The sequence below is a fragment of the Bordetella genomosp. 5 genome, from assembly GCF_002261475.1.
Lineage (GTDB): Bacteria > Pseudomonadota > Gammaproteobacteria > Burkholderiales > Burkholderiaceae_B > Bordetella.
This window is the reverse complement of record NZ_NEVN01000013.1, coordinates 114,272-225,196: the sequence shown is the minus strand read 5'-3', so window position 1 is coordinate 225,196 and position 110,925 is coordinate 114,272. Positions and strand designations below refer to the sequence as shown.

General features: G+C 68.2%; 111 protein-coding genes and 1 riboswitch (2 of these 112 only partly in view). Of the genes, 48 read left to right on the top strand and 63 right to left on the bottom strand.

Annotated elements, in window-relative coordinates; translation table 11 throughout:
• The 5 genes from hslU to CEK29_RS21990 form a co-directional block, all read right to left on the bottom strand.
• Positions 1–416, bottom strand: partial view of an ATP-dependent protease ATPase subunit HslU gene (gene hslU, locus CEK29_RS22010; protein WP_094859345.1) — the 5' end (the start) only. 919 nt of this gene lie to the left of the window's left edge; only the first 416 of its 1,335 coding nucleotides appear in the window; the start codon lies at positions 414–416; its stop codon lies off the left edge, out of view.
• A gap of 30 nt (positions 417–446) precedes the next feature.
• The gene (hslV, locus tag CEK29_RS22005; protein ID WP_094797924.1) at positions 447–986 is read right to left on the bottom strand and encodes an ATP-dependent protease subunit HslV; all 540 of its coding nucleotides are present in this window, start codon (positions 984–986) and stop codon (positions 447–449) included.
• Between the two features lie 188 nt (positions 987–1,174).
• Positions 1,175–1,639: an RNA polymerase-binding protein DksA gene (gene dksA, locus CEK29_RS22000; protein ID WP_094797923.1), complete on the bottom strand. Its 465-nt coding sequence runs from the start codon at positions 1,637–1,639 to the stop codon at positions 1,175–1,177.
• A 137-nt stretch (positions 1,640–1,776) separates the two neighbouring features.
• Positions 1,777–2,883 (bottom strand): CobW family GTP-binding protein, encoded by a 1,107-nt coding sequence (locus CEK29_RS21995; protein WP_094859344.1) that lies wholly within the window; start codon positions 2,881–2,883, stop codon positions 1,777–1,779.
• Between the two features lie 373 nt (positions 2,884–3,256).
• Positions 3,257–3,763 (bottom strand): Fur family transcriptional regulator, encoded by a 507-nt coding sequence (locus tag CEK29_RS21990; protein ID WP_094797921.1) that lies wholly within the window; start codon positions 3,761–3,763, stop codon positions 3,257–3,259.
• A gap of 260 nt (positions 3,764–4,023) precedes the next feature.
• Between CEK29_RS21990 and CEK29_RS23985 the strand changes: the two genes are divergently transcribed.
• The 7 genes from CEK29_RS23985 (at position 4,024) to CEK29_RS21955 (ending at position 10,993) form a co-directional block, all read left to right on the top strand.
• Positions 4,024–4,164: a hypothetical protein gene (locus CEK29_RS23985; protein WP_170948352.1), complete on the top strand. Its 141-nt coding sequence runs from the start codon at positions 4,024–4,026 to the stop codon at positions 4,162–4,164.
• Positions 4,161–4,862 (top strand): metal ABC transporter ATP-binding protein, encoded by a 702-nt coding sequence (locus CEK29_RS21980; protein WP_094859343.1) that lies wholly within the window; start codon positions 4,161–4,163, stop codon positions 4,860–4,862. Before CEK29_RS23985 ends, CEK29_RS21980 begins: the two co-directional genes overlap by 4 nt.
• The gene (locus CEK29_RS21975; protein WP_094797918.1) at positions 4,859–5,761 is read left to right on the top strand and encodes a metal ABC transporter permease; all 903 of its coding nucleotides are present in this window, start codon (positions 4,859–4,861) and stop codon (positions 5,759–5,761) included. Before CEK29_RS21980 ends, CEK29_RS21975 begins: the two co-directional genes overlap by 4 nt.
• The gene (locus CEK29_RS21970; RefSeq protein ID WP_094859342.1) at positions 5,758–6,867 is read left to right on the top strand and encodes a metal ABC transporter substrate-binding protein; all 1,110 of its coding nucleotides are present in this window, start codon (positions 5,758–5,760) and stop codon (positions 6,865–6,867) included. The genes CEK29_RS21975 and CEK29_RS21970 overlap by 4 nt, the downstream gene beginning before the upstream one ends.
• A 62-nt stretch (positions 6,868–6,929) precedes the next feature.
• Positions 6,930–7,514 (top strand): DUF1007 family protein, encoded by a 585-nt coding sequence (locus tag CEK29_RS21965; protein ID WP_249278939.1) that lies wholly within the window; start codon positions 6,930–6,932, stop codon positions 7,512–7,514.
• Positions 7,505–8,635 (top strand): nickel/cobalt transporter, encoded by a 1,131-nt coding sequence (locus CEK29_RS21960; protein WP_094859340.1) that lies wholly within the window; start codon positions 7,505–7,507, stop codon positions 8,633–8,635. Before CEK29_RS21965 ends, CEK29_RS21960 begins: the two co-directional genes overlap by 10 nt.
• 294 nt (positions 8,636–8,929) lie before the next feature.
• Positions 8,930–10,993 carry a TonB-dependent receptor domain-containing protein gene (locus tag CEK29_RS21955; protein WP_255176235.1) on the top strand — a complete coding sequence of 688 codons (2,064 nt, stop codon included), beginning with the start codon at positions 8,930–8,932 and terminating at the stop codon, positions 10,991–10,993.
• Positions 10,994–11,167: 174 nt separating this feature from the next.
• Here CEK29_RS21955 and xerC read toward each other — a convergent pair whose 3' ends face one another.
• The 5 genes from xerC to CEK29_RS21930 are packed head-to-tail and all read right to left on the bottom strand — an operon-like array spanning position 11,168 to position 15,683.
• On the bottom strand, positions 11,168–12,142 hold the full coding sequence (gene xerC / locus CEK29_RS21950; protein WP_094859338.1) for a tyrosine recombinase XerC: 975 nt from the start codon (positions 12,140–12,142) through the stop codon (positions 11,168–11,170).
• A gap of 20 nt (positions 12,143–12,162) precedes the next feature.
• On the bottom strand, positions 12,163–12,843 hold the full coding sequence (locus CEK29_RS21945; RefSeq protein WP_094797912.1) for a DUF484 family protein: 681 nt from the start codon (positions 12,841–12,843) through the stop codon (positions 12,163–12,165).
• Positions 12,844–12,876: 33 nt separating this feature from the next.
• The gene (gene dapF / locus CEK29_RS21940) at positions 12,877–13,806 is read right to left on the bottom strand and encodes a diaminopimelate epimerase (protein WP_094859337.1); all 930 of its coding nucleotides are present in this window, start codon (positions 13,804–13,806) and stop codon (positions 12,877–12,879) included.
• 21 nt (positions 13,807–13,827) lie between these two features.
• Entirely contained in the window at positions 13,828–14,718 is an 891-nt protein-coding gene (locus tag CEK29_RS21935) for a lysophospholipid acyltransferase family protein (RefSeq protein ID WP_094859336.1), read from the bottom strand.
• Positions 14,715–15,683: a lysophospholipid acyltransferase family protein gene (locus CEK29_RS21930; RefSeq protein ID WP_440588339.1), complete on the bottom strand. Its 969-nt coding sequence runs from the start codon at positions 15,681–15,683 to the stop codon at positions 14,715–14,717. Before CEK29_RS21930 ends, CEK29_RS21935 begins: the two co-directional genes overlap by 4 nt.
• Before the next feature lie 196 nt (positions 15,684–15,879).
• Between CEK29_RS21930 and metK the strand changes: the two genes are divergently transcribed.
• Both metK and CEK29_RS21920 read left to right on the top strand, forming a co-directional pair.
• On the top strand, positions 15,880–17,043 hold the full coding sequence (metK, locus tag CEK29_RS21925; RefSeq protein ID WP_094797908.1) for a methionine adenosyltransferase: 1,164 nt from the start codon (positions 15,880–15,882) through the stop codon (positions 17,041–17,043).
• A gap of 80 nt (positions 17,044–17,123) precedes the next feature.
• Complete coding sequence (locus CEK29_RS21920; RefSeq protein ID WP_094804745.1) at positions 17,124–17,795, top strand: FadR/GntR family transcriptional regulator; 672 nt, start codon at positions 17,124–17,126, stop codon at positions 17,793–17,795.
• A gap of 29 nt (positions 17,796–17,824) precedes the next feature.
• Here the strand turns inward: CEK29_RS21920 and CEK29_RS21915 are convergent, their stop codons facing one another.
• Positions 17,825–18,304: an OsmC family protein gene (locus CEK29_RS21915; RefSeq protein WP_094859335.1), complete on the bottom strand. Its 480-nt coding sequence runs from the start codon at positions 18,302–18,304 to the stop codon at positions 17,825–17,827.
• 112 nt (positions 18,305–18,416) lie between these two features.
• On the opposite strand from CEK29_RS21915, the gene CEK29_RS21910 reads away from it, so the two are divergent.
• The gene (locus CEK29_RS21910; RefSeq protein WP_094859334.1) at positions 18,417–19,085 is read left to right on the top strand and encodes a GntR family transcriptional regulator; all 669 of its coding nucleotides are present in this window, start codon (positions 18,417–18,419) and stop codon (positions 19,083–19,085) included.
• 6 nt (positions 19,086–19,091) lie between these two features.
• Here the strand turns inward: CEK29_RS21910 and CEK29_RS21905 are convergent, their stop codons facing one another.
• On the bottom strand, positions 19,092–20,015 hold the full coding sequence (locus tag CEK29_RS21905) for a LysR family transcriptional regulator (RefSeq protein ID WP_094859333.1): 924 nt from the start codon (positions 20,013–20,015) through the stop codon (positions 19,092–19,094).
• Between the two features lie 202 nt (positions 20,016–20,217).
• Here CEK29_RS21905 and CEK29_RS21900 point away from each other — a divergent pair, with 202 nt between their 5' ends.
• From CEK29_RS21900 to metF, 9 genes are all read left to right on the top strand, one after another.
• Positions 20,218–21,174, top strand: a complete 957-nt coding sequence (locus tag CEK29_RS21900) for a tripartite tricarboxylate transporter substrate binding protein (RefSeq protein ID WP_094859463.1) — start codon at positions 20,218–20,220, stop codon at positions 21,172–21,174.
• A gap of 57 nt (positions 21,175–21,231) precedes the next feature.
• Complete coding sequence (gene leuC / locus CEK29_RS21895) at positions 21,232–22,671, top strand: 3-isopropylmalate dehydratase large subunit (RefSeq protein WP_094859332.1); 1,440 nt, start codon at positions 21,232–21,234, stop codon at positions 22,669–22,671.
• A complete protein-coding gene (gene leuD / locus CEK29_RS21890) occupies positions 22,668–23,333 on the top strand; it encodes a 3-isopropylmalate dehydratase small subunit (protein ID WP_094804735.1) in 666 nt (221 codons plus the stop codon). Before leuC ends, leuD begins: the two co-directional genes overlap by 4 nt.
• Positions 23,330–24,235 (top strand): alpha/beta fold hydrolase, encoded by a 906-nt coding sequence (locus CEK29_RS21885; protein ID WP_094859331.1) that lies wholly within the window; start codon positions 23,330–23,332, stop codon positions 24,233–24,235. The genes leuD and CEK29_RS21885 overlap by 4 nt, the downstream gene beginning before the upstream one ends.
• Positions 24,236–24,390: 155 nt before the next feature.
• A complete protein-coding gene (locus CEK29_RS24155) occupies positions 24,391–24,609 on the top strand; it encodes a DUF1289 domain-containing protein (protein WP_249279218.1) in 219 nt (72 codons plus the stop codon).
• A 74-nt stretch (positions 24,610–24,683) separates the two neighbouring features.
• Entirely contained in the window at positions 24,684–25,724 is a 1,041-nt protein-coding gene (locus CEK29_RS21875; RefSeq protein ID WP_094804729.1) for a glycosyltransferase family 4 protein, read from the top strand.
• 50 nt (positions 25,725–25,774) lie between these two features.
• A riboswitch (S-adenosyl-L-homocysteine riboswitch) is annotated at positions 25,775–25,905 on the top strand.
• A gap of 114 nt (positions 25,906–26,019) precedes the next feature.
• The gene (gene ahcY, locus CEK29_RS21870) at positions 26,020–27,438 is read left to right on the top strand and encodes an adenosylhomocysteinase (protein ID WP_094804727.1); all 1,419 of its coding nucleotides are present in this window, start codon (positions 26,020–26,022) and stop codon (positions 27,436–27,438) included.
• A gap of 71 nt (positions 27,439–27,509) precedes the next feature.
• Positions 27,510–27,845, top strand: a complete 336-nt coding sequence (locus CEK29_RS21865; protein WP_094804725.1) for a phage holin family protein — start codon at positions 27,510–27,512, stop codon at positions 27,843–27,845.
• Positions 27,845–28,687: a methylenetetrahydrofolate reductase [NAD(P)H] gene (metF, locus tag CEK29_RS21860; protein ID WP_094804723.1), complete on the top strand. Its 843-nt coding sequence runs from the start codon at positions 27,845–27,847 to the stop codon at positions 28,685–28,687. Before CEK29_RS21865 ends, metF begins: the two co-directional genes overlap by 1 nt.
• Positions 28,688–28,755: 68 nt before the next feature.
• On the opposite strand, the gene CEK29_RS21855 is transcribed toward metF, so the two are convergent.
• From CEK29_RS21855 to CEK29_RS21830, 6 genes are all read right to left on the bottom strand, one after another.
• Complete coding sequence (locus CEK29_RS21855; protein ID WP_094859330.1) at positions 28,756–29,736, bottom strand: tripartite tricarboxylate transporter substrate-binding protein; 981 nt, start codon at positions 29,734–29,736, stop codon at positions 28,756–28,758.
• A 315-nt stretch (positions 29,737–30,051) separates the two neighbouring features.
• Positions 30,052–30,918: a proteasome-type protease gene (locus CEK29_RS21850; RefSeq protein ID WP_094859329.1), complete on the bottom strand. Its 867-nt coding sequence runs from the start codon at positions 30,916–30,918 to the stop codon at positions 30,052–30,054.
• A gap of 91 nt (positions 30,919–31,009) precedes the next feature.
• Entirely contained in the window at positions 31,010–31,813 is an 804-nt protein-coding gene (locus tag CEK29_RS21845; RefSeq protein WP_094859328.1) for a transglutaminase family protein, read from the bottom strand.
• A gap of 16 nt (positions 31,814–31,829) precedes the next feature.
• Entirely contained in the window at positions 31,830–32,774 is a 945-nt protein-coding gene (locus CEK29_RS21840; protein ID WP_094804715.1) for an alpha-E domain-containing protein, read from the bottom strand.
• Positions 32,775–32,790: 16 nt separating this feature from the next.
• The gene (locus tag CEK29_RS21835; protein WP_094804713.1) at positions 32,791–34,221 is read right to left on the bottom strand and encodes a circularly permuted type 2 ATP-grasp protein; all 1,431 of its coding nucleotides are present in this window, start codon (positions 34,219–34,221) and stop codon (positions 32,791–32,793) included.
• A 272-nt stretch (positions 34,222–34,493) separates the two neighbouring features.
• Entirely contained in the window at positions 34,494–35,171 is a 678-nt protein-coding gene (locus CEK29_RS21830; RefSeq protein WP_094859327.1) for a 5-formyltetrahydrofolate cyclo-ligase, read from the bottom strand.
• A gap of 23 nt (positions 35,172–35,194) precedes the next feature.
• Here CEK29_RS21830 and CEK29_RS21825 point away from each other — a divergent pair, with 23 nt between their 5' ends.
• Both CEK29_RS21825 and CEK29_RS21820 read left to right on the top strand, forming a co-directional pair.
• Positions 35,195–37,348, top strand: a complete 2,154-nt coding sequence (locus CEK29_RS21825; protein WP_094804709.1) for a transglycosylase SLT domain-containing protein — start codon at positions 35,195–35,197, stop codon at positions 37,346–37,348.
• Positions 37,345–38,454: a CCA tRNA nucleotidyltransferase gene (locus CEK29_RS21820; RefSeq protein ID WP_094859326.1), complete on the top strand. Its 1,110-nt coding sequence runs from the start codon at positions 37,345–37,347 to the stop codon at positions 38,452–38,454. The genes CEK29_RS21825 and CEK29_RS21820 overlap by 4 nt, the downstream gene beginning before the upstream one ends.
• 83 nt (positions 38,455–38,537) lie before the next feature.
• Here CEK29_RS21820 and CEK29_RS21815 read toward each other — a convergent pair whose 3' ends face one another.
• The 7 genes from CEK29_RS21815 to pap all read right to left on the bottom strand — a co-directional run bounded on the left by CEK29_RS21815 (position 38,538) and on the right by pap (position 46,027).
• Entirely contained in the window at positions 38,538–39,725 is a 1,188-nt protein-coding gene (locus CEK29_RS21815) for a class I SAM-dependent methyltransferase (RefSeq protein ID WP_094859325.1), read from the bottom strand.
• A 95-nt stretch (positions 39,726–39,820) separates the two neighbouring features.
• Entirely contained in the window at positions 39,821–41,641 is a 1,821-nt protein-coding gene (locus CEK29_RS21810; RefSeq protein WP_170948588.1) for a DEAD/DEAH box helicase, read from the bottom strand.
• A 281-nt stretch (positions 41,642–41,922) separates the two neighbouring features.
• Positions 41,923–42,696, bottom strand: a complete 774-nt coding sequence (locus CEK29_RS21805) for a uracil-DNA glycosylase (protein WP_094859324.1) — start codon at positions 42,694–42,696, stop codon at positions 41,923–41,925.
• A gap of 51 nt (positions 42,697–42,747) precedes the next feature.
• Positions 42,748–43,485, bottom strand: coding sequence for a 5'-methylthioadenosine/adenosylhomocysteine nucleosidase (locus CEK29_RS21800; RefSeq protein ID WP_094859323.1), 738 nt, complete (start codon positions 43,483–43,485; stop codon positions 42,748–42,750).
• A gap of 138 nt (positions 43,486–43,623) precedes the next feature.
• Positions 43,624–44,088, bottom strand: a complete 465-nt coding sequence (locus CEK29_RS21795) for an HIT family protein (RefSeq protein ID WP_094804697.1) — start codon at positions 44,086–44,088, stop codon at positions 43,624–43,626.
• Positions 44,085–44,537, bottom strand: coding sequence for a GNAT family N-acetyltransferase (locus tag CEK29_RS21790; RefSeq protein ID WP_094859322.1), 453 nt, complete (start codon positions 44,535–44,537; stop codon positions 44,085–44,087). Before CEK29_RS21790 ends, CEK29_RS21795 begins: the two co-directional genes overlap by 4 nt.
• Positions 44,538–44,557: 20 nt before the next feature.
• Positions 44,558–46,027 carry a polyphosphate:AMP phosphotransferase gene (pap, locus tag CEK29_RS21785; RefSeq protein WP_094804773.1) on the bottom strand — a complete coding sequence of 490 codons (1,470 nt, stop codon included), beginning with the start codon at positions 46,025–46,027 and terminating at the stop codon, positions 44,558–44,560.
• Between the two features lie 337 nt (positions 46,028–46,364).
• On the opposite strand from pap, the gene CEK29_RS21780 reads away from it, so the two are divergent.
• Both CEK29_RS21780 and CEK29_RS21775 read left to right on the top strand, forming a co-directional pair.
• Positions 46,365–46,661 (top strand): type II toxin-antitoxin system RelE/ParE family toxin, encoded by a 297-nt coding sequence (locus CEK29_RS21780; protein WP_094859321.1) that lies wholly within the window; start codon positions 46,365–46,367, stop codon positions 46,659–46,661.
• A 2-nt stretch (positions 46,662–46,663) separates the two neighbouring features.
• A complete protein-coding gene (locus tag CEK29_RS21775) occupies positions 46,664–46,978 on the top strand; it encodes an addiction module antidote protein (protein ID WP_094859320.1) in 315 nt (104 codons plus the stop codon).
• Here CEK29_RS21775 and CEK29_RS21770 read toward each other — a convergent pair.
• The 8 genes from CEK29_RS21770 to CEK29_RS21735 all read right to left on the bottom strand — a co-directional run bounded on the left by CEK29_RS21770 (position 46,953) and on the right by CEK29_RS21735 (position 56,412).
• Positions 46,953–47,813 carry an MBL fold metallo-hydrolase gene (locus CEK29_RS21770; protein WP_094859319.1) on the bottom strand — a complete coding sequence of 287 codons (861 nt, stop codon included), beginning with the start codon at positions 47,811–47,813 and terminating at the stop codon, positions 46,953–46,955. The genes CEK29_RS21775 and CEK29_RS21770 overlap by 26 nt on opposite strands.
• Positions 47,814–47,891: 78 nt before the next feature.
• Complete coding sequence (locus CEK29_RS21765) at positions 47,892–49,157, bottom strand: phenylacetate--CoA ligase family protein (protein ID WP_094859318.1); 1,266 nt, start codon at positions 49,155–49,157, stop codon at positions 47,892–47,894.
• Positions 49,158–49,205: 48 nt separating this feature from the next.
• Positions 49,206–50,048 (bottom strand): ABC transporter ATP-binding protein, encoded by an 843-nt coding sequence (locus CEK29_RS21760; protein WP_094804685.1) that lies wholly within the window; start codon positions 50,046–50,048, stop codon positions 49,206–49,208.
• 76 nt (positions 50,049–50,124) lie between these two features.
• Positions 50,125–51,462, bottom strand: a complete 1,338-nt coding sequence (locus tag CEK29_RS21755) for an ABC transporter substrate-binding protein (protein ID WP_094804683.1) — start codon at positions 51,460–51,462, stop codon at positions 50,125–50,127.
• 106 nt (positions 51,463–51,568) lie between these two features.
• Positions 51,569–52,633 (bottom strand): branched-chain amino acid ABC transporter permease, encoded by a 1,065-nt coding sequence (locus tag CEK29_RS21750; protein WP_094804681.1) that lies wholly within the window; start codon positions 52,631–52,633, stop codon positions 51,569–51,571.
• Between the two features lie 10 nt (positions 52,634–52,643).
• Positions 52,644–53,573, bottom strand: a complete 930-nt coding sequence (locus tag CEK29_RS21745) for a branched-chain amino acid ABC transporter permease (RefSeq protein ID WP_094859317.1) — start codon at positions 53,571–53,573, stop codon at positions 52,644–52,646.
• Positions 53,574–53,630: 57 nt separating this feature from the next.
• Positions 53,631–54,434: an ABC transporter ATP-binding protein gene (locus tag CEK29_RS21740; RefSeq protein ID WP_094804677.1), complete on the bottom strand. Its 804-nt coding sequence runs from the start codon at positions 54,432–54,434 to the stop codon at positions 53,631–53,633.
• Position 54,435: 1 nt separating this feature from the next.
• Positions 54,436–56,412, bottom strand: a complete 1,977-nt coding sequence (locus CEK29_RS21735; protein ID WP_094859316.1) for an AMP-dependent synthetase/ligase — start codon at positions 56,410–56,412, stop codon at positions 54,436–54,438.
• 166 nt (positions 56,413–56,578) lie between these two features.
• Between CEK29_RS21735 and CEK29_RS21730 the strand changes: the two genes are divergently transcribed.
• Positions 56,579–57,277: a Crp/Fnr family transcriptional regulator gene (locus CEK29_RS21730; protein ID WP_094859315.1), complete on the top strand. Its 699-nt coding sequence runs from the start codon at positions 56,579–56,581 to the stop codon at positions 57,275–57,277.
• 6 nt (positions 57,278–57,283) lie between these two features.
• On the opposite strand, the gene CEK29_RS21725 is transcribed toward CEK29_RS21730, so the two are convergent.
• The 5 genes from CEK29_RS21725 to CEK29_RS21705 all read right to left on the bottom strand — a co-directional run bounded on the left by CEK29_RS21725 (position 57,284) and on the right by CEK29_RS21705 (position 63,362).
• The gene (locus CEK29_RS21725; RefSeq protein ID WP_094804671.1) at positions 57,284–58,006 is read right to left on the bottom strand and encodes an ABC transporter ATP-binding protein; all 723 of its coding nucleotides are present in this window, start codon (positions 58,004–58,006) and stop codon (positions 57,284–57,286) included.
• A gap of 15 nt (positions 58,007–58,021) precedes the next feature.
• On the bottom strand, positions 58,022–59,944 hold the full coding sequence (locus tag CEK29_RS21720; RefSeq protein WP_094859314.1) for a branched-chain amino acid ABC transporter ATP-binding protein/permease: 1,923 nt from the start codon (positions 59,942–59,944) through the stop codon (positions 58,022–58,024).
• Between the two features lie 3 nt (positions 59,945–59,947).
• Positions 59,948–60,820, bottom strand: a complete 873-nt coding sequence (locus tag CEK29_RS21715) for a branched-chain amino acid ABC transporter permease (RefSeq protein ID WP_094804667.1) — start codon at positions 60,818–60,820, stop codon at positions 59,948–59,950.
• Between the two features lie 135 nt (positions 60,821–60,955).
• Positions 60,956–62,119, bottom strand: a complete 1,164-nt coding sequence (locus CEK29_RS21710; protein WP_094804665.1) for an ABC transporter substrate-binding protein — start codon at positions 62,117–62,119, stop codon at positions 60,956–60,958.
• A 319-nt stretch (positions 62,120–62,438) separates the two neighbouring features.
• Positions 62,439–63,362, bottom strand: a complete 924-nt coding sequence (locus CEK29_RS21705; RefSeq protein ID WP_094859313.1) for a LysR family transcriptional regulator — start codon at positions 63,360–63,362, stop codon at positions 62,439–62,441.
• A 160-nt stretch (positions 63,363–63,522) separates the two neighbouring features.
• Here CEK29_RS21705 and CEK29_RS21700 point away from each other — a divergent pair, with 160 nt between their 5' ends.
• Positions 63,523–64,272: an SDR family NAD(P)-dependent oxidoreductase gene (locus CEK29_RS21700; RefSeq protein ID WP_094859312.1), complete on the top strand. Its 750-nt coding sequence runs from the start codon at positions 63,523–63,525 to the stop codon at positions 64,270–64,272.
• Here CEK29_RS21700 and CEK29_RS21695 read toward each other — a convergent pair.
• Together CEK29_RS21695 and CEK29_RS21690 are read right to left on the bottom strand one after the other, a co-directional pair.
• The gene (locus CEK29_RS21695) at positions 64,269–65,177 is read right to left on the bottom strand and encodes a LysR substrate-binding domain-containing protein (protein WP_094859462.1); all 909 of its coding nucleotides are present in this window, start codon (positions 65,175–65,177) and stop codon (positions 64,269–64,271) included. The two genes, CEK29_RS21700 and CEK29_RS21695, sit on opposite strands and share 4 nt — an antisense overlap.
• Positions 65,178–65,402: 225 nt before the next feature.
• Positions 65,403–66,035 carry a LysE/ArgO family amino acid transporter gene (locus CEK29_RS21690; protein WP_094804769.1) on the bottom strand — a complete coding sequence of 211 codons (633 nt, stop codon included), beginning with the start codon at positions 66,033–66,035 and terminating at the stop codon, positions 65,403–65,405.
• Positions 66,036–66,224: 189 nt separating this feature from the next.
• On the opposite strand from CEK29_RS21690, the gene CEK29_RS21685 reads away from it, so the two are divergent.
• Positions 66,225–67,124 (top strand): LysR family transcriptional regulator ArgP, encoded by a 900-nt coding sequence (locus tag CEK29_RS21685; protein WP_094804660.1) that lies wholly within the window; start codon positions 66,225–66,227, stop codon positions 67,122–67,124.
• A 38-nt stretch (positions 67,125–67,162) separates the two neighbouring features.
• Positions 67,163–67,660, top strand: a complete 498-nt coding sequence (locus tag CEK29_RS21680; RefSeq protein WP_094804658.1) for a copper chaperone PCu(A)C — start codon at positions 67,163–67,165, stop codon at positions 67,658–67,660.
• A 36-nt stretch (positions 67,661–67,696) separates the two neighbouring features.
• On the opposite strand, the gene CEK29_RS21675 is transcribed toward CEK29_RS21680, so the two are convergent.
• Together CEK29_RS21675 and CEK29_RS21670 are read right to left on the bottom strand one after the other, a co-directional pair.
• Positions 67,697–68,683 carry a Bug family tripartite tricarboxylate transporter substrate binding protein gene (locus CEK29_RS21675; protein WP_094804656.1) on the bottom strand — a complete coding sequence of 329 codons (987 nt, stop codon included), beginning with the start codon at positions 68,681–68,683 and terminating at the stop codon, positions 67,697–67,699.
• Between the two features lie 108 nt (positions 68,684–68,791).
• Positions 68,792–69,496 carry a YggS family pyridoxal phosphate-dependent enzyme gene (locus CEK29_RS21670; RefSeq protein WP_094859311.1) on the bottom strand — a complete coding sequence of 235 codons (705 nt, stop codon included), beginning with the start codon at positions 69,494–69,496 and terminating at the stop codon, positions 68,792–68,794.
• Positions 69,497–69,847: 351 nt separating this feature from the next.
• Here CEK29_RS21670 and CEK29_RS21665 point away from each other — a divergent pair, with 351 nt between their 5' ends.
• Together CEK29_RS21665 and CEK29_RS21660 are read left to right on the top strand one after the other, a co-directional pair.
• Entirely contained in the window at positions 69,848–71,089 is a 1,242-nt protein-coding gene (locus CEK29_RS21665) for an aminotransferase-like domain-containing protein (RefSeq protein WP_094859310.1), read from the top strand.
• Positions 71,090–71,235: 146 nt separating this feature from the next.
• Positions 71,236–72,252 (top strand): amino acid ABC transporter substrate-binding protein, encoded by a 1,017-nt coding sequence (locus CEK29_RS21660; protein WP_094859309.1) that lies wholly within the window; start codon positions 71,236–71,238, stop codon positions 72,250–72,252.
• Positions 72,253–72,320: 68 nt separating this feature from the next.
• Here CEK29_RS21660 and CEK29_RS21655 read toward each other — a convergent pair whose 3' ends face one another.
• From CEK29_RS21655 to CEK29_RS21640, 4 genes are all read right to left on the bottom strand, one after another.
• Positions 72,321–72,800, bottom strand: a complete 480-nt coding sequence (locus CEK29_RS21655; RefSeq protein WP_094804648.1) for a hypothetical protein — start codon at positions 72,798–72,800, stop codon at positions 72,321–72,323.
• A 103-nt stretch (positions 72,801–72,903) separates the two neighbouring features.
• Complete coding sequence (locus tag CEK29_RS21650) at positions 72,904–73,812, bottom strand: hydroxymethylglutaryl-CoA lyase (protein ID WP_094859308.1); 909 nt, start codon at positions 73,810–73,812, stop codon at positions 72,904–72,906.
• A 214-nt stretch (positions 73,813–74,026) separates the two neighbouring features.
• On the bottom strand, positions 74,027–75,160 hold the full coding sequence (gene dprA / locus CEK29_RS21645; protein WP_094859307.1) for a DNA-processing protein DprA: 1,134 nt from the start codon (positions 75,158–75,160) through the stop codon (positions 74,027–74,029).
• A gap of 128 nt (positions 75,161–75,288) precedes the next feature.
• Positions 75,289–75,771, bottom strand: a complete 483-nt coding sequence (locus CEK29_RS21640; RefSeq protein ID WP_094859306.1) for an Lrp/AsnC family transcriptional regulator — start codon at positions 75,769–75,771, stop codon at positions 75,289–75,291.
• A 136-nt stretch (positions 75,772–75,907) separates the two neighbouring features.
• On the opposite strand from CEK29_RS21640, the gene kynU reads away from it, so the two are divergent.
• The 3 genes from kynU (at position 75,908) to CEK29_RS21625 (ending at position 78,278) form a co-directional block, all read left to right on the top strand.
• Positions 75,908–77,158 (top strand): kynureninase, encoded by a 1,251-nt coding sequence (kynU, locus tag CEK29_RS21635; RefSeq protein ID WP_094804642.1) that lies wholly within the window; start codon positions 75,908–75,910, stop codon positions 77,156–77,158.
• A 151-nt stretch (positions 77,159–77,309) separates the two neighbouring features.
• Positions 77,310–77,822, top strand: a complete 513-nt coding sequence (def, locus tag CEK29_RS21630) for a peptide deformylase (RefSeq protein WP_094804640.1) — start codon at positions 77,310–77,312, stop codon at positions 77,820–77,822.
• Between the two features lie 138 nt (positions 77,823–77,960).
• Entirely contained in the window at positions 77,961–78,278 is a 318-nt protein-coding gene (locus tag CEK29_RS21625; protein WP_094804765.1) for a helix-turn-helix domain-containing transcriptional regulator, read from the top strand.
• Positions 78,279–78,284: 6 nt separating this feature from the next.
• On the opposite strand, the gene CEK29_RS21620 is transcribed toward CEK29_RS21625, so the two are convergent.
• Genes CEK29_RS21620 through CEK29_RS21610 form a run of 3 tightly spaced genes read right to left on the bottom strand, consistent with a single transcriptional unit; the run spans position 78,285 to position 80,787 of the window.
• Entirely contained in the window at positions 78,285–79,007 is a 723-nt protein-coding gene (locus CEK29_RS21620) for an aspartate/glutamate racemase family protein (RefSeq protein WP_094859305.1), read from the bottom strand.
• A gap of 25 nt (positions 79,008–79,032) precedes the next feature.
• Positions 79,033–79,989, bottom strand: coding sequence for a Bug family tripartite tricarboxylate transporter substrate binding protein (locus tag CEK29_RS21615; protein ID WP_094859304.1), 957 nt, complete (start codon positions 79,987–79,989; stop codon positions 79,033–79,035).
• A 54-nt stretch (positions 79,990–80,043) separates the two neighbouring features.
• Complete coding sequence (locus tag CEK29_RS21610; protein WP_094859303.1) at positions 80,044–80,787, bottom strand: GntR family transcriptional regulator; 744 nt, start codon at positions 80,785–80,787, stop codon at positions 80,044–80,046.
• A gap of 296 nt (positions 80,788–81,083) precedes the next feature.
• Here CEK29_RS21610 and fmt point away from each other — a divergent pair, with 296 nt between their 5' ends.
• The gene (gene fmt, locus CEK29_RS21605) at positions 81,084–82,034 is read left to right on the top strand and encodes a methionyl-tRNA formyltransferase (RefSeq protein WP_094859302.1); all 951 of its coding nucleotides are present in this window, start codon (positions 81,084–81,086) and stop codon (positions 82,032–82,034) included.
• A gap of 9 nt (positions 82,035–82,043) precedes the next feature.
• Here fmt and CEK29_RS21600 read toward each other — a convergent pair whose 3' ends face one another.
• The 4 genes from CEK29_RS21600 to CEK29_RS21585 are packed head-to-tail and all read right to left on the bottom strand — an operon-like array spanning position 82,044 to position 84,492.
• A complete protein-coding gene (locus tag CEK29_RS21600) occupies positions 82,044–82,667 on the bottom strand; it encodes a pyridoxamine 5'-phosphate oxidase family protein (RefSeq protein ID WP_094804628.1) in 624 nt (207 codons plus the stop codon).
• 13 nt (positions 82,668–82,680) lie between these two features.
• Positions 82,681–83,307, bottom strand: a complete 627-nt coding sequence (locus tag CEK29_RS21595; protein ID WP_094859301.1) for an HAD hydrolase-like protein — start codon at positions 83,305–83,307, stop codon at positions 82,681–82,683.
• Entirely contained in the window at positions 83,304–83,888 is a 585-nt protein-coding gene (locus CEK29_RS21590) for a hypothetical protein (RefSeq protein ID WP_094804624.1), read from the bottom strand. Before CEK29_RS21590 ends, CEK29_RS21595 begins: the two co-directional genes overlap by 4 nt.
• 16 nt (positions 83,889–83,904) lie before the next feature.
• On the bottom strand, positions 83,905–84,492 hold the full coding sequence (locus tag CEK29_RS21585; RefSeq protein WP_094859300.1) for a TIGR00730 family Rossman fold protein: 588 nt from the start codon (positions 84,490–84,492) through the stop codon (positions 83,905–83,907).
• Positions 84,493–84,736: 244 nt separating this feature from the next.
• Between CEK29_RS21585 and CEK29_RS21580 the strand changes: the two genes are divergently transcribed.
• Positions 84,737–85,309, top strand: coding sequence for a ferritin-like domain-containing protein (locus tag CEK29_RS21580; RefSeq protein WP_094804620.1), 573 nt, complete (start codon positions 84,737–84,739; stop codon positions 85,307–85,309).
• A gap of 60 nt (positions 85,310–85,369) precedes the next feature.
• Here CEK29_RS21580 and rimO read toward each other — a convergent pair whose 3' ends face one another.
• From rimO to CEK29_RS21565, 3 genes are all read right to left on the bottom strand, one after another.
• Positions 85,370–86,797, bottom strand: coding sequence for a 30S ribosomal protein S12 methylthiotransferase RimO (gene rimO, locus CEK29_RS21575; RefSeq protein ID WP_094859299.1), 1,428 nt, complete (start codon positions 86,795–86,797; stop codon positions 85,370–85,372).
• Positions 86,798–86,886: 89 nt separating this feature from the next.
• Positions 86,887–87,138 carry a helix-turn-helix domain-containing protein gene (locus CEK29_RS21570; RefSeq protein ID WP_094804618.1) on the bottom strand — a complete coding sequence of 84 codons (252 nt, stop codon included), beginning with the start codon at positions 87,136–87,138 and terminating at the stop codon, positions 86,887–86,889.
• Positions 87,139–87,309: 171 nt separating this feature from the next.
• Positions 87,310–88,245, bottom strand: coding sequence for a LysR substrate-binding domain-containing protein (locus CEK29_RS21565; protein WP_094859298.1), 936 nt, complete (start codon positions 88,243–88,245; stop codon positions 87,310–87,312).
• A gap of 130 nt (positions 88,246–88,375) precedes the next feature.
• Between CEK29_RS21565 and argH the strand changes: the two genes are divergently transcribed.
• Both argH and CEK29_RS21555 read left to right on the top strand, forming a co-directional pair.
• Positions 88,376–89,899, top strand: coding sequence for an argininosuccinate lyase (argH, locus tag CEK29_RS21560; protein ID WP_094859297.1), 1,524 nt, complete (start codon positions 88,376–88,378; stop codon positions 89,897–89,899).
• A 70-nt stretch (positions 89,900–89,969) separates the two neighbouring features.
• A complete protein-coding gene (locus CEK29_RS21555) occupies positions 89,970–90,932 on the top strand; it encodes a Bug family tripartite tricarboxylate transporter substrate binding protein (RefSeq protein WP_094859296.1) in 963 nt (320 codons plus the stop codon).
• 12 nt (positions 90,933–90,944) lie between these two features.
• Here the strand turns inward: CEK29_RS21555 and CEK29_RS21550 are convergent, their stop codons facing one another.
• Positions 90,945–91,574 (bottom strand): LysE family translocator, encoded by a 630-nt coding sequence (locus CEK29_RS21550; protein ID WP_094859295.1) that lies wholly within the window; start codon positions 91,572–91,574, stop codon positions 90,945–90,947.
• A gap of 299 nt (positions 91,575–91,873) precedes the next feature.
• Here CEK29_RS21550 and rsmB point away from each other — a divergent pair, with 299 nt between their 5' ends.
• The 7 genes from rsmB to CEK29_RS21515 all read left to right on the top strand — a co-directional run bounded on the left by rsmB (position 91,874) and on the right by CEK29_RS21515 (position 101,383).
• On the top strand, positions 91,874–93,214 hold the full coding sequence (rsmB, locus tag CEK29_RS21545) for a 16S rRNA (cytosine(967)-C(5))-methyltransferase RsmB (RefSeq protein ID WP_094859294.1): 1,341 nt from the start codon (positions 91,874–91,876) through the stop codon (positions 93,212–93,214).
• Positions 93,215–93,242: 28 nt separating this feature from the next.
• The gene (locus CEK29_RS21540; protein WP_094804606.1) at positions 93,243–93,818 is read left to right on the top strand and encodes a DUF4390 domain-containing protein; all 576 of its coding nucleotides are present in this window, start codon (positions 93,243–93,245) and stop codon (positions 93,816–93,818) included.
• The gene (locus CEK29_RS21535; RefSeq protein WP_094859293.1) at positions 93,815–96,109 is read left to right on the top strand and encodes a sensor histidine kinase; all 2,295 of its coding nucleotides are present in this window, start codon (positions 93,815–93,817) and stop codon (positions 96,107–96,109) included. Before CEK29_RS21540 ends, CEK29_RS21535 begins: the two co-directional genes overlap by 4 nt.
• An 11-nt stretch (positions 96,110–96,120) precedes the next feature.
• Positions 96,121–96,813, top strand: coding sequence for a response regulator (locus CEK29_RS21530; protein ID WP_094804602.1), 693 nt, complete (start codon positions 96,121–96,123; stop codon positions 96,811–96,813).
• Positions 96,810–98,189 (top strand): Trk system potassium transporter TrkA, encoded by a 1,380-nt coding sequence (trkA, locus tag CEK29_RS21525; protein ID WP_094804600.1) that lies wholly within the window; start codon positions 96,810–96,812, stop codon positions 98,187–98,189. The genes CEK29_RS21530 and trkA overlap by 4 nt, the downstream gene beginning before the upstream one ends.
• A 19-nt stretch (positions 98,190–98,208) precedes the next feature.
• Positions 98,209–99,678, top strand: coding sequence for a TrkH family potassium uptake protein (locus CEK29_RS21520; RefSeq protein WP_094804599.1), 1,470 nt, complete (start codon positions 98,209–98,211; stop codon positions 99,676–99,678).
• Between the two features lie 451 nt (positions 99,679–100,129).
• The gene (locus CEK29_RS21515) at positions 100,130–101,383 is read left to right on the top strand and encodes a YbdK family carboxylate-amine ligase (RefSeq protein WP_094804597.1); all 1,254 of its coding nucleotides are present in this window, start codon (positions 100,130–100,132) and stop codon (positions 101,381–101,383) included.
• 87 nt (positions 101,384–101,470) lie between these two features.
• Here the strand turns inward: CEK29_RS21515 and CEK29_RS21510 are convergent, their stop codons facing one another.
• Positions 101,471–102,415 (bottom strand): methyltransferase domain-containing protein, encoded by a 945-nt coding sequence (locus CEK29_RS21510; protein ID WP_094859461.1) that lies wholly within the window; start codon positions 102,413–102,415, stop codon positions 101,471–101,473.
• A gap of 495 nt (positions 102,416–102,910) precedes the next feature.
• On the opposite strand from CEK29_RS21510, the gene CEK29_RS21505 reads away from it, so the two are divergent.
• Both CEK29_RS21505 and CEK29_RS21500 read left to right on the top strand, forming a co-directional pair.
• Entirely contained in the window at positions 102,911–103,441 is a 531-nt protein-coding gene (locus CEK29_RS21505) for a ComF family protein (protein WP_255176230.1), read from the top strand.
• A gap of 158 nt (positions 103,442–103,599) precedes the next feature.
• Entirely contained in the window at positions 103,600–104,070 is a 471-nt protein-coding gene (locus tag CEK29_RS21500) for a tRNA (cytidine(34)-2'-O)-methyltransferase (RefSeq protein ID WP_094859292.1), read from the top strand.
• Between the two features lie 72 nt (positions 104,071–104,142).
• Here the strand turns inward: CEK29_RS21500 and CEK29_RS21495 are convergent, their stop codons facing one another.
• The 5 genes from CEK29_RS21495 to CEK29_RS21475 form a co-directional block, all read right to left on the bottom strand.
• Positions 104,143–105,120: a Bug family tripartite tricarboxylate transporter substrate binding protein gene (locus CEK29_RS21495; RefSeq protein WP_094804593.1), complete on the bottom strand. Its 978-nt coding sequence runs from the start codon at positions 105,118–105,120 to the stop codon at positions 104,143–104,145.
• Between the two features lie 80 nt (positions 105,121–105,200).
• Entirely contained in the window at positions 105,201–106,256 is a 1,056-nt protein-coding gene (locus CEK29_RS21490) for an NAD(P)H-dependent glycerol-3-phosphate dehydrogenase (protein WP_094804591.1), read from the bottom strand.
• A gap of 4 nt (positions 106,257–106,260) precedes the next feature.
• Positions 106,261–106,785, bottom strand: a complete 525-nt coding sequence (secB, locus tag CEK29_RS21485) for a protein-export chaperone SecB (protein ID WP_094804589.1) — start codon at positions 106,783–106,785, stop codon at positions 106,261–106,263.
• Between the two features lie 52 nt (positions 106,786–106,837).
• Positions 106,838–107,095 (bottom strand): glutaredoxin 3, encoded by a 258-nt coding sequence (grxC, locus tag CEK29_RS21480; RefSeq protein WP_094804587.1) that lies wholly within the window; start codon positions 107,093–107,095, stop codon positions 106,838–106,840.
• A gap of 49 nt (positions 107,096–107,144) precedes the next feature.
• Positions 107,145–107,567: a rhodanese-like domain-containing protein gene (locus tag CEK29_RS21475; RefSeq protein WP_170948586.1), complete on the bottom strand. Its 423-nt coding sequence runs from the start codon at positions 107,565–107,567 to the stop codon at positions 107,145–107,147.
• Positions 107,568–107,773: 206 nt separating this feature from the next.
• Here CEK29_RS21475 and gpmA point away from each other — a divergent pair, with 206 nt between their 5' ends.
• The 3 genes in view from gpmA to CEK29_RS21460 are tightly spaced (at most 27 nt apart) and all read left to right on the top strand, a layout consistent with a single transcriptional unit that may run on beyond the window.
• Positions 107,774–108,526 (top strand): 2,3-diphosphoglycerate-dependent phosphoglycerate mutase, encoded by a 753-nt coding sequence (gene gpmA, locus CEK29_RS21470; RefSeq protein WP_094804585.1) that lies wholly within the window; start codon positions 107,774–107,776, stop codon positions 108,524–108,526.
• Between the two features lie 4 nt (positions 108,527–108,530).
• Complete coding sequence (locus CEK29_RS21465; RefSeq protein ID WP_094804583.1) at positions 108,531–110,117, top strand: murein hydrolase activator EnvC family protein; 1,587 nt, start codon at positions 108,531–108,533, stop codon at positions 110,115–110,117.
• Positions 110,118–110,144: 27 nt separating this feature from the next.
• Positions 110,145–110,925, top strand: partial view of a S41 family peptidase gene (locus tag CEK29_RS21460; protein WP_094804581.1) — the 5' portion only. The gene runs 671 nt beyond the window's last position; the window shows 781 of its 1,452 coding nt (coding positions 1–781); the start codon lies at positions 110,145–110,147; its stop codon lies beyond the right edge, outside the window.

Here is a 110,925-nt window from a genome sequence, read left to right as displayed (position 1 = left end):
GGCACGAGCACATCGATAATGCGGTCTTCGGCGGCGTCTTCGGCATGCGAGCGCACGCGGCGCATCTCGATCTCACGCGTCTGCTTGATCGAGTATTCGGTCAGGTCGCGGATGATGGTGTCGACGTCGCGGCCCACATAACCCACCTCGGTGAACTTGGTGGCTTCGATCTTGATGAAGGGCGCGTTGGCCAGCTTGGCCAGACGGCGCGCGATCTCGGTCTTGCCCACGCCGGTGGGGCCGATCATCAGGATGTTTTTGGGATGGATCTCGTGGCGCAGCGGCTCGGCGACCTGCTGGCGGCGCCAGCGGTTGCGCAGCGCCACGGCAACCGCACGCTTGGCGCGGTTCTGGCCGATGATGTATTTGTCGAGTTCGGAGACGATCTCTCCGGGGGTCATGTTCGATGCGGACATGGCGGTCGGGTCCTTCCGGGCGCGGGGGCGTCAGCCGCCCAGCGTCTCGATCACGTGATTCTGGTTGGTATAGATGCACAGGTCGCCGGCAATCTCCAGCGACTGTTTGACGATGACTTCCGGCGCGAGTTCGGTGTTGCGCAGCAGCGCGAGCGCGGCCGATTGCGCATAGGCGCCGCCGGATCCGATGGCGGCCAGACCGTGTTCGGGCTCGAGTACGTCGCCGTTGCCGGTGAGCACCAGCGTGTGCTCGACGTCGGCCACGATGAGCATGGCTTCGAGACGGCGCAGCACGCGGTCGGTGCGCCAGTCGCGCGTGAGCTCGACGGCGGCGCGCATCAGGTGGCCCTGGTGTTTTTCGAGCTTGGCCTCGAAGCGCTCCTGGAGCGTGAAGGCATCGGCGGTGGCACCGGCAAAACCGGCCAGCACTTTGTCGTGGTACAGGCGGCGGATCTTGCGCGCGGTGCCTTTGATGACGATGTTGCCCAGCGTGACCTGACCATCGCCGCCCAGCGCGACGTGATTGCCCCGGCGGACGCAGACGATGGTAGTGGCGTGAAATTGTTCCATGCGTTCCTTCCTTTGAAGGTCTTAGCTGGGGATGGTCGGCGCGATTTCAAGACAACTGTCGAGTGCCATCGCCCTGGCGAGGCCCGCCGCGATCCGCGGCCTGCGCGGGCGCTTCCCAAAAGACAAAGGGCCATGCTGGAGAACCAGCATAGCCCTGTGTGGCGTAAAAAACTGTGACGATCGGAGGATCAGTCGCCGTACAGCTTCTGGCGCATCTCGCGGCGTTCCTGGGCTTCGAGCGACAGGGTGGCCGTGGGGCGCGCGAGCAGACGCGGCACGCCGATCGGCTCGCCGGTTTCTTCGCACCAGCCGTATTCGCCGCTGTCGATGCGGGCGATGGCCTGCTGCACCTTCTTGAGCAGCTTGCGCTCGCGATCGCGGGTGCGCAGCTCGAGCGCGTGCTCTTCTTCGATCGTGGCGCGGTCGGCCGGATCGGGTACGAACTGCGTTTCGCGCAGGTGCTCGGTGGTCTCGCCGGCGTTGGCCAGGATGTCCTGTTCGAGTTGTTTGAGCCGCTCTTTGAAGAACGCCAGCTGGCGGTCGTTCATGTAGTCGGCTTCGGACATGGCCAGCAAATCCTGTTCGCTGGGCAGATCAGTCGTCGCCTCGTTCGTCGACTTGCTTGCTTTTTTGGTTGCTGCCTTCGTAGCCATGAAAACACTCCACTATGAATCGATCCAGATCCCGCCTTCCGGCGCATTCCGGCTGGCCGTATAACCTTGATGTACGTGCGCCAGGGATCCTCGCAGTACGGTTCTACTGGGTTGCTTTATTGTGCGGCGGGCTTGTTTCAGCCCACCAGGCACTGCTCAAGACCGCGGGTGAAAATCTCCTGCGGCAGTTTGCGGCCAATGAAGACCATTTTCGTCGAGGGCTTCTCCGAAGAGGTCCAGGGCTTGCCGGGCTCGGCGCCCATCATCATGTGCACACCCTGGAACAACATGCGGCGGTTGATGCCCTTCATGTACAGGATGCCCTTGTAGCGCATCAGGTCGGGGCCATACACCTGCACCACGCCGCCCAGGAATTCTTCGAGGCGGGCCGGATCGAACGGCTTGTTCGAGCGGAACACGAACGCGCCGATGTCGTCGTTGTGCTTGTGATGATGGTGATGATGGCCATGATCGCAGTGTGCGCCGCAGTCGTGGTCATGGTCGTGACCGTGATCGTGGCCATGGCCATGATCGTGGTCGTGCTCGTGTTTGGCGTCGGGGTGCTCGTCGGCCAGGAACTCCGGATCGATGTCGAGGATGGAGTTCAGGTTGAAACCGCTGATGTCGATGATCGACTTCAGGTCGGCTTCGCCGAAGTGCACCGGGGTGATCGGCGCGCGCGGGTTGATCTGCACCAGGCGGGCGCGCAGCGCTTCGTAGTCGACATCGTTGACCAGGTCTTTCTTGGAGACCAGGATGCGGTCGGCGAAACCGACCTGCTTCTGGGCCTCTTCCTGGGCGTCGAGGGTGGCCATGCCGTGCTTGGCATCGACCACGGTGATGACGGCGTCGAGACGGTAGTACTCGGCGATCTCGTCATCCATGAAGAACGTCTGGCACACCGGGCCGGGGTTGGCCATGCCGGTGGTCTCGATGATCACGCGCTCGAAGGTCAGCTCGCCGGCTTCGCGCTTGGTGCGCAGATCGGCCAGCGTGCGCATCAGGTCGCCCCGCACCGTGCAGCAGATGCAGCCGTTGGACAGCTCGATGATTTCTTCGTTGCTGTCCTGCACCAGCAGGTCGTTGTCGATGCTTTCCGGCCCGAATTCGTTTTCGATGACGGCCAGGCGCTTGCCGTGGTATTCGGTCAGGATGCGCTTGAGCAGGGTGGTCTTGCCTGCACCGAGGAAGCCGGTGAGGATGGTGACGGGAACCATTTTGTCCAAACTGCGCGGGGTGTTCATGGCGGTGCTAGAGGCTAGGTTCGGGCCGCGCATGGCCAGATCGTGGGGCGGGCCGGCGGGCGCCGCGGGTGTCTGAGAGCGGATCTCGGAGACTTGCGGGCCGGCGGGCTTGCCGTCACTTTGCTGTGTCCTTCGCAGGACGCGGCAGCGCGGCTCGATATTGGGGCTGCAAGGGGTCGCATACGCGACCGGACGCAGGATTACAGCACAGTCGGCAGTCACGGGCAAACCCGTGGCAACCCTGGGCCGGGATGGGTGCAGATGATGCCCCGTAAGCAGCCAGGTATCGGTTGATCCGGTCAAATGGGGGCAAATCTGGCCAATTCAAGAGCCAGAGGCAGCACGTTTCGTGCCTGGGCGCGCGCGGGGCGCCTCAGTGGTGGTGATGGGCGTGTGCCGCGCCGGCCTTGGCCGGGTCTTTCTGGCACTGCGGGCACAGCGCGCGGATCTCGGTTTCGTGCGTGGCCAGCGCGAAGCCGGTCTGGGCCACGCGCTCGGCCAGCTGGCGGCTCATGGCGGGGTCGCTGACCTCGGCCACGGCGCCACAGCCCGTGCAGACCACCAGCAGGTCGTGCGGCGCGCCGGCCGCGTCGTGACAGGCGGTCCAGGCATTGACGGCGTCGAGCCGGTGGATCAGGCCCTCTTCCATCAGGAAGTCCAGCGCGCGATACACGGTGGGGGGCGCCGCGCCGGGATGCACGGCGCGCATCGCCTCCAGCAGCTCATAGGCCTTCAGGCTGCGGCCTTCGCGCAGGAGCAACTCCAGCACTTTGCGGCGGATCGGGGTGAGCCGCCGTCCGCGCTCGGCGCACAGCGTGTCGGCCAGGCGCAGTTGCTCGCTGACGTGATCGGCGCGGGAGGTACGGGAAGTGGCGGACATGGCGTTCTGTGGTGAACCGGGCCGCGATTGAAAAGAGAGCGCAAGGGCGGACCGGAATGACGCGAAGGTAGCAGAAAACGCAGGGCTTCGCGCCAAAGACCCGTTTGGCAAGTCGTATTGTTATGATATAACATAATATTTGGTGCGCCGGTCCACCGGCACGGCGCGCACTTTTTGCGCGGCGCCCCGGCGCCGCGTTTTTCCTTGTTCCCGCGTGGCCCTTGCTGGCAGCGCCCATCTGTCCGCTGCGCCGGTCCGCCATGTCGTCTTCTCCCCCTCCCGTCCGTCCTGCCTTTTCCCTGCTGCGCCAACCGGCCTGGCGGCGCCTGCTCGGCGCCGCCGTCGCGGTGGCGCTGATCTGGCTGCTGATCGCCTGGGCGATGGGCCCGGGGGCGGCATGACGACGGCGGATGCGTTGCTCACGCTGGACCGCGCCGATTTCGGCTGGGCCGGCGAGGCCGTGGTGCGTGGCGTCAGTGGCGGCTTCACGCGCGGCTCGATGACGGCCGTGCTCGGCCCGAACGGCGTGGGCAAGTCCACGCTGATGAAGGGCCTGGCCGGCGCGCTCGCGCCGCTCTCGGGGTCGCTCGACCGGCCCGCGGCGCGCGCCGTGGCGCAGGCCTGGCTGCCGCAGCGCGCCGAACTGGATCTCGGTTTTCCGATCGACGTTCATGAGCTGGTCGCGATGGGCGCGTGGTGCCGCACGGGCGCCTGGCGCGGCATGGACGCGACCGAGCGGCGGCGCGTGGCCGAGGCGTTGCAGCGCACCGGCATCGAGAGCCTGGCGGGCCGCCGCCTCGATACGCTGTCGGGCGGGCAGCTGCAGCGCGCCCTGTTCGCGCGCCTGCTGGTGCAGGATGCGCAGTTGCTGCTGCTCGACGAACCGTTCGCCGCGGTCGACCGCGAGACCGTGCATTCGCTCTGCGGGCTGCTGCGCGAGCTGCATGCCGAGGGGCGCACGGTGATCGCCGTGCTGCACGACCGTGCGGTGGCCCGGCGCTATTTCGATCAGACGCTGCTGCTCGGGCGCGAGGAAGGGGTGGGGCGGGTGCAGGCCTGGGCGCCGACCGTCGTGGCCCTCGACGCGGAGGCGCCATGACGCTGTGGGCATCCGTCGTGCACGCGCTGGCCGATCCCTTCGTGCAGTTCGGCTTCATGCGCCGCGCCCTGGCCGGCGCGCTGGCCCTGGCGGCGGGCGCCGCGCCGGTGGGCGTGTTTCTGGTGCTGCGCCGCATGAGCCTCATGGGCGATGCGATGTCGCACGCGATCCTGCCGGGCGTCGCGGCGGGCTATCTGCTCGCCGGCCTGTCGGTGAGCGCGATGATGGCGGGCGGCATCCTTACCGGTCTTGCGGTGGCGCTGCTCTCGGGGCTGGTCACCCGGCTCACGCCGCTGCGTGAAGACGCCAGCTTCGCCGCCTTCTATCTCATTTCGCTGGCACTGGGCGTGATCCTGGTGTCGCTGCGCGGGTCCAGTACCGACCTGATGCACGTGCTGTTCGGCACGGTGCTGGGCATGAACGACGACGCGCTCTATATGGCGGCCGGCGTGGCGTCGGTCACGTTGCTGGCCCTGGCACTGGTCTATCGCCCGCTCGTCTACGAATGCTTCGACCCCGGCTTCCTGCGCATGCAGGGCCGTGCCGGCGCCTGGGCGCACGGCGTGTTTCTGACCTTGGTGGTGCTCAATCTCGTCGGCGGCTTTCAGGTGCTGGGCACGCTGATGGTGGTGGGGCTGATGATGCTGCCCGCCGCGAGCGCGCGGTTCTGGGCCCGCAGCGTGGGCGGCCAGATCGCGCTGGCCACGGCGCTGGCGATGGCCTCGTGCGTCGTCGGTCTGTTGCTGTCGTTTCACTTCGATCTACCGGCCTCGCCCGCCATCATCCTGGCCGCCGGGGTCATCTATCTGGGCTCGGTGGCCATCGGGCCGCTGGGTGGCATATGGCTGGGGCTGCGTCATCGCCGCCGCGGCACGCGAATCACGGGAGAGATGCAATGAACAAGAACGCACGCCGCGCAACGGGCGCGGCCTGGGCATGGGCAGGACGACGCAGTGCCGCGCTGGCGCTCGCCGCGGGCGCCGCGTTGTGGGGGGCGGGCGCCGCCGCCCAGACCGTGCCGGTGGTCGCCAGTTTTTCGATCCTGGGCGACATGGTGCGCGAAGTGGGCGGCGACAACGTGTCGGTGACCACGCTCGTCGGGCCCGATGGCGATGCGCACACCTATGAGCCGACGCCGGGCAATGCGCGCGAACTGGCGCGGGCCCGGCTGCTGGTGGTCAATGGCATCGACTTCGAAACCTGGCTGCCGCGCCTGACGCAGGCGGCGGGCTTCAAGGGCCAGACCGTGGTGGCCGCCGAGGGCGTGAAGGTGCGCCGCTTCGAGGGGGGCGACGAGCACGACGGCGATCACGATCACGATCATGACGACCACGACCACGACCACGATCATGATCACAAGCACGACCACGACCACGACCACGATCACAAGCACGACCACGATCATGGCGCCAAGGCCGGCGCCGACAAGCACGAGCACAAGCATGACGATGCGCACAAGCACGGCGCGCATCATCACGTGCTGGACCCGCATGCCTGGCAGGATCTGCGCAATGCGGTGATCTACGTGCGCAACATTGAGCGCGGCCTGGCGGCCGTGGATCCTGCCCATGCGCAGGCCTACCGTCAGCGTGCCGACGCCTACGTCGCGCGTATCGAAGCCCTCGACGCCAAGACGCGCGCAACACTCGGCGCCATCGATCCGGCGCGCCGCAAGATTGTTTCTTCGCACGACGCGTTCGGCTATTTTGGCGACGCTTATGGCGTGACCTTCATCCCGGTCGAAGGCCTGTCGACGCAGTCCGAACCCTCGGCCGCCGACGTCGCGCGCATCATCGCCCAAGTGCGCAAGGAACAGGTGCCCGCGCTGTTTGTCGAAAACATCTCCAGCCCGCGCCTGGTCGAGCAGATCGCGCGCGAAACGGGCGCCAAGGTGGGTGGTACGCTCTATTCCGATGCGTTGTCCCAGCCGGGGCAGCCGGGCGCTACCTATCTCGGGATGTTTGAATGGAACGTGGATCAACTCGCCGCGGCGTTGCGGCGCTGAGCGCTGCCGGGGCGGCGGCCCTCCTCATGATGACCGCCGCGCCGGCGCAGGCGCATCCGCACATGTGGATCGACGCCCGCGCCACCGTGGTGTTCGATGCGCAGGGCCGGCTGGCGGCCGTGCGCGAACACTGGCAGTTCGATGAAATGTTCGGCACCTACGCCACGCAGGGGCTCAAGAAGCAGGCCGATGGCAGCTTCTCGCCCGAGATCCTGCGTGGCATGGCCGACGACTGGATGAAGGCACTGGGCGAACCAATCTCGCACTACTTCACGCGCGTGACGGTGCGCGAGGCCATGCAGACCTACGGCCCGCCGCGCGATGCGCGGGTCACGTGGGAGAAGGGCCGTCTGGCGTTGTCGTTCGAGCTGCCGCTCGCGACGCCGGCCAAGGTCGGCCCCGACGGGGTGCAGATCGACATCTACGATCCGACCTACTTCGTGGCCTACGCCTTCGACGCGCCCGGCGCCATCACGATGGCGCAGGCGCCGGCCGGCTGCAAGCAGCGCTACCAGAAGCCGCGCGAACTCGACTGGCAGACCATGCAGCAACTGGCGGCGATCCCCGCCGACCCGGAGGCCTTGCCCGATGAGCTCTACGCCATCACCAAGGGCCTCACCCATCGTATCGAGGTGACATGCTCGTAAGGCAGGATTCCCGCGCGCGTCTCTGGCGCGCGGTGTTGTGGTTGTGCGGATCGGTACTGGCGCTGGGCCTGGCGCAGGCTGCGTGGGCTCAGTCCCATCCTTTCGGCGTTCCCGAGTCCGGCGGCGCCGGCCCGGGCTGGATGTCCGGGGTCTTCGGCCAGATCGCGGCGTGGCAATCCCACTTCTATCGGCAGCTGACCGGCGCGGTGCGCGCCTGGCAGGCCGACGGCACGGCAGCCTGGCTGCTGCTCGGCCTGTCCTTCGCCTATGGGGTCTTTCATGCGCTCGGGCCCGGGCACGGCAAGGCCGTGATCGCGGCCTATGTGGTGGCGAACCGGCAGACGGCGCGCAATGGCGCGATCCTCGCCCTGGTGTCGGCGCTGTTGCAGGCACTGGTCGCCATCGTCATGGTGGCGGTGCTGGGCTGGGTGCTGAGCGTGACCGCCGCCGGCATGAACCGCGCCACGGCCTGGCTCGAGATGGTCTCGTATGGCCTCATCGTGGCGCTGGGACTGTGGCTGGTGTGGCGCAAGGCGGTGCGCCCGCTGTTGCCGGCGCGCGCCGCGAGCCATGCGCATGGCGCTCATGGCGGTGATGTCCATCACGCCGGTCATGATCATGAGCATGCGCACGCACATGAGCATGGGCACCGGCACGGACATGCGGACCAGCCGATGCCTGTGCAGCCGCATGGTCACGCGCATGCACATGCGCACGAGCACGCCCACTCCCATCACGACGATTGTGGTTGCGGTCACGCGCATGTGGCGCCCGCCGACGCCGTTTCCGGCAAGCTGGATCTGCGCCGTGCGACGGCGGCGATCGCGGCGGTGGGCTTGCGCCCGTGCAGCGGCGCGCTGATCGTGCTGGTGTTCGCGCTGGCGCAGGGCTTTTTTATCGCCGGTGTGGCGGCCGCCCTGGCCATGGGCGTTGGCACCGGCCTGACCGTGGCCGTGCTCACGATGCTGGCGGCCTGGGCCCGCGCGGGCGCGGTGCGGTTGGGTGCCCGGCTCTCGTCGCCGGCCGCCGCAAGGCTGCGTTATCTGATCGACGCACTGGCCGCCGTCTTCGTGCTGGCCGTCGGCATCCTGCTGCTGGGCGGACAGCTTGCGCTGAATTGAGCGCCGCCCGCATTCGATTCTGAGTGTCTACCGGCCATGCGCGATCGCGCGTGAGGCCTTGAAAAGCGGTGCCGGGAGCGATCCCGCGCCGCTTTTTTGCTGCGCATGGCTTGCGTTGGAAAAAGAATGTTATATCATTCCGGCCTTGTTGAAACTATATAACATCCAGGGAGCAGGGCGATGCGAGGCCACAAGCCGGGCAAATCGAGAGGAATGGGGCAGGCGCGCAGCGTGAAGCGCGTGCCGGGTGCGACGGCATTGGCGGGCGGCGCGCTACGCCGGCCGCACGTGCCGATGCTGGCCATGGCGCTGTGGGCGGCCGCGCCGCTGGCCCAGGCCCAGGCCCAGGCACAGGCACAGGCACAGGCACAGGCACAGGCGCCTGTGCGCGAGCTCGCGCCGGTGACGGTCTCGGCCGATCCGCTCGGCGGCGAGGCCGACCGCGCCACCCGTCCCGTGACCGTGCTCCAGGGCGACGACCTGCTGCTGCGCCGAGGCGCCACGCTGGGCGAGACGCTGGCCAACGAGCCCGGCGTGCATGCCGATACGTTCGGCGCCGGCGCATCGCGACCCGTGATCCGGGGCCAGACCTCGCCGCGCGTGAAGGTCTTGAGCGATGGCTCCGAGCTGATGGACGCCTCGACCATTTCGCCCGACCACGCGGTCACCACCGAGCCGCTCCTGGCCGAACGCATCGAAGTGCTGCGTGGCCCGGCCGCGCTCTTGTATGGCGGCGGCGCGATCGGCGGCGTGGTCAACGTGATCGACCGCAAGATTCCCACGGCCGTGCCCGATCGCGGCGTCGAGGCCGAGCTCGAACTGCGCGGCTCGACCGGCACGCGTGAACGCGCGGGTGCCGTGGGCATCACCGCCGGCGCGGGCGAATTCGCCGTCCGCGTCGAGGGCCTGAAGCGCCGTTCCGACGACTACCGCGTGCCGAACTGGAGCAGCAACAAGCTCGAAGGCTCGTATGCGGAATCGGCACAGGGCTCGGTGGGCATGGCGTGGATCACGCCGCGCGGCTACGTGGGCGTTTCGTTCACGCACCTGGAGAGCGAGTACGGCCTGCCGGGGCACAACCACGAATACGAAGGTTGCCATCCGCACGGCACGCATCTGCATTGCGGCGGTCACGACGATCACGACCACGACGAGGACGGACACGATCACGACCATGACCATGACCACGATCATGGCGCCGCGCCGTACGTGAAACTGCGCAGCGACCGCGTCGACCTGCGCGCCGAGTATCGGGATCCGTTCGCCGGATTCGAACTGATCCGCCTGCGTGGCGGCCTGACCGACTATCGCCACGACGAGATCGAAGGCGGCGAGGTGGGCACCACCTTCAAGAACCGGGCGCACGACATGCGGCTCGAGCTCACGCACAAGCCGCTGTTCGGCTGGCGCGGGGTCTTCGGCGCGCAACACGCCTACAGCGATTTCCGCGCCGATGGCGAAGAAGCCTTCCTGCCGCGCAGCAAGACCAATACGCTGGGCCTGTTCCTGCTCGAGGAATACCGCCTGGGCGAAAGCTGGCGCTTCGAACTCGGTGCGCGCCAGGATTGGCAGCGCATCCGCCCGACCGGCGACGCGCCCCGCAACAGCCAGAGCGGCACCTCGTATTCCGCCGCCGCCGTGTGGGACTTCGCGCCGCAGTACTCGGCCACGCTGTCGTTCTCGCGTTCGCAGCGTCTGCCCAACGCGCAGGAGCTGTATGCCGATGGCGTGCACCTGGCAACCAACACCTACGAAATCGGTGATGCCGGCCTGGGCCGCGAAACCTCGCGCAATATCGACTTCACGTTGCGCAAGCATTCGGGCGACCTGACCGCGCGCGCCAGCGTGTTCCACAACCGCGTCAGCAACTACATCTACGCCAACACGCTGGATCAGTTCGAAGATTTCCGTCTGATCCAGTACACCCAGCGCGATGCGACGTTCGCGGGTATCGAAGGCGAGCTGCGCTATCAGTTCACGCCGGTGTACTCGGCCGGTGTGTTCGGCGATTACGTGCGCGGCAAGCTGACGGGCGGCGACGGCGACCTGCCGCGCATCCCGGCCGCGCGTCTGGGCGTGCGGGCCGATGCGCGCTGGCAGCGTTGGGGCGCGGGCGTGGAGTACGCGCACGTGTTCCGCCAGAACGATATCGCGGCCTATGAGAGCGAGACGCCGGGCTACGACCTGGTGAACGCCACGCTGAGCTATCGCGGTGCGATGGGCCCGACCAGCTACGAGGTGTACCTGCGCGGCAACAACCTGCTCAACAAGCTGGCGTACAACCACGCGTCGTTCATCTCGCGCGTGGCGCCCCTGCCGGGCCGCACGGTGATGCTCGGGGTGCGTCTGACGTATTGATGGAAGGAAGGCGGCGAGGCCTGGCCGGCCGCGCCTCGCCAGCCGCGCCTGGCCGGCCGCGCCTGGCCGGCTGCACCTGGCTGGCCGCACCTCGACGGCCGCGCCTAGCCGGCCGCACCTCGCCGGCCGCACCTGGCCGGCTGCACGTCGACGGGCGACCCGCCGGGGAAAGCTTCAGCGTTTGCGCGTGGCGCGCGGATGCGCCTGGTCGTAGGCGCGCGCCAGGTGCTGGAAGTCGAGCCGGGTGTAGACCTGGGTCGTGGAGATGTTGGCGTGGCCCAGCATCTCCTGCACCGCGCGCAGATCCTGTGCGGACTGCAGCACGTGGCTGGCGAAGCTGTGGCGCAGCACATGCGGATGCACGTGCGAGGGCAGGCCGGCGGCGAGCGCCTGCGCGGCCAGCTGCGCCTGCACCACGCGCGGCGAGATGCGTGCGCCGCGTGCGCCGACGAATAGCGCGGCGGCATCCGCTTCGGTGGGGTCGCGCGCGAGCTGATCGCGCACGGCCAGCCATTGCGCGAGCGCGGTGCGGGCCGAGGCGCCCACCGGCACGCTGCGGCGTTTGCCGCCTTTGCCCAGCACGATCACTTCGCCTTCGGCCAGATCGAGCCAGCCGCGTGACTCATGCTGCGCCGATTTGCGGTATTCGAAATCCAGGCCCACCAGCTCCGACAGCCGCAGCCCGCTCGAATAAAACAGCTCGAACATCGCGTGGTCGCGCTTGCCGGCGGGATCGGTGGCCAGGCGCGCGGGGGCGTGGTCTAGCAGCGCCTGGGCGTGTTCGACGGACAGGGCCTTGGGCAGGGCGCGGGGCGCCTTGGGCGCGCGCACGCCCGAGACCGGATTGCCGGCCAGACCCGCCGTTGGTGCCCACCACTGATAGAAGCCGCGCCAGGCGGCCAGCGTGCGTGCCAGGCTGCGCGGCCCCAGGCCCTGGGCATGCAGGCGGGCGACGAACTGGCGGATGTGGCCGTTCGCCACGCCTTCGGGCGTCACGCGTGCCGCGGCGAGCAGCTGCACCAGACGGCGCAGCTCGTGCCGGTAACCCGACAGCGTGTGGTCGGAATAACGGCGCTGGGTCTGCAGATGCGTCAGCCAGGCCTGCATCGGCTCGGTGAGCGCGATCGTGTCGTCGGCGGGCGCGGTCATGGGGGCGCCTGTGACGGGGCTCAGGCGCGCGGGGTGCGCGCGAGCCGCTGGGCGGCCGCCGAAGCGAGCCGGCCGATGGTTTCGAGAAAGGCCGTGCCCATCTCCGGCGTGAACCGGGCCGGATCGTCGGAGCCCAGCACCAGCAGACCGAAGGCGTCGGCATCGGGCGTGGCGCGCAGCGCCACCAGGGCCAGCGAGCGCGGTTTGCCGTCGAGCCACGAGGCCGCCTCGAACTCGGTGTCGTTGCCGCAATACGGCGTCTTGAGACTGTCGGCGAAGGCGCGCACGTCTTCGGAGACCGGCGCGCCGTAGCCGTCGGCCGGGATCGCGGTGAGGTTCCAGAGACGCAGGGCGGCGTGGTCGAGGTCGAACTGCTCGGCCAGGCCGAGGGCGATCTCGCCCGGCACGTGCGCGGCCTGGTCTTCGGCGAGCAGCCGCGCGCACCACGAGGTGATGCGCGCGCTGATGGATTCGTTGTCGCCGGCGTTGCCGATGAGTTCGTTCAGGCGCCATTCGAGCGTGCGCGTGCGTTCGCGCAGCGTCAGGATCTGGCGTTCGGCCAGCGAGATCGCGCGGTTGCCGTGCGGGCTCGGGATCTGCAGCGTGGAGAACACCTCGGCGTGCGCTTCGAAGAAGCCGGGGTTCTGTTGCAGGAAGTCGGCGATCTCTTGGGCGGAGTAGGCGGGAGCGGTAGTGGACATGACTCGGGGATTAGCGGACGCGACGGCGCGCCGTCAGCGGCTCAGGGCCATGGAGAAGACCAGCGCATCGATGTCGACCTGGCCGTTGAAGACCGACGTGGCCGGCCCGGTGAGGCGCAGGTGCTGGCCGTCGAAGTTGATGGTCAGCACGCCGCCGTGCGTCTGCACGCGCACGGGCGAATCCAGCAGGCCGCGGCGCACGCCGGCGGCGACCGCCGCGCAGGCGCCGGTGCCGCAGGCCAGGGTTTCGCCTGCGCCGCGCTCGTAGACGCGCAGCCGGATGTTGTGCGGGTCGATGATCTGCATGAAGCCGACGTTGACCCGGCGGGCAAAGCGCGGATGCGATTCGAGCATCGGGCCGATCACCTCGACCGGGGCCGTCTCGGTGTCTTCGACGATCTGGACCACATGCGGATTGGAAATCGCGATGGCCGAGAGCTCGACACTGCGCGGCAGGGCGGCTTGCGCCCAGCCCGGCGCCGCGTCGAGCGGGAATTCGTAGAGCGTGTCGTGGGCCTGCTGGCGCGACGCCAGACCGGTGGTGTCGAACGGCAGCGCTTCGGGCTCGAAGCGGGTGGTGCCCATGTCGACCGTGACCTGCTGATCGCTGGACTCGTCGAGCACCAGGATGGCGCCGCCCATGATCTCGGCGCGCAGCGGATTTTTGTCGGACAGACCCTGCTCGTGCACGAAGCGCACGAAGCAGCGCGCGCCGTTGCCGCAATGTTCGACTTCGCTGCCGTCGTTATTGAAGATGCGGTAGCGGAAGTCGGCGTCGGGGCGGGTCGAGCGCTCGACCAGCAGGATTTGGTCGGCGCCCACGCCGAAATGACGATCGCCGAGCGCGCGTGCGCGTTCGGGCGTCATGTCGATGGTTTGACGCACGCCGTCGAGCACGACGAAGTCGTTGCCGGCGCCGTGCATTTTGGTGAAGTTCCAGATCATCGGACGATTATCGCCCATTCCGACCGGCAAAAGCAGCGCTCAGTAGAACTTCGCCTCGCCCAGCGGCCGGGTCTTGAAACGGCGGTGCACCCAATAGTATTGGCTGGGGCAGCGGCGCACCCAGCCCTCGATCTCGCGGTTCAGCCGCGCGGTCGCGTCTTCGAGCGAGTCATCGCCGGGGAAATCGGCGAGCTCGGGCAGGACCTCGACGTGATACTTGCCGGTGGCCGGATCCCAGAAGTCCAGGATCGGCAGCACCGCGGCGTTCCATTTGCGCGCGAGCTGCGCGGTGGCGACCAGCGTGGCGGCCTGGACGCCGAAGAAGGGCACGAAGACCGAGCCGTTGCGGCCGAAATCCATGTCGGGCAGGTAATACACCGGCCGCGCTTCGCGGAAATGGCGAATCAGGTCGCGGATGCCGTCCTTGCGGGACACCAGAAACACCTCGTTGAAGCGGGCGCGGCCGGCGCGCACGATCGCGTCCACGTCGGGGTCGCTTTGCGGCGTGTACATGGTGGCGCCGCTGGGCACCTCCATGGTCAGGCGGGTGGCGGCGGCGTCGAGCCCGATGAAGTGGGGCGCCAGCAGGATCACCGGGCGGCCCGAGGCCGCCAGCGTGTTGATGCGATCGGCGCCGGTCTGCGTGACCATCTCGCGAATCGACTCGGGGCTGCCGTACCAGAGCACGCCGCGGTCGACGATGGACTGGCCGAGCGCGCGGAAGTGCTCGCGCACCCATTGCTCGCGCTGCTCGGAGGTGACATCGGGAAAGCAGAGATCGAGATTCTTGCGCACGATGCGAACGCGCGACTTGCCCAGCCGCAGCGCGAGCCAGCCCACGAACGCGCCGGCGCGCTGGCGGCTGGCCGGGCGCAGGCGCGCGAACCAGGTGAACAGCCCGGTGAGGGCGCGGGTCTTGAAGGTGCTCATTGCGTGGCGGTGGCCGGGGCGTCGGCCGGGGCCGGCGGCGCGCCGCGCGGCGTCTTGTAGCGGTTGTAGCCCCACAGATATTGCTGGGGGAAGCGGCGGATCAGCGTTTCCATGGACTGATTGAACAGCGCGGCCTGGGCGGCCGGATCCGCGGGCAGCGGCTCGGGCACGCGCACGTAGTGGATGCGCCAGCCGCGCCCGCCCGGCAGGCGCTCGCCGGCCGTGAGAATGACGGCCACGCCGGTCTGGCTCGCGAGCTTGCCCGGCAGCGTCATGGTGTACGCCATGCGGCCGAAGAATGGCGCCCAGACGCCGTCGCCCACGCCCGGCGCCTGGTCGGGCAGCATGCCGACCGACTCGCCGCGGCGCAGCGCGCGCACGAATTCGCGCACGCCTTGCATGGTGGCCGGGACGGCGTTGACGGCCGAGCTGTTGCGCGCGGTTTCGAGGAGCGGCGCCAGGATCTGCTTGCGCGGCGGGCGGAACATCACCGTCATGGGCATCTGGCGCGACAGATAACGCGCCGTGATCTCGAAGCAGCCCAGGTGCGGCGTGAGAAACAGAATGCCGCGGCCTTCGGCGCGCGCCTGGCTCACCACATCGTTGTCGTCCGAAATAACCTTGGCCAGGCTGTCTTCGTTGCGGAACCAGACCTTGGGCATTTCGACGATCATGGCGCCGATCTCGCCGGCGGCGCGGCGCGCGAAGGCGGGCGAGTCGTAGCCGGCCTGCGCGGCGTTGGCGCGCAGGCGCTGGCGGTATTTGCCGGGCCAGGCGTAGGCGAGGCGGCCCAGCACGCGGCCTCCCGCGTGCAGCACGGGCAGCGGCAGGGCGGCGATCAGGCGGAACAGGGCAATCAGCATGAGGAAAATACGGCGATAACGGACGGACGGCACGCGCGCGGGCGCCACGTCGCGGCGCCAGAACGAAGAACAGGGCCGGAACTCCCGCTGTCCTCTGAGCATAAACCCTGCATTTTCGCCTAAAATCGGCAGGTCGCCGAGTTAACCGACAACTTGCGGGGCGACGACATGGCTTGTGCCATGCCAAATCCGCTAAAGCGTCGCGCCCAGATGACCTCCCGCCAGGGAACCCGATCCGGGGCGCAACGCGCCTCGTTCAACCTGTGCACCGGCTTGGCCGGCTCTGAAGGACGCATCTGTGGCCAACAACGATTTTCTCTTCACTTCCGAATCCGTCTCCGAAGGTCACCCCGACAAGGTCGCTGACCAGATCTCCGACGCGATTCTGGACGCCATCTTCACCCAGGACCCCAACGCGCGTGTCGCCGCCGAAACGCTGTGCAACACCGGTCTCGTCGTCCTGGCCGGTGAAATCACCACGACCGCCAACGTCGACTACATCCAGGTCGCCCGCGACACGATCCGCCGCATCGGTTACGACAACACCGACTACGGCATCGACTACAAGGGTTGCGCGGTGCTGGTCGCCTACGACAAGCAATCGCCCGACATCGCCCAGGGCGTGGATCGCACCTCCGAGGACTACCTGAACCAGGGCGCTGGCGACCAGGGCCTGATGTTCGGCTACGCCTGCGACGAAACCCCCGACCTGATGCCCGCGCCGATCTGGTATTCGCACCGCCTGGTGCAGCGCCAGAGCGAGCTGCGCAAGGACGGCCGTCTGCCCTGGCTGCGCCCGGACGCCAAGTCGCAGGTCACGTTCCGCTATGTCGACGGCCGCCCGGTCGAAGTCGACACGGTCGTGCTCTCGACCCAGCACGCGCCCGAAATCACCCAGGAAGCCATCCGCGAAGCGGTGATCGAAGACATCATCAAGCCTTGCTTCCCCGAAGGCCTGATCACGCCGCAGACCAAGTTCCTGGTCAACCCGACCGGCCGCTTCGTCATCGGCGGCCCGCAAGGCGATTGCGGCCTGACCGGCCGCAAGATCATCGTCGACACCTACGGCGGCGCATGCCCCCACGGTGGTGGCGCCTTCTCGGGCAAGGATCCGTCCAAGGTCGACCGCTCGGCCGCCTACGCCGCCCGTTACGTGGCCAAGAACATCGTGGCCGCCGGCCTGGCGCGCCAGTGCCAGGTGCAGGTCAGCTACGCCATCGGCGTGGCCGAACCGATCAACATCACGGTCTACACCGAAGGCACGGGCGTCATCCCCGACGACCAGATCGCCAAGCTGGTGCGCGAGCACTTCGACCTGCGTCCGAAGGGCATCGTGAACATGCTGGATCTGCTGCGCCCGATCTACAGCAAGACCGCCGCCTACGGCCACTTCGGCCGCTCGGAGCCCGAGTTCACCTGGGAAGCCACCGACAAGGTGCAAGCCCTGAAGAAATCGGCCTGATTTCCGATTGGCGGAAAGCCCCGCGGCTCTTCGTGAGTCGCGGGGCTTTTTCGTTCTGATCGAGCGCGTAGCTGCTTCCGATGGACAAAGCCTCCGCCATGCGTGCGGCCATCCTGGATCATCTGCACACGGGCGCCTGGCCGGCAGGCCATCGCCTGCCCACCGAGCGCGCGCTGTGCGATCAATACGGCCTGAGCCGATCCACGGTGCGGCGCACCTTGCAGCAGTTGAAAGAGCAGGGGCTGATTTCGCAGCGGGTGGGCAGCGGCACGTACGTGAATGCCTCGGACCATCTCGTGCAGACGGCCCAGGCGCTGCGTACCGAAGCGCTGTCCACCAGCCCGGCCGAGTTGATGGCGGCGCGTCTCGTGCTCGAACCCGCCATCGCCGCCCTGGTCGTGCAGTACGCCACGCCGGCCGATTTCGCCCTGCTCGAGGAGGCCTGTGACCGTGCCGAGGCAGCCGAGAGTTTCGAAGCGTTCGAGGTGTGGGACGCGCGGCTGCATGAGCGTATGGCCACGGCCACGCACAATCAGTTCATCGAGAACGTGTTCGCACTCATGACCGCGGCGCGGTCGCAAGCCTCATGGGGCGCGCTCAAGCGCAAGAGCCTCACGCCTGAACGGCGGCAGGCCTATCAGGAGGAACACCGCGCCATCGTCGACGCCCTCAAAGATCGCGATGCCGAACGCGCGATGGCGCAGGTGCGGCGCCACCTGGTGCACGTACGCGAGAACTTGCTCGGGGTCTGAGCGCGCGTAGCCGCGTGCCGGCGCCGGCGCTATCGCGGCGCGGGCGTGATCGTGGGCTCGCACAGGACCGGGGTCTTGAGCGAGTTCGCCACGAAGCATTGCGCGTGGGCGGCCTCGTGCAGACGATGGGCGAGCGCGAGATCGTCGCCGGGGCGTACCGTGACGCGCGGACGCAGCACGAACTGCGTGAAGTGCCCGCCGGTCTGCGCGTCGCCCTCCACCATGGTCGACTCGGCCGCATCCTCGTAGGCCAGCACCGCGATGCCCGCGTCGGCGCACAGGTGCAGATACCAAAGCTGATGGCAGGCGCTCACCGAGGCGAGCAGCAGGTCTTCCGGGTTCCAGCGGGTGGGATCCCCGCGGAATGCCGGGTCCGACGAGCCGGCGATGTCGGGCCGGCGCGCCGCGCTCAGGCGGTAATCGCGCGCGTAGTCGCGGTAGCTCGAGGTGCCGGTGCCGGTATTGCCGGTCCAGATCGTGTCGACGCGATAACGATGTTCGTGAGCCATGGCTTTATAGGACAGAGCGCGCAGCGCGGTGCCTGAAATAGTACGCCATTTGGTATACCATTTGCCAGATGAACAAAGCGTCCGACATTTCCTTTCTCAGCGCGAGGCGATCATGAACCGGCTGCCCGCCAAGGCCGTCGGCACGGGGTCGGCCGCCGACGCACTGGCCGATGCGCTGCGCGACATGATCTGCCGCGGCGAGCTGGCCGACGGTGCGCGCCTGGTGGAGCGCGATCTGGCCGAGCGTTTCGCGGTCAGCCGCGTGCCCATGCGCGAGGCGATCCAGCGGCTCGAACACGAGGGGCTGGTGCAGACGCAGCGCCATCGCGGCGCGGTGGTGCGCACGCTGCACGCCGACGATGTGCGCGACATCTACGCGCTGCGCATGTTGCTCGAGGGCGATGCCATCGAGCGGGCGGTGAGCCGGATCGACGACGTGACGCTGGCGCGCGCCGAGCGCGTGCACCGTCAGCTGGGCGAGGCGGGTACGGCGGCGCGGCAGCACGCGCTGAACCGCGAGTTTCACGAGATTCTCTATGGCGCCTGCGGCAATGCGCGTCAGGTCCAGGCCATCCGCGACCAGCGTATCCAGATCGAACGCTACGAGCGGCTGCAACGCCGCGTGCTGGCCGAGACGCCCGCCTTCCAGCACGAACACGAGACGATCCTGCGCGCCTGCCGCGCCCGCGACGGGGCGCACGCGCGGGCCATGACCGAGGCGCATCTGGCCTCGGCGCGTGATCTGGTGCTGCGACTGGTGGCGCGCGGCACCGACGACTGAGCGCGCCTACCAGACCTCCGCCGGACCGCCCGGCGTGCGCACGCGGCTCGCGAAGCGCTCCGCCAGAAAATCGATCAGCACGCGGGTCTTGGCGGGCAGGTGCAGCCGTTCGGGATAGAGCGCGTGAATGTCGGCGGGCGGCGTGCGCCAGCCCGGCAGCACCTCGACCAGACGGCCGGCGCGCAGGTGCGCCATGACCTCCCATTCCGACCGCATGACCACGCCGTGGCCCGCCAGCGCCCACGCGAGCGCGCTCTCGCCGTCATTGGATGACAGGGCGCCGCGCACCTTGATGGTCTCGCTGCGCTGGCCCGACTGCAGGTGCCAGGTGCCGTAGGCGAGTTCGTCTTCGCGGATCACGATGCAGCGATGACGGGCGAGATCGGCCGGCGTGCGCGGCTCGCCATGGGCCCGCACGTATTGCGGTGACGCGCAAAGCAGCCGGCGGTTCGAGGCGAGCAGCCGCGCCACCAGCCGTGCATCGGGCAGCGTGCCGAAGCGGATCGCCACGTCGTAGCCTTCATCGAGCAGGTTCACGGGCCGATCCGACAGGTGCAGTTGCACCTCCACGTCGGGATAGTCGCGCGCGAAATCGGCGATGGCCGGCACGAGATGCGTGCGGCCGAACCCGAAGGTCGCGTTGATGCGCAGCAGCCCCTGCGGCCGCTCGCGGGTGTTGGTGACGCGGCGCTCGAGGGCATCGAGGTCGGCCAGGATGCGCGCGCCGTCGGCGAGGTAAAGCTCGCCTTCGGCGGTGACGCTGATGCGGCGCGTGGTGCGATTGAGCAGCCGCACGCCTAGCCGCCGCTCCAGATTGGCCAGCCGGGTGCTGACCGCGGGCGGCGTCAGGCCGAGCTCGCGCGCGGCGGCCGACAGATTGCCGTGCCGCACCAGCAAGGAGAAGAACGCCAGATCCGAGAGCCCGTCCATCGGTATTTATAAATCAAATTTAAGAAAGGTTTTTTCTCTTGTTAATTATAAGTTCTGAATAGGCTTATACACTGGTTCCACGAGCAGACCGGCCGCGGCATTCCGCCCGCAGGCCGGCGATTCCGGAGACAAGACCATGAACAAGAGCTGGATCCGTTGGACCTGTGCCTGGCCCCGCGCGCACCGCCTGGGCGCGCCGCTGATGCTGGCCGCCGCACTGCCTCTCGCCACCCTGAGCGCGCCGGCCGCGGCCGCCGACGCGTTTCCGGCGCGCGCCATCACGCTGGTCGCGCCGTTCGCGCCCGGTGGCAGCGTCGACATTGCCGCGCGCCTGGTGTCGGATGCCTGGGCCCGGGAGTTGGGCCAGAGCCTGGTGATCGAAAACCGCGCCGGCGCGTCCGGCAACATCGGCATGGCGGCCGTGGCGCGCGCCAAACCCGACGGCTACACGCTCGCCATCAACACCATGTCGCTGGCCATCAATCCGGCACTCTTCGCCGAGATGCCGTTCGACACGCGCAAGGACCTGCGCAGCGTGGGCACGATCGGCACGTCGCAACACGTGCTGACCGTGACGCGCGACTTGCCGGCGCAGGACCTGAAGTCGCTGCTGAGCCAGTTGCGCAGTCAGCCGCCCAACACCTGGAGCTTCGGCTCGGCGGGCACGGGCAGCACCTTCCACATGGCGGCCGAGCTGTTCAAGTCGGTCTCGAAGACGCAGATCCTGCACGTGCCCTACAAAGGCGGCGGTCCGGCCATGGTCGACACGATCAGCGGCCAGGTGCAGATGAGCTTTCCGGTGCTGTCGGCGGCGCGGCCGCAGGTCGAGGCCGGCAAGCTGCGCGCCCTCGGCGTGACCGGCACCAAGCGCTCGCCGCTGCTGCCCGACGTGCCGACGATCGCCGAGGCCGGTCTGCCCGATTACGCCTTCACCACCTGGTTCGTGGTGAGCGCGCCGGCCGGCACGCCCGACGCCGTGATCGAGAAGCTCAACGCCACGCTCGGCCGCGCCTTGGCGCAGCCGGCACTGGCCGAGCGCATGGCGCGCGAAGGCTTCGATCCGCTCGTTTCCACGCCGGCCGAGACCGACAAGTTGGTGGCCGACGAGATGCAGCGCTGGGCCGTCATCGTCAAGGAAGCGGGCATCACCGCCAACTGATCACCCGGATCCGGCGGGCGTGCCCGCCGATCCCTCATCACGCAGCAAGGAACGGCCATGACCGGCAGCACCCTCTACGACAAACTGGTGGCCTCGCACGAGGTGGCACGGCTCGACGACGAGCATGTGCTGCTCTATGTCGATCTGCACATCATGAACGAGTACACCAGCCCGCAGGCCTTTTCGGGGCTGGCCGCGCGGGGCCGCGAGGTGTTGCGGCCGCGCCAGCAGATGGCGGTGGTGGACCATGTGATTCCGACCCACCCCGTGGCGGCGCGCGATCGCGTGATCGTGCAGGACGACGCCGCGCTGCAGGCGCGCAACCTCAAGCGCAACTGCGATGCGCAGGGCATCGCGCTGTTCGACACCACCGATCCGCTGCAGGGCATCGAGCATGTCATCGCGCCCGAACACGGCATGATCCTGCCGGGCATGGTGGTGCTCTGCGGCGACAGCCACACCACCACCTACGGCGCGCTCGGCGCCCTGGGCTTCGGCATCGGCACCTCCGAGGTCGAGCACATCCTGGCCACGCAGACCCTCGTGTACCGCGTGGCCCGCAACATGCGGGTGCGCGTGGACGGGGCGCTGGGCCCGGGCGTGAGCGCCAAGGACCTGGTCATCTACATCGTGCATCGTATCGGCGCGCAGGGCGCGGTGGGCTACGCGGTGGAGCTGTGCGGCACGACCATCGCCGCGCTTTCGGCCGAGGCGCGCATGACGGTGTGCAATATGCTGGTGGAGGCCGGCGCGCGCGCGGCCCTGATCGCGCCCGACGCCATCACCGATGCCTACGTGAGTGCCCGCGCGCTGCACCTCACGCCCGAAGAGCTGCGGGACGCGCGCCACAGCTGGGCGTCGTTGCACAGCGACGCCGACGCCGTGTACGACCGCGAGTTCACGATCGATGCGGCCGGCATCGCCCCGTATGTGACCTGGGGCACCAGCCCCGATCAGGCCCTGCCGGTGGACGCCGTCGTGCCGGATCCCGAGGCCGCGGGAGATGCGCTGCAGGCGCTGGCCGCGCGCAAGGCGCTCGACTACGTTGGGCTGCAGGCGGGCCAGCCCATCGCGGGCGTGCCCATCGACCGCGTCTTCATCGGGTCCTGTACCAACGCGCGGATCGAAGACCTGCGCAGCGTGGCCGAGATCGTGCAGGGCCGCCATGTGGCGCCGGGCGTGCGCGCGATGGTGGTGCCCGGCTCGGGCGCGGTGCGCGATCAGGCGCACGACGAAGGCCTGGATCGCATCCTGATCGATGCCGGGTTCGAATGGCGCCAGCCCGGCTGCTCGATGTGCCTGGCCATGAACGACGACATGCTGGCGCCGGGTGAGCGCTGCGCGTCGACCACCAATCGCAATTTCGAGGGACGGCAGGGACGCGCCGGCCGGACCCACCTGATGAGCCCGGCCATGGCCGCGGCGGCGGCCCTCACCGGCCGCATCACCGACGTGCGCACGATCGATGCGCAGCTAGCCGCGGGAGCCGCGCGATGACCTCTTCCTCTACCGTGCTGCGTGGTGTGGCCGCGCCGCTGCCGTATTCGAATCTTGACACCGACCAGATCATGCCCAAGCAATTCTTGCGCATCATCGACAAGGCGGGTCTGGACCGCGGGCTCTTCTACGACCTGCGCTTCGACGCCAGCGGCGCGCCGCGCCCCGACTTCGTGCTCAATCAGGCGCCCTGGCGCCAGCCCGCGTTCCTCGTGGCCGGACCGAACTTCGGCTGCGGCTCCAGCCGCGAACACGCGGTGTGGGGCCTGCAGCAGTTCGGCGTGCGCGCCATCATCGCGCCGAGTTACGGCGAGATCTTTCATGCCAACGCGATGAACAACGGCCTGCTGCTGATCCGTCTGCCCGACGCGCAGGTGCAGGCGCTGCTCGGCCGGGTGGCGCGGCCGGACACCTGCGAACTCGAGATCGACGTGCTGGCGGGTCAGGTGCGGGCGGGCGACGACGTGCGCTACGATTTTGCGATGTCGGCGCGTCAGCGTGGCATGGTGGCCGAGGGGCTGGACATGATCGGCGCCACGCTGCGCCAACTGCCGGAGATCACGCGCTTCGAAGCTGCGCACCGGCAGCGCCAGCCCTGGTTGCAGGATGCCGCGGCGCGGGTTCGCGCGCGGCTGGACCAGACTGCCAAGGAAACCGCATGAGTGAATTGCTGGACGCGCCGCTACGCCATTATCAGGTCAACGGCATCGAGATCGCCGCCCGCACCGCGGGCCAGGGCCCGGCGCTGCTGTTGCTGCATGGTCATCCGCAAAATCATCTGATCTGGCAGCGCCTGTGGCCCGCGCTCACGGAGCGCTACACCTGCGTGGCCGCGGATCTGCGCGGCTATGGCGACAGCGCCAAGCCGCCCGCGTCGCCCGATCACTCGGCGCACGCCAAGCGCACCATGGCGGCCGACATGCACGCGCTCATGCAGGCGCTCGGCCTGCCGCGCTACAGCGTGCTGGCGCACGATCGCGGCGCCCGGGTCGCGCACCGTCTGGGGCTGGATCGGCCCGAGGCCGTTCAGGCCATGATGCTGCTCGACATCGCGCCCACCCTCGACATGTACGAAGGCACCACGCGGGCCTTCGCGCAGGCGTACTTTCATTGGTTCTGGCTGATCCAGCCGGCGCCGGGTCCCGAAACCTTCATCGGCCACGATCCCGCTTTCTATGTCCGGTCGGTGATGGGCGGACGGCCGGGCGGGCTGGCGCATTTCACGCCCGAGGCGCTCGCCGATTACGAGCGTTGCGCGCGTCTGCCCGGCTGGGCCACTGGCATCTGCGAAGACTACCGGGCCTCGGCCACCGTCGATCTGGAGCACGACCGGGCCGGCCGAGCGGCGGGCGAACGCCTGGCGATGCCGGTGCGGGTGCTGTGGGGCGAGCGCGGCGCGGTCGGCCGCAATTTCGCGGTGCTCGATCTCTGGCGGGCGGTCTGCCGCGAGGTCGACGGCCGGGCGCTGGACGCCGCGCACTACCTGCCCGAGGAGGCGGCCGACGCGGTGCGCGACGAGGCGCTGGCGTTCTTCGGCATACACGCTCCGGCGGCAGGGGTATGAAATAGGGGCCGGAGCGCGAATGGTAAGCTTCGCCGATGAATCGAGCCCCCCGGCGCAACGCCTCTTCCGACCCCGAATTTAGCGTGACCGAGATCCGCCGTGCCGACGTGAACGAGCCGGCGGGGGCGGGCAACGGCGCGGGCGGCGGCACTGCCGTGGGCGCAAGCGCCCCGGCCGGGCGCACCGGCGCCGACCGGGCGTTCACGGCCACCGATTCGCCCTGCGTTGCCATCTGCTCGACCCTGTTCGACGAGATCTGCCGTGGCTGCGGACGCAGCGCCATGGAAGTCGCCAACTGGGTCTTCATGACCGAAGAAGAGAAGCAGGCCGTCTGGACCCGCATCCTGGCGCAGGGCTATCCGCGCCGGCCCTGAGCCCGGCCCGCCTGTCTTTGGCATGTCATCTGCCGTAGGCCTAATCGTGCCATCGCTCACGACAGGTCCTACCCATGCGCATCGTTCTCGTCACGGATGCCTGGCATCCTCAAGTCAATGGCGTGGTCCGCACCTGGACCGCGATGTTGCGGCTCCTGCGTGAGTGGGGCCACGACGTTCTGGTGGTGAGCCCCGAGGGCGCCCGCACCATTCCCGCCCCGTCCGAACCCGAATTGCGCCTGTGCATCCAGCCTCGCCGCCAGCTGCGGCGCGTGCTGGGCGACACGGTGCCCGACGCGTTGCACATCGCGACCGAGGGCCCGCTGGGGCTGGCGGCGCGCCGCATGGCGCTGTCGCGCGGCTGGCGCTTCACCACGGGCTTTCACACGATGTTCCCAGAGTATCTCGAGGCCCGCATGGGCATCCCGGCGTCGCTGCCGTGGCGCTTCATGCGCTGGTTCCATCGGCCGTCGCAGCGCGTGCTGGTGCCCACGCCGACGGTGCGCGACATCGTCGCATCGCGCGGTCTCACGAATCTGCAGGTGTGGTCGCGCGGGGTCGACGGGCAGAAGTTTCAGCCGGTCGAGCGCGATGCGTTCGCCCACCTGCCGCGGCCGGTCTATCTGTCGGTCGGCCGCGTGGCCCGCGAGAAGAACCTCGACGCGTTTCTGTCGCTCGACATCCCGGGCAGCAAAGTGGTGGCGGGCGGCGGGCCCGACGAGGCGCGGCTGCGCAAGAAGTTTCCCAACGCGCACTTCCTGGGGCCGCAGGCCGACGCGCAACTGCCGTCGTTCTACAGCGCCGCGGACGTGTTCGTCTTTCCGAGCCTGACCGATACCTTCGGCCTGGTGATGCTGGAGGCCATGGCGTGCGGCACGCCGGTGGCCGCCTTCGATACCGAAGCGCCGCGCGCCGTGGTGCGCAACGGCGTCACCGGATACATCGACGCGGACCTCGCCCGCGCCTGCACGCAGGCCCTGACCCTGGATCGCGCCACGGTGCGCGCCCATGCGCTCACCCGCACCTGGGACGCCATCGCCCACGACCTGCTCGCCGCCCTCGTCCCGATCGACGGCCGCGCCGCCTGGAGCGAGCCGAGCATCCAGAGCGCATGACATGTTATTCGGGGTTTTCGCGCCCCTCGCCCAGACGCTACAATGGCGCAATCCCTGAGGAGCGCTGCGACGAACCGCCGGTGAGTGCCATGCACCCGCCGCGCCAGGATCGCCAGGCTCAGGAATCCTTGTTCAGTCGGATCGCATCGCGGTCTGGCAGCAGCAACGGCGCTCACCTTTGTCGCTTCGGGCGGGAAAGGCGATTGCGCGCCGAGGATTCCGGTGTGTGCTTCGCGTTGTCCGGCCGGTTGCGATGACCAATGCCGTTGACCTTATCCACGTGGAGTTTCACACCATGAATGCAGTGACCGACAAATCCGTTGCCGACTACATCGTCGCCGACATGGGCCTGGCCGGCTGGGGCCGCCGCGAGCTCGCGATCGCCGAAACCGAAATGCCCGGCCTGATGGCGATCCGCGAAGAATTCGCCGCCAGCCAGCCGCTCAAGGGTGCCCGCATCGCCGGCAGCCTGCACATGACCATCCAGACCGGCGTGCTGATCGAAACGCTGGTGGCCCTGGGCGCCGAAGTGCGCTGGGCCTCGTGCAACATCTTCTCGACCCAGGACCACGCCGCCGCCGCCATCGCCGCGACCGGCACCCCCGTGTTCGCCATCAAGGGCGAAACCCTCGAAGAGTACTGGCAGTACACCCACAAGATTTTCGAGTGGCCGCAAGACCGTCACGCCAACATGATCCTGGACGACGGCGGCGACGCGACCCTGCTGCTGCACCTGGGCGCCAAGGCCGAGAAGGACATCTCGGTGCTGGCCAAGCCGGGCAGCGAAGAAGAGCGCGTGCTGTTCGCCGCCATCAAGGAAACGCTGGCGCGTGATCCGAAGTGGTACTCGGCCCGTCTGGCCGAGGTCAAGGGCGTGACCGAAGAAACGACGACCGGCGTGCATCGTCTGTACCAGATGTCCCAGAAGGGCGATCTGGCCTTCGCCGCCATCAACGTCAACGATTCCGTCACCAAGTCGAAGTTCGACAACCTGTACGGCTGCCGTGAGTCGCTGGTCGACGGCATCAAGCGCGCCACCGACGTGATGGTCGCGGGCAAGGTCGCGGTCGTGGCCGGCTACGGCGACGTGGGCAAGGGCTGCGCCCAGGCGCTGGTCGCGCTGCGCGCCCAGGTGTGGGTCACCGAAATCGATCCGATCTGCGCCCTGCAGGCCGCGATGGAAGGCTTCAAGGTCGTGACCATGGAAGAAGCGGCCAAGCACGCCGACATCTTCGTGACCGCCACCGGCAACTACAACGTCATCACGCGCGCCCACATGGACGCCATGAAAGACCAGGCCATCGTCTGCAACATCGGCCACTTCGACAACGAAATCGACGTCGCCTCGATCGAAGACCTGCAATGGGAAGAGATCAAGCCGCAGGTCGATCACGTCATCTTCCCGGATGGCAAGCGCATCATCCTGCTGGCCAAGGGCCGTCTCGTGAACCTGGGCTGCGCCACCGGCCACCCCTCGTTCGTGATGTCCTCGTCGTTCGCCAACCAGACCATCGCGCAGATCGAGCTGTTCACGCGCAACGAAGCCTACACCTCGGGTCAGGTCTATGTGCTGCCCAAGCACCTCGACGAAAAGGTCGCGCGCCTGCATCTGAAGAAGCTGGGCGTGAACCTCTCCACGCTGTCGCAGGCCCAGGCCGACTACATCGGCGTGCCGGTCGAAGGCCCCTTCAAGCCGGGTCACTACCGCTATTGATCCTGTAGCACAATAAGGGGCAGAGCCCGCGCCGCAGTGGCGCGGGCCTCGCTACTCACAGGAGAACGATCATGGCATTGATACTCGTCTGGATCCTGAACGCCGTGGCCTTGCTGGCCGTGGCGTACCTCTTGCCCGGCATCGCGGTGGCAAGCTTCGGTTCCGCGCTCATCGCGGCGCTGGTGCTGGGCCTGCTCAACATGCTGGTCAAGCCGGTATTGGTGCTGCTCACGCTGCCCATCACGATCGTGACCCTCGGATTGTTCCTGCTCGTCCTCAACGCGCTGTTGTTCTGGTTCGCCGGCTCCGTGCTGCGCGGGTTCCAGGTCAATGGCTTCTGGTGGGCCGTGGCCGGGGCGATCCTGTATAGCCTCATCTCCGGTCTGCTGACCAAGTTGATTCCCTGATGACTCAGACCACCCCTCCCGCGCTCAGCCTGGAGTTCTTTCCGCCGCGAGACATCGCGGCGCAAGAGCGCCTGGTGCGCGCGGCCAAGCAGTTGCTGGCGATGCAGCCGAAGTACGTCAGCGTCACGTTCGGCGCGGGCGGCTCGACGCGCGAAGGCACGGCCGATACGGTTCGCACGCTCTCCAATCTGGGGTGCGACGCGGCGCCGCATCTGTCGTGCATCGGCGCCACGCGCGACCAGCTGCGCGAGATCCTGGCGCGTTACCGCGCCGAGGGTATCAAGCGTGTGGTGGCCCTGCGTGGCGACCTGCCTTCGGGCATGGGCGGCGACGCCGGCGAGCTGCGCTATGCCAGCGACCTGGTGCGCTTCATTCGCGAAGAAACCGGTGATTGGTTCCACATCGAAGTGGCGGCCTATCCCGAGATGCACCCGCAGGCGGTCAGCCCGACCGTGGACCTCGATCATTTCGTGACCAAGGTCCAGGCCGGCGCCAACGCCGCGATCACGCAGTATTTCTTCAACGCCGATGCGTACTTCGACTTCGTCGATCGTGCGCGCGCGCGTGGCGTGACCGTGCCGATCGTGCCGGGCATCATGCCCATCACCAACTACAGCCAGCTGTCGCGCTTCTCCGAGATGTGCGGCGCAGAGCTGCCGCGCTGGATCCGGCTGCGTCTGGCCGAGTTCGGCGACGACAAGGCCTCGATCCGCGCGTTCGGCGCCGAGGTGGTGACCGAGCTGTGCCAGACCCTGCTCGACAACGGCGCGCCGGGCCTGCATTTCTACACGCTCAACCAGGGCGACGCCACGCTGTCCATCTGGAAGAACCTCGATCTCTGAACGATCCCGGCCTTCCATGCAAAACGGCACCCTCGGGTGCCGTTTTGCATGCTGCGCGCCCAGCGGCTTCAGTCGGCGTAGACGCCCGCCTTGCGGATCATCGCACCCCACTTGTCCGTCTCGGCCTGCAGCCAGCTTTGCAGGCCTTGTGGCGTCCGCTTGGCGGGCGGCACGATCTCGGCGCCCAGCTCGGCCATGCGCTGCGTGAACGCGGGATCCTCGAGCGCCGCGCGCAGCGCCGCGTTGATCTTGTCGATGGCGGCGGGCGGCGTGCCCTTGGGCGCATAGATGCCGTGCCACACCTTCACCTCGAAGCCCTTGAGCCCGCCTTCCTGCAACGTGGGCGCGTCGGGCAGCGCCTTGATGCGGTCCAGCGTGGTGACGCCGTAGAACTTCACGTTGCCCGACTTGATCTGCGGAATGGTCTGCGTGGTCTGGTCGCACAGCACATCCACCTGCTGGCCCAGCAGCGCGCTCATCGCGGGCGCCGTGCCGGCGTAGGGGATGGTGGTGAACTGCGTGCCGATGGCCTCCTGCAGCAGCATGCCGCACAGCTGCGACACCGCGCCCGGCCCGGCGTTGGCGAGGTTGATCTTGCTGCCCTGTTCACGCGCATACTTGATGAAGCCGCCCAGATCGCTGGGCGGCAGATCCTTGCGCGCCAGCACGGTCATGGGCACATCCGCGACCTGGCCCACGTAGGCGAAGTCCTTGAGCGGATCGTAGGGCAGCTTGCGATACAGCGCCGGCGCGGTCGCCATGCCGTTGTGGTGGATCAGCAAGGTGTAGCCGTCGGCATTGGCGCGCGCCACGAAGTTCGGCGCCAGGGTGCCCCCCGCGCCGGTGCGGTTCTCGACGACGATACTCTGGCCCAGCGTCTTGGCCATGGAGGCGCCCAGCGCACGCGCGACCACATCGGTGGGCCCGCCCGCGGCGAAGGGCACCACCAGCGTGATGGCATGCGTGGGAAAGCCCGATTGGGCCAGGGCCGGGCCAGTCAGCGCCAGCGCGCCGGCCAGGACGGCCGTGCGGATACGGGGAAATTCCATGTCTCGCTCCTGTTCTTGTGACCCGCCGGACGTGGCGGCAGGGATCGGCTAGTGTCGGACAGGGACGGCGGCAGGGGAATTTGGCTTTACCGAAGCGCTGCTTAGCGAGCGCGAAATGCGGGTTGCCCCGTATGGGGATAACGTGGGGCGCCCGGCTAGGGGCGGCCGGCTAAGTGCGGCCGGCTAGGTGCGCCCGGCGAGGGGCGGCCGGCGAGGTGCGGCCGGCCAGCGAGGTGCGCCCGGCGAGGCGTGACCAACGAGGCGTGATCCGTGAGGCGGACTCGTCCAGACGCGCCCGCGAAGGGCGCGCGTCGCTCAGGTCGGCTGCTGGCCCGGGCTGCCCTGGGCCAGGGCCTGCGGCGTCGCGTAGTCGCCGCTCGTGTTGAGCCCGACGGGCGCGATGCGCACCGGCTGATGCTCGCGGTGGGCCGGCACCAGCGAGTCCGGGCCATCCGGGCGGGTCCAGAGCGGATCCGGGATCTCGGCGAACACCTGGCGCAGGCGTTCGCCCCAGGAGCTGCGGATCATCGAAAAATACTCGTTGTGATCATCGATGCTGGCGAAGTGCGTCACGCGCAGATTGTCGGCTTCGTAAACCAGCAGATCGAGCGGCAGGCCGACCGAGATGTTGGAGCGCAAGGTCGAATCCATCGAGATCAGGGCGCACTTGGCGGCCTCGTCGAGCGAGGTGTCGGGCTGCAGCACGCGGTCGAGGATGGGCTTGCCATACTTGGACTCGCCGATCTGGAAGTACGGGCATTCCGGCGTGGCTTCGATGAAGTTGCCGGCCGCGTAGATCTGGAACAGCCGGCAGCGCTCCTGGCCGATCTGGCCGCCGAAGATCAGGTTGACGTTGAACTCCACGCCCTGGTCATGCAGGGAGGCCGCGTCGCGCGCATGAACCTGACGTACCGCATCGCCGACCCGGCGCGCGGCCTCGAACATGTTCGGCACGCGCCAGATCGAATCGGCCCGATTGGCGTCTTCCTGGGCCAGCGTATTGACCACCGCCTGCGACACCGCCAGATTGCCCGAGGTCATGAGCACCATGACGCGCTCGCCCGGCAGCTCAAACACACTGAGCTTGCGGAAGATGCTGATCTGGTCCACGCCCGCATTGGTGCGCGAGTCGGACAGAAAGACCAGGCCTTGGTCGAGTTGGGCGGCGATGCAGTAGGTCATGGAAACAGGGAGGACGAAAATCGTGCCCCGATATTGTAGGGGAGGGGCGCGCCGGCGCGCACGGGGCGGCCAGTGTTGCGTCCCTCGAATCCTACTGCTGCGCGGCCTGCTGGACCTGCACCGTTACGCTCATGGATTCTTCGCCGCCGCCGCTGCGCACGCCGCGCACCGGCGAGGCGGAATCGTAGTCGCGCGCCACCGCCAGGCGGCAGTGGCAATCCGACGCGAACTGGCGGTTGGTGACGTCCACGCTGACCCAGCCCTGTCCCGCCAGCCAGACGTCGACCCAGGCATGGCTGGCCGCGTGCTCGGCCTCGGTGTAGAGATAGCCGCTCACATAGCGCGCGGGCAGGCCCATGCCGCGCACGCAGGCCAGATAGAGATGCGCGTGGTCCTGGCACACGCCGTGGCCCAGGGCGAGCACCTCTTCGGCCGCGGTGGTCACATCCGTGGTGCCGGGCTCGTAGGCCACGCGGCCGCAGATCGCCTCGGCCAGCGCCAGCGCATCGGCGGGGGTGTGCATGCCGCCGGGCAGCACGGCCCGGGTGAAGTCATGGATGGCCGCGACGCTCTGCGTGAGCGGCGTCTGCACGCAGAAAGCGTGCAGCGGCAGGCGGCTGTCGTCGTGGTGCAGGCGGCCCTCGGGCAGGTTGTCGATCTCGATATGGCCGGTCACGCGCAGCTCGATCTCATCGTGCGGCCGCGTGAGCGTGAGGGTGTGCGTGATATTGCCGTAGGCGTCGACCTGTTCGGCGAGCGGACCCGGCGCTTCGATGTGCCAGCGCAGCGCACGCTGGTGATCGTCGAGCCGGGGCGTGAGGCGCAACACCTGAATGCTGTAGCTCACCGGCGCTGTGTAGCGGTAGCGCGTCACGTGGCGGATCAAATGTTTCATGGGGGCTCCGGGGGCGTCAGACCGACAGTGGCAGCAGGAAGTCCTGGCTGACGCGATTGCCCAGATCGTTCACACGATCCAGGAAGCGTTCGAGAAAGCGGTGCAGACCGCCGCCGCGCAGAATGTCTTCGACGCGGGCATAGCGCAGCTCCGCACAAAGCATGCCGGCGCGGCGTTCCGTCTCGGCCGAGCGCTGGTTCGACACGCGCGCGAGATCGTCGGAGACCGCTCCGATCGATGCCACGAGCGAGCGCGGCATGTCGGCGCGCAGGATCAGCAGCTCGGCCACCCGGTCCGGCGTGATGACGTCGCGATAGACCTTGCGATACACCTCCAGGCCCGACACCGAGCTCAGAATGGCCGACCAGCGGTAAAACTCGCTGTTCACGCCCTGGTCGGCGTCTTCGCCTTCGTGAAACTTCACGTCCAGCAGCCGCGCCGTGTTGTCGGCGCGCTCCAGGTGCATGCCCAGCCGCAGGAACACCATGGCCTCGTCTTCGAGCATGGTGCCGACCGTGACGCCGCGCGCCAGATGCGAGCGGAACTTCACCCACTCGAAAAACTCGCCCGGGTTGCGCTCGAGCTGGTCGCCCTGCAACCGCTTCTGCAGATCGAGCCAGGTGGTGTTGTAGGTTTCCCAGACCTCGGTGGTGAGGCTGCCGCGCACGGCGCGGGCGTTTTCGCGCGCGGAACGCAGGCAGGCGTAGATCGACGATTGATTGTCGGGGTCGCGCACCATGTAATGCAGCACGCTTTCCGGCGTGACCTCGGGATACTTGTCGCGATACCCGTGTTGCAGCTCGGAGATGCGCAGCAGCGCGCGCCAGGAGTTGTCCCGCGTGAGCGGATCCTGCGGCAGCAGCGACATCTGCAGGTTCACGTCCAGCATGCGCGCGGTGTTCTCGGCGCGTTCGATGTAGCGGCACATCCAGAACAGATGGTCGGCGGTTCGGCTCAGCATGTCGGTTCTCCGCGAGTCAGTCTTCCAGCACCCAGGTGTCCTTGGTGCCGCCGCCCTGGCTGCTGTTGACCACCAGCGAGCCTTCGACGAGCGCCACGCGGCACAGGCCGCCCGGCACGGTACGGATGTCCTTGCCGCACAGCACGTACGGGCGCAGATCCACATGACGCGGCGCCACGCCTGCCTCGACATAAGTCGGCGTGGTCGAGAGGGCCAGCGTGGGCTGCGCGATGTAGTTGGCCGGGTTGGCGCGCACGCGATCCTTGAAGGCCTCGACCTGCGCCCGCGTGGCCGTCGGGCCCACGAGCATGCCGTAGCCGCCCGCGCCGTGCACTTCCTTGACCACCAGCTCGTGCATGTTGGCCAGCACGTGCGAGAGTTCGTCGGAGCGGGCGCATTGCCAGGTCGGCACGTTCGACAGGATGGGTTCTTCGCCGAGATAGAAGCGGATCATGTCCGGCACGTACAGATAGGTCGACTTGTCGTCGGCGATGCCGGTGCCGATGGCATTGGCCAGCGTGATGCGGCCGGCGCGGTACGCCGACAGCAGGCCGGGCACGCCCAGCACGGAGTCGGCGCGAAACGACAGCGGATCGAGGAAGTCGTCGTCGAGCCGGCGGTAGATCACGTCGACGCGGCGCGGGCCGCGCGTGGTGCGCATGTACACCGTGTTCTGGTCCACGAACAGATCCTGGCCCTCGACCAGCTCCACGCCCATCTGCTGCGCCAGAAACGCGTGCTCGAAGTAGGCGGAGTTGTACATGCCGGGGGTGAGCACCACCACGGTGGGCTCGTCGCTCACGTTCGGCGCCACCTCGCGCAGGTTGTCGAGCAGCAGGTCGGGATAGTGCGCCACCGGCTGGATCTTGATGCGCGAAAACGCCTCCGGCAGCAGCCGCATCGACATCTTGCGGTTTTCGAGCATGTACGACACGCCGGAGGGCACGCGCAGATTGTCCTCGAGCACGTAGAACTCGCCCGCGCCGGCCCGCACGATGTCCACGCCGGCCACGTGGCAATAGATGCCTTCGGCCACGTCGATGTCCTGCATCTCGGGACGGTACTGCGCATTCAGAAAGACCTGTTCGGCCGGAATGATGCCGGCGCGCACGATGTCGTGGTCGTGATAGATGTCGTGGATGAAGCGGTTGAGCGCGCGGACCCGCTGCTTCAGGCCGGCATCGAGCCGGCGCCATTCTTCGGCGGGAATGATGCGCGGCACCAGATCGAACGGGATCAGGCGTTCGGTGCCTGCGGCGTCGCCCGCGACCGAGAACGTGATGCCTACCTTGCGGAAGTTGAGATCGGCCTCGATCTGCCGCGCGCTCATCGCGTCCGGGGGTTCGCCGGCCAGCCATTGGGCGAAGGCGCGGTAATGCGGGCGCACCTTTCCCTGGGTGTCGTACATCTCGTCGAAGGCGACGGGCCGCGTGACGGCATCGAGCATGGCATCTCCTGCTGGGTATGGCGCCGCGGGGCGGCGCGGGCGTCATGCAGACGCCTTTATTCATGTCATGGGCACAAGCAACAGCCATGCCAGCTTTGCACGGCATGGAGCCAGGATCAGGCGCGCGGCGTACGCGCGGGCGGCCATGCGCCGCGATGGGGCGGCCGCGCGGCGCGCGTGGCGGCGCGCAGGCCGGCGCGGCACGGAATCGGGCACCGGCCCGGCCTCGATGTGGTGCGTCCCCGGCGCAGGCAGGCGCGCCGGAGCGGGGTTCAGTTCAGCAGGAAGCGCTGTACGCCGGCGCTGCCCTGGGCCGTCCCGCCCGTGCCCAGCGGGGCGTCCGGCATCCAGCCCTCGGGGGTCAGGATGGCGTCGAGCGGAAAATCATGCGCGGCGGGCGCGTAGTCGTCGGGCAGCAGGCCTTCGGTCCAGGCAACGCCGATCGTGATCGGGTCGATGCCCTGATCATGCAACGCCGCCAGGGTGCGGTCGTAGTAGCCGCCGCCGTAACCCAGACGATCGGCCGCCAGGGTGTACCCGAGCGTCGGCACCAGGATCACGTCCGGCTGCACCACGGCGCCATCGGCCGGTTCGGCGATGCCATGCACGCCCGCGCGCATGGCGGCGTCGGGGGTCCAGAGACGGAATTCGAGCGCAGCGTCGCGCTGCGCGATCACCGGCAGGCAGACCTCGTATCCGGCCAGCACCCATTGCTCGAGCAGGGGGCGCAGATCGGGCTCGTCGGCCAGGGGCCAGAACGCGGCGATGCGCTTGAGCGCTTGCCCGGCCTCGGCCAGGGCCTCGCGTGCCAGATTGGACCAGGTGAACAGCCGGGCGCGCATGAGCAGAGCGCCACGGGCGCGCGCCTCTTCGGGCAGCGCGGCGCGGGCCTGGCGCAATCGCGTACGTAACGCGACTGCGGTATTCTCTGCATAATTTTCGTTGTGCATGCGGTTCGGCAGGGGGGCTGGCTATGGATCAGGCAATCAGGCAACAGAAGCAGGTGCTTGAGTCGCAAAGGTATCAGAAATCCGCCGGCGGGGCGCAGCTCCCCGCGTGGCGTCGCGCCTTGCCGATTCTCACCCTGTTTACGGCCGCCTGTGCGCCCGTCGATGCGCAGCAGCGCGCCCAGGCGCCCGCCGCCGCGGAGCCCGCCGCGCTCACCCTGCAGTCCAGTCTGCCCGACGATCAGGCCCGCCGGCCCATCGCCGTCCCGGCCGCCGTGCTGGCCGGTCTGCCGCCGTCGCCCGACACCGCCGCCTCGCAGGCCGTGGTGGCGGCCCGCGAGGCCAACAACCGCAAACAATGGTCGGTGCTCGCGGCCATGGTGCCGCAGGCCAAGGGCGATGTGCTCGCCATCTACCCCGAATACTGGTTGCTGCGCTACCAGCTCTGGAGCCCGCCGGGCGGCAAACGCCCCGTGGCCGAGCTCAACCGCTTCCTGAACGCCAACGCGGGCAGCTATCTCGAAGACCGTTTGCGCGGCGATTGGATTCAGGCGGCCGCGCGCAGCGGCGACTTCGAAACCATCCGCAAGCTCGCGCCCGTGCAGGCCGGTAATTCGCAGGTGCAGTGCGCCACGCTGCTGGCGCGCCACATGACCGGCCAGCGCGCCACCGCCGCGCAGGCGCAGGCCGCATTCGGTTCGGGTTCGCAGTGCTGGTCGCTCTACGACCAGCTCGTGGCCGATGGCGTGCTGGGCTGGGACCAGATCCAGCCGCAGATGCGCGATGCGCTCGAGGTCAATCGCACCACCGATGCGCGCAAGCTCGCGACGTACATCTTCGAGCCGCAGGACATGAAGACCTACGACGCGATGATGAAAGACCCGATGAAGTGGCTGGTGCGCCAGGACAAGTCGCCGGTCGGCCGCAACGAAAAAGAGCTCGTCGGGCTGGCCCTGGCGCGTCTGGCGCGCGGCGACATCAGCGTGGCCGATTCGTATCTCACGCGCGAGTGGTCGCGCCATCTCGCCAAGCCCTATCAGGCCTGGGTGCGCGGCCAATACGCGCTGGTGGCGGCCATCAATCTCGATCCGCGCGCCGACGCGTGGTATCGCGAGGCGGGTCACATCGCCATGACGGACAACAACCACGCCTGGAAGGTGCGCTCGGCGCTGCGTCAGCCGCGCATCGACTGGCCGTGGGTCATCGCCTCGATCAACACCATGACGGCGGACCAGCAGGCCGAGCCGGTGTGGGTGTACTGGAAGGCGCGCGGCGAGCTCGCGCTCGGCCGCAAGGACGAGGCCCAGCGCGGCTTTGCCAGCATCGCCGACGGCTTCGACTTCTATGGTCAGCTGGCCACCGAGGAGCTCGGCCGCCGCATCACGGTGCCGGCACGCCCGGCCGCCGTCACCGACGCCGAGATGGCCGAGGCGCGCGCCAATCCGGGTCTGCAACGCGCCATCTATATGTTCCGCATGGGCTGGCGCGCCGAGGCCGTGCCCGAATGGAATTTCTCGATTCGCGGCATGACCGATCGCCAGCTGTTCGCCGCCGCCGAGCTGGCCCGCGCCGAGGGCATCTTCGACCGCGTGGTCAACACCTCCGAACGCACTCAGCGCGAGTTCGACTTCACGCAGCGCTTCATCGCGCCCTTCGAGGGCAAGGTCAGCGCCAAGGCGCGCGCCATCGAGCTCGATCCGGCCTGGGTCTATGGCCTGATCCGCCAGGAATCGCGCTTCATCATGGATGCCCGCTCGCACGCGGGCGCGTCGGGCCTGATGCAGCTCATGCCGGCCACCGCCAAGTGGGTGGCGGGCAAGATCGGCATGCAGGATTTCACGCCCGGCAGCGTGAATGATTTCGACGTCAACACCGAGCTCGGCACGCAGTATCTGAACATGGTGCTGCGCGATCTGGATGGATCGCAGGTGCTGGCCAGCGCGGGCTACAACGCCGGGCCGGGCCGGCCGCGCAACTGGCGCGCGACCTTCACGCATCCGGTCGAGGGCGCGGTGTTCGCCGAAACCATCCCGTTCCACGAAACCCGCATCTACGTAAAGAGCGTGATGTCCAACGCGGTTTATTACGCCGCGCTCTTCAGCGGTCAGCCGCAGTCGCTCAAGGAGCGCCTGGGCAAGATCGTGCCGCCTTCGGTGGTGGCCGCCAAGGCAGGGCAATGAGCGCGGGCGCTGCGCACGCCGATCCCGCCATCGATGGTCTGCAGGTGTACATCGTGGGCGGCGCGGTGCGCGACGAGTTGCTCGGCCAGCCCGCGGGCGACCACGATTGGGTGGTGGTGGGCGCATCGCCGGCCGACATGACCGCGCGCGGTTTCCTGCCGGTGGGCGGCGATTTTCCGGTGTTCCTGCATCCGCGCACCAAAGAGGAATACGCGCTTGCGCGCACCGAGCGCAAGTCGGGGGTGGGCTACAAGGGCTTCACCTTCCATACCGGCACCGACGTCACGCTCGAACAGGATCTGCAGCGGCGCGATCTCACCGTCAATGCGATCGCGCGCACGCCCGAGGGCGAGCTGGTCGATCCGCTCGACGGTCAGGCCGATATCCGCGCGCGCATCCTGCGCCATGTGGGCCCGGCGTTCGCCGAAGATCCGGTCCGGATCCTGCGCCTGGGCCGCTTCGCCGCGCGCTTCGGCGAGTTCGGCGTGGCCCCCGAAACGCTGCGGCTCTGCCGCGACATGGTCGAGGCGGGCGAGGCCGACGCGCTGGTGCCCGAACGGGTCTGGAAAGAACTCTCACGCGCGCTTATGTTGCCGCGCCCCGCACGCATGCTGGAGGTCCTGGCCGAGACCGGCGCGCTGCCGCGCGTCATGCCGCAGCTCGAAGCCTGGCGCGAGGCCGCGGCCGATCTGGATCGGGCCGCGGACGCCGGCCTGCCGCTCGCGGGCCGCTACGCCCTGATGAGCCGTCATGCCACCGATCGCGATGGCTTGTCGCAGCGACTGCGCGTGCCGACCGAATGCGCCGATCAGGCGCGTCTGCTGCCGGCGGTGTTGCAGGCGCTGCCACAGGCGGAGCAAGCCGCTGCGCGGCTCGCCCTCATCGAGCAGTGCGACGGGCTGCGCAAGCCGCAGCGATTCGTCGAGCTGCTGCAGGCGGCGGCGGTGGTCACGCCGGTGGATGTGCCGGCCTGGCAGGCCGCGCTCGACGCGGTCCGGGGGGTGGATGCCGGCGCCATCGCGCGCGCCTGCGCCGGAGATCCGGCGCGCATCAAGCCGGCGCTGCACGAAGCGCGGCTTCAGGCGCTGGACGCGCTTCAGCGTTGAGGTGAGCAGGCCGCGCGGGCCGATTTAGCAGGCCGCGCTTCGCCAGCCGCGCCTCGCCGGCCGCACCTGGCCGGCCGCACTTCTCACAGCGCGCCGCGGCGGTCGCCCCGGCGAAAGCCCATCAGGCCGCCGGGGATATCCCGGCCCACCGCCAGCACCTTGAACAGCTCGCCCATCTCGGCTTCCGACAGCAGCTTCTGCACCGGGGCGGCCAGCTGCGCATAGGCGCGGGTATCCGAGGGGTCGATGCGCGCGAGCGCTTCCAGCACACCGGCGTTCATCAAGAAGCGCGCCTGCGAGGTGTACCCCAGCACGTCAAGGCCGCCCTCGAGCGCCGCATCGGCCATGGCCGTGAAATCGACGTGGGCCGTGATGTCCTGCAGCCCGGGGGCGACGAACGGATCGGCGTGCGCGTGGTGGCGCAGGTGGCACATCAGCGTGCCGCCCGCGCGCTGCGGGTGGTAATACTCGTGGCGCGGAAAGCCGTAGTCGAACAGCAGCGCCGCGCCGCGCGCGAGCCATTGCCCGACGCCGCGCATCCAGGCCTCGGCCTGCAAGTTGATCTCGGACACGTATCCCGGCAGCGGCGGCATGCGCGGGGTCACGGCCTGGGTCAGCGCCGCTTCGGCGGGCCGGTCGGCCCACACGAAGTCGCCGTCGGCATCCAGCGCCACGCCGCGCGCCATGACCTCGGCCTGATCGCTCCAGGCGAAGAGCTGCACCGGCATGGCGTCGAGCACTTCGTTGCCGAGCACACAGCCCACGAACTGCTCGGGCAGGGTGTCGAGCCATTGCACCTGGGCGCCGAACGGCGCGAGCCGCGCCTGCTGGCGGGCCCGCAGGTCGGCCGAGACCTCGACGATGCGGTACTGCGCCTCGATGCCCTGCGCACGCAGCGCCGTGAGCACCGCCTCGGCCAGCGCGCCGGTGCCGGCGCCGAACTCGAGCACCGTGTCGCCCTCGCATTGGGCCAGGACTTCGGCGACCTGCCGGGCCACGGTGTGGCCGAACAAGGGCGTGAGTTCGGGGGCGGTGACGAAGTCGCCCGTGGGCAGACGGCGCGCCCGGGCTTCGGTCGCCGGCGCGAGTTTTTCGGCGCCCGCGGTGTAGTAACCCAGGCCGGGGGCGTACAGGGCCTGAGACATCCAGGCATCGAACGGCAGCCAGCCGTCGTGGGCGCGCACGAGGTCGCGCAGATGATCGCCCACGCGCTGGCTATGGGCCGCGCTGGCGGGATCGAGGTCGGGCAGGTTGGCAGGTGAGGATCGCATGAGCGCTATTTTCCCATGGGCGCACAAAGCAAAACACCCCGCCGGGGCGGGGTGTTCATCAGGCGTCGAGATGCGGCGCAAGCGCCGCGTCACGCTCAGCCGCGGCGATCGGCCGACTTGCCGAAGCGCTTGGGCGCGCCGCCGGGGCCGCTGCGCTTGGCGAAGCTGGGACGGTCACCGAAGTCACGCTGGGGACGATCACCGAAGCTGCGTTGCGGGCGGTCACCGAAGCTTTGCGGACGGTCGCCGTCGCGCTGCGGGCGGTCGCCGAAGCTGCGCTGCGGACGATCACCGAAGTCGCGCTGGGGGCGGTCGCCGTACGGACGCTGGGGACGGTCACCGAAGTCGCGCTGCGGACGATCGCCGAACGGACGCTGGGGACGGTCGCCGAAGCTGCGCTGGGGACGATCACCGAAGTCACGCTGCGGACGGTCGCCATACGGACGCTGGGGACGATCACCGAAGTCGCGTTGCGGACGATCGCCGTACGGACGCTGGGGACGGTCACCGGCATCGCGCTGGGGGCGGTCGCCGAAGCTGCGCTGGGGGCGATCACCGAAGTCACGTTGCGGACGGTCGCCGTACGGACGCTGGGGACGGTCGCCAAAATCACGCTGCGGGCGATCACCGAAGTCGCGCTGCGGGCGGTCGCCGAACTCACGCGGAGGACGGTCGCCGAATTCACGCGGCTTGCGGTCGAAACCACCGGGCTTGCCATGACGCGGGCCACCCTTGTTGAAGCGGCCACCGCCACCACCGGTGCTCGGACGCGGCGTGCGTTGCGGTTCCAGACCGGCGATCACTTCGGGCGTGATCGACTGGCCGATGTAGTGCTCGATACGGCGCACCTTGTGGCGCTCCGAGTGCGTGGCCAGCGTGAACGCCAGACCATCGCGGCCGGCACGGCCGGTACGGCCGATACGGTGCACGTAGTCTTCGGCTTGCAGCGGCAGGTCGAAGTTGACGGCGTGGGTGATGGCTTGCACGTCGATACCACGGGCGGCGACGTCGGTGGCCACCAGGATGCGAACCTGGCCGCGTTGCAGCTGGCTCAGGGTGCGCGAACGCTGGCGCTGGTTCATGTCGCCGTGCAGGGCAGCGGCGGCGAAACCTTCGTCGGCCAGGCGGTCGGCCAGATCATCGGCGCCGCGCTTGGTGGCGGTGAAGACGATGGCCTGATCCATGCGCACATCGCGCAGCACGTGGTCGAGCAGACGGCGCTTGTGGTCGGCGTCGTCGGCGTACAGCAGGCTTTGCGTGATGTTGGCGTGCTTGTCGCGGTGGCCGGCGATCTCGATGCGCTGGGGATCGCGCATCATCTTTTCGGCCAGGCGGGCAACGCTGCCGTCGAGCGTGGCCGAGAACAGCAGGGTCTGGCGCTCGTTGGGCAGGCGGCTGATGATGGTTTCGATGTCTTCGATGAAGCCCATGTCCAGCATGCGGTCGGCTTCGTCGAGCACCAGGGTGTGCACGGTGTTGAGCTTGACGCGACCGGCCTTGAGGTGGTCGATCAGGCGGCCCGGCGTGGCGACGAGCACGTCGACACGGCGCGACAGCGCCTTGAGCTGCGCGCCGTAGGGCATGCCGCCCACGACGGTGGCGGTACGCAGGCCCGGCAGATTGCGGCCGTAGGAGCCCGTGGCTTCGGTGACCTGGAGCGCGAGTTCGCGGGTCGGGGTCAGCACCAGCACCTGCACGCCGGTACCGGCGTTGGCCGGCATCGAGGCGATGCGGTTGAGGGCGGGCAGCATGAAGGCGGCGGTCTTGCCGCTACCGGTCTGCGACGAGACCATGAGATCCTGGCCGGCCATGGCTTGCGGGATGGCGGAGGCCTGGACGGGCGTGGGTTCGGTGAAACCGGCTTCCTGAAGGGCCGAGAGAATAGTGGGCGCCAAGCCCAAGTCTGCGAAAGACATAGCTTTTCCTTGCCGCGTGATGCGGCGCATTCCTGCATGGACGGGCTGGCCGATCTGACGGCGCCGGATACCAGGCAGCGGTTGATGGAGCATCGTGCCGACCGAATCAACCGTGCGCGTAGTGCGATCCATTGAGGCGATCGCGGGGCGAAAGGAAAGAGGTCAGGAAGCGATGAGCTTCGGCATGAGGCCGGGGACGTACTCTGTGTAGCCCGGGCTGACTGCGGATACGCGTATTGAGCGTGTGAAAAATGCCGAATCTGTTTGGTGCAGCGCAGCGATCATAACGCGAATTCGCGCTGTTGGGCAATTTTTTTACGAGTTGATGTCCAGTCAATTAGGGTTTTGCCTTGTGTCCCCAACCAGCTGTTCACCTGGGAGAAGTGTCCGTTGCCCAGGAAAGGCACCGGGGGACGGCTCGCCGACAGGGGCGAGGGGTGGTTGGATTGCAACACCAGATGATTGTGGCCCGGCGGCAACAGCGCCGCCTTGGTCTGGGCGTGCGCTCCCCACAAGAGAAACGCCTTGGGCTGCGGGTCGGCCGCCACCTGGGCCACGATCGCATCCGTCACGGTTTCCCAGCCGCGCTTGGCGTGCGAACCCGCCTGACCGTCCTCGACGGTGAGCGAGGTGTTCAGCAGCAGCACGCCCTGGCGCACCCACGCGCTCAGGTCGTGGCCCAGCGGCCCCGCCTCGGGCGCCTCGCGCAGGATTTCCTTGAAGATGTTGCGCAGGCTGGGCGGACACTTGCAGTCGTCGGGCACCGAGAACGCCAGGCCCTGGGCCTGGCCCGGGCCGTGATACGGATCCTGGCCCAGGATGACCACGCGCACGTCCTGCGGGGCGAGCTCGGCGAGCGCGCGCCACGGCGTGGCGGGATACACCGTCGCGCCCTCGGCCAGGCGCTGCTCGACGTGGGCCGTGATGGCCGTCAGCGCCGTGGCCGCCGGACCGCGCTGCAGGGTGTCGCGCCAGGGCGCGGGCAGGGCGGCGAGCTGGGTGCTCAGGGCGCCCGGCTGCAGGCGGTTGTCGTGCAGGGTGGCGGGCGAAGGCATACGGGGCGTGCGGGTCGAGGGCATGGCCGGAATTGTGGCATGCCCGCCGGCTCAGTTGGCCGGCCGCGGCAGGGCCTGCAAAAAGCGGCGCAGGATGCCGGCCGAGTAGACGCTCGCCACCTCCTGCAGAAAGCGGCGGAAATCCACCGTGGCGCTGTTGTCGGCGCGGTCCGACACCGTGCGCAGCACCGCGCAGGGCACGCCGAACTCATGACAGACCTGCGCCACCGCGGCGCCTTCCATTTCGACGCACAGGGCATCGGGCAGTTCGGCGCGCAGCCGCGTGAGCGTGGCGAGGTCGCCGACAAAGCAATCGCCGGTGGCGATCGGACCGCGCCGCACGGCGGGTGCGACGGCGCGGCCGTGGGCGTAGGCCGACAGAAAATCCTCGGCGCAGTGCGCCAGCAGCTCGGTCAGGGCCGCCTCGGTGCTGAAGTGCGTGCGGCCCAGCATCGGCACCTCGTAGCGCGCGAACAGCGGGCGCGCGTCGAGATCGTGCTGCAGCAGGGTGTCTCCGATGACCACGTCGCCCACCTGCACCTGCTCGTGAATGCCGCCCGCGACGCCGGTGAATACGACGGCGCGCACGCGGAACTCGTGCAGCAGCATGGCGGTGGTGGCGGCCGCGGCGACCTTGCCGATCCGGGTGAGTGCCAGCACACAGGGCTGGCCGCGCAGGACGCCCACGTGATAGTCGCGCATGCCGAGGCGCCGCACCGTGGCGGTCGGCCCCATTTCGGCCAGCAATTCCGTGATTTCTTCCGGCAGCGCGGCCAGGATTCCCAACATGACGTTCTTCCGTGGGCAGCGGCCCGGCTGATGACAGCTGCGCATTATGCCCTCGCCGGCGCGAAGCAGCCGGCCCGAAGGCGGGCGGCGCTTACCTCGAGGGGCGCGGCCCACGCATCCGGGCAAGGCCGCGACGGCTCACTGCCAGAGCAGGGCGTCGAGCGCTTCGACCAGGCGTTGCCGATAGCGCGGCAGCAGCGCGATCACGTCGTCGCGGCGGGTCTGCCAGGCCGCCTCGCCGGCGTCGGCCTCGGCACGCGGCTGGGCCCAGATGGGCGCCGGAAAGTGCCGGTCTTCGCGCCAGCGCGGGATCACGTGCCAGTGCAGATGGGGCACCATGTTGCCGAGCGACGCGAGATTGATCTTGTCCGGATGCAGCACGTCGCGCTGCACCTGTTCGACGGCCCAGACCGCGCGCATGAGCGCTTCGCGCCCATGGGTGGACAGGCTCGTCATTTCGGGGATGTGCCCCTGCCAGATCACACGCGCGAAGCCCGGGTAGTCGGGCTCGTCGACCTCGACCACGCGCAGATGCGCGCCCCGCCACAGCAGGGTGCCGCCGTCTTCGTTGCAGAGCGGGCAGGCGGGGTCGTGCGCGCTCATCCGAGCACCTTGCGGTATTGAATGAAGCCGGAGCGATCGGCGATGCGGTCGTAGAGCTGCATGGCGGTTTGGTTGCTCTCGTGCGTGAGCCAGTACACGCGCGCCGCGCTGTTGGCCTGGGCATCGGCATACACGCGCTCGATCAGCGCGCGGCCCACGCCGCGGCCGCGCACGTCGGGCGCGGCGAACAGATCCTGCAGGTAGACGTAATTGCCGGTGGTCCAGGTGGAGCGATGGTAGATCCAGTGCACCAGGCCGACGGCGCGTTCACCGTCGAAGGCGAGGGCGCAGTGCATGGGCTCGGCGGGATCCAGCAGGCGTTCCCAGGTGGTGCGGGTAACGTCGTCGGCGATGTCGACCTTGTAGAAGGCCTGGTAGCCCTTCCAGAGCGGCAGCCAGAGGTCGAAGTCGGCCTGCGTGATGGTGCGGATGTCGAGAGCGGAGGTCATGGGCGTGTCCTGGGAGGGGGTCAGAGCTTGTCTTCGAGTGCCTGGACGATATGGCGCAGCACCTGCAGGCGCGCATAGCGCTTGTCGTTGCTCGACACCAGATGCCAGGGCGCGTCGGGCATGTCGGTGCGCGCGAGCATTTCGTTGGCGGCCTGCGCGTAGTCGGGCCACTTTTTGCGGTTGCGCCAGTCGTCGGGCGTGATCTTGAACTGCTTGAACGGCGTGCGTTCGCGCTCCTTGAAGCGCTGCAGCTGCACGGCCGGCGTGACCGCCATCCAGAACTTCAGCACGATGGCGCCGTGGTCGGTGAGCTGGCGTTCGAAATCGTTGATCTCGCCATAGGCGCGGCGCCAGTCGGCGGGCGCGGCGTATTTCTCGACGCGTTCGACCAGCACGCGGCCATACCAGCTGCGGTCGAAGATCGCGATGCGGCCCTGGCGCGGCACGCGGCGCCAGAAGCGCCACAGGTACGGCCGGGCCAGCTCTTCGGGCAGCGGCGCGGCCACCGGGGTGATCTCGAACTGGCGCGCATCGAGCGCGCGCGTCACGCGCCGGATCGCGCCGCCCTTGCCGGCGGCGTCCTGGCCTTCGAAGGCCAGAATGAGCGAATGCGATTTGAATCTGTCGGAGCGCACCAGGCGCGCGAGCTGGCCTTGCAGCATACCCAGCTCGAGCTCGTAGTCGTGCTTTTCTTCGCGGGCCTCGTAGTCGAGTTCGCCCAGGCGATCCGGAATCCGCCCGGGGCGCACCGATTGCAGCGCGAAGGCCCGCGTCGCGCGCGGAATCGCGCGGCGCTTCATGGTGGCCAGCACGGCCTCGGCCGTGCGCACCATGCGCATGTTGGCGTCGGCGCTCGGAATCACGACCCAGGGCGCGTGATCGGTGTCGGTGTGCGCGAGCGCCACCTGGCCGGCATCGCAGATGCGGTCGTAGTGCTTGCGCACCTTGCGGTCGGCCGGCGTGATTTCCCAGGCGGTCTCGGGACTGGCCAGCAGGCGTTTGATCCGGCTGGATTGCGCATCCGCCGACAGGTGATACCAGAGCTTGACGATCTGCACGCCCTCGGCGGCCAGCAGGGCCTCGAAGCGCCGGATCTGCGCCGCGCAGGCCTCGATGCGTTCGGGGCGCTGTTTCTTGCGTGCCGCCTCCTTGAGCAGCGGCACATACCAGGAGCCGAACACGATGCCCGTCTGTCCTTTGGCGGGCAGCTCGTTCCAATAGCGCCAGAACGCCGGACGCGCGTTGTCGTCGCGATCGGGCGGGCCGTAGGCCAGCGTATGGATATGGCGCGGGTCCATCCATTCGTTGAGCTGATTGATGGTCTCGCCCTTGCCCGCGCCGTCGATGCCGGCCACCACGATCAGCAAGGTGCGATCGGCGCGCTTGAGCCGGTCGTACTGCGACCGCAGCAAAGCCACGCGCAAGCGGCTTTCCTGGGTTTTGAAGTCTTCCTTGGGCAGAACGGGATCGGCTTGCGCTTCGGCGAACATCATCGGTACACGGCGGATGGGAAAGCGGGGGACTCGCGATCGGCCGATGTTGCTGGATAACCGGCAGGGGCGCAAGTGCCACGCCAGCGTGCCGGGATGCGGCCAGCGGGGCGTTTACAGTCGGGCATTCATTTCTGAAAAGGTCACCGCACGTCACGGCATCATTCCGACCAAGCGCGACCTGCAGCGACGAACTAACGAGACTGGCGGCACCACCGCAGGCTCGAGGCCCGCAAGACCGATACCGAAAAACCTACAACGGGCTCGGAATCTTCAAGACCGGCGGCTGCACGATCCCCCCATTGAAGCAGAGTAGTTTATAAACTACAATCACAACATGATCGAATTGAAGCAGACAGACGTTTTTGAGAAATGGTTTGCTGATTTGAGGGACCAGCGCGCCAGGACTGCCATCGCGTCCCGTCTTGACCGACTGGCCTTTGGGCATGCGGGCGATGTCGAGCCGGTAGGCAAGGGCGTTAGCGAGCTTCGGATTCACTACGGCCCCGGATACCGGGTCTATTTTCAACGGCAAGGCAACACCATCATCGTGCTGCTGTGCGGTGGCGATAAGGACAGCCAGCGGCGGGACATAAAGGCCGCGCTGCGTCTTGCCGATGAATTGAGGAAATGAATATGACCGTGAAACTGACCACTTTCGACCCGGCCCAGCACCTGCAAACAGATGAAGCCATTGTGGATTTCATGGCGGAGGCGTTCGAGAGCAATGACCCCGCATATGTGGCGCATGCGCTTGGCGTGGTCGCCCGTGCGAAGGGAATGACGCAGATCGCCAATGACACCGGCCTGTCACGCGAGCAGCTGTATCGCTCCCTGAGCGAAGACGGCAACCCCACGCTGCGCACCGTGTTTACCGTGCTCAAGGTGTTGGGCGTCGAGCTGACCGCCAGGGGCCCAATTCTGCCTACAGCCGATCGACGGGGATCTTGAGATAGATCATGCCGTCGGGCTCGGCCGGGGGCAGGTGGCCCGCGCGGATGTTGACCTGGATGGATGGCAGGATCAGCGTGGGCATGCCCAGCGTGGCGTCGCGACGGGTGCGCATGGTCACGAAGGCCGCTTCGGTGACGCCGTCGTGCACGTGGATGTTGCCGGCGCGCTGTTCGGCCACGGTGGTCTGCCAGGCAGGCGAGCGGCCTTCGGGCGGGTAGTCATGGCAGACGAAGATGCGCGTGTCGGGCGGGAGCGCGAGCAGGCGCTGGATGGAGCGGTACAGCGACGTGGCGCTGCCGCCGGGGAAATCGCAGCGCGCCGTGCCCACGTCCGGCATGAAGAGCGTGTCGCCCACGAACACCGCGTCGCCGATGCGGTAGGCCAGATCGGCCGGCGTGTGACCCGGCACGTGCAGGCACTGCGCGGTGAGCGCGCCGATGGCGAACGACTCGCCATCGGCAAACAGATGGCCGAACTGCGAGCCATCCAGCGCGAACTCCGGCTCGAGGTTGAAGATGGGTTTGAACACGCCCTGCACGGTGCGGATGTGCTCGCCGATCGCGATGGTGCCGCCCAGCTCGCGCTGCAGCCACGGCGCGGCCGACAGGTGATCGGCATGCGCGTGGGTTTCGAGGATCCAGGCGGTGCTCAGGCCGAGCGCGCGTACGTGATCGCGAATGCGCGCCGCGCCCGTGGTGCGGGTGCGCCCCGACTTGGGATCGAAATCCAGGACCGGGTCGATCACCGCACAGGTGCCGCCCGGCGCATCGTGCACGACATAGGAGACCGTGCCGGTGGTGTCGTCGAAAAAGGCGTGGATGTGTGGCGTCATGGCGAATGCGGATCGGCGGCGCGATGGCCGCGCCGTTCGATCCATCATATCCGCTCGTCCCCGCGCGGGACAACGCGATCAGTCGTAGCTGCGCGCGTCCTCGATCACCTTGCCGTCGTTGGGCAGCGCGCCCGGCGCCGACCACTGCACGTCGGCGCGCAGCTTCGTCACCTCGCGCACCGACTCGGCGATGCGCGCGGCGAGCGCGTCGTCCGGCGCGTCGGATTCCACGTGCAGCACCATGCGATCGTTGCCGGTGGCGCCGCTCACGACCAGACGCGCCCGGCCGATGCCGGGATGGCGGCGCAGCACCTCGGCCACCTGCGACGGATGCACGAACATGCCGCGCACCTTGGTGGTCTGGTCGGCGCGGCCGAGCCAGCCGCGGATGCGCACGTTGGTGCGTCCGCATGGCGACGCGCCCGGCATGATGGCCGACAGATCGCCGGTGCCGAAGCGCACGAGTGGGTAGTCGGGATTGAGCGTGGTGACGACCACCTCGCCGACCTCGCCGTCCGGCACGGGCTCGCCGGTGCCGGGCCGCACGATCTCCAGAATCAGGTCCTCGCCCAGCACCAGGCCCTCGCGGGCCGGCGTCTCGAACGCGATCATGCCGAGATCGGCGCTGCCGTAGGCCTGGTAGCCCGCGATGCCGCGTGCCGCCAGCCAGTCGCGCAGCGAAGGGGGGAAGGCTTCGCCCGACACCAGCGCGCGCCGCAGCGAGTCCAGGCGCACGCCCAGTTCGTCGGCCTTCTCGAGAATGATCTTGAGAAAGCTGGGCGTGCCGGTGTAGCCCGACGGCGCGAGATCGGCGATGGCGCGCACCTGCTGTTCGGTCTGGCCGGTGCCGCCCGGAAACACGGTGCAGCCCACCGCATGCGCCGCCGTCTCCATCATGGAGCCGGCCGGCGTGAAGTGGTACGAGAAGCAGTTGTAGGCCAGCTCGCCCGCGCGAAAGCCGGCGGCATGCAGCGCGCGTGCGAAGCGCCAGTAGTCGGCGCGCCCGCTCTCGGGTTCGTAGATCGGGCCCGGCGATGCGAACACGCGCAACGCCTCGCCCCAGCCGATGGCGGAAAAGCCGCCGAAGGCCCGCTCGGGCCCCTGCGCCGTGGCGCTGGCGCGATGGGCCTGCTGACGCTCCAGCAGTTCGTGCTTGCGCAGCACCGGCAGCGTGGCCAGCGCCTCGCGGCTCGTGATCCGGGTGGCATCGATGCCGGCGAGATGCGCGGTCATGGCGCTCGCGCGGGCCTGGGCATGCGCGATGGCGCCCGGCAGGGCACGCATCAGCGCCTGCTCGCGTTCGGCCGGCGGTCGGGTTTCCAATGTGTCGAAGAACTCAGACATGGGTTCGCACCCTCAGATGTGCGTTTGGCGGGGTTTCCGTGGCCTGTCTCAGGCCAGCCAGCGTTTGCGCCGGCGGTAGAACTTCTGATCGCGAAAGCTCTTGCGTTCGCCGCTGGAAATGCCGAGATAGAACTCTTTGACGTCTTCGTTCTGCGCCAGCTCGGCCGCCGCGCCGTCCATCATGACGCGGCCGTTCTCGAGGATGTAGCCGTAGTCGGCGTAGCGCAGCGCGATGTTGGTGTTCTGTTCGGCGAGCAGGAAGCTCACGCGCTCGCGCTGGTTCAGGTCGCGCACGATCTCGAAGATCTCTTCGACGATCTGCGGCGCCAGTCCCATCGAGGGCTCGTCGAGCAGAATCATGTTGGGGCTCGCCATCAGCGCGCGGCCGATCGCGGTCATCTGCTGTTCGCCGCCGGACGTATAGCCCGACTGGCTGGTGCGGCGCTGCTTGAGCCGCGGGAAGTACTGGTACACGCGATCCAGGGCGGCGCTCACTTCGCCGCGCGAGAGCTTGCGCGTATAGGCGCCGGTGAGCAGGTTGTCTTCGACCGTGAGGTGGGCGAAGCAGTGCCGGCCCTCCATCACCTGCACCACGCCGCGCTTGACCAGCTCGGCGGGCGACAGCCGGTCGATGCGTTCGTCGCGATACTGGATCGAGCCCTTGGTCACGTCACCGCGTTCGCCCTTGAGCAGGTTCGAGACGGCGCGCAGCGTGGTGGTCTTGCCCGCGCCGTTGGCGCCGAGCAGCGCCACGATCGCGCCTTCCGGCACGCGCAGCGACACGCCCTTGAGCACCAGGATCACGTGGTTGTAGATCACTTCGATGCCGTTCACATCGAGCAGCACGCGGGCGGCCTCGGGGGCAGCGACAGGCTGGGGAGCTGCGGTCATGGGAAATCCTCGGTAAGGCGGCCGCCGGCAGCGCCGGCGGCCTGGGTGCATCAGGCGGCGCGCACGCCGCCGTCCATCAGCCCTCGCACTTGCGCGGCGTGATGTTCTTCTCCTTTGCGTACTTCGCGGCGGCTTCCTTCACGAGCGGATCGAGCAGCGCCTTGTCGGCCTGGTACCAATCGCTCTTGACCTCGAACTTCGCGCCGTCCCACTGCACGATGCGGGCCCAGTCATCGCCCATGTGGTTGGCGCACGAGGTCTTGACCGGACGCATGATGTCGCCAAACCCGAGTTCGTTCAGGCGATCCTGCGTGATGTTGAGGTTCTCGAAGCCCCAGCGCACCTGCTCCGGCGTGAGCGCCTTGCCCTTGCCGTACTTCTCCTGCGCGGTGCGGATGGCCTCGACCTGCATCATCGAGATCATCATGCCGCGCGTGTGCGCGATGGTGCCGAGCGTGTTCTTCGCCGTCTTGTCGGCGCCCTGGCCCTTGTCGTAGACGAACTTCTTCAGATCGTCGTAGACCTTGCCGGTGGCCGAGCTGTTGTGGATCGTGATGGCGTTGTAGCCCTTGGCGACGTCACCGAGGTCTTTCACGTCGCCTTCGGAGCCGGCCCACCAGATCGCGTACATCTTGTCGCGCGGGTAGCCGCTGGCCTGGGCTTCGCGGATGGCCGTGGGCGTCATGATGCCGGCGCTCCAGAGCAGCACGTAGGCCGGGCGCTGCTGCCGGATCTGCAGCCAGGTGGACTTCTGCTCCACGCCCGGCGCGGTCACCGGATACATCAGCAGCTCGAAGCCCTCTTTGGCGGCGCGCTTCTGCAACAGCGGGATCGGCTCCTTGCCGTAGGGCGAGTCGTGATAGACCAGGGCGATCTTCTTGCCCTTGAGCTTGTCCATCCCGCCTTCCTTCTTGGCGATGTCCTGGATCATCACGTCGGCCGCGGTCCAGTACGTGCCCAGCAGCGGGAAGTTCCATTCGAACACCGAGCCGTCGACCGATTGCGACAGGCCGTAGCCCATGGTCTCGACCGGCACCTTGTCGACGATGGCCTTGTCGCTCACGGCGAACGTGATGCCGGTCGACTGCGTGTCGAAGCCCGAGGCGCCGGTGCCGCGGCCCTTCAGGCGCTCGTAGCATTCCACGCCGCGGTCGGTGGCGTAGGCGGTTTCGCATTCCTCGTAGGTGATCTTGACGCCGTTGACGCCGCCGTCGCGCTCGTTCACCAGCTTCAGGTAATCGAGCTTGCCATCGGCCCACGGAATGCCCAGCGGCGCGAACGAGCCCGTGCGATACACCAGCAGGGGCACGAACTGCTCCTCGGCGGCGAGCACCGGGGTGGCGATGGCGCCCAGTGCGCCGGTCGCGGCCATGACGGCAGCCGCCAGTTTCAGGTTGAGTCGCTTCATCTCCATATACCTCCTGCGTGGTGTTCGAGTCGGACACCGGGGTTGGCCCGGTCTACGCCGGGTGTCGTGATTGCGTGGTCCGCGCGCCATGCGCGGGCCGCACGCGAAACCATCAATGCGGGAAAGGCCAGATGCGAAGTTTTTCTTTGCCGATGCTCCAGAGCCGCGCCAGCCCGTGGGGCTCCGCGATCAGGAAGAACACGATGAGCGCGCCGAACACCATGTGCTCGACGTGAGCGGCGGTATCGACCGACATCGACATGCCGAGCATGTGCGGAATATTGGTGAGCGCCACCGGCACGAGCACGATGAACGCGGCGCCGAAGAAGCTGCCGAGGATCGAGCCCAGTCCGCCGATGATGACCATGAAGAGCAGCTGGAACGAGCGGTTCAGGTCGAAGGCGAGCGGCTCCCAGGAGCCCAGGTGGATGTAGCCCCACAGCGCGCCGGCCACGCCGACGATGAACGAACTCACCGCGAACGCCGACAGCTTGGCGTACATCGGCCGGATGCCGATCACCGCGGCGGCCACATCCATGTCGCGGATCGCCATCCACTGGCGGCCAATCGCGCCACGCACGAGGTTCTTCGCCAGCAGCGTGAACACCACCACCAGGATCAGCACGAACAGGTACTTCTCCAGCGCGCTTTGCACCGGCAGGCCGAAGGCGGTGAGCGGCGGCACCGAGACGTTGCCCGACGAGGAGTAGTTGGTGAAGAACGGAATGCGCAGAAACGCCCAGTCGACGAAGAACTGCGCCGCCAGGGTGGCGACCGCCAGGTAGAGCCCGCGGATGCGCAGGCTGGGAATGCCGAAGACCACGCCCACCAGCGTGGCGAAGCAGCCGCCCAGCAGGATCTGCAGCAGCAGCGGCATGCCCGGAAAGCGCACGCCGAAGTTCCAGGCGGCGTAGGCGCCCACCGCCATGAAGGCGCCGGTACCGAGCGAGATCTGGCCGCAATAGCCCACCAGAATGTTGAGGCCGACCGCGGCCAGCGCCAGGATCAGGAAGGGGATCAGAATGGCGCGCAGCAGGTAGTCGCTGGCGAGCGCCGGGATGGCGACGAAGGCCACGGCGAGCAGCAGGGCCATGACGATGCGGTCCTGGCGGATCGGAAAGATCTGCTGGTCGGCGCGATAGCTGGTCTTGAACTGGCCGTTTTCGCGGTAGAACATATTTTTATCCTCAGACCCGATCGATGATCTTTTCGCCGAACAGCCCTTGCGGACGGAACAGCAGGAACACCAGCGCCAGCACGTAGGCAAACCAGATTTCGATGCCGCCGCCCACCAGCGAACCCAGGTAGACCTCGGACACCTTTTCGCCCACGCCGATGATGAGGCCGCCGATGATGGCGCCCGGTACGGAGGTCAGGCCGCCCAGGATCACGACCGGCAGGGCCCGCAGCGCCGCGGTCGAGAGCGTGAACTGCACGCCGAACTTCGATCCCCAGATGATGCCGGCCACCAGCGCCACCAGGCCCGCCACGCTCCACACGATGACCCAGATGCGATTGAGCGGGATGCCGATGGACTGCGCGGCCTGGTGATCGTCGGCCACCGCGCGCAGCGCCCGGCCCGTGGAGGTGAACTGGAAGAAGAGCGCCAGCGCGGCGACCAGCAGCGCGGCGATCACCGCCGCGGTGAGATCCTCGAGATTGATGAGCAGGCCGCCCTCGAACACCGATTCGAGAATGATCGCGGGATCCTTCGGCATGCCGACGTTGATCGAGTACACCGAGCTGCCGAAGGCGATCTGGCCCAGGCCATCGAGAAAGTAGCTGATGCCCAGCGTCGCCATGAGCAGCGTGGTGGCCTCCTGGTTGACCAGGTGGCGCAGCACGAAGCGCTCGATCGCGATCGCCAGCACGAACATCAGCAGCGCGCTCACGATGAAGGCGAGCACGTTGGCGATCAGCATGTGCTCGAAGCCCAGCCACCGCGGGATCCACTCCGAGAAGCGCGCCATCGAGAGCGCGGCCACGAGCACCATGGCGCCCTGCGCGAAGTTGAAGACGCCCGATGCCTTGAAGATCAGTACGAAACCCAGCCCGATGAGCGCGTACAGCATGCCGCTCATCAGTCCGCCGAATACCGTTTCCAGGAAGAATGCCATGCCCAATCCCCAGATGTTGTCGTTGTGCGCGCGTGCGCCTGTGTGCGGTCCGAGGCCCTAGTGCGACTGCACGCCCAGATAGGCGCGGATCACATCGGGATGGGTACGGACTTCGTCGGGCGTGCCATCGCCGATCTTCTTGCCGTAATCGAGCACCACCACGCGGTCGGAGATATCCATCACCACGCCCATGTCGTGCTCGATGAGCACGATCGTGGTGCCGAACTCGTCGTTCACATCGAGGATGAAGCGGCTCATGTCCTGCTTCTCTTCGATGTTCATGCCCGCCATGGGTTCGTCGAGCAGCAGCAGGCGCGGCTCCATCGCGAGCGCCCTGCCGAGGTCCACGCGCTTTTGCAGGCCATAGGGCAGACGCCCCACGGGCACCTTGCGGTAGGCCTGGATCTCGAGGAAGTCGATGATGTTCTCGACGAACTGGCGATGGCGGGTTTCCTCGCGTTCGGCCGGGCCCAGGCGCAGCGCCTGTGCGAGCAGACCCGACTTCATGCGCAGATTGCGTCCGGTCATGATGTTGTCGAGCACGCTCATGCCCTTGAAGAGCGCGAGGTTCTGGAACGTGCGCGCGATGCCCATTTCGGCGGCCCGGCGCGGGTTCATGCGCGAGAAGCGCTGGCCGCGCAGCTCGATGCCGCCCTGTTGCGGGGTATAGACGCCGTTGATCACGTTGAGCATCGAGCTCTTGCCGGCGCCGTTGGGGCCGATGATGGCGCGGATCTCGTGCTCGCGCACGTCGAACGAAATGTCGGTGAGTGCGCGCACGCCGCCGAACGACAGTGAGATGTTCTGCATGTCGAGCATCACGGCGCCGATGCGCTGGTCGCGGGAGAGTTGGCTGTTCATGTCAGGCGGCCCGGGCGGTGATGGCGGGATAGGTCTTGGCGGGCTCGATATGCAGATCGGCCGAGATGCTGCCGACCCGGCCGTCCTCGAACTTGACCTCGGTCTCGATGAACTGCGAGGTCCGGCCTTCGTAGAGCGCGTCGATCAGTACGCCGTACTTCTGCGCGATGAACGCGCGCCGCACCTTGCGGGTACGCGTGAGCTCGTCGTCGTCGGGATCGAGCTCTTTGTGCAGGATCAGGAAGCGCGAGACCTGCGAGGCCGCCAGGCGCGGATCCTGCGCGAGGTCGGCGTTGACACGCTCGACGCAATCGCGGATCAAGGCGTAGACCTCTTTTTTGCCGGCCAGATCGGTGTAGCCGGCATACGGCAGGCCGCGGCGCTCGGCCCAGTTGCCGACGGCCTCGAGATCGATGTTGATGAAGGCGCAGACCTCGTCGCGATTGGCGCCGAAGGCCACGGCCTCTTTGATGTGCGGGAAGAACTTGAGCTTGTTCTCGATGTACTTGGGCGCGAACAGGCTGCCATCGGCGAGCTTGCCCACGTCTTTCGCGCGGTCGATGATCTTGAGCTGGCCGTCGGTGTCGAGATAGCCGGCGTCGCCCGTGTGGAACCAGCCTTCGGCGTCGCGCGCCTCGGCGGTGGCGCTCGGGTTGCGGTAATACTCCTTGAACAGCCCCGGGCTCTTGACCAGGATCTCGCCGTTCTCGGACACCTTGATTTCCACACCGGGCACGGGCGGACCGACGGTGTCGTCGCGCACCTGACCATCGGGCTGCACGCACACGAACACCGAGGTTTCGGTCGAGCCGTACAGCTGCTTGAGGTTGATGCCGATCGAACGATAGAACACGAACAGGTCGGGCCCGATCGCCTCGCCGGCGGTGTAGGCCACGCGGACGCGGCTCATGCCGAGCGCGTTGCGCAAGGGGCCGTAGATGAAGACATCGCCCAGCCGGTAGCGCAGCCGGTCCCAGGCGTTGACCGAATCGCCGTCGAGGATGCGCGTGCCCACGCGGCGCGCCAGCGCCATGCAGGCGCCGAACAGCTTGCGCTTGATCCAGCCCGCATCTTCCATGCGGATCATCACGTGCGTGAGCAGGCCTTCGAGCACGCGCGGCGGCGCGAAGTAATAGGTGGGGCCGATGTCGCGCATGTCGATCGACACGGTGTCGGGCGACTCGGGATGATTGACCGTGAAGCCCGAGACGAGCAATTGCGTGTACGAGAACATGTTCTGGCCGATCCAGGCGGGCGGCAGATAGGCCAGCACGTCCTCGGCGTCGGTCAGCCGCTCCATCTCGGAAACCGCGCGTGCGCGGTCGATCAGCGCGTGGTGCGTGAGCACGACGCCCTTGGGCTTGCCGGTGGTGCCCGAGGTATAGAACATCGCGGCGGGATCGTGGGGCTGCACGGCGGCCACGGCGCGCTCATGAAAATCGGGGTGGGCCTGCGCGTGCGCGCGGCCCTGTTCGAGCAACTGATCGAACGACTTCAGCAGCGGGTCGGCGTAATGGCGCAGACCGCGCGGATCGTCGTAGACCACATGCGCGAGCGCCGGGCACTGCGCCCGCACCTCGAGCATCTTGTCGACCTGCTCCTGATCTTCGACGACCGCGACGCGCACTTCGGCGTCCTGCAGCACATAGACCATCTCTTGCGCCACGGCATCCTGATAGAGCGGCACCGGGATCGCGCCGAGCGATTGCGCGGCCATCATGGCGATGTAGAGGCGCGGGCGGTTCTCGCCGATCACGGCCACGTGCATGCCCGGCTCGATGCCGAGCGCGGACAGGCCGTGCGCGATGGTGCGCGCCTGCTCGGCAACCTCTGACCACGTGAGCGTCTGCCAGATGCCGAGGTCTTTCTCGCGGATGGCCGGGCGCGAGCCGCGCACCCGGGCGTGTTCAAGCAACAGCGCAGGAAAAGTCTGCGCAGCTGCCGGCTTCATGGCTGAAGCGGGCTGAGAAGGCGCCACGTTGTCTCCTGTCCGTTCTGACTGCCACGTGAGCCTTGCGCGTGATGCGCGCCCCGCGGCATGCCGACCGGTTCGTTTTAGATTTACGGCAGCACTTAAGGTATAAGGTTGGGTTGCTACCGACTGTCACCATCACGACATTCCAGGAACATTTAGGGTATTCCCGATGCAGCTTGCCGAATCGCTCCAGCTCGCCGCCGCATGGTTCCGCGTGCTCGATCCCGCACAGCAGGCGCGGGTGGAGCGCGACGTGTCCGTGCAGCAAGTGCAAGCCGGCTCGATCATAGAGCGCAAAGGCGATCTGGCCCAGGCCTGGATCGGCGTGCTCGCGGGTCTGGTCAAGGTGTCGGTGGGCAATGCCGAAGGCAAGGTCGCGTCGCTCACCGGCGTGCCGGCCGGCGGCTGGATCGGCGAGGGCTCGCTGCTCAAGCGCGAGGTCCGCAAATACGATGTGGTCGCGCTGCGTGATTCGGTCGTGGCGCGCCTGCCCGCGGCCACGTTCGAGTGGCTGCTCGACAGCAGCATTCCGTTCAATCGCTATCTGCTGCACCAGCTGAACGAGCGCGTGGCGCAGTTCATCGGCAAGGCCGAGCACGATCGCCTGCTCGATCCGGATGCGCGCGTCGCGCGCTGCCTCGCCGAACTCTTCAATCCGCTGCTGTATCCGGGCATGGGCATGCGCCTGGCCATCACGCAGGAAGAAGTGGGCTATCTGGCGCGCGTGTCGCGTCAGCGCGCCAACCAGGCGCTGCGCAAGCTCGAAGAGGCGGGGCTGCTGCAGGTGGAATACGGCGCCGTGCGCGTGCAGGACCTCGATGGCTTGAAGCGCTACGGCGCCGATGCGGTGATGAGCGACGAGCCCTGAGCCGCCTCAGTGGCCGCCGCCCAGATAAGCGGCCACCACGGCGGGATCATGCTTGAGCTGCTCCGCCGGCCCGTGCACCGAGATGCGGCCGTTTTCCAGCACATAGCCATAGTCGGCCACGTTCAGCGCGGCCGCGGCGAACTGCTCCACCAGCAGCATGGTCACGCCCTGCTCCTTGAGCCTCGCGATGATGCGGAACACCTCTTCGACCAGGATGGGCGCCAGGCCCATCGACGGTTCGTCGAGCAGCACCAGCTCGGGGCTCAGCATGATGGCGCGCGCCATGGCCAGCATCTGCTGCTCGCCGCCCGACAGCGTGCCGGCCAGCTGATCGCGCCGCTCTTTCAGGCGCGGAAACAGATCCATGGCGCGGTCGAGATCGCCGGGCACGTCGCCTCGGGGACGCCGGCCGGTGAGGCGCGGAAACGCGCCCAGCAGCAGATTGTCGGTCACCGACAGCGAAGGAAACACGCGCCGGCCTTCGGGTGAGTGGGCCAGGCCGAGCCGCGCGATCTGGTGCGACTCCATGCCATCGATACGGCGACCGCCCAACGAGATTTCGCCCGCGCTCGTGGGGATCATGCCCGAGAGTGCCCGCATGGTCGTGGTCTTGCCCGCGCCGTTGGAGCCGATCAGGGTCACCACCTTGGCGCGCGGCACTTCGAGGCTGATGCCGTGCAGGACCTTGACCTTGCCGTAGCCGGCTTCGAGATTCTTGATTGAGAGCATCGTTCGTCTTCCCGCTTATGCTTGCGCGCCGCCCAGATAGGCTTCGATGACTTTGGGATTGGCCTGGACTTCGGCCGGCAGGCCCTCGGCGATCTTCTGGCCGAAGTCGAGCACGGACACGGTGTCGCACACGCCCATCACCACGTCCATGTGATGCTCGATCAGGATCAGCGTGATGCCGTGGTCGCGCACCTTGCGGATGATGGTGAGCAGCTCCGCGATGTCCGGCGCGGTCAGGCCGGCGGCGGGCTCGTCCAGCAGCAGCAGCTGCGGGTCGAGCGCGAGTGCGCGCGCGATCTCGAGCAGGCGCTGCTTGCCGTAGGGCAGGTTGCGCGCCTCCTCGTCGGCCAGCCCGTCCAGACCCACGAACTCGAGCAGCGCCAGCGCGCGGGCTCGCGCACGCTGCTCTTCGTTCTTCCAGCGCGCGGTGCGCAACGCGATGTTGGCCAGCCCCGTGGTGAAGGTGTGGTGCAGGCCGACCAGCACGTTCTCCAGCGCCGTCATCTCACCGAACAGCTGGACGTTCTGGAAGGTCCGCGCCACGCCATGCGCGGCGATGTCGGCCGGGGTCTTGCCCACCAGCGACTTGCCGCCGAACTCCACGCTGCCCGCCGTGGGAATGTAGATGCCGGTCAGCACGTTCATCATGGTGCTCTTGCCGGAGCCGTTGGGTCCGATGAGGCCGTGGATGGTGCCGCGGCGCACGTGCAGATCCACCTGATTGAGGGCCTTGAGGCCGCCGAACTGCATCAGCACACCGCGCGCCGACAGCAGCTCTTCGGCAGCACCGGCGCCCGCCTGCGGCACGGCTTCGGTGTGGTCGGCGAGCTCCTGGCGCACCTTGAGCGCCGCGCGCCGCGTCGAGAAGAACTGCTGCCGTACGAAGCCCACGATGCCATCGGGCAGGTAATACACCACGAACAGGATCATCAGCCCGAAGATGCTGAGGCGCCAGTCGGTCAGCGCCTCGAGCCAGTACGAAAACACGGCGAGCGCGATGGTGCCCACCACCGGCACGGCCACCCGGCGCGGCGCCACCTGGCCGCGCGACACGGCCAGCGCGCAGCCGGCCGTCACCACGATGGCGACCGTCAGCGCGATCATGCGGAAGGTGCCGATGTCATCGAGCATCTTGGGCAGCAGCACGATGATGGACGCGCCCAGCAGCGCGCCGGTGCGGGTCTTGCGGCCGCCCATGATGATGGCGAGCAGGAACAGGATCGTGAGTTCGAAGTTGTAGGTGTTGGGCGAGATGTACTGTTCGGAGTAGCTGTACAGCGCGCCCGCCAGCCCGGCGAAGCCGGCGCTGATCACGAACGCGATCACCTTGTGTCGATACACCGACACGCCCATGCAATCGGACGCGATCGGGCTGTCGCGCAGCGCCTCGAAGGAGCGGCCCAGGTGCGACTTGAGGATGCGGTGCACCACGATGAGCGCCAGCACCAGCATCAGGGCCACCAGCCAGAAGTATTCCTGCCGGCTCAGGACATGGCCCGCGATCGAGGGCTTGTTGATCTTGATGCCGAGCGGGCCTTCCGTGAGGAACGTCATCTCGTTGATCAGGATCTGGATGATGGTGCCGAACGCCAGCGTCACCATGGCCAGGTACGGCCCCGTGACGCGCAGGGCGGGCAGGGCCAGCACCGCGCCGAACACCGCGGCCACCGCGATGGCGGCGGGCACGGTGACCCAGATCGGCATGCCGAGATGGAAGAACAGCACGCCCGCCACGTACGAGCCGATGCCGAAGAGGCCGGCATGGCCGAGCGAGACCTGGCCGGTATACCCCACCACGATGTCGAGCCCGAACAGCAGGATCGCGTAGATCATGATGGTTTCGATGAGGTGCAGGTAGTACGTGTTCGTGATGGCCAGCGGAATGGCGGCCAGGCACACGACCCCCACGGTGGTAAGCGCAAGATGCAACGGTTTCATGGCTTACACCTTCTTGATGGCGGTCTTGCCGAACAGGCCGGCGGGTTTGAAGGCGAGGACCAGCAACAGCAGCACCAGTCCGGGCACGTCCTTGTAGCCGGTCGAGAGGTAGAAGCCGGTGGTGGTCTCGGCGATGCCCAGGATCAGGCCGCCCACCACCACGCCCATGCCGCTGGACAGCCCGCCGATGATGGCGACCGCGAAGGCCTTCAGGCCCAGCACGGCGCCCATGGTGGCGCCGGTCAGCGTGAGCGGCGCCACCAGCACGCCGGCGAACGCGGCGGTCAGGGACGACATCGCATACGAGAAGGTGATCATCAGCCCGGTGTTGATGCCCATCAGGCCGGCGGCGCTGCGATCGTTCGACGTGGCGACGAAGGCCTTGCCGTAGATGGACTTGCGGTTGAACAGCTCGACCAGCAGCATCATGGCGAGTGCGCCGAACACCACCAGCAGTTCCATGGGCAGCACATTGGCGCCCAGCAGCGAGATCGGTGCCTCGGGCAGGGGCGACGGGAAGCGCAGGTCGTCACGGCCCCAGACGTTCTCGGCCACGTTGCGGAAGATGATGCCCAGCGCGATCGTGGCCATGATCCAGCCGAACTCGGAGCGCGTCTTGATGGCCGGCCGCACCCCCACGCGTTCGACGAACGCGCCCTGCGCGAAGCCGAACAGGCACACGATGGGAATCATGACCCAGTAGTTCACGCCCAGCCCCACCAGCGTGAGCCCGACCAGGGCCCCGAGCATGAGGGATTCGCCCTGACCGAAATTCAGGGTGCCGGAGGTGGCGAAAGTGAGCTGGTAGCCGAACGCGATGACGGCATAGATCATGCCGAGCGCGATGCCGCTATAGATGAGCTGTAGAAGAATCATCGTGATGTGCGCCGATCGAAAACGCGCCCATCGCCGTCGCGCGATGGGCCGGACCGCCAGGGCGCGGCCGCGCCGCCGGACGATGCCGGACGGGCGACGCGCTTGCTGCCGTGGCTGCGGGAGCGGATGGGAGGGTTACTGCGCCTTGACCACGCGACCGCCCTTGACCTCGCCGATGGTGACTTCCTTGGGGGTGATGGCGTCGTGGTTGTCGTGCGAGAACGGCTTGTTGTAGGTCATGACCACGCCCTCGACCGGCGTCTGCAGATTCTCGAGCGCCTCGCGCACTTTCACGCCGTCGGTCGAGTTGGCCTGCTTGATGGCGGCGGCCAGCAGGTAGATCGAGTCATAGCCCTGGGCGGCCGACACCGGCGAATCGATCCGGTTGTTCTTGGGCTTGAACTTCGCCAGATAGGCGTCGATGAACGCCTTGCGCTTGGGCGTGTCCGGATCCTGGATGAAGGTCTGCGGCATGCGCGCGCCCTCGCCGTTGGTGCCGGAGTTGTCGATGTAGTTGGCCATCGACAACGTCCAGCTGCCCACCATCGGCACCTTCCAGCCCAGCTTGGCCATGCCGTTGGCGATCTGCGCCAGCTCGGGACCGATACCGTAGGTGAGCACGGCTTCGGCGCCCGCCGCCTTCGACTTCAGCAGCTGCGGCGTCATGTCGACGTCTTTGATGTTGAACTTCTCGACGGCCACGGCCTTGATGCCCTTGGCGGCCAAAGCCTTCTCCAGATCCTCGCGGCCAAGCTGGCCGTAGTTGGTGGAGTCGGCCAGGATGGCGACCTTCTTGAAGCCGCGGCGCGTGATCGCCTCTTCGACGATCATCGGCGCCTGGATGCTGTCGTGCGCCGCGTTGCGGAACACGTAGTTGTCCTTGTATTCGGGCGCCTTGAACTGGTGCGTGATCACGCTGCCGGTGGCCACGTTGTTCATCACCGGAATCTTGGCGTCCTGATAGAAGCGTTGCGAGGCCAGGGCCACGCCGGTGTTGATGTAGCCCACCGTGGCCGCCACCTGCTCCTTGTTGATGAGCTCCTGGGCGATCTGCACGCCGCGTTCATTCTTGGCTTCGTCGTCGCGCTCGACCGCGACGAGCTGGCGGCCCAGCACGCCACCGTTCTTGTTGATCTCTTCGATGGCCAGGCGCACGCCGTCGCGCATGCTCACGCCCATGGAGGAGGAGCCGCCCGTGAAGGGGCCGGCCACGCCGATCTTGATGGGATCGGCCGCGTGTGCCGCGGTCGACAGGGCAACAACCAGAGTTCCTGCAAGCAGCTTCAAACGAAAATCCATGATGTCTCCGTTATATCTAATGAACTGCATGAAAAACGGGTGCCGGCGCCTGGCGGCGGGGTTGCTGCGAGATCGGGCGCGCTCCTTTTTATGTGCGGCTTACTTTGTGCCGAAATGCTTACGCGAAACTTATGCTTGTGCGTCTTATCGCGTAAATCCCTACGCCTGACGGCGCGGGCGGGAAACTAATTCCGGCGAGGGCGGAATTATTTTCCGTATACGGGCGCACCGCGCCCGCTGATCTGTATCCGTGCGGGGATGGTTGCGCGCGCAAGCGACCCGGACCGGTGCGGCGACGGTCCGGCCGGAGGGGGGCGCGTCAGCGCGCGGCCGAGACGGTCGGGTCGATACGCGCCGGAAACGCCGCCGCCAGCCAGTCTATGAACACCCGCAGCCGATGCGTGAGATGGCGGTTCTGCGGGTACACCACATGGAACGGGTAGGCGGCTGGCCGCCACGCGCGCAGCACCTCGACCAGCTTGCCGCTGCGCAGCGCGGGTGCGGCGCAATAGGTGAATGTCTGGACCAGGCCCAGGCCGGCCCGGCAGGCGGCCAGATGGGCGTTGCTCTCATTGACGCCGAGACGATGCTCGAGCTTGAACTCGGTTTTCTGACCGTCGCGCTCGAAGCGCCAGGGCATGGCCCGGCCGTTGCGCGTGGAGACGTAGCTGATGAGGCGATGTCCGTTCTTCAGCTCGTCGGGATAGGCGGGCACACCGAACTGCTTCAAGTAAGACGGCGTCGCGCAGGTGATCAGGGTGGCCTGTCCGATCGCGCGCGCCACCAGCGACGAATCGTCGAGCGGGCCGCCACGGATCACGCAGTCGACGTTGTCGCCGATCAGATCGACCGCGCGGTCCGACACGCCCAGGTCGATGCGGATGTCGGGGTAACGCGCCATGAAGTCGGGCAGGGCCGGGATCAAAACATCGGTGGCGGTCGACGAGCCCACGTCGATGCGCAGCGCGCCCCGAGGGCGGCCGCGCTCGGCATTGAAGGCCGAATCAATGTCGTCGAGCTCTTTCAGCAGACGGCTGGTCTTCTCGTAATAGGCATTGCCTTCGGGCGTGACCGACAGGCGCCGCGTGGTCCGATGCAGCAACCTGGCGCCGACGTGCGCCTCCAGATCCTGCACCAGCTTGCTGACGGTCGCCTTGGGCATGTCGAGTGAATCGGCGGCGCGCGTGAAGCTGCCCGCCTCGACGACGCGGGCAAAGGTGCGGATGGCGAGGAGCTGGTCCATGGCAATGGGCTAGATTGTCTATAGGTATGGATAATCTTTTCGATCTTAGCCGGTTATGGATGGTTCGGGCGGGCATAGAGTTCAGTCATGGCGTTTGCACCGCAGCGGATGAACCGGGCGGCGACGCGAACCTCGATCCCTCGAATCAAAGGAAACCATCATGACGAACGCACTCCAAGGAAAAATCGCACTCGTGACCGGCGGCACGTCGGGCATCGGCCTGGCCACCGCGCTGGAGCTCGTGGCGCAGGGCGCCCGGGTCTACATCACCGGCCGCCGCCAGGCCGAGCTCGATGCGGCCGTGGCCGCCATCGGACCGGCGGCCACGGGCATACGCGCCGACGCGGCCGTGCCGGCGGACCTCGATACGGTGTATGCGCGGATCGCGCGCGATGTCGGCCGGCTCGATGTGTTGTTCGCCAGTGCGGGCGGTGGCGACATGATGCCGCTGGGCGCCATCACGGAGGAGCACTTCGACCGCATCTTCGGCAGCAATGTGCGGGGCGTGCTGTTCACCGTGCAGAAGGCCTTGCCGCTGCTGGTGGACGGTGGCGCCGTGATCCTGACGGGTTCCACCGTCTCGATCCAGGGCACCGCCAACTTCAGCGTCTACAGCGCCAGCAAGGCCGCCGTGCGCAACTTCGCGCGCTCCTGGGCGCTCGACCTCAAGGATCGCGGCATCCGCGTCAATGTGGTGAGCCCCGGCCCGATCCGCACGCCGGGTCTGGGCGGATTGGTCGACGCCTCGCAGCGCCAGGGTCTGTTCGACCATCTGGCATCGCAGGTCCCGCTGGGCCGTCTGGGCGAGCCCGGCGAAGTGGGCAAGGCCGTAGCGTTCCTCGCGTCCGACGCCGCCAGCTTCATCAATGGCGTCGAGCTCTTCGTGGACGGCGGCATGGCGCAGGTCTAAGGCCAGGCCGAGACGCGCTGGCAGAGCTTGTGCAGCCAGTACGAGAAATCGCGGGCACCGGGTTGCAGCGCCTTGCGCGCTTCGGTGCACAGGTAATACTGCGACCCGCCCGGCGAGCTCGTGCCGCACAGGCGCACCAGCTTGCGTTCGTCCAGCCATTCGGCGGCCAGCGTGCGGCGTGTCAGCGCCACGCCCTGGCCGGCGTGCGCGGCGGCCAGCATCATGCCCAGATCCACCAGCCAGACGCCGCGCGCGGGCTCGGGCCAATTGAGGCGGGCGGCATCGAACCACGGGCGCCAGGGCTCCATGGGGCAGCGCAGCAGGGCGGCGCGCGCCAGGTCGGCCGGGCGTTCGAACGGCCCATGGCGCTTGAGATAAGTGGGCGAACACACCGGGAACACCGCGTCGTCGGTCAGGCGTTCCGCATGCAGGCCCGGATAGTGGCCGTTGCCGAAGCGTATCCACAGATCCGCGTTGGGCGGCGTGATTTCCAGATAGGGCACCGACAGCAGGATCTCGAGGTCGACGTGCGGATGGCTGTCGGTGAATTCGGGCAGATAGGGGATCAGCACCTGCCGCGCGAAGGTCGGCGTGGACACCACCCGCAGCGGCTCGGTCGCGGGCTCGCTGCGCGCGCGCAGCGATGCCGCCGAGAGCAGCCCGAGCGCGCTGCGCACCTGTTCGAGGTATTCGCGTCCCGCGGCGGTGAGGGCCGCGCCGCGCCCGCCACGAGAAAACAGCGTCGTGCCGAGCAGAGTCTCGAGGGCGCCGATGCGTTTGCCGACCGCGCTGGCCGTGACGCCGAGCTCGGCGCTGGCGCGTTCGAAAGAGCCCAGACGGGCGACGGCTTCGAAGGCCTGGATGGCAGCGAGCGGGGGCAGGCGGACATCGCGGGGATCGCGCATGGACATAGCACGCACGGTGCCTGCGCGCAGGCAGGCGGTGGTTGAGGTCGCGCCATTATAGAAACGGGGTGCAGGCCCGCACCCCGGGGAAAACGATAGTGACGCAGACGCCGGTGAAGGCGTCGGACCAGGATGGCCGGGCCGGGCCGCGCAGGCCGGGCCGCGCCGCGCAGGCCGGGCCGGGCCGCGCAGGCCGCGCACGCCGCCCCGTGACCTCCTGCCGGGTCAGCCGGCCAGGCCGCCGCGTGCCAGCGAGAACGCCAGGCCGGCCATCACCAGGGCGATCAGGCCATCCAGCACCCGCCAGGCCCGAGCGTCGTTGAACAGCGGCGCGAACAGACGCGAGCCGATGCCGAGCACGGCCAGCCACAGCAGGCTGGCGCACAGGACCCCGCTGGCGTAGGCCATGCGGGCGTCGTCGAAGCCGTGGGCCAGCGAGCCGACCACCATCATGTCGAGCCAGAAATGCGGATTGAGCAGCGAAAAGCCGATGGCGCCGAGCAGCGCGGCACCGCGCGACGGGACCGCCGCGCGGCAGGCGGCGAGGCTGCCGCCACGCCACGCGCGCCTGGCCGATTGCACGCCGTACCACGCGAGAAAGCTCACGCCGAACCACAGCACGATCTGGGTCAGGCTGGGAAACCATTCGGTCAGGACCTGCAGGCCCCAGACGCTGCTGAAGATGAACACCGCATCGATGACCGCGCAGACGGCCAGGATGCTGAGCAGATGGGCACGCATGAGGCCCTGGCGCAGGATGAAGGCGCTCTGGGCGCCGACCACGGCGAACAGGCCGAGACCGGTGGCCGCGCCGCTGGACCAGGCGGTGAAGAAAGCGGGGGAGGAGAGGGTGAACATGGAGACCTGCCACTGCAAATGAACAAGCCGTGCTGGGCGCACGGCTGGAATGCAGGTATTCTCGCGCGCTGAAGAGCTGAAATACAGCTAATTTCCTTTAACCATATTAAGCAAAGCTTAATCGGTCTGCCGGCAGCGGACGCGATGAGCCGGCGAGCGGTGTGCCGCCGCCGGCCAGGGAGAGACAGGATGCGGGTCGACCACGGACATCTGCGCGCACTCGCCGCGGTGGTGCGCGAGGGCAGTTTCGAGCGCGCGGCCGCCGCGCTCAGCGTCACCCCCTCGGCGGTCTCGCAGCGGATCAAGGCGCTCGAAGACCGCACCGGCCGGCTGCTGGTGCAACGCACGGTGCCCGCGCGCGCCACGCCCGACGGTCAGGTGCTGGTGCAGCTGGCCGAACAGACGGCTCTGCTCGAGCACGAGGCCCTGCATCGGCTGGGCGTGGCCGACGAGGACATGGCGCCGGCCAGCATTCCGGTGGCAGTCAACCACGACAGCCTCGAAACCTGGTTCGTCGACGCCGCGGTGCGCTTTTCGCAGGCCTCGCGCGCGACCCTGGATCTGCAGTCCGAAGACCAGGACCATACGGCGGCGTTGCTGCGCAATGGCGCGGTGCTGGGCGCGGTCACGACGCTGGCCGAGCCGGTGCAGGGATGCCGCATCCATGCCTTGGGCAGCATGCGCTACGTCGCCACCTGCTCGCCGGCGTTCCACGCGGCGCATTTCGCGCAGGGCGTGAACGCGCGCACGCTGGCGCAGGCGCCCGTCATCGTGTTCAACCGCAAGGACGGCCTCCAGGCGCGCTTCGCCCGGCGCATCATGGGCAAGGCCGCGTGGCAGCCGCCCATCTGGTGGGTGCCGTCCACGCGCGCCTTCGTGCATGCCACGCTGGGCGGCCTGGGCTGGACCATGAATCCGCTGCCGTTGGTGCAGGAGGATCTCGATGCCGGCCGCATGGTGCCGCTGCGACAACGTGCCGCAGAGGATGTGCCGCTGTACTGGCAACATTGGCGGGTAAACTCGCAAGCGATGGAGGCCTTGACCGATTCGGTCCTGGCTGCCGCCCGCGCATTGGTGCGGCGGCGCTAACCCGCTCCCTCGCCGGAGCATTGCATCAGGAGACGTCCATGAAGATCCGCAGTTTCGCACTGGCCGCCATGCTGGCTCTGGGCGCGCAGGGCCTGGCCCACGCCGCCGATTTCAAGGTCGGCCAGATCGAGATCGACGACCTGTGGGTGCGCGCCAGCGCGCCGGGGCAGGCCAATGGCGCGGGCTACATGGAAATCGACAACGACGCCAAGGCCGAGGATCGCCTGCTGTCCGTCACGTCCGACGTCGCCGAGCGCGTGGAGCTGCACGAGGTGGTCACCGAAAACGGCGTGGCCAAGATGCGTGAGCTCGAGAAAGGCGTGCCGGTGCCGGCCGACGGTGAGGTCAAGCTGCGTCCGGGCGGCTATCACGTGATGTTCCTCAAGCTGAAGTCGCCGTTCGCCGAAGGCGCCAAGGTGCCGGCCACCCTGCGCTTCGAGAAGGCGGGCGAGGTGCAGGTGCAGTTCGAGGTCAAGCCGATCGCGCACAACCCCGGCGGCGCCGCGGGCCATGGCGGTCACGGCATGAAGCACTGATACGCCCGGGGTTGCGGCAGGCAGGGCCTGCCGCCCTTACTCCAGCTTGATGCCGGCCTTCTTGATGACCTCGGCCCAGGTGGCGCGCTCGCGTTCGGCGTAGGTCTTGAATTCCTGCGGCGACAGCGGCATGGGCTCGACGCCCATGTCTTCGAGCTTTTGCGCGACGGCCGGCGTCTTCAGCGTCTGTGCCAGATCCGCGGACAGCTTGTCGACCACCGTCTGCGGCAAGCCGGCCGGGCCGACCACGCCTTGCCAGGCGTAGGCGGTGAAGTCGGCGATGTTCTGCTCGGCCATGGTGGGCACGTCGGGCAGGACCTTGAGGCGTTGCGGCGTGGCGGCGGCCAGCACGCGCAGCTTGCCCGCCTTGACGTTGGGCAGACCCGCGGCGAGGTCGATGAACATCAGGTCGACCTGGCCACCCAGCAGATCCTGGATCGCGGGCGCGGCGCCCTTGTACGGCACGTGCAGCACGTTCACGTTGGCGCGCTGCTTGAACAGCTCGAGCGCGAGGTGGTGCGGGGAGCCGGCGCCGGCCGAGGCCGCGCTCAGCGTGCCGGGCTCTTTGCGCGCGGCGGCAATCACGTCGTCCACGGTCTTGAACTTCGAATTCACGTTGACAGCCAGCAGCAGCGGAAAGCGCGCCAGGCCGCCGACGTAGGTGAACTTGGCGGGGTCGTAGCTGAGCTTGGCGTACAGCGACGGGTTGAAGGCCAGCGTGCCGGAGTCGGCGGTGCCGATCATGTAGCCGTTGGGCTCGGCCTGCGAGATCGCGGTGGCGCCGATGATGGTGGCCGCGCCGGGACGGTTCTCGACCACGATGGTCTGGCCCAGCGATTTTTCGAGGCCGGCGGTCACGGTGCGCGCGACGACGTCGGCGCCGCCGCCCGCGGGATAGGGCACGATCCAGCGGATCGGCTGCGCGGGCCAGGATTGCGCCTGGGCGGTATGGGTGGCGGTGAGCGCCAGGGCGGCGGCCGGCAGGGCGGCGAACGCCGCCAGACGCTGGATGAGCGTGGGCATGAAGTCTCCTCGTGCGGGGTTATGGCGCCGATGGCTGGGCATCGGCTTGTTGTGTCAGTGCGCCGCCATTATGCGCCGGTTGCCGCCGCTTCGCGAGACCTCCGTCTCTCAGGTGTCGTAATGGCGCGCGCCGAAGATGGCGCTGCCGATCCGCACCTCGGTCGAGCCTTCGGCGATCGCCAGTTCGAAGTCGCCGCTCATGCCCATCGACAGCCGCGCGAGCGGCACGGCGTCGCTGCGGTGCGCGTCGCGCAGCTCGCGCAGCCGCCGGAAGCAGGCCCGCACGGCGGCCTCGTCGTCGGTGTTGGTGGCCATCGTCATGAGGCCCTGCACGCGCAGCGCCGGGCAGGCGTGTGCGAGATGCGCAAGAAAGTCGCCCAGGTCTTCCGGCGCTAGGCCGAACTTGCTGGGCTCGGGCGAGGTCTTGACCTGCACCAGCACGTCGAGCATGCGCTCGGCGCTGGCCAGCCTGGCCTGCAGGGCGTCGGCGAGTTCGACGCGATCGAGCGATTGCAGCTCGGCCACGTCGCGGGCCACGTCCTTGGCCTTGTTGGTCTGGAGATGGCCGATCATGACCCAGCGCAGCGCCAGGGACTCGAGTTCGGCCGCCTTCTGACGGATCTCCTGCGTCTTGTTTTCACCGAAGCGGGTCAGCCCGAGCGCGTGCGCTTCGCGCACCGCGTCGGCATCGAAGGTCTTGCTCACGGGGAGCAGCGCCACGCTGTCCTCGGGACGGCCGGCGCGGGCGCAGGCCTGACGGATACGGTGTTGCACGGCGGCCAGCCGCTGGGCCATGGAATCTGCTGCAGTCATGGATGCGATCGGAGTAAGGACGATGCCGGCGGGTTGCCGGAGGTCTTCATAGTGTAGGCCCAGCGCCACGAGGGGGCCGCAAGGCGCGTTGACCCTGGCTTTGGGCCAGGCTTAGAATCCCCGGATATTTATTTATATTTCAAGGTTTTAAGCCGACGGAGACAGCGGCGATCCGCGCAGCCGCCCAGCGCAGCGCGCAGATCCTGCATGGCCGGCGGCAGTCCGACCCGTGGGCCGCGTGCGCGCCACCCGCGGCGCCTTCACAGCCCGTGGTGTTCGCGGGCGCCGGCACCCTGCCGGGCCCCGGACACGCGGCGCGCGCACGCCTTCACCACGACTCCTCGTCACGCCATGTCCATCGCAGCGCCCGAGTACGCCTTCGCCACCCCGTTCCAGACCCCCCCTTCCGCGCCCATCCGATCCCTCATGCCCTACGCCATGCGGCCGGGCACGGTATCGCTCGCGGGCGGTTATCCCGCGCAGGAGCTCTTCGATATCGAGGGGCTCACCACCGCTTCCAATCAGGTGCTGGGCCGGCTGGGCGCCTGCCTGCAGTATTCCAACATCGATGGCCAGGCCAGCCTGCGCCACGAGCTGGCCCGCCTGTCGGCCGCGCGTGGCCTGATCTGCGATCCGGACACCGAGCTGGTGGTCACCGGCGGCTCGCAGCAGGGCATGGCGCTGCTGGCCCGCGTGATGCTGCAGCCCGGCGACACCGCCATCATCGAAAGCCCCGCGTTTCCGAACTCGGTGAATGCGCTGCGCTATACCGGCGCAACCGTGCATACGGTGCCGTCCGGCCCCGACGGCATCGACGTCGACGCGCTCGACGAGCTCGCGGCCCGCGTCAAGCCCAAGATGGTGTGCGTGGTGGCCTCGTTCTCGAACCCGTGCGGCGCCACCATCAGCCGGGCCCGCCGCCTGCGGTTGCTCGAGCTGGCGGTCAAGCACCGCTTCCTGATCGTCGAAGACGACCCTTACGGCGAGCTGCGTTTCGCCGGCGAAACCGTGCCGCCGATCGCCGCGCTGGCCGAAGGCGAGGCGCGCCACTGGGCGGTCTACATCTCCAGCATGTCCAAGACCATGGCGCCGGCGCTGCGCATCGGCTGGCTCGTGGCGCCGCCCGAAGTGCGCCGTCGCTGCGTGGGTGCCAAGTCGGCCGATGACATGGCCAACTCCGCCTGGGTCCAGGAAGTGGTGGCCCAGTATCTGGCCAACGACCGCTATGCCGTGCATGTGCCGCGTATCCGCGCCGCCTATGGCGCGCGCTGCGACGCGATGGCCCAGGCGCTCGAGCGCGAGCTCGCCGGCCGCGTGATCTTCAAGAAGCCCGAAGGCGGCATGTTCTTCTGGGCCCGCCTGAGCGGCGAGATCGACGCCACCCGTCTGTTGCCGTACGCTATCGAGCACGAGGTGGTCTATGTGCCGGGCAAGGCGTTCTACCCGGATCCTGAGCAGGCCGATCTGCATGCCATGCGCATGTCGTTCGCCACGATGGACGAAGAGCGCATCGCCCTGGGCATCGTGCGGCTGGGCCGCGCACTCGACGCCTGCGCCGCCAACGCGCCGGTCTCGATCTCGCTGGCGGCCTGATTCCGCCGCCGCGCGCCACCGGTTGCGTGCGCAACCGGTGGTTATAAGCGATGCGCCGCCAGTTATTTTGCCGGCCCGGACACTCTCGTTAAGCTTGCGCACTTTCCTGGCGCCATCGTGCGCCCAGTCGGATTACGGAGACGAGCATGAAGATCGCAACGAGTGTGGCCGCCGTGGCCTTGGCGCTGGGCCTGGCGCCGGTGGCGCAGGGCGCGGCGCTGGACGTGGTGAAAAAGCGTGGCGAAGTGGTGTGCGGCACCACCACCGGCTTCGCCGGTTTCTCGGCCCCCGACGCCCAGGGCGTGTGGCGCGGCCTCGATGTCGACCTGTGCCGCGCGGTGGCGGCGAGCGTGTTCGGCGACGCCAGCAAGATCAAGATCGTGCCGCTCAATTCGCAGCAGCGTTTCACGGCGCTGCAATCGGGCGAGGTGGACGTGCTGACGCGAAACACCACCGTGACGCAGCAGCGCGATACCGCGTTGGGCATCATCCACGCCGGCATCAATTTCTACGATGGTCAGGGCTTCATGGTGCCCAAGTCGCTGGGCGTGAAGAGCGCCAAGGATCTCAACGGCGCCACCATCTGCCTGCAGACCGGCACCTCCAACGAAAACACACTGGCTGACTGGGCGCGGGCCCACAAGGTCAGCTACAAGCCGGTCGTGATCGAGACCTTCAACGAAGTCGTCAATGCCTTCGCCACCGGCCGTTGCGACGTCTTCAGTACCGATGCCTCGGGCCTGTCGTCCATCCGCATCTCCAAGCTCGAGAAGCCCGATGACTACCTCGTGCTGCCCGAGATCATCTCCAAGGAACCGCTCGGCCCCTTCGTGCGCCAGGGGGATGACGCCTGGCTCAACATCGTGCGCTGGTCCCTCTCGGCCATGATCGAAGCCGAGGAATACGGCCTGACCCAGGCCAATGTCGACGAGCAGCTCAAGAGCGACAATCCCAACGTGCGCCGCATCCTCGGCGTGACGCCCGGCGCCGGCAAGAACCTCGGTCTCGACGAAAAATGGGCCTACAACATCGTCAAGCAGGTGGGCAATTACGGCGAGAGCTTCGAGCGCAACGTCGGCCAGGGCAGCCCGCTCAAGATCCGCCGCGGCCTGAACGCGCAGTGGACCGACGGCGGCCTGATGTACGCACTGCCGATCCGCTGATCCCGCGCGATTCGCGCATGCAACAAGGGCGCCCTCGGGCGCCCTTGTCGTATGCGAAGCCGGTGCGATCAGACCGGCTTGCGTCGATAGAGCAGCGAGATTCGCGCGAAGGCCACCTGCAGCTCGCGCGTGCCGCCTTGCAGCACGATGGGACGGCCGCGGCGCGTGAACACGACCAGGCGCTTGGAGAACAGCAGCGGCACGAACTTGGCGAAATGGATGTCTTGCCAGGCCACTTCGCGCCGCGTGATCCAGGTCTGGCGCAGGCCCTTGTCGTCGATCGTGGTGACCGACACCTGCATGTTCCAGCACACCACGGCCAGGCCCAGGAAGCACAGGATCACCGTGCCGGCCAGCACCGAGTTCATCTGCTCGGGCGGCAGGCGGATGGCGGTGGTGACGATCTGCACGCCGATCACGGCCAGGATGACCCAGGCCAGGATGCGCACCCAGTCGGGCCACGCCTGTCCGGAGAGCGGAAGCGGGCCGATTTCGCTCAGGAGGGCCTGGTGTTCTTCGGCGGTGGGGGCTGCAAAGGGAGAGGTCATGGGCCGGGTCGGTGGCGTGTCGGGCGGGTGGGCGCCGTTGACGGTAGATCGGCGCACGAACGAGGCATTCTACGTGCCTTTGGCGACACGCGCCGACGCGGACTCAGGCCGCGCGCTTGGCGGCGATGGCATTGCCGGCCCGGCTCGAGCCCTTGCGCTCCAGATTGGCCGCCATCCATTGCCCGATATCGACCACCGCATCGAAATCGATACCGGTGTCGATGTCGAGTCCGCGCAGCATGTACAGCACGTCTTCGGTGGCGACGTTGCCGGTCGCGCCCTTGGCATAGGGACAACCGCCCAGGCCGGCGACCGACGCGTGATAGATCGGCACGCCGGTCTCGAGCGCCGCCAGGATGTTGGCCAGCGCCTGACCATAGGTGTCATGGAAGTGGCCGGAGATGCGCGCGGGGTCGACGATGGCGGTCACCGCGCTCATCACCTCGCGCACGCGGCGCGGCGTGCCCACGCCGATCGTGTCGGCCACGTCGATCTCGTCACAGCCCAGCGCGTCGTAGCGGCGCGCCACGTCGAGCACGGCCTCCACCGGCACCTCGCCCTGGTAGGGGCAGCCCAGTGCGCAGCTGATGCTGCCGCGCACCCGCAGGCCGGCTTCTTTGGCGGCGGCCACGACCGGCTCGAAGCGCGCGATCGACTCCGCGATCGAGCAGTTGATGTTTTTCTGCGAGAAGGCCTCGCTGGCCGCGCCGAAAATCACGATCTCGTCCGCGCGCGCGGCGAGCGCGCCCTCGAAGCCCTTCATGTTGGGCGTGAGCACCGAGTAGATCGTGCCGGGGCGGCGCGCGATGCGGCCCATGACGTCGGCGCCATCGGCCATCTGCGGCACCCACTTGGGCGACACGAACGAGGCGGCTTCGACGTTGGGGAAGCCGGCGGCGCTGAGTCGGTCGACCAGCTCGACCTTGATCTCGGTGGGGACGAATGCTTTTTCGTTCTGCAGGCCGTCGCGGGGCGACACCTCGACGATCTTCACGCGGGTGGGCAATGCCATGTCTCTTCCTGGGGCAGGCGCCGTGGTCGGCGCGGTTCTTGATCTGACTATAGTAGTCCGATGCGCGGCCAGCGGCGAGGTACAGCCCGGCCGGTACAGCGTGAGGGGCAGAGGTCGAAGGCGGCCGCCGAGGTGGCCTCACCTGGGCGGCCCTGCGCGCCGCGCGGTCGATACAGGCTCGACGCGCACGCAAGACGGCCGGCGCGAAATCCGCTCAGCCGCCGGGTGCGCGTCGTTGAAACGCACCGCCCGCCTCACGCTCCACCAGGCCGGCGATCTCGAGCTCGCTCAGCTGCGCCTGCAGATGATGCATGGGCAGTCCGGTGCGCTCGGCCAGCGTGTCGGGATGCACCGGGTCGTAGCCCAGCGCGTCGAGCAGGGCCGCGAGATGGGGCGCGAGCGGCGGCAGGGCGACGGCGGTGTCGGGAGCGCCTGTCGCGGCCGGGTTGGGCGTGCCGAGTTCGTCGGTGATGTCCTGCGCCGTTTCGACCAGCTTGGCGCCCTGGCGGATCAGCTGATGGCAACCGCGGGCGAGCGGCGAATGGATCGAGCCCGGAATGGCGAACACCTCGCGGCCGCTCTCGGCGGCCAGCCGGGCCGTGATCAGCGAGCCGCTCTGACGCGCCGCTTCGACCACCAGGACGCCGCGGGCCAGGCCGGCCACGAGCCGGTTGCGGCGCGGGAAATGGTGCGCCTGCGCGCCGACACCAAGCGGAAATTCCGACAGCAGGGCGCCGCCCTGCGCAATGCGATGCGCGAGCTCGCGATTGGCGGCCGGATAGACGCGGTCGATGCCGGTGCCCAGCACCGCGATCGTGCCGGCGCCACGCGGCCCCGCGGCCAGCGCACCGTCATGCGCGGCGGCGTCGATGCCCAGGGCCAGCCCGCTCACGACGCACCAGCCGCGTCCCGCCAGATACTGCGCGAACGCGCGCGCATTGTCGGTGCCGCCCGCGGTCGCGTTGCGCGCGCCGACCACGGCCAGGGCGGGGCGATTCAGGCAGTCGGTGTTGCCGGTGACGTAAAGCAGCACCGGGGGATCGGCGATGGTGAGCAGGGCCTGCGGATAGGCCGGATCGGCGAGGGTCAGCACGGTATGGCCGGGCTCGCTCGCCCACAGCAGCGTGCGTTCGATGAGCGCGCTCGTGTCGGCGGAGGGCGCCCCCGCCAGCTGACGGGCCAGTTCGTGGGGCAGCTGGCGCGCCAGGGCGGCGGCGCCTTGCGCGTAGATGTCCTGTGGCAGGCCGAAGGCGCTGAGCAGCTGACAGGCGGTGGCCGGACCGACGCCGGGCTCGAGCGAGAGTCGCAGCCAGGCGGAGAGTTCGGCAGGGGTATGGATGAGGGGCATGGGAAAGCCGGTGGGGCGAAGTCCGGGGTCAGGCGGCAAGCGTAGCAGGCCGCCGCGCGGGCGGCAGGCGTCGGCGTGCCAGCCCTGTCGCGCTTCGAGCGCGGGGCAGCTCCGGTGGCGCGGCGCGCTCAGCCGCCTGCGGGGGGTTCCGCGAGCGCGATCGTGCCGCTGCTGTCCTTGACCTTGCGCATCACGATATGCGAGCACATGTCGCGCACGCCCCGGATACCGTTGAGTTTGTCGACGACGAAGGTCGAAAACGCCGCCAGGTCGCGCGTGCGCACCTGCAGGATGTAGTTGCTCGCGCCGGTCACGATACTGGCCTGCACCACCTCTTCGAGCGCGTCCAGCCGTGCCACGAAGGCTTCGTTCCAGCCCGGCTCGGACTGATCCAGCGACAGATGCACGTAGGCTTCGAAGTCTGCGCCGAGCTGGGCGGTGTCGAGCACGGCGCGATAGCCGCGGATGACCGCGCCTTCTTCGAGCGCGCGCACGCGCCGCAGACAGGCCGAGGGCGACAACGAGACGCGGTCGGCCAGGTCTTGATTGGAGATGCGGCCGTCGGCCTGAAGAATGTTGAGAATGCGGCAATCAATGATGTCGAGCTGCATGATGCAAGATTCTTTTTCCAAATCCCGAAGTGCTCGAATTTTCGTGCAAGAAACGCCGTTCGTCACGTGGAGTTTGCAATTTTTTTGGTTCATCGCGCTGATACCATAGTCTTCGTTCCAAGCTCTCGAGGTCGAGATGAAAACGCGTGACGATTGCCTGGCGCTGGACGCCGCCGATGCCCTCGCGGGCCTGAAAGACCGATTCGAACTGCCCCCCGGTGTCATCTACCTCGATGGCAATTCCCTGGGCGCCAAGCCGCGCACGGCAGCCGCGCGCGCCGCCGAAGTGATCGGCCGCGAATGGGGCAACGACCTGATCCGCAGCTGGAATACCGCCGGCTGGTTCGAGGCACCCTCGCGCCTGGGCGACAAGCTCGCACGGCTGATCGGCGCCGACGAGGGCGAAGTGGTCGTCACGGACACCACCTCGCTCAACATCTTCAAGGTGCTGGCGGCCGCCCTGCGCATCCAGCAGCGCGACCAGCCGTCGCGCAAAGTGATCGTGTCCGAGCGCGATAACTTCCCCACCGATCTGTACATGATCCAGGGCATGATCGACTTCCTCGAGCAGGGCTACGAGCTGCGCCTGATCGATGCCGATCTCAGCCTGGAAGACGCGCTCGACGCCGATGCCGCCGTGCTGCTGCTCTCGCACGTGAACTACCGCAGCGGCGCGATGCACGACATGGCGCGCGTGTCGGGTCTGGCGCACGAGCGCGGCGCGCTCGTGATCTGGGACCTGGCCCACGCCGCCGGCGCGGTGCCGCTGGCACTCACGGCCGACGGCGCCGACTTCGCCGTGGGTTGCACATACAAATATCTGAATGGCGGCCCCGGCTCGCCCGCGTTCCTGTGGGTCGCGCCGCGTCACATGGATCATTTCTGGCAGCCCCTGTCGGGCTGGTGGGGCCACAGCAACCCCTTCGAGATGTCCGACCGCTACGATCCGGCGCTGGGCATCCGGCGCTTCCTGTGCGGCACGCAGCCCATCATCTCGCTGTCGCTGGTGGAATGCGGCCTGGACCTCGCGCTCGAGGCCGACATGCAGGATGTGCGCGCCAAGTCGCTGGCGATGGCCGATCTGTTCATCGAGCTGGTCGAGACGCGCTGCGCCGATCACCCTCTCACGCTCGTCACGCCGCGCGAGCACGCCGGCCGGGGCAGTCATGTGAGCTTTTTGCACCCCGAGGGCTATGCGGTGATGCAGGCACTGATCGCGCGCGGCGTGATCGGCGACTACCGCGAGCCCGAGCTGCTGCGCTTCGGTCTCACGCCGCTGTATCTCAGTTATGCCGATGTCTGGGACGCGGTCGAGATCCTGCGCGACGTGCTCGACAGCCGCGCCTGGGACAAGCCCGAGTTCCGCACCCGGGCCGCCGTGACCTGAGTGCCGGCGAGGGGCGGCGACGCGGGATGCGCATGCGTCCCCGCGTCGCGCCCCAGGCTAAGCGGGTTTTAGCCTAAAACTATTAGATTGCCGGTTTCGAATGAATTATCATGTGGTCTTACCGCTGATTATTCGGCCAGACCGACATTCCATGGCTTTGCTCACCATCCTCCGCTACCCCGACGCGCGCTTGCACAAAGTGGCCAAGCCCGTGGCCGTGGTCGACGACCGCATCCGCAAGCTCGTACGCGACATGGCCGACACCATGTACGACGCGCCGGGCGTGGGGCTTGCCGCGACCCAGGTCGACGTGCATGAGCGCGTGATCGTGATCGACGTCTCCGAAGACGGCAACGAACTGCGCGTGCTCATCAATCCCGAGATCACCTGGAAGAGCGACGAGCTGCAGGTCTACGAAGAGGGTTGCCTGTCGGTGCCCGGCGTGTACGACGAGGTCAAGCGCGCCGCCCGCATCCGTTGCAAGGCGCTCGACGAGCAGGGCCAGTCGTACGAGTTCGAGGCCGAAGGCCTGCTCGCGGTCTGTGTGCAGCACGAAATCGATCACCTCGACGGCAAGGTGTTCGTCGAGTATCTGTCGGTGCTCAAGCAAAACCGCATCAAGACCCGCATCAAGAAAGCCGAGCGCGAAGCATTGCGCGCCTGAGGGCTTTCCCCTCTTGCATGCCAAAACCCCGCTTTTGCGGGGTTTTTTGTTGTCTGCGCCCGACGCTCGACGTTGCCGCGGGTTCGTCGCCAAACGAAAATAGGATGACCCCAACAGGGAGGGAGGATGGAACAGGCCATGAAGAGTATTCCGCACGACGAGGCAATGGCTGGGCGTTATCGCGATGATCCGGCGTATGCGCTGGCCATGCTCGACAATATTCTCGAAAGCGGCGAACAGGCCGAACTGCTCATCACGCTGCGCCAGCTGGCGCAGGCCTGCGGCGGCATGCAATCGATCGCGGATCGATCCGGCCTCAACCTCACGCAGCTCTACCGCACGCTGTCGCCCAAAGGAAACCCCGGCCTCAGCAGCCTCACGGCGATTCTGCATGCCCTGGGCCTGCGCCTGGCGGTGCGGCCGCTGGATGCCTCGGGGCACTACCGCCTCGACTAGGCAGGCTCAGCGGGGGGCGAACAGGCGGCCCTTGCCCGCGGCGGCGGGGTCGTGGCCGCCCAGGCGTACGACATCCCAGAAGCCTGCCGGCGAGCTCGACACGACGGGCACCCCGTGCCGCGCTTCGACGATCGCGATCGCCTCCAGCGTCAGCAGGCCACCGCACGAGAGCAGGATGGCCTGCGCGCCCGGGGCGTCGGCAAGCGCGGCCTCGCACAGCGCGACCAGCGTGTCGGTGCTGACACGCGCCATGGCGTCCACGCCGCTGATGCCCAGGCTGTGGCAGGTCTGCACGTCGAAGTCTTCCTCGCGCAGAAAGTCTTCGAGGCGGTCGTTCACGTCGCTCACGTAGGCCGTGGCCAGCGCCACGCGCCGTGCGTCGAGCGTGCGCAGCGCGCGCACCACCGCGTGGCTCATCGTCGTGCAGGGCAGGCCGGTCGCGCGGGCCATCGCCTCCGTCAGGCTGCGATTGAACGCCGCGCCACGATAGAAACTCAGCGACGTGCCCATCAGCGAGATCACGCTGGCACCGGCCTCGGCGAGCTTGCAGGCATGCGCGGCCACGTCGTCGATGACGGCGTCGTAGCCCGCGGGCGTGACCGACCCCAGCCCCAGGCCGCTGGCCCGGAACGACAGGTGGGGATACAGCAGCGCGCCGTCGGCCGGCACCTCGCCGGCGGCGGGCGGCACGATGAGTCCGTGCAGGACGGGAGCAGGCGTAGCGGACATGGCGATCGGGTTCCGGGAGAGGGGGTTATTGGCCGAACTCGAGCTTGCTGCGCGCGATCAGATCGCCCCAGCGCTGTTGTTGCGCGGGCAACCATTGCGCCAGCTCGGGCGCCGACAGGTACGAGATCTGCGAGCCCTGCGCCACGAAGGCCTGCTGCAGCGCGGGCCGCTGCAGCACCTGTGGCAGGACGGACTCCAGCCGCTGAAGCGCGGCGCGCGGCGTGCCCGCCGGCGCCAGCAGGAACAAGGACGGCGTGGTCTCGAAGCCGGGCAGCGTCTGGCTCGCGGTGGGAACGTGGGGCAGGCCGGCGAAGCGATCTTCCGACAGCACGGCGAGGATGCGGATGTGGCCGCTGCTGGCGAGCGGCATGACCGCGGGCAGGCTGGAGATGGCCATCGTTACCTGGCCGCCCAGCAGCGCCTGTACGGCCGGACTGCCACCCTTGTAGGGCACATGCACCAGGTCGGTCTTGCTCAGGCGCTTGAAGAGCTCGCCGCCGAGGTGATGCATCGAGCCGACGCCCACGGTGGCATAGGTGTATTGCCCGGGGGCCTGGCGCGCCAGGGCGATGAACTCCGGGAGGTCGCGCGCGGGATGATTCGAGGGTACCGCGAGCGCCAGGCCCGCTTCACCCACCATCGCCACCGGTACGAAGTCGCGTTCGAGGCGGAACGGCAGGGTGGGGTAGATGTACGGCGCGACGATGAGCGAGGTGTCGGCCAGCAGCACCGTATTGCCATCGGGCTCGGCGCGGCGTGCCGCCTCGGCCGCGATGGTACCTCCCGCGCCGGGCCGGTTCTCGACCACGACCGGCCGGCCGAGCGGGTCGGCCAGTTGCTGCGCCAGCAGCCGCGCGAGCGTGTCCACGCCGCCACCGGGCGAGAACCCCACCACGATCTTGAGCGGTGCCTGCTGGGCCTGCGCGGACGCGGCCGCGCAGAGCAGCAAGAGGGCAGCACAACGTATCCATCGAGCGAGCAAATCAGTCTCCTGGTGCCGGCCCGGGCCGGAGGCGGGAACGGAACGACGACGGCATCAGTGCGGCAGCGCGGCGCTGCCGGCGCGTGCGCCGTAAAGCCAGTCGAGCGGCGCGGCACGCGGCGCCGGTTCGTCGGCCTCGTGGAACAGGCCCTGCGGAAAGCGCGCGGCGAATGCGCGAAACTGGCGGCCGCCCACCACGATGTGGCGCGTGGCGGCCTGTGTGGCCGCGTCGGCGTCCGCCGCGAGCACCGCGCGCACGATCACGCCGTGCTCGCGCCACGAGTGCGCGACGCGGTCGGGCTGGTCGAAGTGGCGCAGACGATAGGGCTGCGTGCGCCGCCGGATGGCGACGATCTGTTCGGTGAGATAGGGATTGCCGCAGGCCTGATAGAGCAGGGCATGAAACGCATGGTTGGCCGCGCCGTAGCCCGCGCCATCGGCACGCGGGCGGGAGGCTTCATGCGCCTGCGCCAGCGCCTCGCGCTCCGCCTGCGAGATCCGGCGCGTGGCCAGACCGGCGCACAGGCCTTCGAGGTAGGCCAGCGTTTCGAACATATTGGCCAGCTCGTCGGGCGAGAGCTGATTCACGAAGATGCCCACGCGCGGCGCGATGCGCACGAAGCCGCGCGCGGCCAGTTGCAACAGGGCGTCCCGCACCGGCGTGCGCGACACGCCATAGGCGAGCGCCAGCGCTGTCTCGTCGAGCGCGGCGCCGGGCGGCAGCGTGGCGCTGGCGATCTGTTCTTCGAGATCGGCGCGAATGCGATCGGCGGCGGTGATGGCGCTCGGCGGGGTCATGCGAACTCCTGCTGCGGGCAAGTCAAGGCTCCATTATTCGAAGCGGGGCCTGATATATCAATCCGGGCGCGCCCGGTGCCTGGCCTGTCGGACCGACGCGTGCCGGCCCGGCAGCCCATGGCCCGCCAGCACCGCACCTGGCGGGCCTTCGCCCGACGGTCCGGCATCCGAACGCCCGGCCCGCGCCGCGCGATTTGGCGCGCGGGGGGATCTGGCCGGACAATAGCGCCTGCGCGCCGCCACCGGCGCGGCCGGAGCCGCGTGCTCCGTCGTCACTCGTCGTTCCTGGATTCCTCATGCGTCTCGTCTTTGCCGGTACTCCCGATTTCGCCCGTCTCGCCCTCGAAGCCCTGCTGGCCGCCGGCCATGAGGTGCCGCTGGTGCTGACCCAGCCAGATCGCCCGGCCGGCCGGGGTCTCAAGCTCACGCCCAGCCCGGTCAAGCAGGCGGCGCTCGCCGCCGGCATCGAGGTGGCGCAGCCGCGCAGCCTGCGCCTGGACGGCCGCTATCCCGACGAGGCGCAGGCCGCGCGCGAGCGGCTCGAGGCCATCGCGCCCGACGTGATGGTGGTGGCCGCGTACGGTCTGATCCTGCCGCAATGGACGCTCGATCTGCCGCGGCTCGGTTGTCTGAACATCCATGCGAGTCTGCTGCCGCGCTGGCGCGGCGCGGCGCCGATCCAGCGCGCGATCGAGGCCGGCGACACGCGCACCGGCGTCACGATCATGCAGATGGATGCGGGGCTGGATACCGGCGACATGCTGCTCGAGACCGTCGTGCCGATCGACGGCGATACGACGGCGGCCGCGTTGCACGACGCGCTGGCGCGCAGCGGTGCCGACGCCATCGTGCAGGCGCTCGAGGCGCTCGCGGGCGCGGGCCTCACGCCCCGCAAGCAGCCCGAAGAGGGTGTGACGTATGCCGCCAAGCTCGAGAAGAGCGAAGCGGCGCTCGACCTGTCGCAGCCCGCCGAGGTGCTGGCACGGCGTATCCGTGCTTTCAATCCGGTGCCGGGCGCCACCGTGCGTCTGGCGGGGCTGGATGATCCGGTCAAGGTCTGGCAGGCGCAGGCGCTGCCGCAGCAGACGACCGCCGCGCCGGGCACCGTGCTGAGCGCCAGCAGCGCGGGCGTGGATCTCGCTACCGGCGAGGGCGTGTTGCGCCTGCTGGAGCTGCAGAAGGCGGGCGGCAAGCGCCAGCCCGTGGAGGTGTTCGTGCGCGGCTGGCAGCCCGTGGCGGGTGCCTGACGCGCCGGCCTAGTAAAGCGTGGCGCGCAGGCGCGCCGGCTGTTCCTGATCGTATTTGACGCCATCGATCGTGCCGGCCGAGACATCGGCCAGGATGCGGCCCGTGCTCGGCAGGGCGCTGCGTTCGATCTGGCGCGCGGGGTCCCAGAGGCCCGAGCGCACGATGGCGCGCGCACATTGGAAGTACACCGTATCCACGTGGATGCGCAGCACCGAACGCGGCAGCTTGCCGTCCATCTCGAAGCGCGCGAGCAACGCCGGATCGACGCTGATCTCGGCGCGGCCATTGACCCGCAGGGTCTCGCCCACGCCGGGAATCAGAAACAGCAATGCGACGCGCGGATCCTGCAGGATGTTGCGCAGGCTGTCGATGCGATTGTTGCCGCGGCGGTCCGGCAGCAGCAGCGTGCGCTCGTCGGCCACGGTCACGAAGCCCGAGGGGTCGCCGCGCGGCGACGCGTCCAGGCCGCCTTCGCCCTGGGTGGCCAGCACCGCGAACGGCGCCGCTTCGATGAAGGCGCGATAGTGCGGATGCACGTAATCGACCTCTTTGGCGAGCGAAGGCTGGGCCGGCTCGCCATACAGCGCGTGCAGGGCGGCGGCGTCGGTGATGCGGTGGGGATCGAGGCTCATGTCGTCTCGCGGTTCAGCTCAGATGGGTGCCGAGCTCGCCCACGGAGGCGAGCAGGGCGTCGGGTCGTTCGGCGCGCAGCGCCTCGGCATCGTTGTAGCCCCAGCTCACGGCCACGCTGGCCACGCCGGCCTTGCGCGCGGCCTCGACGTCGCGCACCTCGTCGCCGACCAGCGCGGTCTGGGCGGGCGTGACGCCGTGGCGCTGCATCAGGCGCTCGAGCTTGGCGGCCTTGCCGAACAGATCCGTGCCGCATTCGAAGTCATCGAACAGGGCGCTGATCTCGGGGCCGAGCACGCGCTGCACGTTTTCGGTGGCGTTCGAGCTCACGACCGCGAGCTTCACGCCCTGCGCCCGCAATTGCGTGAGGGCGTCGGCGACGCCGTCGAACAGCGGGATCTGCGGGCCGGCTTCGTTCATGCGTTCGCGCACGTGGATCAGGATGGCGGGGGCCTTCCACAGTGGGATGCCGAGAAACTTGAGAATCTCCTGCACGCCTTGCCGGCGCAGCGCGCGGCGTTCGGTGGCGGTGGTCTTGCGAAAGCCGTAGCGCTCGGCCACGTCATCCAGAATCGATTCGAACCAGGGCAGCGTGTCGGCCAATGTGCCATCGAAATCGAAGGCGATCAGCGGGTATTTCATGCCGTGCCACCGTCGGGATGCCGGTCGCGTTCGCCGCGGCGCAGCCAGTGCATCACCGGCGCCAGCGCCTCCACCGGCGGGGCGCCCGAGACCACGCGCGCCGCGTCGGTCCAGGGATACGGCAGCGTGGTCAGCCAGCTCAGCACCGCTTCGGTGTGCTCGATGGGCAGCACTTCCATCGTGTCGATCGAAATCGTCAGGCGGCGCGCCAGGTAGGGTTCTGCCTGGAACTCCCAGTCGTAGCGGCCCGCGCCCACCCGCACGAGGCCGGTCGCCTTCTCGGTCATGCCGACGAACCAGTCGCAGCTATAGCGCTCCAGCCGCGCGTCGTCGGCGGGGCGGTCGAGATAGAAGGTGTAGACGTTGTCGTAGGTCTGGCCGAATTTGCGCACCAGGGTGTCGGTGATGGCTTCCAGGCCGCGTGCCTGCGGCGGGAAAGCGATCGCCTGCGTATTCAGACGCATGTCGAGCTGCGCGTTCGGCGCGAAGGTCCGGGCCATGTAATGCGGCCGGTTTTCGTCCTTGGCGTGGAAGTAATCGCGCAGGCGCGCAAGCGTGGTGGCAGGGCTGGCGGAGGTCATGGGGGCGCAGTGTAGGTCAGTGTTCGCCTTTGTCGATCCACTTGGAGACGGTGGGAGGGACATAGGCCGAGAAATGGTCGAGCAGCACGGCGGGATCGCTGTCGATCGCCAGCATGGCGCGGTGCTCGGGCCGCATGAAGCGTTCGTCGACGGTATGGTCGAGGAAGGTGGCGAGCGCGTCGTAGTAGCCGGCAATGTTGAGCAGGCCGCAGGGTTTCTTGTGCATGCCGAGCTGGGCCCAGGTCCAGGTCTCGAAGATTTCTTCGAGGGTGCCGGCGCCGCCGGGCAGCGCGACGAAGGCGTCGGCGCGCTCGGCCATCATGGTCTTGCGCTCGTGCATCGACTGCACCACGTGCAGCTCGGTCAGGCCGCGGTGCGCGAGCTCTTTCTGCATGAGGCTCTCGGGAATCACGCCGATGGCGCGGCCGCCGGCCTCGAGCACGGCGTCGGCCACCGCGCCCATGATGCCCACGGCGGCGCCGCCATAGACCAGCGCGATGTCGCGGCGGACCATCTCCTGGGCGAGCGCCCGGGCCTGGGCTTCGTAGTCTGTCTGGCGGCCGCTATTGGAGCCGCAATACACGCAAAGAGTCTTCAGTGTCATGGATGCTTCAGGCGCCCCGCACGGGACGCGTGCCCCGGGAGGCGCGCCGCCCCTCGGGCGTGGTTACTTTTGGTCTTGGTAGCTAGTGTACGCAAAGTCCCCGGGGGCGTCGCCGCGCCCCGGGCACGGCGCTTGCTGAAAGGGTCGGGCACGGCGCGCGGCGCAGGCAGGTCGATTCTCGAGGTCCCTGCGCGCCCAGGGTCACAGGACGCCGTGCCGAACTCAACGAGAAGGAGCAAACGAAATGGAACAGTCCAATGTGAAGTCGTCCGCGCAGGGCGCCAACGGTCACGCGAAGTTTGACCTGGACATCGAGGCCATTCGTGCCCGCGCCCGCCGCGACATCGAGTCCGGCGCCGTCACCGACACCTATCGCGCCGATCGCGAGACCGTGCTGCGTCTGCTGAACGAAGCGCTGGCCACCGAACTGGTCTGTACGCTGCGCTACAAGCGCCATTTCTTCATGGCCCGCGGCCTGAACGCGGAGCCCGTGGCCGCCGAATTCGCCGAGCACGCCGCGGAAGAGCAGGCGCACGCCGACCGATTGGCCGAGCGTATCGTGCAACTGGGCGGTGAGCCCGATTTCTCGCCGGACGGCCTGCAAAAGCGCAGCCACGCCGAGTACGTCGAAGGCGACACGCTGCAGGACATGATCCGCGAGAACCTCATCGCCGAACGCATCGCCATCGACAGCTATCGCCAGATGGTCGAGTACGTCGGCGATCAGGATCCCACCACGCGCCGTCTGCTCGAAGAAATCCTGGCCGCCGAAGAAGAGCACGCCGACGATCTGTCGGACTTCCTGGCCAAGAACTGACGAAAAAAAACCGCGAGGCACGCCTCGCGGTTTTTTTGCGGTCACGCGCGGAGCGATCGCTCAGATCTGTTCCGCGTACAGGTCGTATTCGTCGGAGTCGGTCACGCGCACGCGCACGATATCGCCCGGCTTCACGGCCTGATCGGTGGTGACGTACACGCAGCCGTCGATCTCGGGTGCGTCCGCGCTCGAGCGGCCGATCGCGCCTTCCTCTTCGACCTCATCGATGAGCACATCGATTTCGCGGCCCACGCGCTTGGCCAGCCGCGCGGTCGAGATCGCCTGCTGGTGCTCCATGAAGCGCTCCCAGCGGTCCTGCTTGACCTCGTCGGGCACCTGGTCGGCCAGCAGGTTGGCGGGCGCGCCCTCGACCGGCGAGTACTGGAAACAGCCCACGCGATCCAGCTGAGCCTCGCTCATCCAGTCCAGCAGATACTTGAAGTCGTCTTCGGTTTCGCCGGGGAAGCCCACGATGAACGTCGAACGCAGCGTCAGGTCGGGGCATTGTTCGCGCCACTTCTTGATGCGGGCGAGCGTCTTGTCCTCGAACGCGGGGCGCTTCATCAGCTTGAGCACGCGCGGGCTGGCATGCTGGAACGGGATGTCCAGATACGGCAGCACCTTGTTGTTGGCCATCAGGCCGATGATCTCGTCGACGTGGGGATACGGGTAGACGTAGTGCAGGCGCGTCCAGACGCCCAGCTCCGACAGGGCCTCACAGAGCTCGGTCATGCGCGTCCTGACGGGGCGGCCGTTCCAGAAGCCGCTGCGGAATTTCACGTCGACACCGTAGGCGCTGGTGTCCTGCGAGATCACCAGCAGCTCCTTGACGCCGGCCTTCACCAGGCGCTCGGCCTCGCTCAGCACGTCGCCCACCGGGCGGCTCACCAGATCGCCGCGCATCGACGGGATGATGCAGAAGCTGCAGCGATGGTTGCAGCCTTCGGAGATCTTCAGGTACGCATAGTGGCGCGGCGTGAGCTTCACGCCTTGCGGCGGCACCAGGTCGAGATAGGGGTTGTGGTCGGCTCGGGGCGGGGCGGCGCTATGCACGGCGCGCACCACTTCTTCGTATTGCTGCGGACCGGTCACCGACAGCACGCTCGGGTGCACCTTGCGGATCGCGGATTCTTCCACGCCCATACAGCCGGTCACGATGACCTTGCCGTTCTCGGCCAGCGCTTCGCCGATCACTTCGAGCGACTCGGCCTTGGCGCTGTCGATGAAGCCACAGGTATTGACCACGACCACGTCGGCGTCGGCGTACTCGGCCGTGACCTGATAGCCCTCGGTGCGCAGCTGGGTAAGGATGCGCTCGGAATCGACGAGCGCCTTCGGACAGCCCAGCGAGACGAAGCCCACGCGCGGGATGCGGCCGTCCGCGTTGGCGGCGGCGATGGTGTCGGCCAGCGTCGAGGCGGCGGACGCGTCTGCATTGGCGGGCTTGCCGGGGCCCTTGCCGGGCCGGGACGTTTCGAGAATTTCCATTCTAGTTCACCGTAGGTTCGCGCACCGATCGAGGTCGTGCGGCGGAATTTCGTGGGGCCGGGCCGGCGGGGCCGCGGCGAATTCGGGATTCAGGCCGGTTCGTTGGCATGCCAGGGAGGCAGACCGCGCAGCGTTTCGGGGTGCAGCATGGCGACCTGCAACAGGGTCTTGGCCGCGCCCGACGGATTGCGCCGGCCTTGCTCCCAGTCTTGCAGGGTGCGCACGCTCACGCCCAGCAGTGCCGCGAAGTCGGCCTGAGGCAGGCCGACGCGGCTACGCGCTTCGCTGATATGCGCCGCCTGCCACCGGGCGGCATGCACCGGCGGGGGGGACTTGTTCATGGGTGGGTCGTTGTGCGGGAGAGCGTCGGGCTGGCGTGTGTCCATGCCGAGGCCCCGAGGCCGGCTCCCGTTCCGGATTCACGCCGCCATGGCGTGCATGGCGGCAGGGGATGGGGCGCCATTATACGGCATTGCCGTAGGAACGCGAGCCTGTCGTCGGGCCGGCCGGGCTCAGGCGCGGCGTGCCCGGCCGGCGCCGCCACGGCGGGTGCGCGGCGCGGCGGGCGGGGCCAGACTCTCGAACACCTGCCGCACGCAGAGCGCGAACTGTTTGGCCAGGTGGCTCATCGGAAAGTGTTCGGACGTGACCGCATAGGTGTGAAAGGGCACCTCCCCCGAGAAGGGGATTTCGCAGAGGTCGGGCAGCGCCAGAATGCGCGACACCACCGGACTCACGATCGAGACGCCCAGACCCTTGGCCACCATGGTGCAGATCGTGGGCGCGTAGGGGGTTTCGATGGCGGGGATGCGGGCGTCGTCGGAAAAATGCCGGTCGATCTCCAGCCGGTTGATGCTGCCGCCCGGCAGCGAGATAAAGGGCTCGCCCGCGAAGTCGGCGGGATGCAGGACGGCGCGTCCGGCCAGCCGGTGCTGGCGCCCGACGATCGCCACGCCTTGCGCCACGTTGATCGATTCGAATCGCAGACCGGGAGACTCGGTGCGCAGCGAGGCGTAGCCGATGTCGCAGTAGCCCGTGGCGGTCCACTTGGCCACCACGTCGGAGCGGCCCATCTGGATCTGCACCGGGATATCGGGATGGGCCTCGCGAAATCGCAGCAGGGCTTCGGGAATCACGCATTGCGTCATCGATCCCACGGCGCCGACGCGCAGCGTGCCGGTGCCGCGGCGGCGGATCGAGCTGGCGCTCTCGCCCAGGGATTCGAGGCCGATGAAGGCGCGTTCCACGTCCTCGTGAAAGGCTTCGGCCTCGGGCGTGGGGATGAGTTTCGTGCCGCTGCGCTGAAACAGCGTGAAGCCGACCGCGGCTTCGAGCAGCGCGATCCAGCGGCTGATGTTGGGCTGCGAGGTATGCAACAGGCCCGCCGCCGCCGTCATGGAACGGGTTTTCATGACGGCCCGGAAGGCCTCCATCTGCTTGAAATTCACGGCGCGGCTCGTTGCGGGAATGAGGTGTTCAGATCATATCAAAATTGTATGGATAGCTGTAAACGCCTGATTTGACGCATATATTGCGCGCGCCGCACACTGACTTCACGATCACTCACCGCGACGAATCATGGAATCGAAAGTCAGCCGACGCTTGCGGCAAGCCCCCGCGCCCGAAGTCATTCAGTACCTGTTCCAGCCGCGCACCACGCGTGCGTTTTTCGCCAACAATTTCGAGGTGCTCACGCAGATCAACCTGGCGCATCTGCTCATGCTCGACCGCCAGGGTCTGCTCGAGAAGTCCATCGCTCGCACCTTGGCCGGCGCACTGCTGCGCATGCGCGAAGACGGGCCGGACGTCGTCGAGCTCGACCCGGCGCGCGAGGAAGCCTACTTCAACTACGAGGCTCACCTGATCAAGCTGGTCGGGGCCGACGCGGGAGGGCGTCTGCACACGGCGCGCAGCCGCAACGACATCGGCGCCACCAACGACCGCATCCGTGCCCGTGACTACGCGCTGAGCGTGGGGCAGGCGCTGCTGGCGCTCACGCGCACCGCGCTGGATCAGGCCGAGCGCTATGCCGAGCATGTGATGCCGGGCTACACGCATATGCAGGCCGCGCAGCCGATCACCTACGGCTATTACCTCGCGGCGCTGGCCGATGCCTGGCTGCGCGACCTCGACCGCATCCTGCATGGTCTGGTGACACTCGATGGCTGCCCGCTCGGCGCTTGCGCGCTGGCCGGGACCTCGTTCGCGATCGATCGGGCCGACACGAGTGCCCTGCTGGGCTTCTCGCGGCCGCTGGCCAATGCGCTAGATGGCGTGGCGTCGCGCGACTTCGCGCTCGAGCTCAGCGCATCGCTCTCGATCATGATGATTACCTGCAGCCGCATGGTGCAGGACTTCTATATCTGGTCCACCCCGGAATTCGGCTATCTCACGTTCCCGGACAGCATCGCGAGCACCTCCAGCATCATGCCGCAGAAGAAAAACCCCGCCGTGCTGGAGTATCTGCGGGGCAAGACGGCGCACCTGATCGGACTGACCTCGGGCGCGTTCACCGTCGTGAAGTCCACCCATTTCACGCATTCGGGCGACAGCTCGCGCGAGAGCACGCGCAGTTGCTGGGAGAGCGCCGACGAGGCCCTCAAATGCCTGGCCCTGGTGCGCCTGCTGGTGGAACAGGTGGAGCCGGATGGCGCGCGCATGGCGGCGCGCGCGGCGCAGGACTTCTCCACCGTCACCGATCTGGCCGACCTGCTGGTGCGGCAGGCCGATCTTTCGTTCCGCGAGGCGCATCACATCATCGGCGCGGTCGTGCGTCAGGCGCTCGACGCCGGCCTGGGCGCCAGCGGCATCACGGTGGCCATGATCGACGCCGCCACCCGCGAGCAGCTCGGGCGCGACGCGGGCCTGGCCGCGGCGGATGTCGCCGCGTGTCTGGACCCCGCGCGCAATGTGGCCGGACGGTTATCCGCCGGCGGGCCGGCGCCGCAGGCCGTGCGCGCCCGCCTGATGGCCCAGCGCGAGGCCGTGCGCGGCGCCGAGCGCGAGTTCGAGGCCATCCAGGAGCGGATCGATGCCGCCGCGCTGGCACTCGAGGAACGGGCGCGCGCGCTGAGCGCGATGCCGGCCGGCGTGGCGCATTGAGCGAGCACGACGCATGCCGGCGGGCGGTCATCGCCAAAACCGGTACAACAGCAGACAAGGGGAAATCAACATGAAGAAAGTCATCGTCGCCATGGCCTTTTGCGGCGCGCTCGCCGCCACCGCCCAGGCCCAGTCCTATCCGACCCGGCCGATCGACGTGGTGGTGCCGTTCGCGCCGGGCGGGACGGTCAACCTGACCGCGCGACTGTTCGCCACGCGCATGGCCGAGAAGTTGGGGCAACCGGTCATCGTGGACAACAAGCCCGGCGCCGGCGGCAACATCGGCGCGGCGTATGCGGCCAAGGCGGCGCCCGACGGCCATACGCTGCTGTATGCCACCATGGGCAATCAGGTCATCCAGCCGCTGCTGAGCAAGAACCTGCCGTACTCACCTTCCCGCGATTTCGTGCCCATCGCGCTGTTCGCCACGGTGCCCAACGTGCTGGCGGTGTCGGCCGATACGCCCGCTGGCAGCATCGAGGAGCTGGTGGCCTACGCGCGCGCCAATCCGGGCAAGCTCAACATGGGGTCGGCCGGCATCGGCTCGGTCAATCACATGCTGGGCGAGTTGTTCATGTACCGCGCCGGCGTCGAGTTCGCCCATGTGCCGTACAAGGGGGCGGGGCCCGCGGCGGCCGATCTGCTCTCGGGGCAGATCCAGGTCCTGTTCGTGAACCTGCCGACCGTGCAGGCGTATATGAAGTCCGGCAAGATCCGCATCCTGGGCGTGGCCAGCGCCGAGCGCAGCCCGGCGATTCCGGACGTGCCCACCTTCGCGCAGGCGGGGGTGAGCGGCGCCGAGACCGAGTCGTGGTCGGCGCTGATGGCGCCCGCCGCCACGCCACCCGCCGTGGTGCAGAAGCTCCAGGACACGGTGCTCGCCATTGCGCGCGAGCCGGCGATGGGAAATCTGCTGGCCGAGCAGGGCGCGCGTCCGCTGCCCGGCGATAGCGCCGAACTCAAGGCGCTGATCGAGTCCGATACCCGGCGCTGGGCTGACGTGATCGAGCACGCCAGAATCCAGCTCGATTGAGCCGGCGGCGGGCTAGGGCGCCTGCCGCCGATACAGCGCCAGCAGTGCCGCCAGCCCGATCAGAAGCCCGCCGCAGACCCGATTGAGCCAGCGCAGAGCACCCGCCCGGAACAGCTGCACCAACCGGGCGCCGAGCACGGCGTAGGCCAGCATCGCGGCGAGGTTGAGCACCGCCAGGATCAGGGCCAGCGTGGCGTACTGCGGCAGCAGCGCCATGCGCGGGTCGATGAATTGCGGCAGAAACGCCGACATGAACAACAGGGCCTTGGGATTGGTGAGGGCCACCAGAAAGCTGCGCAGAAACAGCGCGCGGCGGTCCAGGGGCTGGGCCGCGCCAGCGCCCGGCACCACCAGTGCGGCGTCGGCACGCAGAAGGCGCCAGCCCAGATAGGCCAGATACAGCGTGCCGGCCCATTTCAGGGCCTGGAAGGCCACCTCCGAGGCGGCCAGCACCACGCCCAGCCCGCAGGCCACGATGGTGATGAGCAGCAGGTCGGCGAGCAGCGCGCCCGCCATGCCCCAACCCGCGGCGCGCACGCCGTGGCGCGAGCCGTTCGACAGCGCCAGCAGCACGGTCGGGCCGGGGGTGGCGATCAGGACGCCGCTGGTGGCGACAAACAGGATGAGCGTGGCGTCGGTCATAGGGGTCGAAGAGAAAGGGCCCGGGGAGGGGGCGTTCGCGGCGGGACATTCGGCCCGCGCCCGTGGTCACAGTGTGAGCGGCGCGGGCCCCGCCGTCCATCGTGACGTAGCGCAGTGGGCGAGGCGCCGCCGGCGAGGTGCGGCCGGCGAGGTGCGGCCGGCGAGGCGCGGCCGGCGAGGTGCGGCCGGCGAGGCGCGGCCGGCGAGGCCTGCGCGGCCCGACCCGCCCCCACCACGTGGGGGCGTCCGGCGGCGGGCTGTCCGCTACCATAGCGGTCTGATCTCTTTTCGGCCGTTTTATGTCCCAGAATCCTTCCGCCAGCCTGGCGCCGCCCCTGTCCTCCGTGCTGACGGCCGCTGCCCAGGCGGTCGCCGCCGTCCAGGCCGGGCGTTCGCTCACCGAGGCGCTCACCGAGGTCGAGCCGCGCCTGCGCCCGGCCACGCAGGCGGTGGCGTTTCACACGATGCGCTATCTGGGCTGGACCGAGGCCGTCGCCGCCAAGCTCGTGCCGCGCTCGCCCGGGCCCTTGCCCGACGCGCTGCTGTGCGTGGCGCTGGGTTTGCTGCGCACCGAAGACGCGCCGCTCGCCGGCATGCCCGTCTATTCGGCCCACACCGTGGTCGACCAGGCCGTGACCGCCGCGGGCGCGCACCGCAGGCTGATGTCCTATAAAGGTCTCATCAATGGCAGCCTGCGCCGGTTCCTGCGCGAGCGGGCCCAGCTCGAGGCCGAGGTGGCGCCGTTTCCGCAGGCCCGCTGGAATCACCCCAATTGGTGGATCTCGCTGCTCAAGCGCGACTATCCCGATCACTGGCAGGACCTGCTGGCCGCGGCCAACGTGCCCGCGCCGCTCACGCTGCGCGTGAATCGCCGGCGCGCCACGCGCGAACAGGTGCTGGCGGCCTTCGAGGCGGCGGGGATCGTGGCCGGCGCCGTCGGCGAGGCCGGCCTGGTGCTGCACCAGGCGCGCCCGGTTACGCAGCTGCCCGGCTTCCAGGAGGGCTGGTGGTCGGTGCAGGACGCCGGCGCACAGCTCGCGGGCGAGCTCTTGCCCGTCGCGGACGGCATGCGGGTGCTCGACGCCTGCGCCGCGCCCGGGGGCAAGACCGCCCACCTGCTGGAGCGCGCCGACCTCGATCTGCTCGCGCTGGACGCCGACGGCGAGCGCCTGCGCCGCGTCGGCGAAAACCTCGACCGGCTTGGCCTGTCCAGCCCACGCGTGCAGTTGCGGGCGGCCGATGCCGCCGATCTCGATGCCTGGTGGGACGGCGTGCCGTTCGACGCGGTGCTGGCCGACGTGCCCTGCACGGCCTCCGGCATCGTGCGGCGGCATCCGGACATCCGCTGGCTGCGCCGCGAAAAAGACATCGCGCGCACGGCCGCGCTGCAGACGCGCATCACGGACGCTCTCTGGCGCACGGTGAAGCCGGGCGGTCATCTGCTTTATGTCACCTGCTCGGTCTTTCCGGCCGAAGGGCGGGACCAGGCCGCGGCCTTCGCGGCCCGCCATGCCGATGCCCGGGCGCTGCCGGCGCCCGGCCAACTGCTGCCGGTTGCCATCGGCGCAACACCCGAAGCGCAACACGACGGTTTTTTCTACGCCTTGTTTGCCAAAGCGGCCCCGAATCGCCAAGAATAGAAAAACAGTGTCGCGTTGAAGCAAGTCGATGAAATTCCGTTCGTTTTCCGCCCTGTTGTTGTGCATTTCCCTGCTGTTCGGCATGGTTGGCGCCTCGATCGCGCAAGCCGCCGAGCCCGTCGTCACGCGGGTCGAACCCGTGATCCGCGACGGCAAGCTGGTGATCGACGCGGATATCGATTTCCCGCTCAACGAGCAGTTGCGTGACGCCGCCAGCCGCGGCGTGTCGCTCTATTTCACGGCCGATCTCACCATTACCCGGGCTCGCTGGTACTGGTTCGACGCGACGGTCGCCGACGAGCACATGACCTGGCGCATCACCTATAACGCGCTCACGCGCCAGTGGCGCGCCGGCCGCGACGAGCTATCGCTGCCGGTGTCGTCGCTGGACGACGCGATGGATCTGGTGCGGCGCATCCGCGGCTGGGAAGTGGCCGACGCCAGCGCCTTCGAGGCCGGCGAGCGTTACCAGGGCCAGTTACGGGTCCGGCTCGACACCTCGCTGCTGCCGCGGCCGTTCCAGGTCAACGCGCTCAACAGCAGCTCCTGGTCGCCCACCACGTCGTGGACGCCGTTCTCCTTCACGCTGACCGACCCCTCATGAGACACCTGCTCCGCCTGGCGCTGATCATCGGCGCCATCAGCGGCCTGGGCCTGCTCGGGCTGCTCGTCTGGTCCACCGGCAACGCCTCCCGCTTCGCGCAGTATTACGACGCGCTGCTGGTCCTCAACGGCATCTTCGCGCTGGCCCTGTTCGTGTGGGTGGTCGCGCTCAGCGTGCGCCTGGTGCGCCAGATCCGCCGGCGTCAGTTCGGCGCGCGGCTGACCGCGCGCTTCGCGCTGGCCTTCGCCGTGATCGGCGTGCTGCCGGGCACCATGATCTACACCCTCTCGGTGCAGTTCATGTCGCGCTCGATCGAGTCGTGGTTCAACGTGCGGGTCGACAGCGCGCTGGAGTCCGGCCTCAACCTCGGCCGGGCCGCCCTCGATTCGCAGCTGGCCGACCTCGACGCCCGGGCCCGCGCGATGGCCGTCGAGCTCAACAACATGTCCGACCTCGAAATTCCTGCGTCGCTCACGCGGCTGCGCGAGAACAACGGCGTGCAGGAGGCGCTGGTGTTTACCGGCACGGGCCGCCCGGTCGGGTTTTCCACCAATAAATATGGGCAGTTGCTGCCGCCGGTGGTGCCGCCCGAGGTGCTCAACCAGCTGCGGCTGGCGCGCGGCTATTCGGCCGCCGAGGCCGACGACCCGGCGATTCCGGGTTCCGAAGGCGGGCTGCACCTGCGGGTGGTGATTCCGCTGTCGGCGCCGGTGCGTTTCGATGCGCCGCTGGGCATGTCGGTCGAGCCGCGCTGGCTGCAGCTCGTGCAGAACGTGCCCGAGCAGATCGCGCACAACGCCAACCGCGTGCAGCAGGGCTTTCGCGACTACCAGGAGCTGGCCCTGTCCCGGCTGGGCCTGCGCAAGCTCTACGGCATCACGCTGACCCTCGCGCTGCTGCTCGCCACCTTCGCGGCCATCGCGGTCGCGCTGTCGCTCTCCAAGCGTCTCGTGCGGCCGCTGCTGTCGCTGGCCGCCGGCACGCAGGCCGTGAGCGTGGGCGATTTCCGTCCGCTGCCCGAGCCGCCGGGCCGGGACGAGGTCGGCCAGCTGACGCGGTCGTTCAACGCCATGACGCGCCAGCTCGACGAAGCGCGCCAGATGGTCGAGAGCAACCGGCGCCAGCTCGAGCGTTCCAACGTCTACCTCGAAAGCGTGCTGGCCAATCTGTCTTCCGGCGTGATCGCCTTCGACGAGGGCTTTCGCGTCACCACCGTCAATCAGGGGGCGCAGGCCATCCTGCAGGCCGACCTGCGCTCGGTGATCGGCCGGCCCCTCGAAACCGCCGACGGCATGCTGGCGCTCGCCCACATCATCCGGCAGGCCTTCGCCAACCACGCCGCCGTGGGATCCGAGCGCCTGCACTGGCAGCAGCAGTTCGAGATCGCGCCCACGCAGGAGCCCAACGGATCGACGGTCACGCTGCTGGCGCGCGGCACGCATCTCAAGGTCGATGGCCGTGGCAATGGCTATCTCGTGGTGTTCGACGACATCACCGAGGTGATCTCGGCCAACCGCACCATGGCCTGGGGCGAGGTGGCGCGCCGCCTCGCGCACGAAATCAAGAATCCCCTCACGCCGATCCAGCTGTCGGCCGAGCGCCTCGCCATGAAGCTCGCCGACCGGCTCGAGCCGGCCGACGCGCAGATGCTGACCCGCGCGACCAACACCATCGTCAATCAGGTCGGCTCGCTAAAGCAGATGGTCGACGACTTCCGCGAATACGCGCGCACGCCGCCCGCGGTGATGCAGCCGATCGACTTCAACGGCCTGGTGGCCGACGTGCTGGCACTCTATGGCTGGGATCCCGAGGGCAAGAGCGCCGCGGCGTTCCAGCTCGACGTCGAGCTCGGGGCGGACGTGCCCCTGATCGAGGGCGATCCCACGCAGCTGCGTCAGGTGATCCATAACCTGCTCGCCAACGCGCGCGACGCCGTGGCAGAGCAGGGCCGCGAGGGCCGGGTGCGCGTCGGAACGCAGGCGATGCGCGTCGCCCAGGTCGATGGCAGCGAGCAGTGCACCGTGCGTTTTACGGTCGCCGATACGGGTCCGGGCTTCGCGCCGCAGGTCATGCAGCGGGCCTTCGAGCCCTATGTCACGACCAAGGCCCACGGGACTGGGTTAGGATTAGCCATCGTGCGCAAGATCGTGGAGGAGCACGGCGGACGCATCGATCTCGCTAACCGCAAGGAAGGCGGGGCGCGGGTTTCCATTCTGTTGACCCGTTTGTCGCCCGCGGCCGATACTATGGACGCGACCTTGCAAGAAAAGCATAATGCGGCTACGCAATAGGTGAGAGGTTTATGGCCAGAATTCTGGTGGTCGACGACGAAGTTGGCATTCGCGAGCTGTTGTCAGAGATCCTTTACGACGAGGGACATACGGTCGAACTCGCGGAAAACGCCGCGCAGGCACGCGCCGCGCGCTTGCGTTCGCGCCCGGACCTGGTCCTGCTCGACATCTGGATGCCCGATACCGATGGCGTGAGCCTGCTCAAAGAGTGGGCTTCGCAAGGCATGCTCGACATGCCGGTCATCATGATGAGTGGCCATGCCACCATCGATACCGCGGTCGAGGCCACGCGTATCGGCGCGATGGATTTCCTCGAAAAGCCCATCACGCTGCAGCGTCTGCTCAAGACCATCGCAGCCGGTCTGGCGCGCGGCCGCGTGCCGCATCCGGCCGCCCCGGCATTGAGCGCCGCGGCGCCCATGCCGATCGTGGCGCTCGAAGACGAGCTCGATCCCGCACCGGTCGCGCCGGTGGTCAATGGCGAAGCGCCGGTGGCCAACACCGGCCAGCTCGGCAGCATCTCGCTCGACCAGCCGCTGCGCGAGGCCCGCGACGAATTCGAACGCATCTACTTCGAATACCACCTGGTCCGCGAAAACCACAGCATGACCCGCGTCTCCGAACGCACCGGCCTCGAGCGCACCCACCTCTATCGCAAGCTCAAGCAACTCGGCATCGAATCCGCGCGCAAACGAGGAACATGAAGATCCTCATCGTGGGGGCCGGCCGCGTGGGTACCAGCGTGGCCGAAAACCTGGTGTCCGAGCAAAACGACATCACGGTGATCGATTCCGATCCGGCCCAGCTGCGTTATCTGCAGGAGCGCTACGACCTGCGGGTCGTGGCGGGCGACGCCACCCAGGTCTCGGTGCTGGCCGCCGCGGGCGCCGAAGACACCGATCTGCTGATCGCCTGTGCCGCCTCCGATTCGGCCAACATGGTCACCTGCAAGATCGCGCGCCAGCTCTTCAATGTGCCGCGCCGCATCGCGCGCATCCGCATGGCCGAGTTTCCCGACCATCCCGAGCTGATGGGCGAAGACGGCTTCTGTATCGACGCGCTCATCAGCCCCGAGCGCAGCGTCACCACCTACCTCCACAGCCTGATCGAATTCCCCGAAGCCCTGCAGGTGGTCGAGTTCGCCGATGGCCGTGTCAGCGTGGTGACGGTCCGAGTCGGTAGCGGCAGCCCCATGGCCCACCACTCGATCGAGCGGCTGCGCGAGGTCTGGCCCGACGTGAAGGCGCGCGTGGTCGACGTGCTGCGCGATGGCCGGCCGCTCCATGCCGGCGAAGGTACCGTGATCGCCCCGGGCGACGAGGTGGTGCTGGTGGTCGACACCCGCCATGCGCGCCGCGCCGTGCGCCAGCTGCGCGAGGCCGAGCGCAGCGTGCGCCGCGTGATGATCGCGGGCGGCGGCAATATCGGCCTGCGGCTGGCGCGCCAGCTCGCCGAAGAGAATTACAGCGTCCGCATCATCGAGCGCAGCGCCCAGCGCTGCGAGTTTCTTGCGGCCGAGCTGCCGAGCAGTGTGCTGGTGCTGCATGGCAGCGGCACCGACGAAGCCTTGCTCGAAAGCGAAAACATCGAAGACATGGACACCTGGCTCGCGCTGACCAGCGACGACGAAGACAACATCATGTCGTCGCTGCTGGCCAAGCGCATGGGCGCGCGCAAGGTGATCGCGCTGATCAATCGCGCCGCCTATGGCGAGCTGATGCAGGGCAGCCATATCGACATTGCCGTGTCGCCGTCGCAGGCCACCATGAGCGAATTGCTGCGCCACGTGCGCCGCGGCGACGTCGTCGCGGTACACCGGCTGCGCCAAGGCGTGGCCGAGGCGCTCGAGGCGATCGCCCATGGCGACAAAAACACCTCGCGCGTAGTGGGCCGCAAGGTCGGCGACATCCGTCTGCCCAAGGGCGCCAGCATCGGCGCGATGGTGCGCGGCGACGAAATCATCCTGCCCGATGGCGAGACCATGATCGAGTCCGACGACCACGTCATCGTGTTCGTGCCGAGCCGTCAGCAGATGCCGCGCGTCGAAAAGCTGTTCCAGGTCTCCGCGTCGTTCTTCTGAATCCCGGAATCCGCCACTCATGAAGCGCCTGCTGGCCACCCTGTACGTGCTGGGCCTCACCATGGTGGTGTTCGCCCTGACCATGCTGATTCCATTGGGTCTGGCCTGGTTCGGCGACGACGCCGGTTTCATGGCCTTCCTGGAGGGCTTTCTGCTGGCGCTGGGTATCGGGGGCGCGGTGTGGCTGTTCACGCACCGCTGGCGCCGCGAGCTGCACGCGCGCGACGGCTTCCTGCTGGTGGCCACCGTATGGGCCGGCCTGCCGCTGCTGGCGTCGATTCCGCTGCTGCTGTATTTCCACGACGTCGGCACGCCACTGTCCTTCACCGATGCGTATTTCGAGGCCATGTCGGGCCTCACCACCACCGGCGCCACCGTCTTGTCCGGCCTGGACCACCTGCCGCGCTCCATCAATCTTTGGCGAGCCACGCTGGTATGGATCGGCGGCATGGGCATTCTCGTGCTGGCGGTGGCGATCCTGCCGCTGCTGGGCGTGGGCGGCCATCAGGTGGTGCGGGCCGAGCAGCCCGGCCCGATGAAAGACGAGCGCCTCACGCCGCGCATCGCCGGGACGGCCAAAGCGCTGTACGCCGTGTATTTCGGCTTTTCGATCCTGTGCCTGCTGGCCTACCGTGCCGTCGGCCTGTCGTGGTTCGACGCGTGGTGCCACATGGCCACCACCATGGGCCTGGGCGGATTCTCCACCTACGACGACGGCTTCCTGCACTTCGATTCGGTGCCGGTCGAGATCGTCGCCATCGTGTTCATGGTGATTTCGGGCATCAACTTCGCCACCCACTTCAACGCGCTGCGCAGCCGCAGCCTGCGGCCTTACCTCGATTGTCCGCAGACGGTGCCGTATCTGGTCGTGATCCTGGGCGCGGGGCTGGTGATTTCGCTGTTCCTGCTGTTCGAGCGGGTCTATGACGATCCCCTGACCGCCCTGCGCTACGGCATGTTCAACACGATCTCGGTCGCGACGACCACCGGCTATGCCAACGTGGATTACACCGCCTGGCCCCTTTTCGCCCCCCTGACGATGCTGCTGCTCGCCGCCTTCGCGACGTCGGCGGGCTCCACCGGCGGCGGCATCAAGATGATCCGGGTCATTCTGCTGGTCAAACAGGCGCGCAACGAGCTCGTGACGATGCTGCACCCCCATGCCGTCAGCCCGGTGCGCATCGGACAGCGCATCGTCGACTCGCGGGTGATGTTCTCCGTCCTGGCGTTCATGCTGGTGTACGGGCTCTCGGTCGCGGTGATGTGCAGCCTGCTGCTGCTGTCCGGCATGGATCTCACCCTGGCCTTCTCCGTGGTCATGGCCATGATCAACAACACGGGGCCCGCGCTCGGCGCGTTCGGGCCGGTCGGCAACTTCGGCGGCCTCACCGATTTCCAGACCTGGGTCTGCACGTTCGGCATGCTGATCGGGCGGCTCGAGCTGTTGACCGTGCTGGTGCTGTTCACTCCCTGGTTCTGGCGCAAGTAAGCCCCGGGGCCCTTCGGGGACGCACTCGCCGTCCCGCTCCTCGTCGGATGTGACTGCTAAGCATTCGTTACCCGCACGGCGTCCTGTTACAGCACCTCAGGCTATCAATCGCCTGGGGGACGGGTTGCAGTGCAAATGGGGCCGTGTCGAATGCGGCGCCGCATTCCATTTCAGTCGGTTTCGAAACCCGCGCCAATCAAGGCTCTGCGGCTCTGGCCCCGCCACGACCCGCGCCATTGCTTGATTGTGAGTGCTTACTTACTTTTTGCGCTCTAAGAGAAACTCGCGTGTAAGGCCGTTGCGCATAAATGTCACGATTTCACGGCTTTTTGCCACAAAGTAGCGGCTATCATGCATTCAACAGTCGCCCGTTCATGCACCCCGGGAGGTTTCCGGGCTTCAAGGCTCAACGGCGCACCCCACACAACATGAAAGATGCAAGGAGTCGGACATGGACCAGATCCCGTTCGTTTCGTCGGCCCCCAATACCCTGGGCATTGAACTCGAATTGCAATTGATCGATCCGCGGAGCTTCGACCTGACCGCCGCGTCGGACGAACTGCTCGCCCAACTGGCCAACCATCCCATTGCCGACCGGGTCAAACCCGAGATCACCCGGTCCATGATCGAGCTGAATTCCTCGGTGCACGAGCACCCCGTCGGCCTGCTGGCCGAGATGCGTGAAATGCGCGACGCCCTCTGCGAAGCCGCCGACGCGGTCGGTGTGGGCGTGGCGGGCGGCGGCGCCCACCCGTTCATGCGCTGGCAGGAGCGTTCGATCTCCGACACGCCGCGCTTCCAGTATCTGGCCGAGATGTACGGCTACCTGGCGCGCCAGTTCACCGTGTTCGGTCAACACATCCACCTGGGCGTGAAGTCCGGCGACGATGCGATCCGCCTGGTGCAGGGCATCTCGCCCTACGTGCCGCACTTCATCGCCATGTCGGCGTCCTCGCCCTACTGCGAGGGCGTGGACACGCTGTTCTCGTGCTGCCGCCTGAATGCGGTCAACAGCTTCCCGCTGGCGGGCCACATGCCGGCCGAGGTGACCGACTGGTACCGCTTCGAAGCCCATCTGGCCCAGCTGCGCGACAGCGGTCTGGCCGACAGCATCAAGGATTTGTACTGGGATATCCGGCCCAAGCCCGAGTTCGGCACCGTCGAGATCCGGGTGTGCGACACCCCGCTGACCGTCGAGCGCGCCTGCCAGATGGCGGCCTTCGCCCAGGCGCTGGCCGTGCTCGTCGCCCGTGATCCGCAGCCGGATCCCAAGGCCTGGCTGGCCTACCGCAGCAATCACTTCCAGGCCTGCCGTTTCGGCCTGCACGGCAACTACGTCACGCCGGATGGCGAGCGGGTGCGCCTGGCCGACCACCTGCGGGCGCTGTTCACCCGCCTGATGCCGATTGCCGAAGAAATGGGCACGACCGACATGCTGACGGGCCTGCGCGACGAGATCCTGCGCACCGGCAACGACGCGCGCTGGCTGCGCAACCAGTTCCATCGTGTGCGGGAGCTGCCGTTGATGGTCGAGTCGATGACGCGCGCCTGGCGCGGCGAGCGTGCCGGCGTGCAGGGCGCGGAGCAGGGCGCCGTGCGCCGCCGTATCCGCGCCACGTCCGAACCGCTGCAGGCCGCCCTGGCGTCGCCCATGACGCCGGCCCAGGCGGAGGCCACCTCGCCCTGGCCGCCGCGTCTGCACTGAGTGCCCGAGGGCGCGCCCGTTCCGGGTGCGTCTCGCAACAAGCCCGGCTTCGTGCCGGGCTTGTTGTTTGTGGAGCGAGCGGGGCGGTTAGGGCGTGCGGCCGCCGCCGTCGCCGCGACGCCCGCCGATGGCGCTCACCGACAGCAGGGTCTCGTTGGAGGCCGCGCGGCGGGTGGCCGCGCGCCAGGCGTGGCCATAGGCGACTTCGATGGTGAGCGAGATGCGGCCTTCCGGACCGCGCCGCGCCTCGAGCGCGGCGCACAGGCGGTCGCGCCATTCGCGGCCCACCAGGCCGGCGCGGCGCCCGCGCGCCGGGTTGCCGCCGAGCGCGCGCACGTCTTCGAGCAGCCGTTCGGGGGTGGCGTAGGTGAGCGTGAGCGTCTCCTGGTCCATCACCGGATCCGAAAATCCGTTTTCGACCAGCAGATCGCCGAAGTCGTGCATGTCGACGAAGGCCGGGGTGGCGGTGTGCAGCCCGGCGTCGGCCAGCGCATCGCGCAGCTCGCGCAGCGTGCCCGGCCCCAGACAGGAAAACATCGCCGGCGCGCCAACCTTGAGGATGCGGCGCCACTCGGCCAGCACCGCGTGGGGCTCGGGGTGCCAGTGCAGGGCGAGGTTGGACCACACCAGATCGAGCGATTCGGGGTCCAGGCCGGTCTGGGCAAGGTCGGCCTGCACAAAGCGCGTCGCGGGCTTGCCGCGCCCCGTGAGGCGTCCCAGCAGGTTGCCCAGGCCCGCGGGCACATGGCGTTCACGGGCGATCGCGAGCAAGGGCGCACAGGCGTCCAGCCCGGTGTAACCCACCTCGGGATAGCGCTCGCGCAGCAGCGGCAGATTCGCGCCGGCGCCACAGCCGGCATCGAGCAGCGCGGTGGGCGCCAGCCGGATGTAGCGCAGCCGGTCCATCATGCGGCGCGCCACCTCGCCATACAGGAACTGGGCATCGGCGAGATCGCCGCGGCGGGCGAACTGCCGCACGACGTCGGCCGGAACGAGCGGCAGGGTGGGAAGGGTGGATTGCGGCTGGGACATATCGGCGGCGGGCCGGCTGCGCACGGCAGGGCGGCATGGTGCAATCGGTGCGAACGGTGGCCTCCGTAGCGGCCGCCGGCGCATGGGCACGGAGGATCGATGAGACCGGACATTATGGCGCATCTGCGCCGGGCGACCGCCGTGGCCCGGCGGGGCGCAGGGGCTTTCGGGCGTGTCTCACGAGGCGCGGCAGGGCTGACAGCCAGGGCCCGCGCCGCTGTCGGGCACTTTTCCACCCGGTTCTCCACCGGGTTGTTCACCGGGTTTTCCAAGCGCTTATCCAAAAACTTATCCACAGGCTGCCCCTTGTGCGACATGCCCGCGCACGCCGGTCGGCTGTGCCCCGGCTGCGCGGAAGAGCTGCTGTGCCAGGGCGCCGATGCCGCCCGCTGTCCCCGTTGCGCACTGCCTCTTCCGGCGCCACGCCTGGCTGCGGTCGGCACGGCGGGCCCCGGCCCGGCAGCGCCCGGGCTCTGTGGCGGCTGCGTCAGGCGCTTGCCCGCATTCGAACGCGTGCTTGCGGCTTTCGATTACGCGCCGCCCGCCGACTTCCTGATACGGCGCTTCAAGGATGGGCGGCTGGCCGATGGCAGGGCGCTGGCCGATCTGATGGCGCGCCGCTGGAGGGCCGACGCGGGGTTCTGGCGCGACGCCGCCGCCTGCGTGATGGTGTCGGTGCCGGCCTCGCGGCAGGGCGTGCGAGAGCGCGGCTTCTGTCCGCCCGCGGAGCTCGCGCGTCTGTTGGCGCCGCGCTGCCACATGGCGCGCGCGCCCTGGGCGCTGCGCCGTCTGCGCGAAGTGCCGCGGCAGCGCGGGCGCGGCGCACGGGGCCGGCGGCGCGCGCTCGCGGGCGTGTTCGGCGCCGATCCGCGTGCCGTGGCGGGACGGCACGTCGTGCTGATCGACGATGTGCTCACCACCGGCGCCACGGCCCATGCCTGCGCCCTCGCGCTGCGCCGTGCCGGGGCGGTGGGCGTCACGGTGCTCGTGGCCGCGCGGACGCCCGCATGCCAGCCCCCTCCCTGACGAGAACAGCTGGGCAGGCCGCCGCTGTGGCCGGTCGCGGGGCGGCCGACCGGACCGCCGGGATGGCGACGGCGGGCAAGGCTTCGACGACGGGCGGCGCGCTGCGTCCTGCCGCGTCGCTGGCACAATAGCGGCTGTCCCGCTGAGCCTCCGTTCCCATGTTTCACGTCGTTCTCGTCTGCCCCGAAATCCCGCCCAACACCGGCAATGCGATCCGGCTGTGCGCCAATACCGGTGCCCAGCTGCATCTCGTGCGGCCCCTGGGCTTCGAGCTAGACGACACCCGTCTGAAGCGCGCGGGCCTCGATTACCACGAGTGGCAGCCCATGCAGGTGCACGACAGCCTGCCGCAGGCGTTGGCGGCCACGGGCGCGGCGCCCGACCGGACCTATGCGCTCACCACGCAAGGCGCGCGCGGCATCCAGGGCCTGGCGTTCCAGCCGGGCGATGTCTTCGTGTTCGGCCGCGAGACCGCGGGGCTGTCCGACGAGCATCTGGCGCTCTTCGGGCCCGGGCAACGCCTGCGTTTGCCCATGTTGCCCGGGCAGCGCAGCCTCAACCTGTCCAATGCGGTGGCCGTGACCGTGTTCGAGGCCTGGCGCCAGCAGGGTTACGCAGGTAGCGTCTGAACGGCGATCCGCACGCGCCATGCAAAACGGCCGCCCGAGGGGCGGCCGTGTCGTTTTCACGCAGCGACGGAATCAGTCGAGCGTGAGATTCAGGCGTTCGATCACGGCGTCCCAGCGCGCCTTCTCGGCCACGATGCGCTGGGTGAGCGCCGCCGGCGTCGAGGGGGCGGGGGTGAAGTACTGCAGCGCGAGCTGCTTTTTCACGGCGTCGCTGTTGATGATGCGCGCAAGCTCGCTGTTCAGGCGCTCGACGATCGGCGCGGGCGTGCCCGCGGGCGCGAGCACCGCGTTCCAAGAAATCGCCTCGAATCCCGGGTAGCCCTGGGAGGCCATCGTGGGGATGCCGGGCAGCAGCGGGCTGGGCTCGAGACTGGTCACGGCCAGCGTCTTGACCTTGCCGTCGCGCGCCTGCGGCAGGGCGATGGCGGGCACCATGAAGCCGGCCTGCACGTCGCCGCCGATGATGGCCGAGATCACTTGCGGAAAGCCCTGGTACGGGATGTGGGCCAGATCGACCTTGGCCTCGCCCTTGAACATTTCCATGGCGAGGTGGGCCGAGCTGCCCGGGCCGACCGAGCCGTAGTTCAGTGCGCCGGCGCGTTCGCGCGCCAGCTTGACCAGACCCTGCACATCATCGACCGCCAGATTGCCCGGCACCGTCAGCACGTTGGGGCTGGTGGCCACCAGCGTGATCGGCGCGAGATCCTTGAGGGGGTCGTAGCCGAGCGTGCGCTTGTAGAGCGTGGGGGCGGTGACCAGCGGGCCGTTGATCGTGTAGAGCAGGGTGTAGCCGTCGGGCTTGGCCTGGGCCACCACGCGCGTGCCGATGTTGCCGCCCGCGCCGGGCTTGTTGTCGACCACGATGGGCTGCTTCAACGCCTGCGACAGCGGCTCGGCGATGGTGCGCGCCAGAATGTCGGGCGACGAGCCCGGCGGAAACGGCACCACGAGATGGATCGGACGGTCGGGCCAGTCGGCGTGGGCGGCGGCCATGGGCATCAGCGCGGTCAGCACGACGGCGCCCAGATGGCGCAGACGGTTGCGGAACATGGAGGGTCTCCTCGGGCGTGCGGGGTATGTTGTTTTATGGGTAGACGTTGCCGCGCGCAAACGGCGCGGCCGGCGCGATTTTAGTCTTCCGCGGCCTCGGCGCGTGCATCCCGGGCCAGCAGGGCCGACACCGCGGTCATGGGCGCGACACCGTCGAACAGCACGGCGCAGACGGCCTCGGTGATGGGAAGCTCGACGCCCAGTCGTTGTCCGCGCGCCAGCGCGGCCCGCGCGCAGCGCACGCCCTCGGCGGTGATGCCGCTGGCGAGAATGTCGTCGAGCTTGCGGCCCGCGCCGATCTCGAGGCCCACGCGGCGGTTGCGCGAGAGCTCGCCGGTGGCCGTGAGGACGAGGTCGCCCAGGCCGGTGAGGCCCGAGAACGTGGCGGCCTGGGCGCCCAGCGCGACGCCGAAGCGGCTCATTTCGGCCAGGCCGCGCGTGATCAGCGCGGCGCGGGCGTTGGTGCCCAGCGCGAGGCCATCGGCAATGCCGCAGGCCACCGCGATCACGTTTTTCAGGGCGCCGCCCACCTCCACGCCGACGACGTCGGCGCTGGCGTAGACGCGCACCGCGCCGCCGTGCAGGGCATCGGTGGTGGCCTGGCGCACGCCGGGGCGGTCGCTCGCGATCGTGAGGGCCACGGGCAAGCCGCGCGCCACTTCGCGCGCGAACGACGGGCCGGACAGCACGCCGCCCGCGAACGACGGCAGGCCCGCCATGGCTTCGGCGACGATCTCGTGCGGCAGGCGCGCGGTGTCGGCCTCGAAGCCCTTGCAGGTCCAGACGATGGGCGTGTCGTGCAGGCCCAGCGCCGGCAGGCGGTGGGCCAGTTCGGTGCAGATCGGAGCGAGCCCGGCGACGGGCGCTCCGAGAATGATCAGTGCGGGATCGGTGCCGGCCGCGAGGAACGCCAATGTGCGTTCCAGGTCGGCACCGATCTCGAGCCCGGCGGGCAGGGCCACGCCAGGCAGGTAGCGCTCGTTTTCGCGGGTGCGGGCCATGGCCTGCGCCTGCGCGGCATCACGCGCCCAGAGCTGAGTCGGGTGACGCCGGCTGGCCGCGGCAGCCAGGGCCGTGCCCCAGCTTCCCGCGCCCAGCACGGCGACGCGTAAACGCCGTGCCGCGATCGAGCTCACGGTCTTACTGACGCGTGGCGCCGGCGGGCAGGATGATGCCCGAGTCGCCGCCCTGCTGCTGTTGCTGCTGCTGGGTCATTTCGGCGATGCGCTGCTCGTACAGGGCCTGGAAGTTGACTTCGGCCAGGTGCAGGGCGGGCATCGACGTGCGGGTGATCGCGTCGGCGATGTTGGCGCGCAGGTACGGATACAGCATGGTCGGGCACACGATGCCCAGCAGCGGATCCATCTGCTCTTCGGGGATGTTGGCCAGTTCGAAGATGCCGGCTTGCGTGCCTTCGACGAGGTACAGCGTCTTGTCGTTGATGCGCGTCGTGACGGTGACGGTCACGGTGGATTCGAACACGGTTTCGGCCAGGCGCTGGCCGCCGACGTTGATCGAGACCTCGACCTGAGGTGCTTCCTGCTCGAGGAACACGTGAGGCGCGTTGGGCATTTCCAGCGACAGGTCCTTGAGGTAGACGCGCTGCAGATTGAACGAGGGCGCGTCCGAGCCCGCTTGCTGGTTGGTTTGGTCCTGATCAGCCATGAGAGTTTCCGGGTGTAGTAATTGCTGGGGGGAGGCGTGGGCGCGGGCGCCGTCAGCCGTTGAGCAGGGGAGCCAGGCCGCCGGAGCGGTCCAGCGCCTGCAGGTCATCGCAACCGCCGACGTGCGTGTCACCGATGAAAATCTGCGGCACGGTGCGGCGGCCCGTGCGCTCGATCATGACGTCGCGTTGGGCCGGGTCCTGGTCGATCTGGATTTTTTCCAGGTCGGTGACACCACGGTCGCGCAACAGCTTTTCGGCACGCGAGCAATAAGGGCAATAGTCCTTGCTGTACATGACGACTTTATTCATGAGGATCGCTCCGGCTAGGGTTTTCGGACAGGTAGGGCCTGATCCGTGATTACTTCTGCGTCACGGGCAGGTTGGCGGCGTACCAGGCGCGCATGCCACCTTCCAGGGTATACACATCCGCGAAACCTTGCGAGCGCAGGCGCTGCGCGATGCGCGGCGCCGAGCGGCCTTGCTCGCAGACGAGGATCAGCGGTTTGTTCTTGGGCAGGTTGCCGGCCTTGGATTCGAGATCCTGGGCGGGCAGGCTGCGGGCCTGGGCGATGTGGCCGGCCTGATACTGCTCGGCCGCGCGCACGTCGACCCAGACGGCCTGGCTCTTGTTCACGAGCTGGGTCGCCTGGGCGATGTCGACCGCATGGGCGCCGCCGCGGCCCTTGCGCAGGCCCGGCAGGCACAGCATGACGCCCGACACGACCGCCACGGCGAGAATGAAGATATTGTTCTGGTCGAGCAAGAATTGCATTAAATCCACGGGACATCCTGAAGTGCGGCCGGGTGGGCGCGGTTCGTGGCCGGTCCCGGCAGGCCGGGGGAGAGAGGGCGACGGACCCGCCCTGGCCTGATGACGATGGCCCGGTCGCACGAGTGCGCCGGGAGGGCTAAGCCTGGGGCAAAATCGCTCAATTATAAAATGACCCGATTGTTCAACTTCAATCCGCTGATTTTGCGGCCGATACCATGCACAAACTTGTCCTGATGCGCCACGGCGAAAGCCAATGGAACCTCGAAAACCGCTTCACCGGCTGGACCGACGTGGACCTCACGGAAACCGGCCGTGAACAGGCCCGCAAGGCGGGCGAACTGCTCAAGCAGGAAGGCTTTGTTTTCGACCTGGCCTACACCTCCGTGCTCAAGCGCGCCATCCGCACCCTGTGGATCGCGCTCGACGCCATGGACGCCATGTACACCCCCGTGGGCATCAACTGGCGCCTGAACGAGCGTCACTACGGCGACCTGCAGGGCCTGAACAAGGCCGAGACCGCCGCCAAGTTCGGCGACGAGCAGGTCCTGGTGTGGCGCCGCGCCTACGCGATCGCGCCCGAGCCGCTCGCGCTGGACGACGAGCGCCACCCGCGCTTCGATTCGCGCTACGCCAAGATCCCGGCCGACCAGCTGCCCGCCACCGAGTGCCTGAAAGACACGGTCGACCGCGTGCTGCCGTTCTGGAACGAATCGATCGCCCCGGCCATCCGCTCCGGCCGCCGCGTGCTGATCGCCGCGCACGGTAACAGCTTGCGCGCGCTGATCAAGCACCTCGACGGTATCTCGGACGACGACATCGTCAACCTCAACATCCCGACCGGCCAGCCGCTGGTCTACGAGCTCGACGATGACCTGCGCCCGATTCGCCACTATTATCTTGGCGATGCCGCCGAGATCGAGGCGGCCATGGCGGCCGTGGCCGCCCAGGGCAAGGCTAAGAAGGACTGATTCCATGCGGGTCGCGGCGGGTTTGCTGTTGTTGGGCATGTGGGTGGGAACACCGGCGGCCTGGGCGGTGTCGACCGATCTGGCGGGCCGCCAGTCGGAAGCCGAACGGCAGCAAGCCGCGCTGCGCGACCGCATCGGGTCGCTGCAAAAAGACATCGATGAGCGCGAGGCCGCCCGCAAGGAAGCGGCCGATGCGCTCAAGACGTCCGAATCGGCCATCTCCGCGATCAATCGCCGGCTGCGCGAGCTCGGTGACGCCTCGCATCAGGCCGATCTCGACATCGCCAACCTCGACAAACAGATCGCCAACCAGAGCGCCGTGCTGGCCAAGCGCCGCGCCGAGCTGGCCGACCAGCTGCGCACGCAATACACCAGCGGCCTGTCTCCCTGGACCGAGCTGCTGTCCGGCGGCGATCCCCAGCAGCTGGGCCGCAACCTCGGTTACCTCGACTACGTCTCGCGCGCCCGCGCCGACGCGGTCACCGAAGTGCGCCAGGAAATCGAGCGGCTGGCCAATCTGCAGGGCCAGGCGGACGCCCGCCGCGCCGAGGCGCGCCGGCTGGTCGAAGAAACCACCCGTCAAAAGGCCGAGCTGGTCACGCAGCAGAAAGAGCGGGCCAGCCTGCTGGCCAAGCTCGAAGGACAGATCAATGCGCAACGCGCCGAGGCCAACCGCCTCGGCCGGGACGATCAGCGCCTGTCGCGCCTGATCGGCGACCTCGACGTGGCGATCGCCAAGCAGGTCGAAGAAGAAGCCCGCCGGCGCGCGGCCGAAGAGGCCCGGCGCAAGGCCGAGGCGGCGCGCCGTGCCGAAGAGGCCCGCAAAGCCGAAGAGGCGCGCAAGGCCGAGGCCGCGCGGCAGGCCGAAGCGGCGCGCCAGGCGCAGCGTCAGGCCGAGGCCGACCGCCAGAAGGCAAAGCAGCAGGCGCGCGAGAAAGACCGCGAGGACCAGGCCCGTGACGCGGCCCAGGCCCGCGAGCAGGCCGAACGGGCCGCCCGCGGGCCGGTGGTCGTGGCCGATCCCGACGCGGCCGGCCTGCGTCCCGTGCCCGGCACCCAGGGACGTCTGACCGGCAATACGCCGGTCGCGCCGCCGCCGAAGACCACTCCGCCTGAACCTGTGCCCGAAAAACCGGTCCAACCCGAAACCCGTACCGCCGCGGCCCAGCCTTCCGAGCCGGCCCGGCCGCTGGTGGGCGGAGGCAATGGCCTGCGCAAGGGTCTGCCGGTGCCGGTGCGCGGCAATGTGCAGGGCCGTTTCGGCGTCGACCGCCCGGATGGCGGCGTGTGGCGCGGCATCGTGCTCCGCACGGCCGAAGGCACGCCGGTCAAGGCCGTCGCCCCCGGCACAGTGGTCTACTCCGAATGGCTCAGGGGTTTTGGCAATCTCATCATCGTGGACCATGGACAGCAATATCTGACCGTCTACGCTTATAACCAGAGTCTGCTCAAGCGGGTAGGCGACAGGGTGGCAACGGGCGATACTATTGCTACCGTGGGGGCGACGGGCGGTCAGGTGGAATCGGGCCTATACTTTGAAATTCGCCATCGTGGCGCTCCGGTGGATCCAGCCCAGTGGCTGGCGCTGTAATCCCGGTATCAAAATCAGGATGTGTGCATGAGCACTCGCAAGTTTCGCGGTTTCGGTCTGGTAACGATCGGCGTGGTGGCCGGCGTATTGCTGAGCGTGGGCGTCACTGCCGTGGCGCAACGCGGCAGTCCGCTGCCGCTCGACGAGCTGCGGCAATTGAGCAATGTGTTTGCCGCCATCAAGAACAACTACGTCGAGCCCGTCGATGACAAGACACTGATCAGCAATGCCATCTCCGGCATGGTGTCCAATCTCGACCCGCACTCGGCCTATCTCGATGCCGAAGCCTTCCGCGACATGCAGACCGCCACGCAGGGCGAGTTCGGCGGCCTGGGCATCGAAGTCGGCGCCGAAGACGGCTTCGTCAAGGTGATCTCGCCGATCGAAGACACCCCGGCCGCGCGCGCCGGCATCATGGCGGGCGACCTCATCATCAAGATCGACGACACCCCCACCAAGGGCATGTCGCTCAACGACGCCGTCAAGCTCATGCGCGGTGCGCCCAAGTCGCCCATCACGCTCACCATCATGCGTGGCGACCGGGCGCAGCCCATCGTCATCAAGATCGTGCGCGACATCATCAAGGTGCGCAGCGTGCGCAGCAAGATGCTCGACGATGGCGTGGCCTATGTGCGTATCGCCCAGTTCCAGGAAAAGACCGGTTCCGACCTCGCCCGCCAGCTCAAGGAGCTGGGTGCCAAGGCCGCGCCCAAGGGTCTGGTGCTCGATCTGCGCAACGACCCGGGTGGTCTGCTGACCAGCGCCATCGGCGTGTCCGGCGCGTTCCTGCCGCCGGATGCCATGGTGG

Bases quoted from the DNA above. Each gene is read 5' to 3' on its own strand.
- hslV (WP_094797924.1), bottom strand. From the start codon at position 986: ATGGAACAATTTCACGCCACTACCATCGTCTGCGTCCGCCGGGGCAAT.
- dksA (WP_094797923.1), bottom strand. From the start codon at position 1,639: ATGGCTACGAAGGCAGCAACCAAAAAAGCAAGCAAGTCGACGAACGAG.
- CEK29_RS21995 (WP_094859344.1), bottom strand. From the start codon at position 2,883: ATGAACACCCCGCGCAGTTTGGACAAAATGGTTCCCGTCACCATCCTC.
- CEK29_RS21990 (WP_094797921.1), bottom strand. From the start codon at position 3,763: ATGTCCGCCACTTCCCGTACCTCCCGCGCCGATCACGTCAGCGAGCAA.
- CEK29_RS23985 (WP_170948352.1), top strand. From the start codon at position 4,024: ATGTCGTCTTCTCCCCCTCCCGTCCGTCCTGCCTTTTCCCTGCTGCGC.
- CEK29_RS21980 (WP_094859343.1), top strand. From the start codon at position 4,161: ATGACGACGGCGGATGCGTTGCTCACGCTGGACCGCGCCGATTTCGGC.
- CEK29_RS21975 (WP_094797918.1), top strand. From the start codon at position 4,859: ATGACGCTGTGGGCATCCGTCGTGCACGCGCTGGCCGATCCCTTCGTG.
- CEK29_RS21970 (WP_094859342.1), top strand. From the start codon at position 5,758: ATGAACAAGAACGCACGCCGCGCAACGGGCGCGGCCTGGGCATGGGCA.
- CEK29_RS21965 (WP_249278939.1), top strand. From the start codon at position 6,930: ATGTGGATCGACGCCCGCGCCACCGTGGTGTTCGATGCGCAGGGCCGG.
- CEK29_RS21960 (WP_094859340.1), top strand. From the start codon at position 7,505: ATGCTCGTAAGGCAGGATTCCCGCGCGCGTCTCTGGCGCGCGGTGTTG.
- CEK29_RS21955 (WP_255176235.1), top strand. From the start codon at position 8,930: ATGCTGGCCATGGCGCTGTGGGCGGCCGCGCCGCTGGCCCAGGCCCAG.
- xerC (WP_094859338.1), bottom strand. From the start codon at position 12,142: ATGACCGCGCCCGCCGACGACACGATCGCGCTCACCGAGCCGATGCAG.
- CEK29_RS21945 (WP_094797912.1), bottom strand. From the start codon at position 12,843: ATGTCCACTACCGCTCCCGCCTACTCCGCCCAAGAGATCGCCGACTTC.
- dapF (WP_094859337.1), bottom strand. From the start codon at position 13,806: ATGGGCGATAATCGTCCGATGATCTGGAACTTCACCAAAATGCACGGC.
- CEK29_RS21935 (WP_094859336.1), bottom strand. From the start codon at position 14,718: ATGAGCACCTTCAAGACCCGCGCCCTCACCGGGCTGTTCACCTGGTTC.
- CEK29_RS21930 (WP_440588339.1), bottom strand. From the start codon at position 15,683: ATGCTCAGAGGACAGCGGGAGTTCCGGCCCTGTTCTTCGTTCTGGCGC.
- CEK29_RS21920 (WP_094804745.1), top strand. From the start codon at position 17,124: ATGGACAAAGCCTCCGCCATGCGTGCGGCCATCCTGGATCATCTGCAC.
- CEK29_RS21915 (WP_094859335.1), bottom strand. From the start codon at position 18,304: ATGGCTCACGAACATCGTTATCGCGTCGACACGATCTGGACCGGCAAT.
- CEK29_RS21910 (WP_094859334.1), top strand. From the start codon at position 18,417: ATGAACCGGCTGCCCGCCAAGGCCGTCGGCACGGGGTCGGCCGCCGAC.
- CEK29_RS21905 (WP_094859333.1), bottom strand. From the start codon at position 20,015: ATGGACGGGCTCTCGGATCTGGCGTTCTTCTCCTTGCTGGTGCGGCAC.
- CEK29_RS21900 (WP_094859463.1), top strand. From the start codon at position 20,218: ATGCTGGCCGCCGCACTGCCTCTCGCCACCCTGAGCGCGCCGGCCGCG.
- leuC (WP_094859332.1), top strand. From the start codon at position 21,232: ATGACCGGCAGCACCCTCTACGACAAACTGGTGGCCTCGCACGAGGTG.
- leuD (WP_094804735.1), top strand. From the start codon at position 22,668: ATGACCTCTTCCTCTACCGTGCTGCGTGGTGTGGCCGCGCCGCTGCCG.
- CEK29_RS21885 (WP_094859331.1), top strand. From the start codon at position 23,330: ATGAGTGAATTGCTGGACGCGCCGCTACGCCATTATCAGGTCAACGGC.
- CEK29_RS21875 (WP_094804729.1), top strand. From the start codon at position 24,684: ATGCGCATCGTTCTCGTCACGGATGCCTGGCATCCTCAAGTCAATGGC.
- ahcY (WP_094804727.1), top strand. From the start codon at position 26,020: ATGAATGCAGTGACCGACAAATCCGTTGCCGACTACATCGTCGCCGAC.
- CEK29_RS21865 (WP_094804725.1), top strand. From the start codon at position 27,510: ATGGCATTGATACTCGTCTGGATCCTGAACGCCGTGGCCTTGCTGGCC.
- metF (WP_094804723.1), top strand. From the start codon at position 27,845: ATGACTCAGACCACCCCTCCCGCGCTCAGCCTGGAGTTCTTTCCGCCG.
- CEK29_RS21855 (WP_094859330.1), bottom strand. From the start codon at position 29,736: ATGGAATTTCCCCGTATCCGCACGGCCGTCCTGGCCGGCGCGCTGGCG.
- CEK29_RS21850 (WP_094859329.1), bottom strand. From the start codon at position 30,918: ATGACCTACTGCATCGCCGCCCAACTCGACCAAGGCCTGGTCTTTCTG.
- CEK29_RS21845 (WP_094859328.1), bottom strand. From the start codon at position 31,813: ATGAAACATTTGATCCGCCACGTGACGCGCTACCGCTACACAGCGCCG.
- CEK29_RS21840 (WP_094804715.1), bottom strand. From the start codon at position 32,774: ATGCTGAGCCGAACCGCCGACCATCTGTTCTGGATGTGCCGCTACATC.
- CEK29_RS21835 (WP_094804713.1), bottom strand. From the start codon at position 34,221: ATGCTCGATGCCGTCACGCGGCCCGTCGCCTTCGACGAGATGTACGAC.
- CEK29_RS21830 (WP_094859327.1), bottom strand. From the start codon at position 35,171: ATGCACAACGAAAATTATGCAGAGAATACCGCAGTCGCGTTACGTACG.
- CEK29_RS21825 (WP_094804709.1), top strand. From the start codon at position 35,195: ATGGATCAGGCAATCAGGCAACAGAAGCAGGTGCTTGAGTCGCAAAGG.
- CEK29_RS21820 (WP_094859326.1), top strand. From the start codon at position 37,345: ATGAGCGCGGGCGCTGCGCACGCCGATCCCGCCATCGATGGTCTGCAG.
- CEK29_RS21815 (WP_094859325.1), bottom strand. From the start codon at position 39,725: ATGCGATCCTCACCTGCCAACCTGCCCGACCTCGATCCCGCCAGCGCG.
- CEK29_RS21810 (WP_170948588.1), bottom strand. From the start codon at position 41,641: ATGTCTTTCGCAGACTTGGGCTTGGCGCCCACTATTCTCTCGGCCCTT.
- CEK29_RS21805 (WP_094859324.1), bottom strand. From the start codon at position 42,696: ATGCCTTCGCCCGCCACCCTGCACGACAACCGCCTGCAGCCGGGCGCC.
- CEK29_RS21800 (WP_094859323.1), bottom strand. From the start codon at position 43,485: ATGTTGGGAATCCTGGCCGCGCTGCCGGAAGAAATCACGGAATTGCTG.
- CEK29_RS21795 (WP_094804697.1), bottom strand. From the start codon at position 44,088: ATGAGCGCGCACGACCCCGCCTGCCCGCTCTGCAACGAAGACGGCGGC.
- CEK29_RS21790 (WP_094859322.1), bottom strand. From the start codon at position 44,537: ATGACCTCCGCTCTCGACATCCGCACCATCACGCAGGCCGACTTCGAC.
- pap (WP_094804773.1), bottom strand. From the start codon at position 46,027: ATGTTCGCCGAAGCGCAAGCCGATCCCGTTCTGCCCAAGGAAGACTTC.
- CEK29_RS21780 (WP_094859321.1), top strand. From the start codon at position 46,365: ATGATCGAATTGAAGCAGACAGACGTTTTTGAGAAATGGTTTGCTGAT.
- CEK29_RS21775 (WP_094859320.1), top strand. From the start codon at position 46,664: ATGACCGTGAAACTGACCACTTTCGACCCGGCCCAGCACCTGCAAACA.
- CEK29_RS21770 (WP_094859319.1), bottom strand. From the start codon at position 47,813: ATGACGCCACACATCCACGCCTTTTTCGACGACACCACCGGCACGGTC.
- CEK29_RS21765 (WP_094859318.1), bottom strand. From the start codon at position 49,157: ATGTCTGAGTTCTTCGACACATTGGAAACCCGACCGCCGGCCGAACGC.
- CEK29_RS21760 (WP_094804685.1), bottom strand. From the start codon at position 50,048: ATGACCGCAGCTCCCCAGCCTGTCGCTGCCCCCGAGGCCGCCCGCGTG.
- CEK29_RS21755 (WP_094804683.1), bottom strand. From the start codon at position 51,462: ATGGAGATGAAGCGACTCAACCTGAAACTGGCGGCTGCCGTCATGGCC.
- CEK29_RS21750 (WP_094804681.1), bottom strand. From the start codon at position 52,633: ATGTTCTACCGCGAAAACGGCCAGTTCAAGACCAGCTATCGCGCCGAC.
- CEK29_RS21745 (WP_094859317.1), bottom strand. From the start codon at position 53,573: ATGGCATTCTTCCTGGAAACGGTATTCGGCGGACTGATGAGCGGCATG.
- CEK29_RS21740 (WP_094804677.1), bottom strand. From the start codon at position 54,434: ATGAACAGCCAACTCTCCCGCGACCAGCGCATCGGCGCCGTGATGCTC.
- CEK29_RS21730 (WP_094859315.1), top strand. From the start codon at position 56,579: ATGCAGCTTGCCGAATCGCTCCAGCTCGCCGCCGCATGGTTCCGCGTG.
- CEK29_RS21725 (WP_094804671.1), bottom strand. From the start codon at position 58,006: ATGCTCTCAATCAAGAATCTCGAAGCCGGCTACGGCAAGGTCAAGGTC.
- CEK29_RS21720 (WP_094859314.1), bottom strand. From the start codon at position 59,944: ATGAAACCGTTGCATCTTGCGCTTACCACCGTGGGGGTCGTGTGCCTG.
- CEK29_RS21715 (WP_094804667.1), bottom strand. From the start codon at position 60,820: ATGATTCTTCTACAGCTCATCTATAGCGGCATCGCGCTCGGCATGATC.
- CEK29_RS21710 (WP_094804665.1), bottom strand. From the start codon at position 62,119: ATGGATTTTCGTTTGAAGCTGCTTGCAGGAACTCTGGTTGTTGCCCTG.
- CEK29_RS21705 (WP_094859313.1), bottom strand. From the start codon at position 63,362: ATGGACCAGCTCCTCGCCATCCGCACCTTTGCCCGCGTCGTCGAGGCG.
- CEK29_RS21700 (WP_094859312.1), top strand. From the start codon at position 63,523: ATGACGAACGCACTCCAAGGAAAAATCGCACTCGTGACCGGCGGCACG.
- CEK29_RS21695 (WP_094859462.1), bottom strand. From the start codon at position 65,177: ATGCGCGATCCCCGCGATGTCCGCCTGCCCCCGCTCGCTGCCATCCAG.
- CEK29_RS21690 (WP_094804769.1), bottom strand. From the start codon at position 66,035: ATGTTCACCCTCTCCTCCCCCGCTTTCTTCACCGCCTGGTCCAGCGGC.
- CEK29_RS21685 (WP_094804660.1), top strand. From the start codon at position 66,225: ATGCGGGTCGACCACGGACATCTGCGCGCACTCGCCGCGGTGGTGCGC.
- CEK29_RS21680 (WP_094804658.1), top strand. From the start codon at position 67,163: ATGAAGATCCGCAGTTTCGCACTGGCCGCCATGCTGGCTCTGGGCGCG.
- CEK29_RS21675 (WP_094804656.1), bottom strand. From the start codon at position 68,683: ATGCCCACGCTCATCCAGCGTCTGGCGGCGTTCGCCGCCCTGCCGGCC.
- CEK29_RS21670 (WP_094859311.1), bottom strand. From the start codon at position 69,496: ATGACTGCAGCAGATTCCATGGCCCAGCGGCTGGCCGCCGTGCAACAC.
- CEK29_RS21665 (WP_094859310.1), top strand. From the start codon at position 69,848: ATGTCCATCGCAGCGCCCGAGTACGCCTTCGCCACCCCGTTCCAGACC.
- CEK29_RS21660 (WP_094859309.1), top strand. From the start codon at position 71,236: ATGAAGATCGCAACGAGTGTGGCCGCCGTGGCCTTGGCGCTGGGCCTG.
- CEK29_RS21655 (WP_094804648.1), bottom strand. From the start codon at position 72,800: ATGACCTCTCCCTTTGCAGCCCCCACCGCCGAAGAACACCAGGCCCTC.
- CEK29_RS21650 (WP_094859308.1), bottom strand. From the start codon at position 73,812: ATGGCATTGCCCACCCGCGTGAAGATCGTCGAGGTGTCGCCCCGCGAC.
- dprA (WP_094859307.1), bottom strand. From the start codon at position 75,160: ATGCCCCTCATCCATACCCCTGCCGAACTCTCCGCCTGGCTGCGACTC.
- CEK29_RS21640 (WP_094859306.1), bottom strand. From the start codon at position 75,771: ATGCAGCTCGACATCATTGATTGCCGCATTCTCAACATTCTTCAGGCC.
- kynU (WP_094804642.1), top strand. From the start codon at position 75,908: ATGAAAACGCGTGACGATTGCCTGGCGCTGGACGCCGCCGATGCCCTC.
- def (WP_094804640.1), top strand. From the start codon at position 77,310: ATGGCTTTGCTCACCATCCTCCGCTACCCCGACGCGCGCTTGCACAAA.
- CEK29_RS21625 (WP_094804765.1), top strand. From the start codon at position 77,961: ATGAAGAGTATTCCGCACGACGAGGCAATGGCTGGGCGTTATCGCGAT.
- CEK29_RS21620 (WP_094859305.1), bottom strand. From the start codon at position 79,007: ATGTCCGCTACGCCTGCTCCCGTCCTGCACGGACTCATCGTGCCGCCC.
- CEK29_RS21610 (WP_094859303.1), bottom strand. From the start codon at position 80,787: ATGACCCCGCCGAGCGCCATCACCGCCGCCGATCGCATTCGCGCCGAT.
- fmt (WP_094859302.1), top strand. From the start codon at position 81,084: ATGCGTCTCGTCTTTGCCGGTACTCCCGATTTCGCCCGTCTCGCCCTC.
- CEK29_RS21600 (WP_094804628.1), bottom strand. From the start codon at position 82,667: ATGAGCCTCGATCCCCACCGCATCACCGACGCCGCCGCCCTGCACGCG.
- CEK29_RS21595 (WP_094859301.1), bottom strand. From the start codon at position 83,307: ATGAAATACCCGCTGATCGCCTTCGATTTCGATGGCACATTGGCCGAC.
- CEK29_RS21590 (WP_094804624.1), bottom strand. From the start codon at position 83,888: ATGACCTCCGCCAGCCCTGCCACCACGCTTGCGCGCCTGCGCGATTAC.
- CEK29_RS21585 (WP_094859300.1), bottom strand. From the start codon at position 84,492: ATGACACTGAAGACTCTTTGCGTGTATTGCGGCTCCAATAGCGGCCGC.
- CEK29_RS21580 (WP_094804620.1), top strand. From the start codon at position 84,737: ATGGAACAGTCCAATGTGAAGTCGTCCGCGCAGGGCGCCAACGGTCAC.
- rimO (WP_094859299.1), bottom strand. From the start codon at position 86,797: ATGGAAATTCTCGAAACGTCCCGGCCCGGCAAGGGCCCCGGCAAGCCC.
- CEK29_RS21570 (WP_094804618.1), bottom strand. From the start codon at position 87,138: ATGAACAAGTCCCCCCCGCCGGTGCATGCCGCCCGGTGGCAGGCGGCG.
- argH (WP_094859297.1), top strand. From the start codon at position 88,376: ATGGAATCGAAAGTCAGCCGACGCTTGCGGCAAGCCCCCGCGCCCGAA.
- CEK29_RS21555 (WP_094859296.1), top strand. From the start codon at position 89,970: ATGAAGAAAGTCATCGTCGCCATGGCCTTTTGCGGCGCGCTCGCCGCC.
- CEK29_RS21550 (WP_094859295.1), bottom strand. From the start codon at position 91,574: ATGACCGACGCCACGCTCATCCTGTTTGTCGCCACCAGCGGCGTCCTG.
- rsmB (WP_094859294.1), top strand. From the start codon at position 91,874: ATGTCCCAGAATCCTTCCGCCAGCCTGGCGCCGCCCCTGTCCTCCGTG.
- CEK29_RS21540 (WP_094804606.1), top strand. From the start codon at position 93,243: ATGAAATTCCGTTCGTTTTCCGCCCTGTTGTTGTGCATTTCCCTGCTG.
- CEK29_RS21535 (WP_094859293.1), top strand. From the start codon at position 93,815: ATGAGACACCTGCTCCGCCTGGCGCTGATCATCGGCGCCATCAGCGGC.
- CEK29_RS21530 (WP_094804602.1), top strand. From the start codon at position 96,121: ATGGCCAGAATTCTGGTGGTCGACGACGAAGTTGGCATTCGCGAGCTG.
- trkA (WP_094804600.1), top strand. From the start codon at position 96,810: ATGAAGATCCTCATCGTGGGGGCCGGCCGCGTGGGTACCAGCGTGGCC.
- CEK29_RS21520 (WP_094804599.1), top strand. From the start codon at position 98,209: ATGAAGCGCCTGCTGGCCACCCTGTACGTGCTGGGCCTCACCATGGTG.
- CEK29_RS21515 (WP_094804597.1), top strand. From the start codon at position 100,130: ATGGACCAGATCCCGTTCGTTTCGTCGGCCCCCAATACCCTGGGCATT.
- CEK29_RS21510 (WP_094859461.1), bottom strand. From the start codon at position 102,415: ATGTCCCAGCCGCAATCCACCCTTCCCACCCTGCCGCTCGTTCCGGCC.
- CEK29_RS21500 (WP_094859292.1), top strand. From the start codon at position 103,600: ATGTTTCACGTCGTTCTCGTCTGCCCCGAAATCCCGCCCAACACCGGC.
- CEK29_RS21495 (WP_094804593.1), bottom strand. From the start codon at position 105,120: ATGTTCCGCAACCGTCTGCGCCATCTGGGCGCCGTCGTGCTGACCGCG.
- secB (WP_094804589.1), bottom strand. From the start codon at position 106,785: ATGGCTGATCAGGACCAAACCAACCAGCAAGCGGGCTCGGACGCGCCC.
- grxC (WP_094804587.1), bottom strand. From the start codon at position 107,095: ATGAATAAAGTCGTCATGTACAGCAAGGACTATTGCCCTTATTGCTCG.
- gpmA (WP_094804585.1), top strand. From the start codon at position 107,774: ATGCACAAACTTGTCCTGATGCGCCACGGCGAAAGCCAATGGAACCTC.
- CEK29_RS21465 (WP_094804583.1), top strand. From the start codon at position 108,531: ATGCGGGTCGCGGCGGGTTTGCTGTTGTTGGGCATGTGGGTGGGAACA.